The sequence below is a fragment of the Sphingobium sp. TA15 genome (genome assembly GCF_037101235.1).
In the GTDB taxonomy this organism is placed as follows: Bacteria; Pseudomonadota; Alphaproteobacteria; order Sphingomonadales; family Sphingomonadaceae; genus Sphingobium; species Sphingobium indicum.
Genome location: NZ_AP025355.1, coordinates 443931 through 558214 on the forward strand (window position 1 = coordinate 443931; position 114284 = coordinate 558214).

Consider the following 114284-nt stretch of genomic DNA (forward strand, 5'->3'; position numbering starts at 1 on the left):
CCGCCCCTGGCGGATCACTCGACGATGGAGCTGGCCCCTCCCAGGCCATCTGTCTCCTTATCGGCGGAAAGCCGTCAATGCGGAACGGCGTCGGATTGCCGCCGGATCAATTCGTAATCCAGCAGCAGATGCGACGGCTTTTCCTCCGACTTGCCCTTGCGCGCCTTGATCTGCCGCACCAGCAACTCGACGGCGGCGCGCGACATGGCGCTGATCGGCTGGCGGATGGTCGTCAATTCGGGCCAGATCGTGGTCGCCAGCGACGTGTCGTCGAAGCCGCATACGGTCAGGTCGCCCGGCACGTCCAGCCCGCTGCGATGGGCAATGGCGACGGCCGCCGCCGCCATGTCGTCATTGCTGGCGAAGATCGCGGTCGGCGGCTTGGGCAGCGCCAGGATTCGCTCCGCCGCGTCCAGCCCGGATCGATAGGTGAAATAGCCCTGTTCGACCAGCGTCTCGTCCGGCGCGATGCCCGCTTCCGCCAGCGCGTCGCCATAGCCCTCCAACCGGCGCTGGCTGGCGCTCTGGTTCGGATGACCCTTGATGAAGCCGATGCGGCGATGACCCAGCGCGATCAGATGGCGCGTCATCGCCAGCGCGGCGGCATGGTCGTCGATGCTGACCGCCGACATGTCGGCGGGCGCCTCCCCGGTGGCGACCGCGACGGCGACCAGGTCCGCCGCCTTCAGCGCGTCCTTCATCGCCTGGTGGTCGCACAGCGGCGGCGGCAGGATGACGCCGTTGATCCGGCCGCGCAACAGATGGTCGACCACCGTGCCGACGGCGGTTTCCTCATCCCATTTCTCCACCACCAGGTCGACGCCGCTGCGGCTGGCCTGGTCCAGGCTGCCGACCAGGAATTCGCTCAGATAGGAAGCCGAAGGGTTGCTGTAGAGCAGGCCGATGCGGGTTTCGTCCCCGCCCGCCAGGCTGCGCGCGGCGGCGCTGGGCGAATAGTTGAGCGCGGCGATGGCCGCTTCCACCTTTTCCTTTGTGGCGCTTCGGACGATCTGTTCGCCGTTGATCACGCGGGACACGGTCATGGGCGAAACGCCCGCATGTTTCGCGACATCGTTGATGGTCGGGGCGTTGCGCTGCCGCCTAGAGCTTCTCGGTTCCATGAGCGTAATGGTAACGGGAAGCTCGCCCGATACTAAGCAAAATCCTCCATCGTCTTTTCGGATCGCGTCAATTACGGCTCTTGGCGCGGGGATGGCCGCTCGCGTCCAGCACGGTTTCCATCGCGACATAGGTGGAGGTGCTGGCGACATGGGGCAGGCTGGAGATCTTCTCCCCCAGCACGGCGCGGTAACGGCGGATGTCGGCCGTCCTCACCTTCAGCAGATAATCGAAGCTGCTGGCGATCATATGGCATTCCTCGACCTCGGGAATGCGGCGGACGGCGGCGTTGAACTCGTCCAGCGCCTTTTCGCGCGTGTCGGACAGCTTCACCTCGGCGAAGGCGACATGGTCCATGCCCAGCTTCGCCGGATCGACGATCGCCCGAAATCCCCGGATCACCCCCGTTTCGATGAGGCGGCGCAGGCGGACCTGGCAGGGCGTCTTGGACAGGCCCACCGCCTGGGCCAGGTCGGTGACCGTCATGCGGCCGTCCTCTATGAGGGCGGCGACGATCTTCCGGTCGAATTCGTCCATCTCGATCGTCGGCGGATTTTTCATGGGTTTTGCCGTGGAAGCATGCTGTCGCGAAAACCATGGATTTTCCGACAAATATGATGGTCGGGGAGAGAGGATTCGAACCTCCGGCCCCTGCCTCCCGAAGACAGTGCTCTACCAGGCTGAGCTACTCCCCGACCGATAGCGGGTCCGTTTCGAGGCGGGCCCGCTGGGCAGGCCGCAGCCTATAGAGGTGGCTTTTCCGGCTGGCAAGCGGCCGTTGCGGTTTTTTTTGGGCGGTTCATAAAAGCCCCGCCTGGCGGAAGCTGAAACGCCCCTTTCGCCCGTGAATCACATGGTCCGCCAGCGCGATCTCGATCGGGCGCAGGCGTTTCGAGAGGGTCCGGGTCAGCCGGATGTCGGCCCAGCGCGGAAGGGGGCTGTCGGGCCGCTGCTGCTCGATCGCCAGCCAACGGCTCTCCCACCGCAGCAGCGCGTTCACGGTGTCGCGCCAGTCCTGATCGGCGCGCAGCCGGTGAAGCGGCCGCCATTCGTCGTCCAGGACGAGAAGGTTCAGGGAGGCGGGTTGCGGCATGCGTCGCAGAATGGCCCTGCGCCGCCCGGGCGGTAGGGGAAGGCTGGTCCCTTTCGGAGGAAGCGGCAGCCAATCTTGTCCGTTTCGCAGCATTTGGCGTCGGCGGGCCGCTTCGCTACAGGAGGGGGCAGCCCGCCAGAATCATGAAAGTGTCCGCATGGCATCCTCTCCGCCCCATTATGAGCAGCAATATCTGGACCTGATGCGGCACATCTGGCTGCATGGGGATGAGCGGATCGACCGGACGGGCGTGGGCACGCGGTCGATATTGGGCGCGACGATGCGCTTTTCGCTGGCCGACGACGCGGTGCCGCTGCTCACCACCAAGCGGGTCTATTGGAAGGTTGCCGCGCGGGAGATGCTGTGGTTCCTGACCGGCGACACCAACATCCGCGAACTGGTGCGGCAGGGCGTGCATATCTGGACCGACTGGCCGCTGGACAGTTACCGCAAGGCCACGGGCGAGGAAATCGACCGCGACGCGTTCGAGGCGCGGATCGTCGAGGATCAGGCCTTCGCGGCGCGCTGGGGCGATCTGGGGCCGGTCTATGGCGCGCAATGGGTGAACTGGCCGCGCTATGAGGAGGTCGGGGACGGCCTCTACCGCCGGGCGGCGCAGGGACATAACCAGATTGCCGATCTGGTCGAGGCAATTCGGACCAGCCCCGGCTCGCGGCGCTTGCTGTTCACTGGCTGGAACGTGGCGGAAGTATCGCGCATGGCGCTGCCGCCCTGTCACATGACCTATCAGTTCCAGGTGGCGAACGGGCGGCTGAACGGGCTGCTGTTCCAGCGGAGCTGCGACCTGGGGCTGGGCTTCGCCTTCAATATATTCGGCCTGTCGATGATCACCCGGATGCTGGCGCAGCAATGCGATCTGGAGGCCGGCGAGATCGTCTGGCAGGGCGGGGACGTGCATCTCTACCTCAACCACGCCGAACTGGTGGAGGAGCAGATCGGCCGAATTCCGTCGGGCAGCCCAAAATTGCGGATCAACCGCCGCCCTTCGAGCATTTTCGATTATCGGATCGAGGATTTCGAAGTGGCCGATTACGCGCCGCAAAGGCATATCGCCGCCCCCGTCGCCGTCTAGCGGAGGACGAGACGCGGCCAGATGGGTCAGCAAGGCTTGCCTTTGCGGGTGTTGTAATATAATAATTGCACTGAGCAATATTATTGCAATGCACAAAAGGAGGCAGGATGAGCGACCGGATCGATTCGGACGCTGGAAGGGAGGAGGCAGGGCGTAATCTGCCGCCGCTCCGGCTGCATGTGCCGGAGCCGAAATTCAGGCCTGGCGACAGCGCCGATTTCAGCGACTTCGACATTCCGCCCGCCGGTGCGCAGGCGCGGCCGGACGAGACGGCGCAGCCTGCCGGGATGCGCGACCTCGCCTATGGGCTGGTTCGGGTGCTGGATGAGGAGGGGGCTGCGGTCGGCCCCTGGGATCCCAAGCTGCCGCCGGAAATGCTGCTCAAGATGCTTCGCAACATGGCGCTGACGCGGGCGTTCGACGCGCGCATGTTCCGCGCCCAGCGGCAGGGCAAGACCAGCTTCTACATGAAGTCGACGGGCGAGGAGGCCGTGTCGATCGGCGCCGCCGCGGCGCTGGCGAGCGATGACATGTGCTTTCCCAGCTATCGCCAGCAGGGCATATTGATCGCCCGTGGCTGGCCCATCGTCGACATGATGAACCAGATCTATTCGAACAAGGGCGACAGGCTGAAGGGGCGCCAGCTTCCCATCATGTATTCGGCGCGGGACGCGGGGTTCTTCTCCATTTCCGGCAACCTCACCACCCAATATCCGCAGGCCGTGGGCTGGGCCATGGCCAGCGCGGCGCGGGGCGACACGCGGATCGCGGCGACCTGGTGCGGGGAAGGATCCACGGCGGAGGGCGACTTCCATTCGGCCTGCACCTTCGCCAGCGTCTATCGCGCGCCGGTCATCATGAATGTCGTGAACAACCAGTGGGCGATCAGCAGCTTTTCGGGCTTTGCGGGGGCGGAGGCGACGACCTTCGCGGCGAGGGCCATTGGCTATGGCATTGCAGGCCTCAGGGTCGACGGCAACGATGCGCTGGCGGTCTATGCCGCGACGCGCTGGGCCGCGGACCGGGCGCGGGCCAATGCAGGCCCGACCCTGATCGAACATTTCACCTATCGGGTCGAGGGGCACAGCACGTCGGACGATCCCGGCGCCTATCGCTCCGCCGACGAGGCGAGCCACTGGCCGCTGGGCGACCCCATTGCGCGGCTCAGGAAGCATTGCATCGCGCTCGGCATCTGGGACGAGGAGCGGCACGCGGCGATGGACAGGGAACTGGCCGAAATGGTCCGCGACGCGGCGCGGGAGGCGGAGAAGAACGGCATTCTGGGCCATGGCCTGCACCATCCGATGGAATCGATGTTCGAGGACGTGTTCGAGGAAATGCCCTGGCACCTGCGCGAGCAGCAGCAGAAAATGCTCGACGAATGGAAGGCAGCCGGCCTGTGAGCGACATGATGAGCGAAGCGGCGACGGAAACCCACGGCGACACGGTGCAGATGAACATGATCCAGGCGATCAACAGCGCGCTGGACGTGATGATGGGGCGCGACCCCGCCGTGGTCGTGATGGGCGAGGATGTCGGCTATTTCGGCGGCGTCTTCCGCGCCACGGCGGGCTTGCAGCAGAAATATGGCAAGAACCGCGTGTTCGACACGCCCATCACCGAATGCGGCATCATCGGCGTCGCGGTGGGCATGGGCGCCTATGGCCTGAGGCCGGTGCCGGAGATCCAGTTCGCCGACTATATCTATCCCGCGCTGGACCAGCTCGTGTCGGAAGCGGCGCGGCTTCGCTATCGCTCCGCGGGGGAGTTCATCTCGCCCATGACGGTGCGCTCGCCCTTTGGCGGCGGCATTTTCGGCGGACAGACGCACAGCCAGTCGCCCGAGGGCATCTTCACCCATGTGTCGGGCGTGAAGACGGTGATCCCCTCGACCCCCTATGACGCCAAGGGCCTGTTGATCGCGGCCATAGAAGATAATGATCCGGTCATCTTCTTCGAACCCAAGCGCATCTATAACGGGCCGTTCGACGGCCATTACGACACGCCGGCGCGAAGCTGGGCGGGGCATGCGCATGCGCAGGTGCCGACCGGCCATTACCGCATTCCGCTGGGCGAGGCGCGGGTGGCGCGGGCGGGCGAGGCGCTGACCGTGCTCTGCTATGGCACGATGGTGCATGTGGTAGAGAACAGCGTGGCCGAAATGGGCGTGGATGCGGAAATCCTGGACCTGCGCACGCTGGTGCCGCTGGACATCGAGGCCATAGAGCGGTCGGTGCGCAAGACCGGGCGCTGCATGATCGTGCATGAGGCGACGCGGACGAGCGGTTTCGGCGCGGAACTTTCCGCCCTGGTGCAGGAGCGGTGCTTCTACCATCTCGAAGCGCCGATCGAGCGCGTGACCGGCTTCGACACGCCCTATCCGCACAGCCTGGAATGGGCCTATTTCCCCGGCCCGGTGCGCATCCGCGAGGCGATCAACAAGATTTTGAAGGATTGAGGGGCTGTCATGGCGCTTTTTACGTTCAGGTTGCCGGACATCGGCGAAGGCATCGCGGAAGCGGAGATCGTCGGCTGGCACGTGAAGGTCGGCGACCGGGTCGAGGAGGACCAGCCGATCGCCGACATGATGACCGACAAGGCGACGGTGGAGATGGAATCGCCGGTCGCGGGCACCGTGGTCCGGCTGGCGGGCGAGCCGGGGCAGCAGATCGCCATCGGATCGATGCTGGTGGAGATCGAGACGGAGAGGGAAGGGGAGACGCCTGCTCCCACTTCTCCCCTCCCTTCCAGGGAGGGGCCGGGGGTGGGTGGCGAGCGAAGCGAGCTTGCCCCGACCTTTGAAGAACAGCCGGCCCCGCCGGAAGCTACCCCCGACCCGTCTTTGAGAGAGAAGGGAGAAGTGCTGGCTTCCCCCGCCGTTCGGGCGCGGGCGAAGCAATTGGGGATCGATCTTGCCCAGGTGAAGCCCAGCGGCGATCATATCCGCCATTCCGATCTGGATGCCTTTCTGCTTTATGGGGCGGGTCAGGGCTACCGGCCCGCAGGCCGATCGGCCAGGCGGGCGGACGAGGAGGTCAAGGTCATCGGCCTGCGCCGCCGCATCGCGGAGAATATGGCCGCCTCCAAACGCGCCATCCCGCATTTCTCCTATGTGGAGGAGATCGACGTCACCGCGCTGGAGGAAATGCGCGAGCAGTTGAACGCCCATCGCGGCGACAAGCCGAAGCTGACTCTGCTGCCGCTGCTGATCGTGGCGATCTGCCGCGCGCTGCCGGATTTCCCCATGCTGAACGCGCGCTATGACGATGAGGCGGGGGTGGTGACGCGCCATGGCGCGGTGCATATGGGCATCGCGACCCAGACCGACGCGGGGCTGATGGTGCCGGTGATCCGCGACGCGCAGGACCGCAATGTCTGGCAGCTCGCGGCGGAGATCAAGCGGCTGGCCGACGCCGTTCGCGCGGGCAAGGCCAGGTCGGACGAGCTGTCCGGCTCCACGCTGACGCTGACGTCGCTGGGGCCGCTGGGCGGGGTGGCGACGACGCCGGTGATCAACCGGCCGGAAGTCGCGATCATCGGCCCGAACCGCATCGTCGAGCGGCCTGTCTTCCGGGGGAAGGAGGTGGTGCCCGCCAAGCTCATGAACCTGTCGATCAGTTGCGACCATCGGGTGGTGGATGGATGGGATGCGGCGAGCTTCGTCCAGGCGGTGCGGAAGTTATTGGAGACGCCGGTTCTATTGTTTGCGGATTGAGAGGCGGTATCCCATTCCTCCCCATGCTGCGCGTAGGGAGGATTAATTTGCGCTCTCAACGTACCGTGGCGCGGTAACTGAGGCGGCCGCTTTCGCCGGGGGATATTTCGTCGGGGACGGTCCAGCGGATATGGGTGATGTCGGCGGGGACTGCGCGGCGGGTGCCGCCCAGCGCCGTCGGCAGCCATAGGTCGGAGAGGCGGCCCCATCGTGCGCCGCCGTCGACCGACACCTGCATGGCGGGATCGGTGAGGTCTGGCTGAGCGCCACGCGGGACGGCGTTGGTGACGGCCAGGTTGCGGATCGGGCGGTTGCCCGCATTGCGCCAGTTGACGACGAAGATGAGCTGGTCGCCCGATTCCGCCCGGCCGGCGCTTTCCAGCACGCGGCGGGCGCGGCCGTTGATGTCGGTGCTGACCCGCTCCACGAACATCTGCCGTTCCAGCCGGATTTCCTGCCGTGCCCAGGCAAGCTGCGGCGCCGCCATGCAGGCCAGGGCGACCAGCCAAGCCCCCGATTTCATCCCAGTCCCCCAAGCTGTTGCCCGGCCAATGTGGCGGCAGGTGCCGAAGATTTGGTTAAGACCTTGTTTCCCTTGCTATCCGCCTGATCCGCTGATGTAAATTATCGGGCCGAAATTGACGGGCGGGCGCCGCCCGTGCAGAAAAAGGGCGGCGGGCGAGGATATTTCAGGCGTGACACCCCAGGAACAGCAGGAGATCAACCGGCGGCGGGACCGCTTGCTGGCGTCGATCGCGCTGACGACCGGCGTCGGGCTGATCCTGGCGCTGCCCTTCGCCTTGAGGGAGGGCGCCGAGTTCTTCCTGCCGCTGACCGCAGCGCTGGTGATCGCCATTGCGCTGGTGCCCTTCCTGGAGTGGATGGAGCGGCGGAGCGTGCCTTCGCCTCTGGCCGCGCTGACGGCGGTGATCGCCTTCCTGCTGGTGGCGAACACGGCCCTGGTGCTGATCGTCGTCCCGGCCGCCGACTGGTTCCGGCTGCTGCCCGAACGCCTGCCCAAGATTCAGAACAACCTTGCGCCGCTGATCGATTTCTATTCGCAGCTTCAGCGTTTCGTCGACGAAACGGTGCAGATGCTGGCGACCGGGCCGGTGGCGGCGGCGCAGACGGCGGCGGTGGACGCGCCCCGGTCGCTGCTGCAGTTCGCGGCCACATCCGCCCCGGCGGCGATCATCCAGATGGTGTTCGCGCTGCTCATCATCTATTTCTTCCTGGCCGGCTGGACGCGGCTGCGGCGGCGGACGATCAACAGCCGGGGCAGCTTCGACGGCGCGATGGCGGTGGCGCGGGTGATCCAGAATGTGGTGGACGCGACATCCGCCTATGTCCTCACCATCGCGACGATCAACCTGTGCCTGGGGCTGGCGGTCGCCTTCGCCCTGTGGCTGATCGGCATGCCGTCCCCGCTGATGTGGGGCGGCATCGTCGCGCTGCTGAATTTCGTGCCCTATTTCGGGCCGATGCTGGCCGCGGCCCTGCTGGCGCTGGGCGGCCTGATGGTGTTCGACGACGTGTGGAGGGCGCTGCTCCCCGCCGCCTTGCAGGTCGGTTTCCACCTGGTGGAGGCCAATGTCGTGACGCCGACGATATTGGGACGGCGGCTGACCATGAATCCGCTGCTGATCCTGGTGTCGCTGACCTTCTGGGGATGGGTGTGGGGAACGCCGGGCGCCTTGCTGGGCGTGCCGTTGCTGATCATCATCCAGACGGTCGTGTCGGCCGCCGGAACGCCCGACATAGCGGGTTTCCTGTTCGAGCGCGGCACGTTGACGGTCGACCCGCGCAAAGAAAATGACGAAAGCCGCGAAACTGATGTCGCAGGCGGTTGACAGGGGGAACGGGGCCGCATAGATGCCCGCCCACACCGAACGCGGGTGTAGCTCAGTTGGTTAGAGCGCCGGCCTGTCACGCCGGAGGTCGCGGGTTCGAGCCCCGTCACTCGCGCCACTTTCCTTGAAAGGAAGGAGGTGGATGGTTTTCCAGATCAGCATCGTCTGGTGGCCTGCATGGGCCACGCCAAGATGCCGCCCTGCGCGGGTGTAGCTCAGTTGGTTAGAGCGCCGGCCTGTCACGCCGGAGGTCGCGGGTTCGAGCCCCGTCACTCGCGCCATTCTCCCCCGGATCGAGTGACGATGCTGTTGGACGCGGCGCTTGCCCTGCGTCCTTCGATAATGGCTGATTTGCGTCATTTTTCGCCGAAGTTCACAGTGTATGCGCGCGCGTGCCCGGGCGCGCGTAGGCGTTGCGTGTCGGACATTTCAAAGAGGCGGAAAGGATAGGCGGGTCGGCGGGCAGTAGGACAGGCCAAATTTCGGGGCTGTTGGAGAAATAGGATGGTTTTCGAGGATGTTGTGGCCGTTTGGCCACGGATGGTTCCCGATGGGTCGGCGGGGCCTTTGGGTGATGGAGGCGAGGATTGCCGGGCTGAATGATTTTGGGTGGAGAGCGGAGGTTTCCCTATTCGTCACCCCGGGCTTGACCCGGGGTCCCGCTTTCTTTCTGAGTCCGCGCCCGGCCCAAGGCAGCGGGACCCCGGATCAAGTCCGGGGTGACGGTGGGGCAATGACCGCAACTGGCCAATCCAAAAACATTCCCCCTCCCGCTCGCGGGAGGGGGAATGTCCGCTAACCACCCGAAATGCCTAAAAACCCCGCCAGCGCCCGGTCTCCATCCAGGACAGGAGGCGCTTCAACGGCAATATCCATATCCAGATCAGGCCGAGAAAGACGTAGACCGGCACCTGCGCAACCATCGGCAATCGTCCGATCAGCCCCGACAGGCTTCCCACCAGCACCGCCCACAGCGCGATCAGGCCCAGGATCATGAACATGCCCACGGGCTTGCGCCAGCTTGGCCTGTAGGTGGGACGGGGATCGATGCTCATGCCTCATATCCTTCGATCAGTTCGACTTCGGTCAGGATCAGATTGAGCGGCAAGTCCCACGGATCGGCGGGCAGGTCGTCATGTTCCTGCACCGACCAGGCCAGCCCCAAGCGCAGCGCGTCGGGATAGCGGGCGAAGACCCGGTCGTAATAGCCGCCCCCCTGGCCCAGCCGGTTCATCGCCCGGTCGAAGCCGATCAGCGGGGCGACGATGACGTCGGGCGTCACCGGATCGCCGGTCGGTTCAGGATGGCTGGTGCCGAACAGGCCGGGGAAAAGCCGGTCCTCCGGCCGCCAGCTCAGAAAATCCATGCTGCCGAGGCGATCGAGCACGCGGGGCAGGGCCAGCGTCTTGCCCATGGCCTGCAAGGGGGCGGCGAGCCGCTGGGCCGGGGCTTCGTCGTCCAGCCCCATGTAAAGCGCCACCACCTGGGCGTCCGCCAGCCGCCTGGCGAGGGGGGAGGGGATCACCTTGAACGCCAGCCGGTGCGCCAGCGGATCGAGCGAGGCCACGAAGGCGCGCCGCCTCTGCCGGGCGATGGCACGCAGGGTCGCCTTGTCTGTGTCGTCGCTCATCGGGGGCCTTATGTTGGCGAAGGGACATTGCGGGAGGGGGGTGACGGGACCGCCTCGGCCGTGTGCTGGAAAATCCTCTGACGCCTCAACGTCAGGTGGGAACCATGTAGATCGGGCCGGAACCCGCCCAGGGACAGTCCCCTTGGATGTGATTATCGCCTCAGGGATGTTCGCTAAAGCTCGATACCGCGCAGTGCCCGTCGCCTCTCTATCTAGGCTTCGGGCGAAGCTGCGACAAGTCTCTCGCGCAGCTTTTCTATGCGCGTGGCGAGGGATTCGAGCGCGCGGGCAGCCGGTTCGTCCCCGGACTCCAGCGCCAGCGTCTGTTGCCGCCCTATCGCCTCGCGCTTGAGGTCATTGAGTTCGTCGGCGAGGAACAGCGCGGCGAACAGCAGCGTGCGCACTTCGGTCAACCCCGGCGTGTTCTGCTGCGCCAGCCGCGCCTTGCGCTCGATCAGATTGGCGAGATGCGCCAGATGCGCCTCCTCCCCGTCGCGGCAGCGCAGGTCGTAGACGCGCCCGGCGATGTGCAATGTGGTTTCAGCCACCGGCCCGTTCCTTCACGTCCTGCCCCTTCAATTCGGTGATGAGACTGTCCAGCGACCGCAGCGCCGCGCGGGCGGCGGCGGCGTCGATGCCGGGCAGGGCGCCGGCTGGGAGGCCGGAAGAGGGGACAGGCGCGGCCGCAAGGCCTTCCACATCCTGTTCCAGCCGGTCGATCGCGCGCTCCAGCGTGCGGATGGCCTGCATCATTCGGTCACTTGCCATGTTCCACGCATAGACAAAGTTTTCGCCGCGCAAAAGCCGTCATTCGGCGGCTTGGCGCAGCCTGGGGGCCGCCCGTGGTTGACGCCTTGTCCCTGAGGCGACAAAGGGGGCGCAATTTCGATTCGCTGGCCTTAACAGGGGGCCATAGACAAGCCAGGAAAGACGCCGCTTCGATGACCGTTTCCGAAAAGTCCCTCGCCAACGCCATACGGGCGCTTTCCATGGACGCGGTGCAGGCCGCCAACAGCGGCCATCCGGGCATGCCGATGGGCATGGCGGACGTCGCCACGGTGCTGTTCAAGGACTATCTGAAATTCGATCCGAAGGCGCCGAAATGGGCCGACCGCGACCGTTTCGTGCTGTCGGCGGGCCATGGGTCGATGCTGATCTACTCGCTGCTGCACCTGACCGGCTATGCGCGCCCGACCATGGAGGACATCGCGAATTTCCGGCAACTGGGCAGCCCCTGCGCCGGGCATCCGGAGAATTTCGAACTGGCGGGCGTGGAGGCGACCACCGGGCCGCTGGGTTCGGGCCTGGCCACCGCCGTCGGCATGGCGATTGCCGAGCGGCATCTGAACGCGCAGTTCGGCGACGATCTGGTCGATCACCGCACCTGGGTGCTGGCGGGCGACGGCTGCCTGATGGAAGGCGTCAACCATGAGGCCATCGGCCTGGCGGGGCATCTTAACCTCGGCCGCCTGATCGTGCTGTGGGACGACAACAAGATCACCATCGACGGCGCGGTCGACCTGTCGAGCAGCGAGGATGTGCGGGCGCGCTATGCCGCGACCGGCTGGCATGTGGTGTCGTGCGACGGGCATGACGTGGCCGATGTGCGCCGCGCCATTGACGAGGCGCTGGCCGATCCGCGCCCGTCGCTGGTCGCCTGCGCCACCAAGATCGGCTATGGCGCGCCGAACAAGGCGGGGACTTCGGGCGTCCATGGGTCCGCGCTGGGCGATGCCGAGGTGGCTGCGGCGCGCGAATTCCTGGGCTGGTCGGCCGAGCCCTTCGTCATTCCCGAAGACATCGCCGCTGCCTGGAAGGCCATCGGCGCCAAGGGCGGCGACGCGCATGCCGCCTGGGCGGATCGTCTTGGCGCCAACGCGCAGAAGGCGGAATTCGAGCGGCGCATGGCCGGCGAACTGCCCGCCGGTTTCTCGCTCGACGCCTATATCGACACGCTGATCGCCAATCCGCAGAAGGTCGCGACCCGCAGGGCGAGCGAACTGGCGCTGGGCGCGATCAACGACCTGCTGCCAGAGACGCTGGGCGGTTCGGCGGACCTGACCGGATCCAACAACACCAAGACCAAGTCGACCGGGCCGCTGACGAAGGACGATTATTCGGGCCGCTACGTCTATTACGGCATTCGCGAATTCGGCATGGCCTGCGCGATGAACGGCATGGCGCTGCATGGCGGCGTCATTCCCTATGGCGGCACCTTCCTGGTGTTTTCGGACTATATGCGCGGCGGCATCCGCCTGGCCGCGCTCCAGCAGGCGCGGGTCATCCATGTGCTGACCCATGACTCCATCGGCCTGGGCGAGGACGGCCCGACCCACCAGCCGGTCGAGCATGTCATGTCGCTGCGCATGATCCCGAACCTGGACGTCTATCGCCCGGCGGACATCGTCGAGACGGCGGAATGCTGGGAACTGGCGCTGAAGGACGCGACTGGGCCGTCGGTGCTGGCGCTGACCCGGCAGAACCTGCCGCAGTTGCGCACCGAGAAGGCGGGCGAGAATCTGTCGGCCAGGGGCGCCTATCGGCTGAAGGCCGCGACCGCAGAGCGCAAGGTGGTGCTGGTCGCCACCGGCTCCGAGGTCGAGATCGCCGTCGCCACCGCCGCGCTGCTGGAGGAGCAGGGCATCGGCGCGGATGTCGTCTCCATGCCCAGCTGGGCGCATTTCGATGCGCAGCCGCAGGCCTATAAGGACGATCTCCTTCCGCACCATGTCCTGCGCGCTTCGATTGAGGCAGGCACCCCTTTCGGGTGGGAGCGTTATGTCGGCATCGCCGGGCTGCGCTTCGGCATCGACACGTTCGGCGCCTCGGCTCCGGCGGACGTTCTTTACGATCATTTCGGCCTGACGGCCGCCAAGATCGCGCCGCGCATCGTGGCCGCGCTCGACTGAAATTCAACCAACCGGGAGACAAGTGCAGTGGCAACGAAGGTAGCAATCAACGGTTTCGGCCGTATCGGCCGTCTGGTGGCGCGCGCGATCCTGTCGCGGACCGACCATGATCTGGAACTGGTGAGCATCAACGACCTGGGCGACGCCAAGTCCAATGCCCTGCTGTTCAAGCGCGACAGCGTCCACGGCAACTGGGGCGGTGAAGTCAGCGTCGACGGCGACGCGCTGATCATCAACGGCAAGCGCATCGCCGTCACGGCGGAGCGCGACCCCTCCAAGCTGCCGCATGCCGCGCAGGGCGTGGAAATCGCGCTGGAATGCACCGGCATCTTCGCCGACAAGGCGAAGGCCAGCGCGCACCTGACCGCCGGGGCCAAGCGCGTCATCATCTCCGCCCCCGCGACCGGCGTCGACAAGACCGTGGTGTTCGGCGTCAACCATGAGACGCTGAGCGCCGACGACGTGGTGATCTCCAACGCGAGCTGCACCACCAACTGCCTCGCGCCGCTCGCGAAAGTCCTGCACGACGCCCTGGGCATCGAAAAGGGCTTCATGACCACGATCCACAGCTACACCAACGACCAGAACACGCTGGACCAGTTGCACAAGGACATGCGCCGCGCCCGCGCCGCCGCCGTGTCGATGATCCCGACGACCACCGGCGCCGCCCGCGCCGTGGGCGAGGTGATGCCGGAACTGAAGGGCAAGCTGGACGGTTCCTCGGTGCGCGTGCCGACCCCGAACGTCTCGGTCGTCGACCTGAAGTTCATCGCCAAGCGTTCGACCAGCGTCCAGGAAGTCAACGAACTGCTGAAGGCCGCTTCGGAAGCCGGGCCGCTCAAGGGCATATTGGGCTATTCGGACGAGCCGCTGGTGTCCATCGACTATAATGGCGATGCGCGCAGCTCGACCGTCGACAGCCTGGAAACGGCCGTGATCGACGGCACGCTGGTCCGCGTGCTGAGCTGGTACGACAATGAATGGGGCTTTTCGAACCGCATGATCGACACCAGCGGCGTCGTGGCGAAGTTCCTCTAAACGACATAACCCCGCCGGACCGATCCGGCGGGGTTTTTCATCCAATTCCACGCATTACAGGGAGCGATCATGGCAAAGCCGTTCAAGACACTCGACGACATGGGGGACATCACGGGCAAGGTGGTGCTGGTGCGCGAGGATCTGAACGTGCCGATGCAGGATGGCTCCGTGACGGACGACACCCGCCTGCGCGCCGCCATGCCGACCGTGCTGGAACTGGCCGACCGGGGCGCGAAGGTGCTGATCCTTGCCCATTTCGGCCGTCCCAAGGGGCAGAAGAACCCGGAATATTCGCTGTCGAAGATCACCCGCCCGCTGACGGCGGTGCTGGGCCGCGACGTGCAGTTCATCCCCGATTGCCAGGGCGAAGCGGCGACGGACGGCATCAAGGTGATGCGCAACGGCGACATCGCGATTCTGGAGAATACGCGCTTCCATGCGGGCGAGGAAAAGAATGATCCCGCGCTGGCGGAAGCGATGGCGGCGATTGGCGACCTCTATGTGAACGATGCTTTCTCCGCCGCGCACCGCGCCCATGTTTCGACCGAGGGGCTGGCGCACAAGCTGCCCGCCTTTGCCGGGCGGTCGATGGAGAAGGAACTGGACGCGCTCCAGGCCGCGCTGGGCGAGCCGGTGAAGCCGGTCGCGGCGGTCGTGGGCGGAGCTAAGGTGTCGACCAAGCTCGACGTGCTGAACAATCTGGTCGCGAAGGTCGACCATCTGATCATCGGCGGCGGCATGGCTAACACCTTCCTGTTCGCGCGCGGCGTCGATGTCGGCAAGTCGCTGTGCGAGAAGGATCTGGCCGCGACGGCCGAGGCGATCTTCGACAAGGCGGAAGCGGCGGGCTGCACCATCCATCTGCCCTATGACGTCGTCGTGGCGAAGGAGTTTGCCGCCAACCCGCCCTCCTTGCGCACCTGCAACGTGCATGAGGTGGCCGAGGACGAGATGATCCTGGACGTCGGTCCCGCCGCCGTCGAGGCGTTGGGCGATGCGATCAAGAACTGCCGGACTTTGGTGTGGAACGGCCCGCTCGGCGCGTTCGAGATCGCGCCCTTCGACAAGGCGACCGTGGCGCTGGCGAAGACGGCGGCGGCGCTCACCAAGGAAGGCGGGCTGACCTCCGTCGCGGGCGGGGGCGACACCGTAGCGGCGCTCAACCATGCGGGCGTGGCGGGCGATTTCAGCTTCGTCTCGACCGCTGGCGGCGCTTTCCTGGAGTGGATGGAAGGCAAGGAACTGCCCGGCGTGAAAGCGCTGATGGCCTAGGTTTTGGAGGATACGGTCCATGGCGGGCTGCAAATGGCGGTTTTCTGCGCTTCCGGTGCTCACGACCTGCAGGTCGCTGCGCGCCGGTTCTCGAAAACCACCATTTTCGCCTCGCCCTGAACCGAATCCTCGCAAAACCTGAAAAGATTGCGGAGCGCGCCTTGGAGAGTGGCGCGCCCCGCTCGACCGTGGACGCCGCGCGCGGCGTTCCTCCCATAGACGCGCTGCCGGGTGGGCGGCGCTTCCAACCAAGAGGTATGTGCAGATGCAGTTCGAGGACATGAAGGCGAAGATCGAGGGCGGCAACGGCTTCATCGCGGCGCTCGACCAGAGCGGCGGTTCGACGCCCAAGGCGCTGAAGGGCTATGGCATCGAGGAAGACGCCTGGACCAATGAAGAGGAAATGTTCGGCCTGATCCACGCGATGCGCAGCCGCATCATCACCTCGCCGGTCTTTTCGGGCGAGAAGGTGCTGGGCGCGATCCTGTTCGAGCGCACCATGGACGGCGAAGCGGGCGGCAAGTCCGTTCCGCAGGCGCTGATCGAGCGCGGCGTCGTGCCCTTCATCAAGATCGACAAGGGCCTGGAAGACGAAGCGAACGGCGTGCAACTGATGAAGCCGAACCCCGGCCTCGACACGCTGCTGCACCGCGCCAAGGCGCTGGGCGTGTTCGGCACCAAGGAGCGTTCGGTCATCAACCTCGCCAATCGCGAGGGCATTGCCGCCGTCGTCAGGCAGCAGTTCGAGGTCGGGCAGCAGGTGCTGGCCGCGGGCCTGGTTCCGATCATCGAGCCGGAAGTCAACATCAAGAGCCCGGAACGCGCCGAGGCCGACCAGATATTGCTGGAGGAAATCCTCAAGAATCTGGACGCGATGACGGGCGACGACAAGGTGATGTTGAAGCTGTCGCTGCCGGTGAAGGCGGGCCTGTTCGACCCGCTGGTCGACCATCCCCGCGTGCTGCGCGTGGTGGCGTTGTCGGGCGGCTTCTCCCGCTCCGAAGCCTGCGTCGAACTGGCCAAGAATCGCGGCATCATCGCGAGCTTCAGCCGCGCTCTGCTGAACGACCTGCGGCATCAGATGAGCGACGATGAGTTCAACGCCTCGCTGGGCGAAGCCATCGATGAGATTCATGGGGCTTCGACCAAGAAGGCGGCTTGATCGGGATATTGCCGCTTAAGCGCCTTCTGGCTGGATGGAGACCGGCGGATGGCGTGATTTTCGCGTAAAATTGGGTAGGTTGCGGACCTATCCTATTCCTCCCCATCGGTAGATGGGGAGGGGGACCAGCCGCAGGCTGGTGGAGGGGAATGGGGCACGACCTCCGAATTTCCCCTCCACCACCGCCTTCGGCGGCGGTCCCCCTCCCCATGCTTCGCATAGGGAGGAATTTTGGCGTTCGCTATTGGCCGATGAGGGATGGTCAGTTCCCGCTTCCGATGGCTTCCCTCAGGATGCGCGCGTCGGTGATGGCCTGCGCGTTATAATCATTGTTGAAATAGGCCCAGACGGTCCGGCCTTCGCGGTTCTGCGCCTTCATCCATTCGGCCCAGTCCTCCAGCCTTTCGCGGGAATAGCTGCCGCGATATTTGCCGGTCGTGCCGTGGAAGCGGACATAGGCGGTCGTGCCGACGGCCAGCCGGGGACTGGCCGAGCCGGGCATGTCGTGGACGCAAAAGGCGGCGCCTTGGCGCTCCAGCAGGGCGTAGACCTCGTCCACATACCAGCTTGGGTGGCGGAATTCGAAGACCGGAACCGGATGGCGCGGGGCGATGCGCAGGAAATCCTCCAGCCGGGGCAGGTCCAGCGTGAAATGCGGCGGCAGTTGATAGAGGACAGGCCCAAGGCTGTCGCCGAAATGGGCGAAGGACGCCATCATCCTTTCCAGCGGCTCCTCGCAATCCCTGAGCTTCTTCATCTGCGTCAGATAGCGGTTCGCCTTGGCCGCATAGCAGAAGCCGCTGGGCGCCTGTTCGCGCCATTTGTCGACCGTTTCCGGGCTGGGCAGGCGGTAGAAGCTGTTGTTGATCTCCACCGTGTCGAACTGTTCGGCGTAGAAGGCGAACCAGTTTTTCGCCGCCATCTTCTCCGGGTAGAGGCGCCCGCGCCAATCCCGGTAATTCCATCCTGAGCAGCCGATCCTGATCATGGGGAGGAAACGTGGGCAGGGTGGAATAGGCTCCCCCCTCTTTTCCAATCCGTCCAAAAGCGGCTAAGGCGAGGGGCATGACCGATTTCACCGACGAAGAACTCGCCCTCGATCCGAATTTCGCCGACCGTTTCGAGCAGGGCTTTCGTCCGGCCTGCCAGCTTTACCTGATCTCGCCGCCGGCGATCGGGGCGGACTTTGCCGACAGCCTGGCCGCCGCCTTCGACGGAGGCGGCGTCGCGGCGTTCCAGTTGCGGTTGAAGGGGCTGGACGAAGACGCCGTCGCCCGCGCCGCCGAACCGCTCCAGAAGCTCTGCGCCGAACGGGACGTCGCCTTCATCGTCAACGACAGCATGGCGCTGGCGAAAAGACTGGGCGCGGATGGGGTGCATCTGGGGCAGGGGGACGGCGATCCGAAGGAAGCGCGCAGGTTGCTGGGGCCGTCGGTGCAGATCGGCGTCACATGCCATGACAGCCGTCATCTGGCGATGGAAGCGGGCGAGGCGGGCGCGGACTATGTCGCCTTCGGGGCCTTTTATCCGACGACGACCAAGGAAACCCATTATCGGCCCGATCCGTCGATCCTGGGCTGGTGGACGGCGCTGTTCGAACTGCCCTGCGTCGCCATTGGCGGCATCACGGCGGATAATGCCGCGCCGCTGGTGAAGGCGGGGGCGGATTTCCTGGCGGTGAGCGGGGCGGTGTGGAGCCATCCGGAAGGGCCGCGGGCGGGCGTCGCGGCTTTCGAGGCGGTGTTGGCGCGGAAATGAATTCGCCGTGCTCCTGCGAAGGCAGGAGCCTGGGCAGCGTGGACAAATTCAAGACTTGCCGAACTGAGTGATTTGGGTGGAGAGCGGACCTTCCCCTATTCGTCACCCCTCTCCCTATTCGTCACCCCGGACTTGATCCGGGGTCCCGCTGCCTTGGACGAGGCGCGGCACTCAGAAGGAAAGCGGAACCCCGGATCAAGTCCGGGGTGACGGAAAACTGATGACTGCTATTGGCCATTTCACGACATTTTCGAATTTGTCCACGCTGCCTAGTCCTGCCCTTAGTCGTGAATCATCGCACCGTCTGAACTGGGCTCCTGCCTTCGCAGGAGCACGGTGGGAAAAGCAGGAGCGATGGGAGAGGCAGGAGCACGGTGGCAGAAAGGGGGGTAGGCAGCTTTCCTGCACTTTGCGCGTTTTCTCTTCCATAATCGGGAGAGTATCGCCTTGAAAACCTATGCCTTGATCCTCGCATCGCTATGTTCGGCCTGCAACATGACCGTGACGGACGCAGACGAGAGCGCTCCGTCCAATGCCGCTTCCCCTGAGGGGAAGGGCGCCGCTTCTAAGCCCGCCGATCCCTATGGCTTCGTTATCGTGCCGGAACCGGCGGGATCGCCTGCGCGGGTGGAGGCGGTGTTGCAGGCGCAGGTGGCGTTGGACCGGGCGGGCTTTTCGCCCGGCGTGCTGGACGGGAAGGAAGGCATGTCCTTCACCACCGCGCTCAAGGGTTTTCAGGAAGCGAAGGGCCTGCCGACCACCGGGCGATATGACGAGGCGACGGCCAGGGCGCTGCTGGGCGACCGGCCGCAACCGGCGACATGGCTGGTGAAGATTCCGGCGGGGTTCGCCAAGGGGCCGTTCTTCGCGGTTCCCAAGGATTTGAACGATCAGGCGAAGCTGCCCGCGCTGGGCTATCGCAATCTGCTGGAGAAGCTGGCGGAGCGGTTCCACACCCGGCCGGAGGTGCTGCTCGCCCTTAATCCGCCGAACACGAAGGTCGGCGCGGGCGCCACTATCCGCGTGCCCGCCATCGCCAACCAGCCGGTGGCGCGGATCGAGGGGGATGAGCGGGGCTGGGGCGAAACGCTGGCGTCGCTGGGAGTCGCCAAGGACCAGCCGCAGGCCGACCATATCGTCGTCGACAAGTCGGACGGGGTGCTGAGGGCCTATGATGCGCAGAATCGGCTGATCGCGCAATTTCCCGCCACCATGGGGTCGCAGCATGATCCGCTGCCGATAGGAACATGGGAAATCAAGGGGTTGAGCCGAAATCCTGACTTTCATTATAATCCCGACCTGTTCTGGGATGCGTCCTCCACGGACGAGAAGGCGGTGTTGAAGCCCGGCCCCAACGGCCCGGTCGGCGTGGTGTGGATCGACCTGTCCAAGCCGCATTACGGCATTCACGGCACGCCGGAGCCGCAGACCATCGGGCGGACGGAAAGCCATGGCTGCATCCGCCTGACCAACTGGGACGCGGCGCGGCTGGCGCAGATGGTGCAGTCCGGCGTGAAGGCCGTGTTCCAGCCATGAGGGCGCGCGGTTGGGCCGGAATCGGTCTGGCCGTCCTGTTCTGCGCCGGCCTTCTGAAATTCTGCGTGCGGATCGTCCCCGCCGACGCGCCGGTTTCGATGCCTCCCTCGCGGCCCGCCGCTGCGGATGTGGGGCCTTTGCTGATCCCGGTGGAGGGGGTGCCGCCCACCGCGCTCAGCGACACCTTCGCCCAGGTGCGGGCGAGCGGGGCGAGGCCGCACGACGCCATCGACATCATGGCGGCGCGGGGCAGGGCGGTGCTGGCGGCGGCGGACGGGCGGATCGAAAAGCTGTTCTGGAGCGGGGAGGGCGGGCGGACCGTCTATCAGCGCTCCTCCGACGGGCGGCGCATCTATTATTATGCGCATCTGGACGGCTATGCGCCGGGTCTTGCGGAAGGGCAGGCGGTGCGGCGCGGGCAGCGGATCGCCAGCGTCGGCAGCAGCGGCAACGCCGATCCGGGCGCGCCGCATCTGCACTTCGCGGTGCATGAGATGGCGCCGGGCGAAGCATGGCATGGGGGGCGGCCGGTCAATCCCTATCCCCTGCTGGCCAGGCGGCGATAGGCGGCTGCCCCCTTGCCCTTTCGCCTTCGGCCATGTAAGGGCGCGGCCAGCCTCCAGAGGCCGGCTCTTTTCACCTTCAGACATATAGGCAGGCTCTTCCCATGAAGATCAGCGGCGTCGAGATTCGTCCCGGCAACAACATCGAATATGACGGCAGCCTGTGGCGCGCCGTGAAGATCCAGCATACCCAGCCCGGCAAGGGCGGCGCCTATATGCAGGTGGAGCTCAAGAACCTGATCGACGGGCGCAAGAACAATGTGCGTTTCCGGTCGGCTGAGACGGTCGAGCGCATCCGGCTCGACACCAAGGATTTCCAATATCTCTATGCGGAGGGCGACATGCTCGTCTTCATGGACACGGAAACCTATGAGCAGATCAACCTGGCCGCCGATCTGGTCGGCGATGCCGCCGCCTTCCTGCAGGACGGCATGATGGTCATGCTGGAAATGTATGAGGAACGCCCGATCAGCGTCCAGCTTCCCGAAACGGTCGAGGCGACCGTGGTCGAGGCCGACGCCGTGGTGAAGGGCCAGACCGCTTCGGCCAGCTACAAGCCCGCCATCCTCGACAATGGCGTGCGCGTCATGGTGCCGCCGCACATCGTCACCGGCACGCGCATCGTCGTCGACGTCTATGAGCGCGAATATGTGAAGCGCGCCGACTGATATCGATTCCCCCTCCCGCAGGCGGGAGGGGTTGGGGGTGGGCGGCGAGCGTGAGCGAGCCTTTCCGCCCCTTCCTTTTTTAGAGGGCCGCTGGTGCGGCCGCCCACCCCCGGCCCCTTCCGCTTGCGGGAGGGGGGAGACAAGAAAATGGTATCGCACTCTGGCCTTCTGACCGTCATGGAACGCGCCGCGCGCAAGGCCGGCTCCAAGCTGCGCCGCGACTTCGGCGAGGTCGAGCATCTCCAGGTGTCGCGCAAGGGACCGGCGGACTTCGTGTCCAAGGCCGACCAGCAGGCGGAAAAGACCCTGGTGGAGGAATTGCAGAAGGCGCGGCCCGACTGGGGTTTCCTGCTGGAGGAAGGCGGCGAGATCGCGGGCGATCCCAGCAAGCCGCGCTGGATCATCGATCCGCTGGACGGCACCACCAATTTCCTCCACGGCATCCCGCATTTCGCGATCTCCATCGCGGTGGAGGAGCCGCTCTACGGCGGCAGGCGGGAAGTGACGACCGGCCTTATCTACCAGCCCGTCACCGACGAAAGCTATTGGGCTGAAAAGAGCCGTGGGGCCTGGCGGCACGACCAAAGGCTGCGCGTGTCGGCGCGGCGCGACCTGGGCGACTGCGTGATCGCCACCGGCGTCCCCTTCCTGGGCCATGGCGATTTCGCGCAATGGACGCGCATCTTCGGCGCGGTCGGTCCTTCGGTGGCGGGCATCCGCCGGTTCGGCGCGGCCTCGCTGGACCTGGCCCATGTCGCATCGGGCCGTTATGACGGATTCTGGGAAAGCGGCTTGCAGCCCTGGGACGTGGCGGCAGGCCTGCTGATGGTGCGGGAGGCGGGCGGCTTCGTATCCGATTTCCGCGGCGGCGACCAGGCGATCGAGCGGCGGGAAGTCATCGCGGGCAACGACGCCATCCACAGCAAATTACATAAGTTGGTGGCTGGAGCGCTGCGCTGACGGCCTGCTTTTGGTAGCGTGATCAGGTTGCCGCAATTGTTGCGAATCATTCTCATGCTGCCGGGCCTTGCTTCGCATATGCAGCGGGCTTAAAGCGCGCCTCATTATTCATTGACCCAGGGGATACCGTTGGTCGATCTAGCTGAATATCTGCCGATCCTGATATTTCTCGGGATCGCCCTGCTGCTTTCCAGCGCATTCGTGTTCCTGCCGATGCTGGTAGGCCGCCTGACCGGGGCTCATCAGCCCGACCCAGCCAAGCTCAGCGAATATGAATGCGGCTTTCCCGCGTTCGAGGAGCCGCGCAGCCAGTTCGACGTGCGATTCTACCTCGTCGCGATCCTCTTCATCATCTTCGACCTGGAAGCGGCGTTCCTCTATCCCTGGGCGGTCAGCCTCGACCAGATCGGCTGGGCCGGCTGGGCGACGATGATGATCTTCATAGCGGAGCTGGTGCTTGGCCTCGTCTATGCGTGGAAGAAGGGAGCACTCGATTGGGAGTAGAACTTGAGCGGCCCGCGCCCGGCACCTTGCTGCCCGCGGGGACGCAGCCCGACCAGCATTTCTTCGACGCGCTGAACAGCGAGGTCAGCGACAAGGGCTTCCTGGTCACGTCGACCGAGGAACTGTTCCAGTGGGCGCGCACCGGATCGCTGTGGTGGATGACCTTCGGCCTCGCCTGCTGCGCGGTGGAGATGATCCACGTCAACATGCCCCGATACGACATGGAGCGTTTCGGCGCCGCGCCGCGCGCATCCCCGCGCCAGTCGGACGTGATGATCGTCGCGGGAACGCTGTGCAACAAGATGGCTCCCGCGTTGCGCAAGGTTTACGACCAGATGTCCAATCCGAAATATGTGATTTCGATGGGAAGCTGCGCGAATGGCGGGGGCTATTATCACTACAGCTATTCGGTAGTGCGCGGCTGCGACCGGATCGTGCCGGTCGACATCTATGTGCCGGGTTGCCCGCCGACCGCCGAAGCCCTGCTTTACGGCGTGATGCAGTTGCAGCGGAAGATCCGCCGGATCGGGACGGTTGAGCGTTAATATGGGTCATTCTGCTCCTAGGATCGCGACCATCGACGGGATCGCGCAGGAAATCGCCGGGCTGCTGGGATCGATGCTGGTCGAAACCGTCGACCATGCCGATGAACTGAGCTTCACCGTGGTTCGCGAAAAGCTGGCCGACGCGATGGTCCTGCTGCGCGACAAGGCGCAATATCAGCAGCTTATGGAGATCGCCGGCGTCGATTATCCGGAACGCCCGGAGCGGTTCGAGGTCTGCTACCACCTGCTGAGCGTCACGCGGAATCATCGCGTCCGCGTGAAGGTGTCGACCGACGAGGACAGGCCCGTTCCCACCGTCACGCACATCTGGCCGGTCGCCGGCTGGCTGGAGCGCGAGGTGTTCGACATGTACGGCGTCATCTTCGAGGGCAATGCCGACCTGCGCCGCATCCTGACGGACTATGGCTTCAAGGGCCATCCGCAGCGCAAGGACTTCCCGCTGACCGGCTATGTCGAGATGTGGTATTCCGAAGAGGACAAGCGCGTCGTCTACAAGCCGGTGAAGCTGGCGCAGGATTTCCGCAATTTCGACTTCATGTCGCCCTGGGAAGGCGCGCAATATGTGCTGCCGGGCGACGAGAAGGCCCCGCAGGCGCCCGGCGCGCCGACGCCTGTCGCGGCTCCGCTGCCCGCCGCCGGCGCCGCGCCCAAGGGAGAGCCCAAGGGCGATACGCCCAAGGTGACGGAAAAGACCGCCGAAACGGGCGCCGGCGAACCGGCCAACAAGGAAGCCGCCAAGCCGACCGAGGCGAAGCCGGTTCCCGAAGGCGCCAGGACAAGCGAAGGCGAGGCTGTGGTCGAGCCTGCGCACAACCCCGGTTCGGTAAAGGCCGACCAGGGCCAGGGTGCCGCCAAGCCTGAGGATAAGGCCTGATGTCCGATTATCTGGAAAAGCTGGACCATGTGGTCGACGCGGCGGACCCGTCGCTGGGCGACACGGAAATCCAGAACTACACGATCAACTTCGGCCCGCAGCATCCCGCGGCGCACGGCGTTCTGCGCCTTGTCATGGAGCTGGACGGCGAGATCGTGGAGCGTTGCGACCCGCATGTCGGCCTGCTGCATCGCGGCACCGAAAAGCTGATCGAGCACAAGACCTATTTGCAGGCGCTGCCCTATTTCGACCGGCTCGACTATTGCTCGCCCATGGGCATGGAGCACAGCTATGTGCTGGCGGTCGAAAAGCTGCTCAATCTGGAAGTGCCGATCCGTGCCCAATATCTGCGCGTGTTCTTCGCGGAACTGACCCGCATCAAGAACCACATGCTGAACCTGGGTTCGCATGTCATGGATGTCGGCGCGATGACGCCGAACCTGTGGCTGTTCGAACTGCGCGAAGACTGCATGAACTTCTATGAGCGGGCGTCCGGCGCGCGCATGCATGCGGCCTATTTCCGGCCCGGCGGCGTTCATCAGGACGTGCCGCTGAAGCTGCTCACCGACATTGCCGACTGGCTCGACACCCGCCTGCCGCGCCTGTTCGAGGACGCGATCAGCCTGGTGGCCGACAATCGCATCTTCAAGCAACGCAATGTCGACATAGCTGTGGTCAGCAAGGAAGACGCGCTGAAATGGGGCTTTTCCGGACCGATGCTGCGCGGTTCGGGCATCGCCTGGGACCTTCGCAAGGCGCAGCCCTATGACGTCTACGATCGGATGGAATTCGACATTCCGGTCGGCACCAATTTCGACTGCTACGACCGCTTCATGGTCCGCGTCGAGGAAGTACGCCAGTCCGCCCGCATCATGAAGCAGTGCCTGGCGCAGATGCCGGAAGGTCCGGTGCTCTCGCTCGACACCAAGGTCGCGCCGCCCAAGCGCGGCGAGATGAAGCGCTCGATGGAAGCGTTGATCCACCACTTCAAGCTCTATACCGAGGGCTTCCACGTCCCGGCGGGCGAAGTCTATGTCGCGACCGAAAGCCCCAAGGGCGAATTCGGCGTCTATCTGGTCGCGGACGGCAGCAACAAGCCATACCGCTGCAAGATCCGGCCGACCGCCTTTAGCCATCTTCAGGCGATGGATTTCATGATGAAGGGCCACATGCTGGCCGACACAACCGCTGTCCTGGGCGCCATGGACATCGTGTTTGGAGAATGTGACCGGTGAGCATGTTCATTGCTCTCGCTCTGCTTCAGTCGGCTTCGCCATTATCGGCTGAAGTCGTACCCGCGTCGGCTAAAGCCGTCGTGGATCACATTGATGCTTTATATAAGGGCGATATGGATAGAGCTCTTAGTTTTGTATCTAAAAACGTTGAAAATTCGGTTTCCGATTTAAAATCAAATCTCCATTTTCCATCCGGGCCTATGGTGACGAAGGCAATGTACCTTTCGATGACAAGAAAAGGGACGCTTTCGTTGTCTTCGTTTGATTGTAAGCCGGAAGATGTAGCCGTTCGGTGTGATATGATTTTCGGTGCAGGCAAAAAAAGTCGGAATTATACGATGCGTTATTGGGCTGACGGCGGGCCGATCACACGAGTTTATTCGTGGGAAAATCATGATCGGGAGGCAAAGTGAATGGCTGACGCAGTTCATATCCCGGACGAGGCCGAAACGCGCGCGCGCTGGGGCGCGTTCGCCTGGACAGCCGAAAATGCCGAGCAGGCGAAGAAGGTCATTGCCCGCTATCCCGCCGGGCGGCAGCAGTCGGCGGTGATGCCGTTGCTGGACCTCGCCCAGCGGCAGGTGGGGGCGGAAACGCAGACCCAGGGCTGGCTGCCGGTGCCGGTGATGGAATATATCGCCGACCAGCTCGAAATGCCGTACATGCGCGTTTACGAGGTCGCGACCTTCTACACCATGTACAACCTCGCGCCCGTGGGCCGCTATCATGTGCAGGTCTGCGGCACGACGCCCTGCATGTTGCGCGGATCGGACGATGTCTTCTCGGCCTGCAAGAACAAGGGGTTGGTGAAGGGCGGGACGACGCCCGACGGCCTGTTCACGCTGACCGAGGTCGAGTGCCTGGGCGCCTGCGCCAATGCGCCGATGGTGCAGATCAACGACGATAATTTCGAAGACCTGACCTATGACAGCATGAGCGCGATCCTGGACGATCTGGCCGTGGGCAAGCAGCCCAGGATCGGGCCGCAGATCGATCGGCAGACGAGTTGCCCCGAAGGCGGGCCGACCACGTTGAAAGAGATGGTCGGTGAGAACCATGATTATCGGGGGGAGTGGGCGTGATGGCCGCCGACATTCTCCGTTCGTCCAGAGTAGCCGCTGAGCTTGTCGAAGTGGCGTATCGAAGGACAGATGTTTCGCGTGACCCTTCGATACGGGTCTTCGACTTCGCTCAGCCCCTACTCAGGGCGAACGGGTTTGAGTTTGGAGTGGCCGCATGAGCGATGTCATCGCACCCCTTGCCGACAAGGATCGCATCTTCACCAACGTCTATGGCTTCCAGGACTGGGCCATCGACGCGGCGATGAAGCGCGGCGATTGGGACAATACCAAAAAGCTGCTGGAAATCGGCCAGGACGAGATCATCGAACGCATCAAGGCTTCGGGTCTGCGCGGTCGCGGCGGCGCGGGCTTCCCGACCGGCATGAAGTGGAGCTTCATGCCCAAGGAAAGCAAGGACGGCCGTCCGAGCTTCCTGGTGATCAACGCCGACGAATCCGAGCCGGGTTCGTGCAAGGACCGCGAGATCATCCGCCACGATCCGCACAAGCTGATCGAGGGCGCGCTGGTCGCCGGTTTCGCGATGCGGGCGCGGGCCGCCTATATCTATATTCGCGGCGAGTTCATCTATGAGGCGAAAGTCCTCTTCGCTGCCGTCGAGCAGGCCTATGAAAAGGGCTTCCTGGGCAAGAACGCCTGCGGTTCCGGTTATGATTTCGACGTCTTCGTCCATCGCGGCGCGGGCGCCTATATCTGCGGCGAGGAAACCGCGCAGATCGAAAGCCTGGAAGGCAAGAAGGGCCAGCCGCGCCTGAAACCGCCTTTCCCGGCGGGGGCGGGCCTTTATGGCTGCCCGACCACGGTGAACAACGTCGAATCCATCGCGGTCGCGCCGACGATCCTGCGCCGTGGATCGGCGTGGTTCTCCAGCTTCGGGCGGGAGAACAACAAGGGCACCAAGCTGTTCCAGATCAGCGGCCATGTGAACAAGCCCTGCGTCGTCGAAGAGTCGATGGGCATCAGCTTCAAGGAACTGATCGACCGGCATTGCGGCGGCATTCGCGGCGGCTGGGACAATCTGCTGGCGGTGATCCCCGGCGGGTCGTCGGTGCCGCTGGTTCCAGCGGCGCAGATCATGGACGCGCCGATGGACTTCGATGGGTTGAAGGCGCTGGGTTCCGGCCTCGGCACCGCCGCCGTCATCGTCATGGACAAGTCGACCGACATCGTTCGCGCCATTTCGCGGCTCAGCTATTTCTACAAGCATGAAAGCTGCGGCCAGTGCACGCCCTGCCGCGAAGGCACCGGCTGGATGTGGCGCGTGATGGAGCGGCTGCGCACCGGCGACGCCGACCAGAGCGAGATCGACATGCTGTTCCAGGTGACCAAGCAGGTCGAAGGCCACACCATCTGCGCGCTCGGCGATGCGGCGGCCTGGCCGATCCAAGGGCTGATCCGGCACTTCCGGCCTGAGATCGAGCGGCGGATCAATGAGAATAAGGGTAGCGCCCCCGTCATGGAGGCGGCGGAGTGAAGTTCGCACAGCCCATTATCGGCGCAGTTGTGGTTGGGTTGGCTCTGTGCGGGTCCAAGCCTGCATTTGCGAAAGCGCTGTCATTAAAAGAAATCAATAAGATACGGTCTATCACGGTTCAGTTCGGCGATTGCGTGATGAAGCATAATGCCGCTCTTGGGCGGGCGGTCGTTTTGAGCAATTTGTCGAATGATGTCATCCTGCATAGCGCGTCGCGCCTGATCGATGGAAATTGTTTAAATCGCACGGACGCCGGTATGGGCTCTCAAATGACGTTCACCGGCGATCAATTCCGCTATGCGATGGCGGGCGCATTGGTTCGCATGGATTATCCTGTGCGCCGCCATTTTGATTTTACGAACGTGCTGCCGCTTGTCCATGCTATCCCGAAGCCGGTTGATCCTTCCCTGAAAAAGGGAAGTCGCAAGGCCGCAAAGGCGGAGGAAGAATATGCGAAGGATCGAGCCTTTCTCTTTCTTTCCCGCTTTGGCGAATGTGTAGCCCGTCGCAATCCCGACCGGACACAGGATTTATTGCTCGCGGACATCGGAACGGTGGAAGAAAAGGCCGCTTTCAACGAATTGTCGGCATCGTTGGGAGAATGTCTTGGCGATGGCCAGATGAGCTTCGGTCGGGAGATGTTGCGAGGATCGCTTGCTCTTAACTTCTACAGGCTTGCAGGCGCGCCGTTGGACGCGCGGGTAGTGACCCTGAAGGTGGATAACTAATGCCTAAAGTCAAAGTAGACGGCGTAGAAATCGAAGTCCCGGCCGGGGCGACGGTCCTCCAGGCCTGCGAACTGGCGGGGAAGGAAATTCCGCGCTTCTGCTATCATGAGCGGCTGAGCATCGCGGGCAATTGCCGCATGTGCCTGGTCGAGGTGAAGCCGGGGCCGCCCAAGCCGCAGGCTTCGTGCGCGCTGCCGGCCGCCGAAAATCAGGAGATCTTCACGCAGACCGAAATGGTCAAGAAGGCGCGGGAAGGGGTGATGGAGTTCCTGCTCATCAACCATCCGCTCGATTGCCCGATCTGCGACCAGGGTGGCGAGTGCGACCTGCAGGACCAGTCGGTCGCTTACGGCAAGGGCAGCAGCCGTTTCGACGAGAATAAGCGGGCCGTCACCGAGAAATATATGGGTCCGATCGTCAAGACGGTCATGACCCGCTGCATCCAGTGCACCCGCTGCGTGCGCTTTGCCGAGGAAGTCGCGGGCGTGCCGGAAATCGGCGCCATCTATCGCGGCGAGAATATGCAGATCACCACCTATCTCGAACATGCCGCCAAGAGCGAGCTTTCCGGCAATGTGGTCGATCTCTGCCCGGTCGGCGCGCTGACGTCCAAGCCCTATGCGTTCGAGGCGCGTCCCTGGGAATTGAAGAAAACCCACGCCATCGACGTGATGGACGCGGTCGGCACCAACATCCGCCTCGACAGCCGGGGCCGTCAGGTGCTGCGCGCCGTGCCGCGCATCAATGACGACGTGAACGAGGAGTGGGCGAGCGACAAGACCCGGCACAATGTCGACGGTCTGGTGCGCAAGCGGCTCGACAAGCCCTATGTCCGCAGGGACGGCAAGCTGGTTCCGGCGACCTGGAATGAAGCCTTTGCGGCGATTGCTGCCGTCAAGCATGGCGGGTCGGTCGCGGCGCTGGCGGGCGACCTGCTCGATTGCGAGACGATGTTCGCGGGCAAGGCGTTGGTCGAGAAGCTGGGCGGATCGCTGCTCGAAGGGCGTCAGACCGGCCTTGCCTATGACGTGTCGAGCCTTTCCGCCGTCAATTTCAACAGCACCCTGGCCGGGATTGAAACCGCCGATGTGATCCTGCTGGTCGGCACCAACCTGCGCTGGGAAGCGCCGCTGGTGAACACCCGCATCCGCAAGGCGATCAAGAAGGGCGCGAAGGTCTTTGGCATCGGTCCGCAGGTCGACCTGACCTACAAGGTCGAATGGCTGGGCAATGACGCGTCGTTGTTGGCGAAGCTGCCCAATGCGGTGGTCGAGGCATTCGGCAAGGCGGCGCGTCCGGCGATGATCGTGGGTGGCGGCGTGCTGGCCAAGGACGGCGCGCATGGCGATACGCTGGCGCTGGTCGAGACGCTGGGTCTTGTGAAGGAAGCCACTTCGACAGGCTCAGGACAGGGCTGGAACGGCTATAATGTCCTGCACTTCGCGGCGGCGCGCATGGGCGGGCTGATGCTCGGCTATGCGACCGACGGCGGCGTGAAGGCGGTGGCTGCGGCCAAGCCCAAGCTGCTCTTTTCGCTGGGCGCGGACGAGGTCGACTATTCGGCCTTCCCGGACAGCTTCAAGGTCTATGTCGGCCACCATGGCGACAAGGGCGCCCATGCGGCGGACGTGATCCTGCCGGGCGCCAGCTATGCCGAGAAGGCGGGCACCTACGTCAATCTGGAAGGCCGGGTGCAGCGCGGCGAAAAGGCCGTGTTCGCGCCGGGCGACGCCCGCGAGGACTGGTCGATCCTGCGCGCCTTGTCTGAAGTGCTGGGCGCGACCCTGCCTTTCGACAGCTTCGAGCAGCTTCGCGCCGAAATGGCGAAGGCGGTTCCGGCGCTGGGCGTCGAGGGTCTGGCCGATTATGGCTGGTCCGTCCCGTCGCTGCCGACCGGCGCGAGCGGCGAATTCGGTTCGCCGATCAAGGATTTCTACCTGACCAACGCCATCTGCCGCGCCAGCCTGACGATGCAGCAATGCTCGGCGGAACTGATCCATGGGCAGACCTATGCGGAGGCGGCGGAATGATGATAGCGCATAAACCTCCGTTCGTCCTGAGCTTGTCGAAGCCTGTCCTGAGCGCCTGCCTTGCCTTGCGGGCAGCCGAAGGGGGCTGCACTTCTCTTCAAGAAGGACTGGGCTTCGACAAGCTCAGCCCGAACGGTTCTGGGGTCGGGGAAGCATGACCGCCTTTTTCCAAAATCTCGGCCTGCCTTTCGAGGGCGCCTGGCTGCTGTCGACCGTCGTCGGCATTTTGGTGATCGCCCTGCCGCTGATGCTGGCGGTGGCGATGATCATCTATGCCGACCGCAAGATCTGGGCGGCGATGGCGCTGCGGCGCGGTCCGAACGTCGTCGGCCCCTTCGGCCTGCTCCAGTCCTTCGCGGACGGCGCAAAGGTGTTCCTGCAGGAAACCATCATCCCGTCGGCCGCCAACCGCGCCCTCTTCCTGATCGCGCCGATCATCACCTTCACGGTGGCGCTGATCGCCTGGGCGGTGATCCCGTTCCAGGTCGGCGTGGTGGTCGCCAACATCAATGTCGGCCTGCTCTACATCCTCGCGATCAGTTCGCTGGGCGTCTATGGCATCGTGCTGTCGGGCTGGGCGTCCAACTCCAAATATCCCTTCTATTCCGCGATCCGCGCCAGCGCGCAGATGATCAGCTATGAAGTCTCCATCGGCTTCATCCTGGTCTGCGTCGTGCTGTGGGCCGGCAGCTTCAACCTGACCGCCATCGTGGAAAGCCAGCGGGGCTATTACGGCTTCCTGAACGGCAACGGTTTCAACCCGCTGCTTTTCCCCATGTCGATCATGTTCCTGGTGTCCGCCATGGCGGAGACGGGCCGCGCCCCCTTCGACCTGACGGAAGCGGAATCGGAACTGGTCGCCGGTTATCAGACCGAATATTCGTCCATGGCCTTCGCCCTGTTCTGGCTCGGCGAATATGCGAACGTGATCCTGATGTGCGGCCTGAACGCCATTCTGTTCTGGGGCGGATATCTGCCGCCGTTCGACTGGGCGCCGCTTTATCTGGTGCCGGGCATCATCTGGTTCCTTGCCAAGATCCTCTTCTTCTTCTTCGTCTTCTCCTGGGTGAAGGCGACGGTGCCCCGTTACCGCTATGACCAGTTGATGCGGCTGGGCTGGAAAATCTTTCTGCCGACCTCGCTGCTGTTCGTCTTCCTGGTTTCGGGCTTCCTCATGCTGACGCGCTATGGAGGCGCACAATGAGCCTCGGTTACTACGTCAAGAGCTTCACCCTCTGGGAGTTCGTGAAGGCGCATGCCTTGACCTTGAAATATTTTTTCAAGCCCAAGGCGACGATCAACTATCCCTATGAGAAGAACCCGATTTCGCCGCGCTTCCGGGGGGAGCATGCGCTGCGCCGCTATCCCAACGGCGAGGAGCGCTGCATCGCGTGCAAGCTGTGCGAGGCGATCTGCCCGGCCCAGGCCATCACCATCGAGGCGCAGCCGCGCGACGACGGCAGCCGCCGCACGACGCGCTACGACATCGACATGACCAAGTGCATCTATTGCGGCTTCTGCCAGGAAGCCTGCCCGGTGGATGCCATCGTCGAGGGGCCGAATTTCGAATTCTCCACCGAAACCCGCGAGGAGCTGATCTACGACAAGGCCAAGCTCCTTGAAAATGGCGACAAGTGGGAGCGGGCAATTGCCGCGAACCTTGCCGCCGATGCGCCCTATCGGTAATGGGCGTGCGGAATCTCCAAGAGCCGTTCGGCCTGAGTAGGGACCGAGCTTGTCGAGGGCCCGTATCGAAGGCACTTAGCGCGTCCTTCGATACGCTGCTTCGACAAGCTCAGCAGCCACTCAGGATGAACGGGGTAGGGGCCGAGGGGGCCGAGCAAATCCAATGATCCATGTAATCGCCTTCTACCTGTTCGCCATATTGGTGGTCAGCAGCGGCGCGCTCACGATATTGTCGCGCAATCCGGTCCATTCAGTCCTCTGGCTGATCATGGCCTTCTTCAACGCGGCGGGGCTGATGGTCCTGCTGGGCGCTGAATTCATCGCGATGCTGCTGGTCATCGTCTATGTCGGCGCGGTCGCCGTGCTGTTCCTGTTCGTGGTCATGATGCTCGACATCGACTTTGCCGAACTGCGCGCCGGTTTTGTCGATTATCTGCCCTTCGGACTGCTGATCGCGCTGGTGCTGCTGGCGGAGATCGTGCTGGGCATCGGCCTGTGGAGCGCCGGTCCCATCGAACTGGCGCAGCGCGCTGCGCCGGTGAACCCGGAGCTTTCGAATATCCAGGCGATCGGGGCACTGCTCTACACCCGCTACATCTTCCTGTTCGAGGCGGCGGGCATCGTCCTGCTGGTGGCGATGATCGGCGCCATCGTGCTGACCCATCGCGCCCGCGGCGGCGTGCGCGGGCAGAATGTCGCGAAGCAGAACCGCCGCCGTCCCGAAGACGCCGTGCGCAACGTCAATCAGCCAGTCGGGCAGGGGGTGGAGCTGTGATCGGCCTTAGCGTTTACCACTCGCCGTTCGTTTCGAGCGCAGTCGAGAAACGTATCGCGCAGCCCTACCGTGTCTCGACTTCGCTCGACACGAACGGAACGAAGGGGAGCAAGGCATGATCGGCCTTCAACATTATATGGTCGTCAGCGCGATCCTCTTCGTGATGGGGGTGCTGGGCATCTTCATCAACCGCAAGAATGTCATCATCATCCTGATGGCGATCGAGCTGATCCTCTTGAGCGTGAACATCAACCTCGTCGCCTTCAGCGCCTTCCTGGGCGATCTGGTGGGGCAGGTATTCAGCATGTTCGTGCTGACCGTCGCGGCGGGTGAGGCGGCCATCGGCCTTGCCATCCTCGTCATCTACTTCCGCGGTCGCGGCACCATCGCCGTCGACGACGTCAACCGGATGAAGGGCTGAAGCTCGATGATCCAGCTTATCGTCCTTCTCCCGTTGCTGGCTGCCGCCATCGCCGGTCTTGGCAACAAGGCCCTTGGCAAGCTGCCCGCCAAGATCGTCACCACCGGCGCGCTCTTTGCCTCCTGTGCGATGAGCTGGCCGATCTTCATCAGCTTCCTGACCGGCCATGCGGAGCCTTATGTGGCCCCGGCCTTCACCTGGATCCAGTCGGGCAGCTTCGACGCCCAATGGGCGCTGCGGGTCGACACCATGACCGCGGTCATGCTGGTGGTCGTCACCAGCGTGTCCAGCCTGGTCCACCTCTATAGCTGGGGCTATATGGAGGAGGAGCCGGACCAGCCGCGCTTCTTCGCCTATCTGTCGCTCTTCACCTTCGCGATGCTGATGCTGGTGACGGCCAACAACCTGCTGCAGATGTTCTTCGGCTGGGAAGGGGTCGGTCTGGCCTCCTATCTGCTGATCGGCTTCTGGTTCCGCAAACCCTCCGCCAACGCCGCCGCGATCAAGGCGTTCGTCGTCAACCGCGTCGGCGACCTTGGCTTCATGATGGGCATTTTCGGCACCTATCTGGTGTTCAACACCATCTCCATCCCGGAAATCCTGGCGGCCGCGCCCTCCATGGCCGGTTCGACCATCGGCTTCCTGGGCCATCGTTTCGACACCATGACCGTGCTTTGCCTGCTGCTGTTCATCGGCGCGATGGGCAAGTCGGCGCAGCTTGGCCTCCACACCTGGCTGCCGGATGCGATGGAAGGTCCGACCCCCGTGTCGGCGCTGATCCACGCGGCGACCATGGTGACGGCGGGCGTGTTCATGGTCTGCCGCCTGTCGCCGATGTTCGAGGTTTCCCCGACGGCGCTGGGCTTCGTGACCTTCATCGGCGCTGCCACCTGCCTGTTCGCGGCGACGGTGGGCACGGTGCAGAACGACATCAAGCGCGTCATCGCCTATTCGACCTGTTCGCAGCTTGGCTACATGTTCTTCGCGGCGGGCGTGGGCGCTTACGGCGCGGCGATGTTCCACCTCTTCACCCACGCCTTCTTCAAGGCGCTGCTGTTCCTGGGCGCGGGTTCGGTCATCCATGCGATGCACCATGAGCAGGACATGCGTTACTATGGCGCGCTCAGGAAGGAGATTCCGATCACCTTCTGGACGATGACGCTGGGCACTCTGGCGATCACGGGCGTCGGCATTCCGCTCGCCGGCTATGGTTTCGCGGGCTTCTATTCGAAGGACGGCATTCTGGAAGCGGCCTATGCTTCGGGCGGGGCGGGCGTCGGCGCCTATCTGGTCGGCGTGTTCGCGGCGTTGCTCACCAGCTTCTATAGCTGGCGTCTGGTGTTCCTGACCTTCTTCGGCAAGCCCCGCTGGGTCGCTTCGGAACATATTCAGCATGCGGTTCACGGCCATCATGAATCTCCGGAGGAAGAAACCGGGGATGACGGCCATGGCCATGACGATCATGGTCACGGCCATGAGCAGACCGGCACGGCGGGCTATCATCCGCATGAAAGCCCGTGGGCCATGCTGATCCCGCTGGTGGTGCTGAGCCTGGGCGCGGTGTTCGCTGGCTTCCTCTTCCACGATCAGTTCATAGGGCCGGAGGGCGGCATCGAGTTCTGGAAGGGCGCCCTGGCGTTCGACAGCCATCTGATGCACGCCGCGCATGAAGTGCCGACCTGGGTCAAGTTCGGTCCGTTCACGGTGATGCTGACCGGGCTGGCCATCGCCTGGCTGGCTTATCTGAAGTTCACCGACTGGCCGCGGCGTTTCGTCGCGACCTTCGGCGCGTTGTACCAGTTCCTGCTCAACAAATGGTATTTCGACGAGCTGTACCATTTCCTGTTCGTCAAGCCCGCCTTCGCCATCGGCCGCTTCTTCTGGAAGTTCGGCGACGTCGGCTTCATCGACCGCTTCGGACCCAATGGGCTCGCCGCGCTGGTCGTGCAGGGCAATAAAGTCACCCGTCGGCTTCAGTCCGGCTACCTCTATACCTACGCGCTGGTGATGCTGATCGGCCTCGCCGCGGCCGCAACCTGGGCGATGACACGATAATGGACGGCTTCCCCATCCTTTCCCTGATGATGGCAGTGCCGATGGCGGGGGCCATCGCCTGTCTGTTCGCAGGCGCCAACCAGGCCCGCTGGATCGCGTTGCTGGCTACGCTGGCCGATCTGGCGCTGGGCGTCATCCTCTGGATGAATTTCGACCAGTCGGGGGCGGCCGCACAATGGCAGTTCCAGGAATATGCGCCGATCTTCGGCCGGTTCGCCTGGGCGCTGGGCATTGACGGCATCGCGCTGTTGCTGATCGCGCTGACCGTCTTCCTGATGCCGATCTGCATCGGCGCGAGCTGGATCGCCATCGAGAAGCGCGTGCCGGAATATATGGCGGCCTTCCTGTTCATGGAGGTGCTGATGATCGGCGTCTTCACGGCGCAGGATCTCTACCTCTTCTACATCATGTTCGAAGCCGGCCTGATCCCGATGTACCTGATCATCGGCATCTGGGGCGGCGCGGACCGCATCTACGCTTCGTATAAATTCTTCCTCTACACGCTGCTCGGATCGGTGCTGATGCTGATCGCGATGATGTGGATGGTGCATGAAGCGGGGACGACCGACATCCCGACGCTGATGGCCTATAATTTCGATCCGCATATCCAGACATGGCTGTGGCTGGCCTTCTTCGCCAGCTTTGCCGTCAAGATGCCGATGTGGCCGGTCCACACATGGCTTCCCGACGCGCACGTCCAGGCGCCGACGGCAGGGTCGGTCATCCTGGCGGGCGTGCTGCTGAAGATGGGCGGCTACGGCTTCATCCGCTTCTCCCTGCCGATGTTTCCGGAAGCCTCAGCGCAACTGGCGCCGCTGGTCTGGGGCCTGTCGATGGTCGCGGTGGTCTATACCAGCCTCGTCGCGCTGGTTCAGTCGGACATGAAGAAGCTGATCGCCTATTCGTCGGTCGCGCACATGGCCATCGTCACCATCGGCCTGTTCGCCTTCAACCAGGCTGGGCTGGAAGGCGCGATGATGGTGATGCTGGGCCATGGCCTGGTGTCGGGCGCGCTGTTCCTGTGCGTCGGCGTCATCTACGACCGGCTCCACACGCGGGAGATCAGCCGTTATGGCGGCCTCAGCATCAATATGCCCAAATATGCGGTGCTGTTCATGCTGTTCACCATGGCGTCGGTCGGCCTGCCGGGCACCAGCAACTTCGTCGGTGAATTCCTGTCGCTGATGGGCATTTACCAGGCGTCTAGCTGGGTCGCGCTGGTCGCCACCACGGGCATCATCCTGGGCGCGGCCTATATGCTCTATCTCTACCGCCGCATCTGCTACGGCGAACAGAAGAATGCGGACGCGGCCGCCATGCCCGACCTGTCGGCGCGTGAAATCTGGCTGCTGGCGCCTATCGCCGCGGCGGTGCTGTGGATGGGCGTCTATCCCGAAAGCTTCCTGGCGCCCATGCGTCCGGACATTCGCGCCCTGGAAGCCCGCCTCGCTCCTGCCGCTCCGGCGGGAGACTCCAAGATCAAGATGGGCGCGTCCAAGCCTGTCGAGGACGCCCATCATGAAGAAGCCCCTGCATTGTCTCACGAAGAAGCGTCGGGGGAGGCGCACTGATGATTGATTCCGCTTCCCTTCTGGCGGTCCTGCCGGAACTGGTCCTGACCGCCGGCGGCCTGGTCCTGATGCTGGTCGCTGCCTATGGCGGCGACGCGACGGCGCGGGTCGTGAACTGGCTGTCGGTGTTGACGCTGGCCATTGCAGGCCTGTCGCTGTCCACGTCGCTGGCGCATGGGCCGGATGCCTTTGACGGGCTGGTGCGCGCCGATGCCTTCTCCGTTTTCGCCAAGGCGCTGATCTATGGCGCGGCGGCCGCGGCCATCCTGCTCGCCCCGCGCTATTTCTCGGTCGGCGGCGCGCCGCGCCCCGAATATCCGGTGCTGATCCTCTTTTCTTCGATCGGCATGGGCATGATGGTGTCGGCGGGCGACCTGCTGACGCTCTATGTGGGCCTCGAAATGCAGAGCCTTGCCGCCTATGTGCTGGCGAGCTTCATGCGGCAGGACGAGCGTTCGTCCGAAGCGGGCCTTAAATATTTCGTCCTGGGTTCGCTGGCGAGCGGCATCCTGCTCTACGGTTCGGCGCTTCTCTATGGCTTTACCGGCAGCACCGGCTTCGACGGCATCGCGGTCGCTCTGGCCGACGGCGTGTCGAAGGGCGAACTGTTCGGCCTGGTGTTCGTGCTGGCGGGCCTTGCCTTCAAGATCAGCGCCGTGCCCTTCCACATGTGGACGCCGGACGTCTATGAAGGCGCGCCGACGCCGGTCACGACCTTCTTCGCCAGCGCGCCCAAGGTGGCGGCCATCGGCCTGACCGTCCGCGTCGCGATAGAGGCGCTGGGTCCGGCGGGCCTCGACTGGCAGCAGGTGGTGATCTTCGTCGCGCTCGCCTCGATCCTGTTCGGCGCGGTCGCGGCCATCGGCCAGACCAACATCAAGCGGCTGATGGCCTATTCCTCCATCAACAATGTCGGCTTCGCGCTGATCGGCCTGGCCTGCGGCACGCCCGCGGGCGCGGCGGCGACGATGAGCTATATGGCGATCTATGTCGTCATGACCATTGGCGGCTTCGCCTGCATCCTGCAGATGCGCGACGTGGAGGGCCGTCCGGTCGAGACCATCGCCAGCCTTGCGGGCCTGTCGCGTTCGCGCAAGGGGCTGGCGGCGGCGCTGGCGATCTTCATGTTCTCCATGGCGGGCATCCCTCCGCTCTTCGGCTTCTGGGCGAAGTTCCTGGTGTTCGACGCGGCGGTCGCGGCGGGCCTGACGGCGCTGGCGGCCTTCGGCATCGCCATGTCGGTGATTGGCGCCTTCTATTATCTCAAGATCATCAAGACGATGTATTTCGACGAGCCGGCCGCGCCCTATGAAGCGCGGGGCGGAGCGGTGGAGAATGTGATCCTGACGGCCTGCGCGGTGGTGATCATCTTCGGTTACTTCCTCAATCCCGTCCTCGACAAGGCGAGCGCGGCGGCAGCGGCGTCGCTGTTCTGACCGAGCTTCGCTTCGTCGAGGAGACCGGCTCCACCAATGCCGACATGCTGGCCTTGGTCGGGCAGGGCGCATCCGAAGGCTGCTGGCTGCGCGCCGCCCGCCAGACCGGCGGACGCGGGCGCATGGGGCGCCATTGGGAAAGCCCGGAAGGCAATCTCTATTGCTCGACCGTGATCCGCCTGCGCGATGGCGACCCGTTGCCCTTTACGCTGGCCCTGGTCGCGGCCAATGCCGTCCATGCGCTCGTCGCGCCGCTTTGCGCGGGGCAGGCGCGGATCAAATGGCCCAATGACGTGCTGGTCGATGGTGCCAAGATCGCCGGCATCCTGCTGGAACGGGCCGGCGATGCCGTTGTCGCCGGGATCGGCATCAATGTGACCGGACATCCGGTCGGGCTGGACCGGCCGGCGACCAGCCTGTTCGCGCAAGGCGCCCCGGATGCCGACGCGGCCGCCCTGCAGGTCCGCCTTGCGGAGCTGTTCGCCCATTGGCTGGCGATCTGGCGGGCGCAGGGGCTGGATCCGGTACGCGCCCACTGGCTGGCCAACGCCCATCCCGCCGGCACGCCGATGCGCGTCGCGCAACCCGATGGCGAAACGATAGAGGGCAGTTTCGACACGCTCGACCGCGATGGCATGCTGATCCTGCGCTTGGCGAATGGCGAGAGCCGTGCCATTCATGCCGGCGACATCCTTCTCATCTGACATCGGGGACCGGCCATGCTTCTCGCGATCGACGCGGGTAACACCAATGTGGTTTTTGCGCTGCTGGAAGGGCGGGAAATCCGCGCCCGCTGGCGGATCGCGACCGACCCCCGGCGCACGGCCGACGAATATGCGGTGTGGCTGAACCAGCTCCTGATGCTGGAGGGGTACAGGATCGCCGATGTCGAGGCTGTGATCATCGCGACCGTGGTGCCGCGCGCCCTGCACAATCTCCAGGTGCTGGCGGATAAATATTTCAGGACGACCGCCCTCGTCGCGGGCCAGGCGCCGGTGGAGTGGGGCATCGCGCTGGATGTGGCAGAGCCTGCCTCGGTCGGGGCGGACCGGGTTGTAAACGCCATCGCCGCGCACCATCTTTATCAGGAGGATTTGATCGTCATCGATTTCGGCACGGCGACGACCTTCGACGTGATCGATTATCATGGCGCTTACAAGGGCGGCATCATCGCGCCGGGCATCAACCTGTCGCTGGACGCGCTGGTCGCGGCGGCGGCGAAGCTGCCCAAGATAGCGATCGCCCCGCCGGAGAATCGATCGGTCATCGGCCGCACCACCGAAGCGCAGATGCATATCGGCGTCTTCTGGGGCTATGTGGCGATGATGGAGGGGCTGGTCGCCCGCATGCGCGCGGAAATCGGCCGTCCGGCCAAGGTGATTGCAACGGGGGGGCTGGCGGTCCTCTTCGACGACAATAGCGATATTTTCGATGCGATCGCGCCCGATCTCACGATCCAGGGCCTCGCACTGCTGTATGAACGGAGTTTGAAAACAGAATGATACCCGGAAATGAGCTGATCTTCCTGGCCCTTGGCGGTTCGGGAGAGATCGGCATGAACGTCAATCTATACGGTTGCCAGGGCAAATGGGTGATGGTCGATCTGGGCCTGACCTTTGCCGATCCGGCCTATCCCGGCGTGGAACTGGTGCTGCCGGACCTGAGCTTCATCGAGGATCGGAAGGACGACCTGCTGGGCATCGTGCTGACCCACGGGCATGAGGACCATATCGGCGCCATCCCCTATCTCGCGGCGGATCTGGGCGTGCCGCTCTATGCGACGCCCTTCACCGCGGGGCTGATCCGGCTGAAGCTGGAGGAGGAAGGGCTGACGGAGGAGGTGGAACTCAACGTCATCGACAATGAAGGCAGCTTCGCGCTGGGCCCATTCGGCTTCCGCTACGTGCCGCTCGCCCATTCGATCCCCGAAGGCAATGCGGTGCTGATCGACACGCCCCATGGAAAAATCTTCCATACCGGCGACTGGAAGCTGGACGAGACGCCCCTGCTGGGCCAGCCCTCCACGCCGGAGGAACTGGCGGCCATCGGCGACGAGGGCGTGCTGGCGCTGGTGTGCGACAGCACCAATGTCTTCAATCCCGAGGCGAGCGGTTCCGAGGGCGACGTCCACGAAGGGCTGATGAGCACGATCAAGGGCGCGAAGGGAAGGGTGCTGGTCACGACCTTCGCCTCCAATGCGGCGCGCCTGCAGACTTTGGGGGAGGTCGCCAATGCCGTCGGGCGCAAGCTCTGCGTGGCGGGGCGCTCGCTGGACCGCATCATCTCCACGGCGCGGACGGCCGGCTATCTCAGGGATTTCCCGCCGACCGTCGATTGGGACGACGTCATGGCCCTGCCGCGCAATGAGGTGATGATCATCGCCACCGGCGGCCAGGGGGAGGCGCGGGCCGCCCTGTCCCGCATCGCCTTCGACAGCCATCCGATCAAGCTGGACGAGGGCGACCTGGTCGTCTTCTCCTCCAAGCAGATTCCGGGCAATGAGATCGCCATCGGCCGAATCCAGAACGCGCTGGCGGCCAAGGGCGTGCTGATGGTGACGGATCGCCAGGCGGAGGTGCATGTGTCCGGCCATCCGGGGCGTCCCGAGCTGGAGGCCATGTATCGATGGGTGCGGCCGCAAATCCTGCTGCCGGTCCATGGCGAGCGGCGGCATATGGCCGAACAGGCGCGCCTGGGGCTGGCGAGCGGCGTGCCCCACGCGGTTGTGCAGTCCAATGGCGACGTGCTGCGGCTGGCGCCCGATGGGCCGGAGATCATCGGCAACCAGGCGACGGGCCGGCTGGTGCTGGACGGCGACGTCATCCTGCCGGCTGACGGCGCGACGATGAACGAGCGGCGGAAGGTCGCGCTGCATGGCCAGATCAGCGTCGCGGTGGCGCTGGACGGCAAGGGCAGGGTCATCGGTTCCCCCGCCTTGCGCACCCAGGGCGTGCCCGTGGAAGAGGACAAGGCCGCATTCCTGGAGGAGGCCGCGGACGAAGCCGCCGGCGCCGTCGCCAAGGGATCGCAGGAAGAAGAGGCCCTGCGCGAACGGGTAAGGCTGGCGGTGCGGCGCACGGCGACGCGCTGGACCGGCAAGAAGCCGGTGGTGGACGTGCTGCTCATTCGCGCCTAAGCCTGCGCTCATGAACTGGTATGCGATCTTTGCCATCTACGCGCTGTTCTGGGTGATCAGCGCCTTCATCGTGCTGCCCTTCGGCGTTCGCACGCCCGACGAAACGGGCGAGGCATTGCGGCCGGGCCAGGCGGAGAGCGCGCCCAGCAATTTTCGCCCCGGCAGGGTCGCCATCCGCGCGACGATCCTGTCGGCGGCTCTCTTCGGCCTCTATTACGCCAATTATGTCGAAGGCTGGGTGACGCTGGAGCGGTTCACGCATATCGGCTGAGCGAAAGGACGGCCGCGAAGGGCATCGGCTCAGCCGGCGGCGATCACCATCATGTGCATCCGCGCCCTGATGCGGAAGCCGAGCGTTTCGTACAGCGCCACCGTCGCCTCATGCGCGGCATAGGCGTGGAGGAAGGGCGTTTCGCCCCGTTCCAGCATGGCCTTTGCAACGATCCGCATCAGCCTTTTGGCATGGCCCCGCCCGCGATGATCGGGATGGGTGCAGACCCCGCTGACCTCGGCAAAGCCCGGCATGCGCATCCGTTCGCCCGCCATGGCGATCAGCCTGCCCTGTTCCCTGATGCCGATGAACCGGCCGAGCCGATGGGTGAGCGGCAGGAAGGGACCAGGCCTGGTCATCAAGGCAAGGGCGCGCATTTCCTCAGCGTCCTCATCGGTCAGGGTGACGATGTCCGCGGCGGCGGCGTCGCCCGGAATATCGTCCGCCGCCATCTGCGCAAGCATCGCTTCGCGGACCAGCCTCATGCCTGGCGGGGGCGTCTGCGCGTCGGGTTCGACGATCCAAAGCTCTCCCTGTTCGGGCGCGAGCGCGGCGAGCGCCGATTGCGCGGCGGGACTGGCGTCGGCCGCCGCGGCGAAGGGCCCGTAGCGCGGATCGATCCGCAGGGCGAGCGCATTCCCCTGAGCCAAAGGCTTCCAGCCGCTGTTGAGGGCGGGCGGTTTCGATTTGAAGTGCGACACCCGTTGTGATGCGTAGCATTTCATCCGGGGTGGGGCGAGCCCCACCCCGGATGGCCAAATTTATCCGGCTTTGAGGAGGGCGATTTGCTCCCCCAGAACCTCATGCGGGGTGCGATAGCCCAGGCACTTGCGCGGTGTGCTGTTGAGGCGATCGGCAACGGCCTGGATTTCCCTGTCTGAGAGCAGTGCCAGGTCGGTGTCGGAGGGTAGGAAGCGCCGTATCCGCCCGTTGCAATTTTCCACGCCGCCTTTTTGCCAGGGCGCTGAGGGAAGACAGAAATAGCTGGTGATGCCGAGCCTGTTCCGCAGGGTCGCAAAGGCAGCAAATTCCGTGCCTCGATCGAAGGTGATGCTGCGCCGGAGGGGAGGCGGCATGTCGCGTAAATGCCGATCGATGCCGGCCATGACACCGGCAGAATGCCGGCTCGGATTACGCGTCAGGAAGGTGAAGCGGCTACAGCGCTCAACCAGCGAGGTGAGGTTCGCTTTGCCATATTCTCTCCTGAAGATCAGGAGATCGCCTTCCCAGTGGCCGAAACTGCTGCGATCCGCGATTTCCTGCGGCCGCGCGCCGATCGTATTTGCCACGGGTATATGGAGACCGCGCGGCTTTCGGCCATAACGTTGCCGGCGCGAACGGCGGGCAACTGGCAGATGGCGCCAAAGCTTATGGTGCCGTCCCTCAGCGCCGTAGACATACTGGTAAATGGTTTCGTGGCACACCGCCTCCCGCTGACCGCGATGACGCCGAAGATAACCTGCAATCTGTTCTGGCGACCAGGCCGCCAACAAGCGATCAGCAATGTAGGCGGCGAGTTCCGGCTGGCGAGCAATCTTGCCTCCGCGCACGCGACGATTGCTGGCCATGGTCTGCGCTGCAGTCGGGAAATATCCTCGGAACAGCGGTTCTTCATCAAAATGCCGGTTGCGCTTGATCTCTCGATAAATCGTCGAAGGATGTCGTCGCAGCGCATCTGCAACTTGCTTCACTGTGCGTCCGGTTCCGATCAGTCGATAAATATCGCGTCGCTCATCCAGACCCAGATGCTGATAGCCTTCCATATCGTGCCTTCCTGGAAAGGGGATCAAACCCCTATAAAACCAAGGATTTCGCACTTCGAGATAGAATCCACCGCGTTCCAGACCGGGCGATGCAGGGAATGAGGCATGATGGCGCTATTTTCCGGCTAAGGCCATGGAAAGCAAGTCCTCCTGTCTTGCTCCGTCGGCAAGAAGCCGCGACCATCGCCTGATTCCGTAACGACGGCCAATTTCCAGCGCTTTTGGGCGCCGCGATTTACCAAATGGAAATCATGTTTCGGCAATGGTGGCAGTGACGTGTCACGCCCTCAACGAAACTTGATCGCATCCTTGCGCGGGCGCATGACGCCCGACACTCAGCAAAGCGCTGAAGTGCAGGCGAATCTCGTCAAATCTCTCTATGCTTCTCCCGCATCGCTGATGATCGGCGCGGTGGCGGGTGGCGCGCTGGGGTTGGTGATCGCATTTTATGCGAAACTCACGGCCATTACCGTGATCGCAATTCTGATCTGCCTGGTGGGCCTCAGCCGATCCATCTCGGCCGTTTATTTCCAGCGGCAGCTCGCCCATCAGAACGGCGGGACGCAGCCGATCTGGGGACTGGCCTATGAACTGGGCGCCTGGGGCTATGCCGCGCTGCTGGGGATATTGACCTTCGCGACCCTTTTGCTGTCCCAGGATGCGACGCTTCATGTTTTGGCCGTGTGTCTCGTGGCGTCCTATTCCGGCGGTATTTCCGGTCGTAATGCGGGCCGCATCCATGTCGCGGTGGGGCAGACATGTCTTTCCCTACTGCCCACATCGCTCGGGCTCGTCCTTGCCGGCGGGTTGGGCTATACGGTTCTCGGAATTCTCTGCTTCCTGATGATCTTCGCCATGGCGGACATCACCAAGGCGACGCACCGCATCGTCCTGGAAGCGTTGCAGGGCAAATATGAAAAGACACAGCTTGCCGTCAAGTTCGAGCGTCTGGCCCGGTTCGACAGCCTGACGGGCGTCGAAAACCGCATGGCGATGCAGATGCGGTTGCGCGAAATGTTCGACGGCCGACGATCCGACAAGGATCCGATGGCGGTGTTCTGGATGGATCTGGACCGCTTCAAGGAAATCAACGACTCTCTGGGGCATATGATCGGCGACCAGCTCTTGTGCAGGGTTGCCGAAAGATTGTCTCACGCGCTGGACGGGCGCGGCCATGTCGCGCGATTCGGAGGGGACGAGTTCGTACTGATCTGTCCGGGCGCCGACCGATCCGAAGCGGAGCGGATCGCCGGCGACATCATGGCCGAATTCACGCATGATTTCGACGTGGGCGGCTATCTTCTGGGCGTGACCGCCTCCATGGGCATAGCCGTCGCCCCGGAGGACGGCCAGGACAGCGACGAACTGCTCCAGCATGCGGACATGGCGCTCTACCAGGCGAAGCATGCCGGGCGGAACCGCCACGCGCAGTTCACCTGGTCGATGAAGGAACGGCAGAACCGCACCTATGACTTGGAAATGGGTCTGCGCAGCGCCATGGCGAACAAGGAGCTGATGCTGCATTATCAGCCGATCTTCGATACGCGATCGGGCAAGATCGCGATCTGCGAAGCGCTGATGCGATGGGACCATCCGACGCTCGGCCGCATTTCCCCGGCGGAGTTCATCCCCATCGCGGAAAGCTGCTCGATGATCGAGCCGATCACGGCCTGGGCGCTGGAGCAGGCCTGCCAGGATGCGATGGAATGGGATGAGAATGTCCGCGTCGCGGTCAATATCTCCCCCGTCTTGATCAAGAGCGACGGGCTGCCCCGCGCGGTGATCGCGGCGCTGATGCGATCGGGATTGAAGGCGCGCCGGCTGGAACTGGAAGTCACCGAGTCGATCTTCCTGGAGGATAGCGGCCGCACTAACCTGATCCTGTCCGACCTTCAACGGATCGGCCTGCGGCTGGCGCTCGACGATTTCGGCACCGGCTATTCCTCGCTCGGCTATCTGCGCGACTATGCCTTCGACACGATCAAGGTCGACCAGAGCTTCATGCGCGGGGTCGAGGGCAATGCCCGTCACAGGGCCATCGCCCAGTCGGTCGCCTATCTGGCGCACGCCCTGGATGTGGAAACGGTGGCGGAAGGGATCGAGACCGACGATCAACTGCGCTGCGCCCGTGAAATGGGCTTCACCAACGTCCAGGGATTCGTGCTGAGCCGGCCGGTGCCCGCGCCTCAGGTGCTGGAGATGATGCGACTTATGGATGACGACAGCGGCAGCGTCGCCAGACTTCAGGATCGGCGGCGCGCCTGACCCTATCTGTGCAGGCGGGCCTGGGCCGATGCCAGGCGGCGCATCATCCGTACGCTCTTAAGGTCCAGCTTGAGCGCAGTGGCCGCCCAATTCTCCACAATGTCCTTGAGTTCGTCATATTCCAGCGGATCGACGCGCCGGCCCGCCTGGAATACCCCGACATGGCCGGCATGATGGGGCAGGCTGGACGCAATATAGTCGCGCACCGCTTGCTCGCCCTCGCCATCCTCCACCAGCGTGTGGATGATGCCCATGTCGTGCATCTCCTGCGCGGTATAGATCTTGCCCGACAGGATCATCCGTTCGGCCGCCAGCCGCCCCAGCTTGCGCGAGAGAATGGAATAGGCCCCCATGCCGGGGAAGAGGCCGAACAGCATTTCCGGCACGCCGAAGCGCGCGCTGCGTTCCGCAATGGCAACATCGAAGCAGAGCAAGGCTTCGAAGCCGCCGCCCAATGCGTCGCCCTGCGCCAGCGCGATCGAGACCACGGGCAGGTCGCCATTGCGCCAGGTGCGGTGCACGACGTCGATGCAGGCATGGCCATAATCGACAAGGCCGGGCAGATCGCCTCGCTCTATGCAGCCGGCGAACAGTTCCAGGTCTCCGCCCAGATTGAAAACGCCGGGAAAGCGCGATCCGGCAACCATATATTTCACCGGCAACTTGCCCGCGTCGAACAACCGCTTGGTCTCCACATACCAATAGCGGACGTCGCGCAACATGGCGGGGCTGAAATTCGGCCGATTCGTGGGTGTCATGAAGGCCCACAACGTGGCCGCATCCGCGTCCCAGCTCACGTCGATCTGGCCCAGGTCGAACATCGTCGAGGTGCCGATGTCAGGCGCGGAAACCACGCTTTCCGTAACGGCGGCGAGGGCTGCGTCCTCCTCCGCCGGAAGATGGGCGGGCGTCAGGTCGTCCATATGTTCTCGCGCGGAATTAAATCGCCCGGAATCAATCATCTGAGCCCCCGAGTTGCTATTGACGATGAGCAGAACAGGGTTACGGCCCTTATGCAATCGCGCCGATGGGCCTTGCTGCGGAATTAACCATTTTTAGTTGCAACTGTTGCAGGGATGTCGCCAATTATTCCGTTACGCAAAGGTAAACGTTGCATTAATGCAACAAACTGACTTTTGACGATATGCCGCAAATCGGGTGCAGGCCTTTGTTAACCTTTATTAATTACGATCCCGATCATGAACAGGCCCCGAACCGAAAAGCAGCTTGTGACCCTGCTGCTGCACGATGCGCAAGGAGAGTCATGGCGGCTCAGCCTGGCGGCGGATTGTCTTTGCTTCATCGGCAATTATCGCCGCGTCGATGGCTTCGACGTCGATGCCGTCGTGGCGCTGGACGGACTGCGCAAGAAGGGCTGAAGCGCGCCTTTGCGGCCTTGTCTGGCGCGCCTTTCGATCCTACAGCGCGCAGCGTGACAAATCCCCGCTTTTCCTTTTCGATTGCCGCGACCGACGGCAAGGCCCGCACCGGCGCCATCCAGATGCGGCGGGGCGAAATCCGCACGCCCGCCTTCATGCCGGTCGGCACCGCCGCCACGGTCAAGGCGATGCGCCCCGCCGAAGTGCGGGCGGCCGGCGCCGACATCATCCTGGGCAACACCTATCACCTGATGCTGCGTCCGGGCGCGGAGCGCGTGGCGCGACTGGGCGGGCTGCACGGCTTCATGGGCTGGGACCGACCGATCCTGACCGACAGCGGCGGATACCAGGTGATGAGCCTCAGCGCGCTGATGAAGATGAGCGAGGAGGGCGTCGCCTTTTCCAGCCATATCGACGGGTCCAGGCATATGCTGACCCCGGAACGCTCGATGGAAATCCAGCGGTTGCTGGACAGCGACATCGTCATGGCCTTTGACGAGTGCACCAGGAACGGCTGCACCCATCACGAGGCGGCGAAGTCCATGGAGCGGTCCATGCGCTGGGCGAAGCGATCGCGCGATGGGTTCGACGCAGGGGGGGAGCATGCCGAACGGGCAGCCCTGTTCGGCATCCAGCAGGGATCGCTGGACGAGGGGCTGCGGCGGATTTCGGCGGAAAGGCTGATCGACATCGGCTTCGACGGCTATGCCGTGGGCGGGCTGGCGGTGGGCGAGGGGCAGGAGGCGATGTTCGCCACGCTCGATTTCGCGCCCGCCATGCTGCCGGCGGACAAGCCGCGTTACCTGATGGGCGTAGGCAAGCCCGACGACATCGTCGGCGCGGTGGAGCGGGGGATCGACATGTTTGATTGCGTGCTGCCGACGCGCAGCGGGCGCAACGGACAGGCCTTTACCTGGGCTGGGCCGCTCAATATCCGCAATGCGCGCTTCGCGGAGGATATGGGACCGCTCGATCCGCGCTGCGCTTGTCCCGTGTGCGCGACCTGGAGCCGCGCCTATCTGCATCATCTGGTCAAGGCCGGCGAGATGCTTGGCGCGATGCTGATGACGCAGCACAATATCCATTTCTACCAGGCGCTGATGCAGGAAATCCGGGACAGCATAGCCGCCGGACGCTTTGCGAGCTTCGCGGCGGATTTCAGGCGGGATTACCAGCGGGCCTGAGGCGCGGGTTCCCCAGGATGCGTATCGTTCCAGCATCGATACGGCCTAGGGTGTGTGGGGATTCAGTTCAGGGCGCGGCGAAAATAGTGGATTTCGAGAACTGGCGCGCAGCGTACTTCAGTACGTGAGCACCGGAAGCGGAGAAAGCCGCTATTTGCAGCCCGCCATGGACTGAATCCCCACACACCCTAGCGGAACACCACCGTCTTGCCGCCATTTTGGAGCACCCGGCGGTCGGCCAGCCAGCTTACCGCCCTGGCCAGCACCTGGGCTTCGATGTCGCGGCCGATGCGGATCATGTCCTCCGCCGTCGCGCGATGGTCGACGCGCTCCACCGCCTGTTCGATGATCGGCCCTTCGTCCAGATCGGCGGTCACGAAATGGGCGGTCGCGCCGATCAGCTTCACGCCCCGCTCATGCGCACGGTGATAGGGGCGCGCGCCCTTGAAACCGGGAAGGAAGCTGTGGTGGATGTTGACGCAGCGCCCGGCCAGCCTTTCCACCAGCCCTTCGGAAAGCACCTGCATATAGCGGGCGAGGATCAGATATTCGGAGCGCGTCCGTTCGAACAGGCTGAACAGCGCCTCCTCCTGCGCGGCCTTGTCGCCATTGGGCGGCAGCTCATGATAGGGGATGCCGTGCCATTCGGTGATCCGGCGCATGTCGGGATGGTTGGACGCCACGCCCATGATGTCGACCGCCAGCGTGCCCGTCTGCCAGCGGTGCAGCAGGTCCGCCAGGCAGTGCGATCCCTTGGAGACCGCGATCAGCATGCGCGGCTTTTCATCGGCGGCGGTCAGCCGCCAGTCCATGGCGAAGCGGGCGCCGACATCGCCGAACTCGCCGCGCAGCCGGTCGGTGTCGCCCATGCCATCGTCCGTCGCCTCGAACGCGACGCGCATGAAGAAGCGGCCCGCTTTCCGGTCGGCATATTGCTGGCTGTCGGTGATGAAGCCGCCGCGCTCCGCCAGGAACTGGCTGACGGCCGCGACGATGCCGACCCGGTCGGCGCAGGCCAGCGTCAGCACCCAGGATGGGACAACCGGATCAGTCAACGCGCATCTCCCCCGCAAGATCGGGAACCCGTTGCCTCAAGCCTGCGCGCCGATCAACCCGTTATCCGCGTCCTTCGCCCTGCACGCCGGTCATGGCGAAGATGCCCGTCGCATTGCCGGTGTCGAAGGCAAGGTCCAGCCTGCCGGTTTCAGGATCGATGTCGCGGCTGATGAATTCGTAGAACGATCCTGGAACCCGGCGCAGTTCGTTGCCGGCAAAGAGCCGTTCCACCGTGTCGGCGCGCAGGGCCGTCTGCCTGACCCGTCCGGTGCGGGAGATTTCCAGCCGGTCCTTGATCGGCCAGTCCTCCGCCTTCAGCCGTTCCGCCAGTGCGGCGACGTCCGCCACCCGGTCCGTCGCGTGGTTGAAGGCATTGCCCTCCGTCGCGATCCAGGCCGCCTCATGGGAACGGGAAAGCAGCAGTTCATAATCCTCGACGCTCGGCGGCCGGTGCTGTCGGTCGAAGGCCGCGACGATCGCGGGCAGGGCCGCGGCGGCTTCATCCAGCGTGACGGGGCGGTCGTCCGCGAATTTTTCCAGCACGGCCTGCGCTTCGGATGTCAGCGGATCGCGGGAAGTGCCGAATATGCGCGCCGCCGCTTCGGCGAATTCCGGGTCGAAACGGTCGACATGCAGTTCCGACAGGAAGAATTGCGGGATCGCTTCGGGCAGGTCGACATGGCGATAGGCCCGGCCGGTCATCCGCAGCCGGTCCAGCGGATAGACGGCGGCCATCTCATAGCCCAGCGGCACCAATATGCGGGTGAACGCCTCCTCGCCGGGCGGCAATTGTCCGGTCGCGCCCTTGGCCAGCCGCACGGTGCGCAGCGCGCCATGGTCGAACACCACCTTGCCGCCCCGCGCCAGCCGGTCCGCGACATAGGCGGCCCCGCTGGGCACCCTTTCCAGAAGGTCGTGGAACAGCGCGACGTTCATCGCCATGGCGAAGGCGGCGCGCGTGACATGGGGGCCGCCCTGTCCCGTCAGGCGGGGAGCCAAATCGAGCGCTGCGAGCGCCGCCCGTGCCGGTTCGGGGCCGAGAAACCCCTCCACCAGCGCATTGATCACCGACTGATTTTCCACCGACATGGGACGCTCCGTGCTGATGCGCCATTATCGCACGGTTGAAATAAAATTCCAAGCTGTGGCAAGATTTACATCTTCTTCGGCATGCACTCCGCCCCGGCCGCCTTGATCGCGCCGCACAGCCGGCTGGCGTCCGCGCTGCTTGCCAGGGGACCGGCCTGCAACCGGGTCACGCCGCCGCTGGTCAGGATATAGGGCTGGTAGCCGGACAGGCCGCCGACCTTCGCGCTGAGCTGCGTCCAGAGCGCGCGGGCGCGCGCCTCCGCGCTGAAGGCGCCGATCTGAACGCGCCAGCCGCCGCTCGCCGGCTTGGGCAGTGCGGGCCTGGATGCAGGGAGTCTGGATGCAGGGAGTCTGGATTCTGGGGGCCTGGATTCTGGGGGCTTGGCGGCTGTTGTCTTGGCGGGCGCTGGTTTCGCCGCCGGTTCCGGAGCCTTGGGCTTGGATGGAGTGGAGGGCGGCAATTGCGCCGTCCGCACGGGGGCAGGGGCCTCCCGCACCACGGGCGCGGGCAGGCGGGGTTCATCCGCCGCCGCGCTCTGCCGGCCGATGGACCCGGCCATGGCGATCGCGTCGTTGCGCTGGTCCTGCGGAATATATTTGTCCATCTGGCGGAGGCTGGCCGTCGCCTGGGCCAGCCCGGATTGCGACGCCCGCGTCATCAGCGCATAGGCGCGCACCCAGTTCTTCGCGGTCAGGTCTCCGTTGAACAGGGCCGTGCCGACGATATATTGCGCGCGCGGCTCGCCCCGTTCGGCGGCGCGTTGCAGATAGGGAAAGGCGCCTGCGCGGTCGCCCTGCTGGAACATCAGAAGGCCCAGATTGTCCTCGGCGCGGGAATGGCCCTGTTTCGCGGCCTTGCGATACCAGTCGATGGCGAGCGCGGGATCGGCCTTCACGCCGCGGCCCAGCTTGTAGGCCTGGCCCATGTTGAACTGCGCATCGGGATCGCCGGACTGCGCCAGCGGCTGCCACACGGCCACCGCCCTGGCATAATCGCCCTGCTGCCAGGCATCGACGCCGGCCTTCACATCGGCCGACGCAGCCTGCGCCAGGCTCAACATCGTTCCGGCGGCCAGCACGCCCCAGATCTGCTTCATGCTCATGCTCCCCAAGGGTTCTTGCACGATCCTATGCCGACGCAAGGTTAATAGCGACTTAGCATTAAGAACATCGCCTTTTTACCGGCTGTCAGGCTTCCGCGCGGATTAACCAATTCTTAGGCGGGCCTGTGGCACTCCTCCCCCCATTGGATTTTTGGGGGAAGTTGCGTGCGCATATTGGCATTGGCATCGCAAAAGGGGGGATCGGGCAAGACCACCCTGTCGGGACACCTGGCCGTCCAGGCGCAAATGGCGGGCGCCGGTCCGGTCGTGCTGATCGACATCGACCCGCAGGGTTCGCTGGCCGACTGGTGGAACGAGCGCGAGGCCGAATATCCCGCCTTCGCCCAGACCACGGTGGCCCGCCTGGCCGCCGACCTGGAAATCCTGCGCCAGCAGGGTTTCAAGCTCGCCGTCATCGACACGCCGCCCGCCATCACCATGGCGATCCAGAGCGTCATTTCCGTCGCTGAGCTGATCGTCGTCCCGACCCGCCCCAGCCCGCACGATCTGCGCGCCGTGGGCGCCACGGTCGACCTGTGCGAACGGGCGGGCAAGCCGCTGATCTTCGTCGTCAACGCCGCCACGCCCAAGGCGCGCATCACGTCCGAAGCCGCCGTCGCCCTGTCGCAGCATGGCACGGTCGCGCCGGTCACGCTGCACCACCGCACCGATTTCGCCGCATCGATGATCGACGGACGCACGGTGATGGAGGTCGACCCCAATGGCCGCTCCGCGGGGGAGGTCACGCAGCTATGGACCTATGTGTCCGACCGGCTGGAAAAGAATTTCCGCCGCACCGTCTTTTCCGTGCCGCACAATGCCGTCGGCACGGCGGGCACGGTCCGTCCGGCAAGCGGCGGCTTCGGCCGCCGGATCTCGCAATAAGAGAAGGGGAGCATCATGGTCGAACCGAAACCTCTCGCTTCGCTGACGTCCGGCCTGCTGGCGCGCAAGGGCGCCGCATCGCCCGCCATGCGCCGTCCCGTCTTCGGCCTGACCGCCGGAGCCACGGCGTTGCAGGAGGATCTGGGCTGGAACGACATGGGCTTTGACGTGACGCAGCCGGAACCGGCGCCGTCCGAAGCCCGCTCCGTCGCCGGTCTGACGCCGATGACGGCGGTTCCCGCCGTCGCGCCGGTGCCCGCCGTCGTGACCGAGCGCGAGGAACTGGCCGAACGCATCGCCGAAACGGCTGCCCCCGCCAAGGTCGAAAAAACCAGGAAGAAGGCCCGTGCCTCCGCCGCGGCGAAGGGTCGCAAGGCCGCCTTCACCCTGCGGCTGGATGCCGACCGCCATCTGAAGCTGCGCCTTGCCAGCGCCATTGTGGGCCGCTCCGCGCAGCAGATGCTGACAGAGGCGCTGGACGCCTATCTTGCCAGCCTGCCGGAGGTGGACCGGCTGGCCCGCGAACTGCCGCGCGCGGCGACGACCAGGGATCGGTAAAGCCATGAAGCGCAAGGCCTTCGCCAAAGCAGCGGTCGCGTCGATGCTGATCGGCACGACCATGGTGGGATGCACCGGGGCGGCTTTCCGCACCGCCGCCGTCGCTCCGCAAAAGCCCGATCGGCTGGTGGGCGGCATCGAAAAGGCGCTGGCGGATCGCGACGGCGCCCGCGCGGTCGACCTGGCGGAGGCCGCCGTGCAGGCGGCGCCGCAGGATGCCGGCTACAGGCAGTTGCTTGGCCGCGCCTATGTCGCCGACGGCCGCTTCGCATCGGCGGAAACCGCGCTGGCCGACGCGATGACGCTGGGCAATCGCGATGCGCGCACCATCGTCACCCTCGCGCTGGTAAAGGTGGGCCTGGGCAAGGACCGCGCCGCCCGCGACCTGCTCGCCAGCCATGCCGACATCGTTCCGGCGGCCGACTATGGCCTGGCCATGGCGATGGCGGGCGACGCGCCGGAGGGCGTGCGCATCCTGTCCGAAATGATCCATGATCCGGCGGCCACCGCCCGCACCCGCCAGAACCTGGCCTATGCCTATGCCTTGGCCGGGCGGTGGAAGGATGCACGCATGATGGCGGGCTTCGACCTCGATCCGCTTGCCGCCAACCAGCGCATCACCCAATGGGCGCAGAATGCCGCGCCCGGCCTTTCGCAGCAGCGGGTCGCTGCGCTGATGGGCGTGACGATCGACGGCGCCGACGCCGGCCAGCCGGCGGCCCTCGCCCTGGCGGCGCCATCGTCGCCGGTCCGGACGGCGGAAGCCGCTCCGGCCGAGCAGGCCGTCGAGGCCGCGCCGGTGGAGGTCGCCGCCGCCGATCCCGCACCCGCGCCCGCGCCGTCGCCCGCCATTGCCGATGCGCCGGCGCCGATGATCCAGGCCATTGCAGCGCCCGTCCGCATCGCCGCCCCGCGCCAGGCCGCGCCGCTGCGCGCCGTGACGCCCCCGCGCCTTCGGGAGGCTCCGCGCCTTCAGCCGGCGGCCTTCCAGGCCAGCGGCAGGGCCAGCGGCCATTGGGTGGTTCAGCTTGGCGCCTATGACAATGCCGCCATCGCCAAGGAAAAATGGTTCGCCATGGCCCGCCGCAACAGCGTGCTGGCGAATTTGCCGGTCGTCACCAGCCAGATCACGGTGAACGGCGCGACCTTCGCCCGTCTGGCCGTCGGCGGCTTCGACGAGCGGGGCGAGGCCGTCGCGCTTTGCCGTGCGATCCAGGCACGGCGCGGCCAGTGCTTCGTCCGGGAAAATGCAGTCGATGCCCTGCCGCAACACTGGGCACTGGCGACCAAGGGCCGTCAATACGCATCGCGCTGAACAAAAAAGCTGACCAGGATCGCATTTGCGGGCGGCATCCACGATGTCCGCCCGCATATTCCTTGCCGGCGCGACCTGCTTCGAAGCCCGATCCGCCACACGGGGCAGGGCGGCTGTACATATCGTCAGAACCTCAGTCCGCGAGTTAGCAGGTGCGATCAAGGCCCGCTGGATTTGCGAGCACGCCCATCAGCAACTCAAGGAAGAACTTGGCCTCGATCACTTCGAGGGCAGGTCATGGCCCAGAACAATCTGCCCAAGTAGAGGTAGGGGTTTTTGGAATCTTCACTCTGACCAGCTATGGACATTCGGAAAGCACCTTGCCGTTTGCATTCGCACGGACGAGACAAAAGTGGTTGAGATCACGGCTTGGTATGACTTCACCCGAAAAGCTAGCCTTGATCGTCGCGAGACCAGCTGCGACTTCAATTTCATCATGATCCGTTCCCGGCACGATATGATAGAGAAGGACCGCTTTCACGCGCGCCTGTGAAGCAAGCTGTGCAACCGCTGATGGCACCAGATGTTGGCGCTGCATATGGGCGATGACCATTGCCTTACGCTCAGGCGACCAATTGCCGATTGCAGCCAACCGCTCCATACGTTCGACCATCGGCTTGTCATTGATCACCTCTGACACGAGCAGGTCGGCGCCGTCCGCCAACTTCGAGACCGCCTCGCTCGGCCCCGTGTCGCCCGTGAATAGGATGACACCTTGCGGTGTTTCTATCCGGTACGCATAGGACTTTTCGGCTCGTCGTGCTGCATCAGGCATCATTTGGAAATGGGAATTCTCTGCCGCGATCACCTTTATGTTCTGGTCCTCGTAAACCAATCCAGGCCGATCGATGTCACGGGCCATGAAACGGTGCTGGATGCTCTCGTCCTTGACCAGCTTTCCTCGCGCGAAGACCGTGTATGGCACCATGATGTAGTTGACGGCTGCATCTACGAGTTGCGCGGTGCGGGGCGGGCCATATATATTTAAGGGAAGTCCGGGCAGGGCCGATGAAGAGCTGAAAATGCTGTCTGCCATGATATCGGCCAGTCCCACCACATGATCGGCATGATGATGGGTTATGAAGATGGTCTTGACATGGGTGCTGTCGATACCCGCCTCAACCATTCTGCGTAATGTACCGCTTCCGCAATCGATCAGATAACTGGTGCCGTTGACGATCAGCAGAACCGAAGGTTCGGAACGATCCTTCCTGATCTGCGGGCCGCCACCGCTCCCGAGCACGATGAGTTCCGTTCTTCCCGTGGCTCCCGCCGGAATACCAGACCCCATGGCGGAACCAGCGAGCAAAACAGCGGCCAGACCCGCCGCACGCATTATGCGTCTGAAGGTGAATGCGAAGGACATCCGTTATTCCTTGTGAGTTTGTGCGGTGCGGCAGGAGCCGAGACCGCCCGCACAGACAGTGTTTTAGAAAATCTGATATCTAGAATTTGAAAGACCCTTGTATGCCCCAGGTCCGCGGCGGCGTCGTGCTGCCCACCAGCAAATTTGATAGACCCACATTCGAGATAAAGATCAGATTCCTGTTATTCTCTATGTTGCGAACGAATCCGCTTATCGACCAATTGTTGCCGGCATCTGCAAATGTGATACGCGCGTTGCTGCTCCAAAATGACGGAGCGAGTACTTGATCGATATATTCGAAAGCCAGATATCTCTTGGATTTATATTGAGTATCAGCACTCAGGACCAGATCATAATCACCTAGGCTGATCGTCTGCTGCGCTCCGAGATTGATCGTCCATTTTGGCGAATTATATCCTGGAAAACCGGAACAATCCACGCTCAGCCGACTGGCCCCAGCGGGCGATACTTTGCATCCCGTCAACGGCGGAGCACCTGCCGCCGATGCTGTGTAAATGAAACTGTCGACCTGGGAATCGAGATATTGTGCATCCGCGCGCAACAGGGTGGTCGGCGTGATCAGAAACTGCGTTTCCACCTCCACGCCCTTGATCGTCGATCTACCGATATTCTGGGTTTGGTTGGCCGGCTGCCCGTTTATGTCGAGACCGACGAAATTGACCTGTTGATCCTTATATTTCCACAGGAAACCTTCAACATTCAATTGCAAGCGATTGTCGAAGAAGCGGCTTTTTGAACCGATCGTGTAAGCCGTCAGATATTCCGGATCATATGTCTCGAAGCCGGCCGCGCCCGAAAAGCCGCCAGAACGAAAGCCAGTTTCGATGCTGGCGTAAAGTAATGATCGAGATCCTATATCATATTCGGCCGCAGCTCTCCAAGTCACGCGTTGATTGGTCAGCTTGTTATTTTGAGCACGATTGATCCGCGCCACGACTGCCCCACCGCCCAGCGGCTGAACATATGGCCCGCCCGTCGGGTTTGATGGGAAGCCGAAGGGCAAATCGTTGAAGCTGTTCACGAGCGGGATGAGCGGGGCGGAAGGACAGCTTGGCGGAACATTGGTGCAGCGGATCTGAGCGTTGGCCCCGTTTTCCACGAATGTTTTGCGGTCATGCGTATAGCGAGCGCCACCGACAAGGCGCAGTTCATCCGTGACGTGCGCTGTTAGGCGAGCGAACGCGGCGTAAGAGGTGGTCTCCAACTCGTCGCGGACGATCGCCTGCAGACTGGAGAAGTTGATCCTCTGCCGGCTGTCTATTTGTTCGTTGTAGAAAAGGCCGCCGATCGTGTAATCGAATATTCCGATACGCGCGCCGTTGAACCGCGCCTCAATGCTATATTGATCATCGTTCTCGTTCGTGCGGAACAGGAAGCCGGAGGTTCCCAGGTAACTCAATTTGGAGTTTCGGAACGCCGGCACCACGGTCAGCGTTCCCGCGCCCGTGTCATATTCGATTTCTGCATTGATTCCGAAAAATTGATTGTCGCGAAACGGCTGGTTGGTGATTGGGGCCAGCGTCCGAAAAGCGGGCGCGACCACAGCAGTCTGGCGGAAGGCCTGAGACGCGGGAGTCAAAACGCCTTCGGACAGGGGCACATTCGACGGAACGAACACATAGCCAGTGCCGGGCACGAATCGAGACAGGCCGAGATAGGATACGCCGCTCCCCATACCGCCATGGTCGGCATAGTCGGCGGCAAGGCGCACCGTGAGAGAAGGTGTCAAATTCGCCATCATCTGCAATCGGAGGGAGGCGGTGTGGTCGTCGTTGGTGCCGTCTTCGAGATATCCGTCGCGGTCATTGAAGGCGCCGGAAAAACGGAGCGCGCCGTCTGGACCCATGGGAATGTTGATCGCGCCTTCGAGCGCTACGGCATCAAAGCTGCCGTAGCTGCCGGTTGCATAGCCCGAAAACTTGCCCAGGACGGGCTTTTGCGGAATGACATTGATTGCGCCGCCCGTGGCATTACGCCCATAAAGCGTGCCTTGAGGGCCCTTGAGCACCTCCACGCGCTGGAGGTCGAAGAAGCTGCCGCTCGTGGAAGACGGGCGGCCGATGTAAACGCCATCATAGTTGAAGGCCACGGCGGGGTCGCTAACCGGCGCGACGGTGAAATTTCCAACGCCGCGCACGAACGCGAAGTTGCCGGTGCTGGTCCGCTGTATCGTGACGGCCGGCGAGAGTTCACTCAGGCGCGATGCATCCTTGATATCTGCCTTAAGGAGATCATCTGCGCTCACGACATCGATGGCGACGGCGGCGCGCTGCGCGTTCTCCGTCACGCGCTGCGCGGTGACAACGATGTCGCCCAGCCCTTGCGCGGAGGCTTCGGAGGTTGTTTCGCCCGCACTCTGCTGGGCCCACAGGCTATTGGGCATAAAGGCGGTCAGTGATATCGTCGTCAATAAGGCCAGGCGCATGGATTTTCCCCTCCCAATAGGTGCTGACTCGCTCTTCGGGGCGAGGCGAACCGTACCTATCGATCTGCTGCCGCTTTGGACGATGGCGGAATGCGCCCTCCGATAGTCGGCAGCTATCACCCGGCCTCGCCGACATCGGTCTGATTTCGCCGAAACCCTTGTCCAACTCGTTTGTAGACCCCTGCTGTCGGGAATGAGCGGTTTCCTGCAATCTCGCACGATCTATCGGCTGCTCCGATGCATGGCGGCTATCACCTTGTCTATTCCTGTATCTAGCCGCTCCGCTCAGCAAGGCCGATGCCGGCCTCGCATAAGGGCGTGAAGCGGTGCCGTATTCGATTTGGAATGGCAAGCAGCACGTGCGGCGCGGCGCCTTTACGGAGGACCAGGGCAGGCCCCTCTACTGCCCGCAGATTAAGAGAGATTTGATATGAGATTATTACGGTACAAATCCGCATCCGGCATCAATCTGGGCGTGCTCAAGGGCGATGGAATCGTCTCCCTGTCGGGTCTGGGTGATTACCCCACGATGCTTTCAATCATCGCCGGCGGCGAGACGGCGCTCGGCCATATCGCCGCCTTTGTCGCAGCGGAGGAACCCTCGGTCCTCCTGACCGACGTCCAGCTTGTCTGTCCCATCGAAAGGCCCGGCAAATTTCTGGCGATCGGCATGAACTATCGCAAGCATGCGGACGAGGGGGAGCGCCACGGCATTCCGACCCCCAAACAGCAATTGTGGTTCAACAAGCAGACAAGCTGCCTTTCCGGGCCGTTCGATCCGATCGATCCGGGTGTTACGGAAAAGCTCGATTATGAAGTCGAACTGGGCGTAATCATCGGGACAGCTGCCAAGGGCGTCGCTGCGAGTGCAGCCTCCGCCCATGTGTTCGGCTATGTCGTCGTTAACGATGTCTCTGCACGAGACTGGCAGTTTCACTCGCCCACTTTCACGGTCGGCAAGTCATTCGACACACACGGCCCGATAGGTCCATGGATCGTCACGGCCGACGAAATACCCGACCCGCATGATTTGCGCATCCGCTGTCTCGTCAATGGGGAAGTCAGGCAGGATAGCAATACCAATGAACTGATCTACAATATCTGGGACCAGATCGCCTATCTTTCGACCGCCTTCACACTGGAGCCCGGCGACATCCTTGCAACGGGCACGCCAGAAGGAGTGGGCATCGCGATGAGCCCGCCCAGTTTCCTTCAGGCAGGCGATATCGTGCGATGCGAGGTCGAAAAAATCGGTATGATCGAGAATGCCGTGTCCGCTCCATCGGGCGGCACCGGACATTGACCTTGGCAAATGCACGCGTGGCAAAGTCGATAAGCCGCATTTTTCGCTCGTGAAACATGAGGCAGGGCTACAACTTGCCTTGCATATCAACGGCCCAGGCAAATCTCAGCAATGATTTGCCTGGGCAGTCGATGAATCATCGATCGTGAGAATGTAAGCATTGTCGCCCCTGAAGCGCGCAATGCGGCATGAACGCGTGGCGAGTTGATAGTCCCCAGGCATCACTCCTTATCTTCTGCCATATCTCGGCACCTCTTCGGACTCGGTAGCGTCGGATTATGAAAACGACAAACACGTCCTCGGCCCTCGCCGGCCTGCGCCCCAGCGTCATCATTGTCGGTGGCGGCCCAACGGGTCTCGCCACCGCGCTCGAACTTGGCCTGCGCTCCATTAGCTGTCTGCTGATCGAGCGGGAGGCGAGAGGGGGGCATGCTCCCCGGGCCAAGACCACGCATGTCCGCACGCGCGAATTGTTGCGTCGCTGGAACCTCGCCGATGCCCTTGCCCAAGCCTCGCCTTTTGGCATCGACTATCCCACGAACGTGCATTTCGTGACCCGGTTGAACGGTTATCCCCTGGCCCGCTTCGACAATGCCATGAATGGCGCCCCGCAGCGTGACGAGCGTTATTCCGAACACGGGCAATGGATTCCGCAATACAAGCTCGAGTCCGTCCTGCGGGAGCGCCTTCTCGCGGTCGATTGCGTAACCGTGGCGAACGGATGCGAGTTCGTCTCTTTCGAACAGGATGACATGGCTGTCCAGGTGACCGTCAAGGCCGTTGATACGGGCGAAGAACATGTGATCGAAGCCGATTATCTGGTCGGAGCCGACGGGGCGCGCAGCACCGTGCGTGATGCGATCGGGGCGCAGATGGAAGGGCGGTACGGCCTTTCGCGCAACTATAATATCATCTTCAGCGCTCCGGGTCTGGCCGACGCACATCGGCACGGACCGGGAATCATGTATTGGCAGGTCAACCCGGATGTGCCGAGCGTGATCGGTCCGATGGATCAAGGCGATCTTTGGTTCTTCATGCCACTGGGTCTGCCGCCGGAAAAGATGTTCACCGATCAGGAGGCGCTCGACCTCATCAAGCGCTCGACCGGGATCGATCTGCCTTACCAAATTCTGAGTTCCGACCTGTGGGTTGCCAGCCGCCTTCTCGCCGACAAATATCGCGAAGGGCGCGTCTTCCTGGCCGGCGATGCCTGCCACCTTCATCCGCCCTATGGCGGCTTCGGGATGAATATGGGGGTAGCCGACGGTGTCGACCTTGGGTGGAAGATTGCGGCCGCCCTGCAAGGATGGGGCGGTCCGGCCTTGCTCGACAGCTATGAAGCCGAGCGCCGGCTTATCCATGAAATCGTATTGGATGAGGCTGAAGGCAATCACAGCACTCAGCCGGGCACGCTATTCCGCAACGGGATAGAGACAGAAGGCGCGGAGGGAGAGGCCATTCGGCGCGAGGTATCGGACCTGATCGCACAGACAAAGCCAAGGGAATTCTACACGCTTGGTATCGTGCTTGGTCTTCGCTATCGACGATCGCCGGTTATCCCGGACGATGGCACGGAAGCGGATTGGCGGCTGTCGCTGGATTACACGCCGAGTGCCGCACCCGGCAGCTTGGCGCCCCATGCATGGCTGGCCGACGGCTCGTCGCTTTATGATCATTTTGGTGCCGGCTTCACCCTTCTCGCCTTCGGCGGCGTCGATACGCGCGAGGCGGAGGTTGATGCCGGGAAATCCGGCATTCCGCTCAAGGTCGTGACGATCGACGAATCCAAGGTGGCGGCGCTCTATGAACAGCGGTTGGTTCTGATACGACCCGATCAGCATGTCGCCTGGCGGGGTGACATATGGCCGGCGAACGATGTGCTCGCCTATGTTGCCGGCCTGTCCTCGCTGTCTGAAGACACCGCAGCCACGAAGGTAAGCGCGGAGTGAACGACGGGGCGGATTCTCAAGACGTATTACCTGCGTTTTGGCGGACATTTCTCGATGCTCCGATGCACCGGGTGCAAAAGCTCTCCATCCTCGCGCTGACCGCGATGTGCGCGCTCGACGGGATAGATTTGTTCGCGATTACTTTCGCAGCGCCGGTCATCGGCCGGGAGATGGGGATCGGGAAGGCCGCGATCGGACTTGTTCTGGCGGCGGCTCTAGCCGGCATGGCGGTGGGATCGCTCTTCCTGTCGCCGCTCGCCGACATCTACGGACGGCGGCGGCCCCTGCTGTTCAGCTTGCTGTTGATGATTGGTGGCACGCTTTGGACAGCCTTCGCGGGCAGTCTCCTGGATCTCATCGCGTCGCGTCTGATCACCGGCCTGGGCGTCGGTACGATGGCCGCAGTCATAAACCCGCTCGCGGCCGAATATGCCAATGCGAAGCGGCGAGACATTTCGGTGGCGATCGTCAACCTCGGCTTACCTGCCGGGTCGATCGTAAGCGGCATTCTAGCGGCCTGGATGATCCCTGTAATGGGTTGGCGAGCGCTTTTCTTGGTTGCGAGCGGTCTTGGCATGTTAATGCTGGCGATCGTCCTGCTCTGGCTGCCGGAATCGATCGTCGGCATCATGTCGAGGGGCGGGCCGGCGACGCAGACGCGGCTGAACCATTTGCTCAAGCGGTGCGGACAGCCGGCAATCGCGGCCGTCGAGGCAGTCCGGCCTCTGACGCAGCGTCGGTCGGTGCGCCTGCTGCTGACCCCGGCCGAACTCCCTACGACGGTCGCTGCCGTGGCCGTCTTTTTCTTCTTCACGCTTTCACTTTATTATATCCAAAGCTGGGTGCCGTCACTGATCACCAGCGCCGGGCATACAGTATCTCAGGCTGCTCTCGCGGGCACTTCGATGAGCGTCAGCGGTGTGGTAGGCGGCTCCGTATTTGCGTTTCTCGTTCCGAGGCTTGGACTTAAGCGGGTTGTGATCGGCGCGGTCACTTTGACAGGTGTGGTGATCATGCTCTTCGGCATGGTGCCTACGGACCTGCCGGTTCTCGTGACCATGTCGGTCCTTGTCGGCGCAAGCACGATCGGAGGCATGGTCAACCTTTATGCCATCCTATCGCGAAACTTTCCTCCTTTGGCGCGCGCCTCGGGCATCGGCTTCGTCATCGGCGTCGGGCGGTTCGGGAGCGCGATCGGACCCGCGCTGGGCGGACTGCTGTTTTCGCTCGGACTTGAACGCGGAACGGTCTCCCTCGTCATGGCAATTCCGGCCCTCCTCGCGGCCGCCCTGCTTTTTCGCATCAGGGAACATGACTATGCTTGACGCGAGCGCTTGAACGTGATGCCCTCGGCGCATACGATCTAGTGCAGCCTGATTTCATAACTGAATCAGGCGCCGATTGGGGATTTGAATGAAGCTTAGTCATCTCCGCGACGTCGTGGCCGTCGCCGAGGCTGGAAGCCTGCGTGGAGCCAGCCGCCGGCTGGGCATTACGCAGCCCACCATTACGCGAAGCATACGCGACACCGAGAATGAGCTTGGCGTCTCGCTTTTTACACGCCATGCCAATGGTGTGTCGCCGACCCCGCTTGGCAAGCTCTTCGTGCGCCGCGCACTGGCGATCCAGTCCGAGCTTCGGCGTGCGCATGAAGAGTTGGAGCAGGCGAAAGGCAATTTCGTCGGAGAAGTTTCGGTCGCTTTGTCCTCTGCATCCGGCTTGGCGCTAATGCCCTCTATTCTCGGAGCGTTTCGAGCGAGCTATCCCCGTGCTCTGCTGAAGCTCACCGAGAGTCTGTTCCAGCCGGTCGAACATGGCATCCTTACCGGCGAAATTGACTTTTATGTGGGCCCGCTGGATGAGCATCTGCCCACCGCCACCTTGCTGGTGGAGAAAATCTTCGACAACAAGCGTATGGTCGTCGCGCGAAAGGGGCATCCCCTGGCTGGCGCGACAAGGCTAGCGGAATTGCGCGACGCCCAGTGGGTCCGGCCATCATTCTCGACCCAATATGGCGAGGTCGAATTCGAGACGATGTTCGAGAATGCGGGGCTAACCGAGCCGGAGGTTGTTGTCCACTGCCAGTCCGCGCTGATGACACTGCTTGCGGTTGCCCATTCGGATCTTTTGACTGTGCTTCCGGTGCAGTGGCTGGACTTCGCTCCGAGCAGGGAGGGCTTGCAGACAATCGACCTTGCCGACAGCCTCTACGCGGCGCCGATCTGCATCGTCCGGCGAGCCGATGTGCCGCTCACTCCGCTTGCGGAAAGGCTCTGCGACCTGACGCGCAAGGCAGGCCATAATTACCATCGACGCAATCTGGGAATCAAGTGAGCAAAGCGGCCCCATACAGGCTCAACTTTTAGGCAGCACCGGGTTCTTGATCCGGAACAGAGTCTGCGCATTGCGGAAGCAAATGCGCTCGGCATCGATTTGCGACAGCGTGGCCGAGCGGATAAACCTCACGGCTTCCTCGCTGCGCTCATAAGGATAGTCGATCGCGAAGAGAATTCGCTCGGCGCCTAAAATCTCTAGACAGTAAGCCAGCACTTGGTGTGAGAAGGTTCCGCTGGTCGTTATGTAGATGTTCGATTTGAAATATTGACTGGGAAGTTGCTTCAACGGCTTGAGGCCCAGCTTCTCGCCTCCTCGCGCCATGAGATTGCGATAGCGATTATCGACCCGCATGAAATAATAGGGAATGCCCTCGCCCATATGTCCCAGTACCACCTTCAACCGTGGGAACTCGTCGAACACGCCCCCAAAAATCATCCGTAACAGGTGCATGCTCCCATCGGCGCCGTATCCCCACAGAGCGCCGCTCAAGCCGTAATTCTCGTAAGGTCCGATCATCGCCTGCGATGGAGAGCGGGGATGCAAATAGAGCGGCATGTCCTGCGCTTCTAGCGCGGCGAGGATGGGTCGGAATTTTGGCTCGTCCAGATATTCGCCGAAGCTGTGCGAATTGATGATCACCCCATTGAGGGCCAGATCCTTTCGCGCGCGCTCGATCTCCGCGACCGATGCCTCAGGGTCTTGCGGGGCGATCGCTGCCAGCCCGGCAAAGCGCGTGGGATGCGCACGGATAATTGCGGCGAGACCGTCGTTCAGCGAGCGGGCGACACGCGCGCCCTCCTTGGGAGGGAAGGCTTGTGGACCCGGTATCGTGACGCTCAGCAGATGCATGTCGACGCCATTCGCATCCATCTCCGCAAGACGCGCGTCTATGTTGCAAAGCTTGCGATTCAACTCGGACGCTCCGGCGCCGGCTCCGCCGCGCAAGAGAGCGGTATAGGTCTTTTCCGCTTGCGTCATGCCCGGAGGCCCGGCGTCCAACGCGGCCATGAACTCGGGCGTTGCATAAGCTTCTTCCGTAGCAATCAGCGGCACCCGCGGTGATTGCGCCCGCGCGTCCTCGGCGCCGATGATCGACCCCGCCAAGGCTCCCGCGATCACGGTGCGTCGATCAAATTGCGTCATTATTTCTCTCCTTTGGAAGACCTCTTGCCATCAGCGACGACCGGGGAAAGATGTCGGTCCACAGCGACCGATGCCTGCTGCCTATCTAAACCCGTAAAAAGCGATCGTCCCCTTGCCAGCAACCCTGCCTATGCCACCGTCAAACCCAGCATTTGAGTGCGAGGCCGGGATTGAGGGGATAATTGATATGCGCAGCAGTTTATATTTTACCGGCGCCGCGTTGGTCTGGCTTGCGCCAGACGCCGTTCTGGCTCAGCAGGCGGATTCCGTCAGGGCGAACACGGCGGCCGCCACCGACGCAGGTGAGATTATCGTCACGGCCCAACGCCGGTCCGAGCGGCTACAGGATGTGCCGATCGCCATCACGAATCTCGATAGCGGACGCTTGGCGAAGGCCAATATTCAGACACTACAGGATCTTCCACGCATCGCGCCGACCTTGAAGGGCGGCAATGGACCAGGGACATCGGGCGTGCGCCTGTCGATACGCGGGCTAGGCTCGCTCGGGAACAGCGCCATCGAACCCAGCGTGGCTACCTTTGTCGACGGCGTCTATATCGCACGCCCTGGGGCGATGTACGGGGCGCTTCTGGATCTCGACGCTATTGAGGTATTGTCAGGCCCCCAGGGGACGCTCTTTGGCCGCAATGCGTCCGTGGGCGCGCTCAACATCCGCACGAAGACGCCGACCGATCAGTTAGAGGGCAATATCGGGGTGGAAACAGGCACGGGCGATCGATACCGGCTGGATGGCGCGATCAACCTGCCGCTTGGCGAGGACGTTGCGCTTCGCATTGCCGGTCTCGCGCAGCTCTTCGACGGCTATTGGAAGACCACGGGGACGGGCGGCAGAAGCGGCGTCGACAACTTCGCTGCGCGCGCGACGCTGCGCGCGCGATTGTCGGATACACTGACCTGGACTGGCCGTGGCGACTATACGCTGACGCGCGGCGGCGGATGGCAGTATACGCCCTTGATTGCCGATACTCTCACACCGGCGACGCTGGCGACGTTGACGGCACGGATCGGCGCGCCTTCCGATCTCGACCGAGATGACCGCACGACCAACCAATATACGGCCGGCAATCATGTCGACTCCAAACATTGGGGCTTTTCAAGCGAATTCGCTTTGGAGCTGGGCGACTTTGCTGTGAAGTTGACCGACAGCTATCGAGACTGGAACAATCTCGAGCAGGATGGCGACGGTTCCTTTCTTCCGATCCTTTTGCTTGCCCGCGACAACTTCTGGCGAAGCAAGAGCAACGCGCACGAGCTGCAGCTGAGTTCCCCGACAGATTTGCTCGACGGCCGTTTGAGCTTCGTTAGCGGGCTTTATTATTACCATGAGAATTTGCGTATCAATTACAATTTCAACCTGTCGCCGAGCTTCTGCAGCATCATCGCGCCTCCTGCGGCGACGGCGACCTGCCTTGCAAATCCCCGAGATCCCGCAGCATTATTCGTTTTCAATCAGAGGACGTCGAGCATCGCGGGCTATCTTCAGGGAAGTTTCAAGATCATGCCCTCGCTCGATCTGACGCTGGGCGCGCGCTACACCCATGATGACAAGGACGGGAGCTTCATCGGCAGGAATTTCAATGCAGCCGCCAATTCGATACAGACCAACGAAACGACAAATCTGTCCTACGCCGAGGGCCGTTGGACGTATCGCGCGAACCTGGCTTGGCGGCCAAGCAGGGAATTGATGCTCTTCGCGACCTATTCGACCGGCTTCAAATCAGGTGGATTCAACTCTGGCAACTCAGGTGCAAGCTTGGGCCAGCTTAGGGTCTTCGATCCCGAGACCGTCAAGGATTACGAACTGGGTTTCAAGTTCCAGACCCGTGACCGTGTTCTGACGTTCAATGCTACCGCATTCAGGATGGACGTGGACAATTTCCAGGAGCGCGCGCTGTTCGGGATCACCTCGGTCGTGCAGAATGTCGGCTCTTTGCGCCAGCAAGGCATCGAGGCCGAGGTAACCGTCAGGCCGGTGGACGGTCTTCAGCTTAATACCGGGATCGCGTATCTGGATTCCAAGTTCAAATCCTATCCCAATGCCCCGAACATCCCAGGCTTCACGCCCGCTACACATGATCTGAGTGGCTTTCCACTGACCTTTTCGCCCAAGCTTTCTGGCACAAGCGGCATCGAATATTCCGCGCCGGTGGGCGGAAACATGCGGATCAGTCTGCGCGGCGACATTTCCTACACGACCAGATTTTATGCCGGGACGACAATCGACGGAAACCCGTACACGATCCAGCCGGGCTATTCATTGCTCAGCGCGCGTGCAACGGTATTTGGCCGCGACGATAGGTGGTCGATCGCCCTGTTTGGCGACAATCTCGCGGACAAGCGGTATTGCACCAACATTGCCGCGCAGGTGTTCGATGCACCGCTTGGCTTGCGCAATCCGACCACAGGAACGGGCCTGCGATGCTTCGTAGGCAATCCCCGCACATTTGGAGTCAAGCTGACGAGCAATTTCTAAGCGCCGTCCAGGCATGCATGGGTCAACTACCCAGGCCCGGCTTTCTAGGCTGTATCGACATTAGGCTGCGCGCCGGGTCACGGAAAATCATCATTTTCGGCTCGCCATCTTCTGAATGTCGATACAGCCTAGTATGCCAATTAATCGTGGATTTTCTGAGCCGGGCTTTGCAATATCGCCCAAGCGACGAAGGCGGAACGCATGGCCAAACGTTTGCACTGGGGAAAGCGCTATGCGCGGCGCTTATCGTATCGTCGCAGATGTCATCGCGTTCCGCTTGCACCGATCGCCTAGCAGACGTTACGGGCTGACGGGAGGGGGCACGCAGGTGAGGGAATGGCAAGCGCCCGGCGGGTGGCGACAGTCTCGGCGACTAGCCGGTCACGGGACGATGTCATCATGACCCGTAAAATAGGCAAGGCCGCCTCCGTCCTCGACTATCGCGAACTTGCCCGTCGCCGCCTGCCGCCCTTCCTGTTTGAATATATCGACGGAGGTTCCTATGCCGAGGTGACGCTTGAGCGCAACCTGGCCGATCTCGCGGGAACAGCGCTACGGCAACGCGTGCTCACCGATGTGTCGCAACTCGATCTCACTACCACGCTGTTCGGACAGAAACTCGGGCTGCCGGTGGCGCTCGCGCCGATCGGACTGGCTGGCATGAATGCCCGCCGGGGAGAGGTGCAGGCCGCGCGCGCGGCGGAGGCGGCGGGTATCCCTTTCTGCCTCTCCACAGTTTCGGCGTGCCCGCTGGACGAAGTCGCTGCGGGGGTGAATGCGCCTTTCTGGTTTCAGCTCTACATGATCCGCGATCGTGGTTTCATGCGCGCCTTGCTTCAGAAAGCGAAGGCACTTGGCTGTTCCGCGCTCATATTCACCGTCGACATGCCGGTGCCCGGCTCCCGCTATCGGGACTATCATTCCGGTCTGGCCGGGGCGGCGGGGACGGTTGGCGCGATCCGGCGACTTGGTCAGGCGATGCGGCATCCGCGCTGGGCGTGGGACGTCGGCCTGCTTGGGCGTCCGCATCAGCTCGGCAATATCGCGCCGGTGCTGGGGAAGAATACGGGGCTTGAGGATTTCTTCGCCTGGATGCGGACTAACTTTGATCCCGGCGTCACCTGGCGCGACCTTGATTTCATTCGGGACATTTGGGACGGCCCCCTCATCATTAAGGGCGTTCTGGATAGCGAAGATGCGCAAATGGCGGTGCGCGTCGGCGCGGACGGCATTGTCGTATCCAATCATGGCGGTCGTCAACTGGACGGTGTGCCCTCGACGGCGCGGGCGCTCCCTCCCATTGCCGACGCTGTAGATGACCGCTTGACTGTTCTGGTCGACGGCGGGGTAAGATCGGGACTGGACGTCGTCCGCATGCTGGCGCTCGGCGCGAAGGGGGTGCTGCTCGGCCGTGCCTGGGTCTATGCGCTAGCGGCAGGCGGGCAGGCGGGGGTCGCGCATGTGCTGCGGCTGATCGAGGCGGAAATGAGGGTCGCCATGGCTCTGACGGGCAGCCGCGATATTGGCGCGATCGGCCGCCACATCCTCGTCGATGATGGTTGATCGATCGCGGCGTCGCTGATGGATAACTCCTCGATAGGTAGGCGCTATGCCCAGCCCGCTTTGCGTGAGGTCTTCCCGATGCCGGGGTTGAAGCTGTTGCACGGGTCCAGTGTCCTGTAGAAGCTGGCGAGTTCGGGCCTGGCCACGTAATGATGGCCGACATTATGTTCGGCGGGATATTCTGCTCCCTGTTCTGCGAGCCGATCCAGCAGCCGTTGCTTCAAGATTTCGACGTCGCATCCGGGTCGCACCAGATAGTCTCGGTGGAAAACGTGGCAGAAAAAATGCGCGTAGGTGGCCCGCGCCACCAGTTGCGAGCTGATGTCGTCGGGCAGTTGCTCGACCCAATCCGCGCAGTTGCGCGGCAGCGCCACGTCCAGCGCCACGAGCCTGCCTACGCCGCCATCCTCCAGCGAAGCGTGCCGGATCGCGGCGCCCGCCGCCACGAACCGCAGGAGAAAGGCGCGTTCCGCCTCCGCGTCGGTGCATTCGCGCCAACCGGTTGTGTCGCCGTCCCGCTCTACTCCCTCCAGATAGGCGCGCATTTCCCCGATGCCATCGTCGGCGACGCGGATGACGAGATGATGTTCGTATCGGTCGCGATAGCGCCGCAAGGGTGGCGAAAGCGGGCTGGGCAGGAGATTGCCCAGGCGCTGCAGCAGCCGGTCGCTGGGTGCATCCGAACCGATCCCGATCCATCGCGCTGCACGGTCCAGCGCTCTTTTGAGGGCGAACAAGCGAGGCAGCCTTCGGGTGCCGAGATATTTGATCGCGAAGAAGCTGTCGCGGCCATAGCGTTCCGACATCAGAATCGTCTCACGGCTCAGATATTCGGCAGAGACGGGAAGATGCGAAAAAGTCCCCAGCGCGGCGCGTCTCAAACTGGTGAAAACGGCCGCGTCGTTGGTGGCGATATAGAAGGTCCGGTTTCGATCGTCTTTCCGGAAAGTGTCGAGCCGTACGGCGAATATGGCGATGCGGCCGGCGGAGCCGGACGCGCCATGGAGCCTCCCCGGATCGGCATTGTAGCGGGCGGGAGAGGGATCATCGATCTTTCTTACCCGCCGATCATAGTCGGTGTCCGAGGCGGCCCGGATATTGCCGGCCGGCGGCCCATCGTCGAAGCGACCGCTCTCCAGCCGGCCCAGCATCTCTTCGGCATCGTCGCCAAGTTCCAACCCCAGATCGTTCACGAGGCATAGCTGCCCGTCTTCCCGCAAACGGGCATAAAGCGCATATTCCGTGTAGGCCGGTCCGCGTCGCAAGAGCGCGCCGCCCGAACTGTTGCAGATGCCGCCGATCACGGAAGCACCGATGCAGGACGATCCGATGACCGAGTGCGGCTCGCGCCCCAGCGGTTTCAGCAGCTCCTCCAGGTCGTAGAGCGTGGCGCCCGGCAGGGCGACGATCTGCCGTCCTCCTTCCAGCAGGTGAATGCCGGACAGCCTGCGCGTTCCGATGATCACGACCGGGCGCCCGTCATAGCCGGCGACATGCGGCGTGGACCCGCCTGTCAGTCCCGTGTTTGCAGCCTGCATGATCACGATGCCCTTGGCCTCGACCACGGCCTGCAAACAACGCCACAGCTCGACAAGGGTGCCCGGCAGCGCCACGGCCGACGCCCCGCCACCGGGATATCGATAGCCCTGGGTGTAGGGGCGCATATGCGCTTCGTCGGTCAGGAGGTTTCGCCTGCCGACGATCCGGACGAGCTTTCCGGGCAGGTCCGCCCGATCCGAATTCAAATGCATGCCGAACTTGCCTGAAGGAAGAAACGAAGCGGATCGAGGCGGCTGCGGATCGGCCTCGTAACAGCATCGGGGCGCTGATCCACGACTGATCGCGTCAGCAGCTTTGAACGTCGCCGGCGCCGCCATAGGCTGTCCAGCCGCCATCCACCGGCACCACGGCGCCCGTCATGTAACTCGCCATGTCGGATAACAGGAACGCGGCGACATTGGCGATTTCTTCAGGCTCGCCAAGCCGCGCCATGGGCGTCCGGCGCGCGATCCGGTCCGTATCGAACGCGCCGTCCTTCACAAGGCGATCGACCATCGGCGTCAGGATGTAGCCGGGCGCGATCGCGTTGACCCGAATGCCATGATGGCCCCATTCGGACGCCAGGTTGCGGGTCATGTGGGCGACGGCGGCCTTGGCCGGGCTGTAGGCCGGGCGCCGCGGAATTCCGCCCAGGCCGACCACCGACGAGATATTGACGATTGCGCCATGCCCTTGAGGGATCATGACCCTGCCCGCCGCGCGGCATATGAGGAAGGTGCCCCGCACGTTGATGTCGAAAATGCGTTGCCATCCGTCGATATCGGTCTCCACCACCGACCGCACATTGTCGCTGACGCCGGCGCTGTGGAATAGCGCGTCAAGACCGCCGCAAACGCGCTGCACCGTCGCGATCATGGCATCGCAATCCGCTTCCGAGGTCACGTCGCCGGCCACGCTGGCCGCCGCGCCGATCCCGTCGGCCACCGCATCGAGCATTCCGGCGTCCCGGTCGGCCAGCACCACCTCCGCGCCAAGCGCACGGAAGATTTTCGCGCCCGCAAGGCCGATCCCGCTGGCGCCTCCGGTTACCAGAATGCGCCTGTTCTCAAGGGTCAAAGCCGACACCACAAGATCATCTCCCTGGAGGACCGGGCTGGGCGCGGCTCCGCAAAGCCTTTCCCGGCCCGTCCTGTCTCCTCTGTCAAGCGGCGATCCTCATCGCATCGCGGCCCTTGAGCTGCAGCATCGCCCGGGCTTCGTCCGGCGTCGCCACCTCAAGCGACATGGCTTCCAATATGGTGCGGATGCGCTGGACCTGGACGGCGTTGCTGGTGGCGAATTTGCCGGGACCATCCCAAAGCGAGTCTTCGAGACCGACCCGGACGTTGCCGCCAATGGAGGCGGCGTGCGTGGCGATCGGAATCTGGTTCCGGCCCACGCCGAGAACGGACCATGTATAGGCATTGCCGAACAGGCGATCCGCTGTCCGGCGCATGGTGATGACATCTTCGTAATGCGTGCCGATGCCGCCCCGCGCGCCGAATACGGTCTGGATGAAGATCGGCGGCTTCAGCAGGCCCTGCTCAAGGAAGAAGAGCGCATTATAGAGATGCGAGACATCATAGCATTCGATCTCGAAGCGCGTGCCGGTCTCGCTGCAGGCGCGCACGATGCCGGCGATATCGCGGAAGCTGTTCTTAAAGACATAATTGTCGGAATTGCGGAGATACGGTTCCTCCCAATCATGCTTGAAGTCCTTGAACCGCTTCAGCATGTCGAACAGGCCGAAGTTCATCGATCCCATGTTGAGGGATGCGATCTCCGGCTGGAACTCCAGGCAGGGCCGCAGCCGATCCTCAAGCGACAGGATGGGAGAGCCGCCCGTCGTGATGTTGATCACCACATCGCATGCATCGACGATCCGGGGCAGGAACTGGCGATAGATGTCGACGTCCTGGGTTGGTTCGCCGGTCTGCGGATTGCGCGCGTGGAGATGGACGACGGACGCACCGGCCGCCGCGGCCTCGATGGCCTGGGCGGCGATTTCATCGGGGGTAACCGGCAGATGCGGCGACATCGACGGCGTGTGGATCGAACCGGTAATTGCGCACGTAATGATGACCTTCTGCGGCATCCAACATCTCCAATAAAACGATAAGTTGTACGTTGTGTTTCTCTGAGGGCGATCCGTTCTGCCGGACGCGATGGCCGGGTTTGGTCGCGCGCCTGACCTGATCAGCCTCATTTATGTTTTACATCATGATTCCCGATGCCCGCTTCACCGCGCGACGGCCTAAGTCATACGGCGCGGTGCAAGGACACGGTCAGGAGGTGTTTAGCGAGCGGCGGCTCCCTTGAGATGATCGCAAGTTCGAGGAAGCTATGCATTTCAGGCATCGATCGGGGGCGCTGCTTCCCGGATATCCAGTGGGCGCCGGGCCGATCCGGACATCAAAATCAGAACGCAAGGGGCATCAAGACCCCGGCAGAAACGAGAGGGAAGAAAATGAAGTTGCACCATATCAGAGATGTCTCGGCCGTCGCGGAAACCGGGAGCCTGAGAGCAGCAGGCCGACTGCTCGGCATTACGCAGCCCGCCATATCGAGAAGCATCAGAGACATCGAAAATGATCTGGGCGCGCCGCTTTTCGAGCGTCATGTGAACGGCGTATGTCTCACGCCGATCGGCCAGGCTTTTCTGAGGCGCGCCGAAGTCATCCAGTCGGAGATGCGGCGTGCGCGCGATGAGGTGGATCAACTCAAAGGCAATTTCGTCGGACAGGCGTCGATGGCCATGTCTTCCGGAGCCGCCATCGCGCTTACGTCCCGCATAGTGAGGAGCTTCCGCCGGAAATATCCCAAAGCGCTGCTGCGCATGCGCCAGGATTTCTTTCAGCCGGTGGAGCGCAGTATCAAGTCAGGGGAGATCGATTTCTATCTCGGCGCCTATGACCAGGCGCTGTCGTCCACCTCGCTGTCGGTGGAGCATATCGCCGACAATCAACGGGTGATTATCGCGCGCGCCGGTCATCCGCTCGGCAATGCAAGGAGCATCGGCGAACTGCGTTCCGCTCAATGGATTCGCCCCTCGCTCGCCAATCGGCCAGATGAAACGGCGTTCGAGGAGATTTTCGTGCGAGCGGGCCTGCCGCGGCCGGACATTGTCTTGCATACGACGTCTACGATCATGACGATCTTGGCGATCGCCGACAGCGATCTGCTGAGCTTTCTGCCCGTGCAATGGCTGGAATCGCCGCTAATCAAATCCTTTGTCCAGGCGATTCCGATTGCCGACGTCACCTTCGCCTGCCCGCCACTCTGCATCGTGCGGCGCAGCGACCTGCCATTAACGCCCGTCGCGCAGCATCTCTACGATCTCGCGCGCAATGCCGCGATGAACTACGCGATGGACAGGAAGGTGCCGGCGGAGCCGACGGCGTTGCAGGGATGCGCTGCCGTTCTCGCGGAATGAGGGGAGGGGGCAGCCGCGCCGTACGGGTCGCCCCCCCCTTGCTATTTTCGCGGAAAAAGCCCTCGGTCAGCGGATGCCGATGATTTCGACGCCCGCCGGGCCGCTTTGCGGGCGCAGCTTGAGTTGGCGTTCGTCTTCCCCGGCAAGCAGGCGCTCGTAGAGCGCATCGGGATCGAAGGGCACGCCGATCGGATTGATTGCAAAGGCTTCACTGTAGAAGAACGCCGTGGCCTCTTCCAAAGTGTCATAATTGTCTACCTGGAATTCGACCTGATTGTCGTCGGGATCGGCATAGTAAAGCGATGTGGTCGGGCCATGATTGACCGCCCATTTCGGCACGATCCCTTTTTCGCGAAGGCGGACATAATTGCCCAGCAAATCGTGGAGCGACTTGTGGGAATAAGCGATATGCTGCAACCCGGCCACGCCGTCCGGCTGTTCGGCCAATCCCTCCACATTGAGGATCGCCACGCGATGATGCTCTTCATCGTAGGTGAGAAAGACCAGGATTTCCGTTTCGAAAGCAGCATGCGCGTGGAGGACGGTCTTGTACCAGTGGGACATCGCGTCGATCCGTGATGTGCGGAAAACAACGTGTGCGAAATGCGCGGGTGACACCACCGGCTGATGTTTAGCATGTTCGATCGCGGCAGCGACGGCGGGCATTGGCATAATTCACCTCCAGAAATCGGGACGAGGCTCTCACGCGTCCTGCGAGCGGGCAAGATTTCAAATTTGGCGCGATGATAACCGTCATGCAGCGCCCGGCCATCCAGCCGGAGGCCGGGCCCTGCGACCGGCGGCGGGCTTGCATCTGTCCGGCAAATTGGCGGGGCGCAGCCCGATAAGCGGTGTGCATCGCAATGATGCACATCTCATCTCGGAAACAGGCAGCGGGGCGATAATGTCCGGCCATCAAGAACGCGGCCAGCCGGCTATATCCAGGAGAGAAGTTACATGAATGTCAGCGAATCCCGCGACGGCGAGCGGTATCAGGTGATCGTCGCCGGCGGCGGTTCAGTCGGAATGACCATGGCGCTTGAGCTGGCCCATCGCGGCATTCGGGTGCTGATGTGTGAAGCGAGCCCCGAGGGCCATTATCACACCGCGAAGACCAATCTGTCGAACGCGCGGACCATGGAGCATTTTCGACGGCTCGGCGTCGCCGACCGATTGCGCGCCAACGATCCCGTGCCTGCGAGATACCATCGCGATGTGACGTTCATGACCCGGGCGAACGGCCGGGTTCTGCTGAACATCGAAGGGGCTTGCGAATGGAAGGAGCGCCTGCCCATTTCCGCGGAAGTGCCGGAATGGGCGCCAAACCAGGCGATCGAAAAGACGCTGCATGAATGCCTGCTCGAAAAGCCGACCGTCACGGCGCTGTTCGACGCCGAAGTCATCGACTTCCAGCAGGACGAAAATGGGGTTTCCGTCCGCTATGGCGGCCCCGATGGGCCGAACATCGCCACGGCCGAATATCTGATATTGTGCGATGGTGCTCGCTCGAAGCTGCGGACCAAACTCAATGCGGCGTTATGCGGAGAGACGCTGGCGCAAAGCATGTCCTGGCACTTCCGCGCGCCGGAACTGACCCATCTGTTCGAAAAGACGCGGCTGTCCTCCTTTACCTTTTTCCTCAACGAGGACGGGTATGCCGATGTCGTGCTGCCGCAAAGCGAGAACGACCATTGGGTCTATCTCTCCTCGCCGATCCCAGTAGGCATCGATCCGCTGAGCTTCGAGGATTTTTCGAAGATGCTCTTCGCCAGCATCGGCGCGGAGTTCGAAATTACCGAGGCGACGGGCCGCGCATGGTCCAGCCACTCGCGCATGCTGCCGACCTATAATTTCGGCCGTGTTCTCGTGGCCGGCGATGCCGCCCATCTGACCTCGCCTTTCGGCGGGTTTGGCATGAACATGGGTATCGGGGACGCCGCCGACCTGGGCTGGAAGCTGGCGGCCATGCTTCAGGGATGGGGCGGCCCGATGCTGCTGGGCACCTATTCCCTTGAGCGTCGGGAGGTGGAGCGCTTTATCATCGACGGATCGGCCTATAATCAGAAGCTGCTCGGGACCGAATTGATCCGGCCTCATATGGAGGAGGATTCCGAGCGCGGCGAGGCGGCGCGCAAGGAAGTATGCGAGCTGCTCGTTGCCGAGAAGATGCAGGAATTCCGAAGCCTCGGCGCACAACTCGGCTACCATTATTATGCATCGCCCATCATCGTGCGGGACACCCGCGAGGCACCGCGCATGGACTATGCGGAATATACGCCCATGGCCGTGCCGGGATGCCGGGCGCCGCACATCTGGCTCGACGATGGCAGCTCGCTCTTTGACCATTTCGGCGACGGCTTCTGCCTTCTGAAGCTCGATCCGGCCGCATCGACCGGAGCGCTGGAAGAGGCGGCCGTCCGACGGGGCGTCCCCTTCAAAACCTTCGAACTGGATCGCCAAGATGCGCGCGACCTCTACGAGCGCAAGCTGATCCTCATTCGTCCGGACCAGCATGTCGCGTGGAGGGGCGACGCGCTGCCCGACGATTGCAACTGGCTGATCGACACCGTCCGTGGCGCCCTCAGCTTCGCCTAGCCAGATTCCGCATCCGCCAGGAAAGTCGTCACGATGAAGAATTACAGTCTCACCATCAAGGGGGTTTCGCTCGCCTGCATCGAGGCTGGCGAAGGGCCGCTGGTCATACTGATGCATGGCACGTTCGCCGGCAAGCAGCTCATGGTCCCCCAATTGCTGCACCTTAGCCGCCATTTCCGATGCGTCGCGTTCGACTGGCCGGGCCATGGAGAGTCCGGAGCGATTGCCGGCGGATGGACGGTCGACGACCTCGTGCCCCTGCTGCCCGCGATGATCGAGGCACTGGGCGAGGACCGCGCGTTTCTGTGCGGGGTTTCGCAGGGCGGTGCTGTGTCGATGCGGACGGCGCTGGTCTATCCGGATAAGGTTCGCGCCCTGGTGAACATGTGCGCTGGCCCTGGCGGTCCACCGCCGCCTGCCGCGAAGGTGGTGGCCGATTTCGCGGCGTTGCTCGCCGAGGAGCAGGACGAAGAGACCCGCCGGTCGGCGGTCGAGGATTTCGTGAGGCGGATGTTTCACGATCCCGAATTTCCGAGCCGGGCACCGGACCGGTTCAGAGAGGAGGTCGACCTTATCCTGTCGCATAAGCGCGACTATGTTAAATATCTTCCGAATGTCCCGCTTACCTACCGGTTGCTGAGTGACGAGGAACTGGGCGCCATCCGGTGTCCGACCTTGGTTATCTGGGCCGAGTTCGAAAATCGGCCAACCCTTGGCGCCCAGCTCGCTTCGATGATTCCCGGCAGCGAATTGGTGATCATCAGGAATGCCGGGCATCATGTGAATGTCGACCAGCCGGAGGCGACATCCCTCGCGCTCGAAGGTTTTCTGCGCCAGCAGGCTAAGGTCTGAGGCGCGCGCCTCTCGATGAAGCGACCGGCGAGGCTCTTCAGCCCGCCGGATATGATGACCGGAATGCATCGCAACGAAGCTTTTCTCGTCTCTTCGATATTCGGGAAACCGCTAGCCTGCGGGCATGGGGGCAGTGGTCCGAACTTTGGTGACCCGGCCCTTATCAATAGCAACGAAGAAAAAATGGGGAGGATAGTATGAAGCACCGATATTTGACCGCGGGCGTCGGTCTCGCTGCACTTGCTGTCGCGCAACCGCTTTGGGCGCAGCAGGTGTCCGGCCCCGCATCCGCTGAACCCCAATCCAGAGGACTGGAGGACATCATCGTGACGGCGCAGAAGCGGTCGGAAAGTATGCAAAAAGTCCCGATCGCCATCGCCGCCGTGACCCCTCAACAGCTCATCAATTCCGGTATACAGAGCACCCAGGGTCTTGCCGCCGCGTTGCCCGGATTGCAGTTGCTCAATATCGGCGGAAACGTCACGCCCTATGTCCGCGGCGTTGGCAGCGGTTTCGCCGCTGCCGGTCTGGAAAGCCCGGTCGCCACCTATGTCGATGGGGTTTATTACGCCAATCCGGCCGACGTGAATATGGATCTGTTCGACATCGAGCAGGTGTCCGTGATCAAGGGACCGCAAGGCACGCTCTTCGGTCGCAATGCGACGGGCGGCGTCCTTCAGATCACGACGCAAGAGCCAAGCGAGACGTTCGGCGGCCGAGCGCGGATCGGTTTCGACCAGTATGAAACGCTGAGAGCCGACGGGTTCGTGGCTGGCCCCCTGTCGGACACAGTGCGGGCGAGCCTTGCCGGAACGTTCAGCCATCAAGGGCAGGGCTGGGGCCGCAACGTCTTTACCGGGAACGATGCCTACAAGGCCGACCATATCCTCGGCGTGCGCGGAAAGGTGGAGGCTGATCTCAGCGACACAACCGTCATCCGCCTGTCGGCCGACTATTCGGATCGCCACGGGCCCATGGCCATGAACTTCCGCGCGCTGCCAGGAACGGGCATCGCGTTTCCTACCCCTCAACCGGCGCGGCCGTGGGATACCAAAAGCTACGTCGATGCCCAGAATGACTATGGCGGCGGTGGAGTCTCGGTCACGCTCGATCAAGAACTGGGTGATTTGAATCTGACGATGATCAGTGCATATCGCAAGTCGAGAAACTTCTTCCGTCTGTCGCCATCGGTGACGACCACCCCCGTTTTGGACATTAATTCCACCGATCATTCCGAGCAGGTGACGCAGGAAATCCAGCTTGCTTCGTCTGACTCCGGGCGTTTGACCTGGCAGACGGGCTTCTATTATTTCTACAACAAGGCCAACCGGCAACAGGAACTTTTCTTTCGGCCAGGATTTGCCGCCAATCTTGGGCTTCAGATCGCGGGCGATCCGGCGGTCGGACCGGCGATCTTTCCCTTCGAACGAGAGAATGTCGATGGAACGCAGCGCGTGGATTCGGCTGCAGCTTATGGGCAGGCGACCTACCGCATCACGGAATCGACACGGTTCACGGCCGGCTTCCGCTACACTTGGCAGTGGACGAAATTCCACGGATCCGCTGTCTTTACGCTGCCGGGCGGGGGCAAGGTGACCGTGGCGGATGTCGCCGGCGAGAAGAGCAGTTTCAGGAAGCCGACCTGGCGCCTTGCGCTCGATCATGACTTCACGCCGAGCGTTACCGGCTTCATATCATATAACCGCGGGGTGAAGAGCGGCGGGTACAATATCAGTACGCCGAGCAACCCCGCATACCTGCCCGAGCAACTCGACTCCTACGAAGGGGGCGTGAAAAGCGAATTGTTTGAGCGCCGGGTGCGGCTGAACCTATCCGGCTTCTATTATAATTATAAGAATATCCAGGTTCCGGCCTTCTCCACCGTCCTCATCATCGTCAATGGCGCATCAGCGGAGCTTTATGGTCTGGATGCCGAACTTACCGCAAAGGCTGGCGATAATCTGACACTGAACGCCAGCACCAACCTGCTGCATGCCAAGTTCAAGTCCTTTCCAGGCGCGACGTTCACGACACCCCTGCCAAACGGCCAACCCAATTCCGGCTTCCCCGGTGACGCGAGCGGTAACAGAATTCCTTATTCGCCAAAATTTACGTATAGTCTGGGTGCAACCTATACGATCCCAAGTTCGATCGGCGATTTCGCGGTCAATGTAACAGATAGCTACAATAGTGGCTTCGTAGCGGAAGCGGACAACCGGCTGCGGCAGAACAGCTATCATTTCCTGAACGCCTCTGTTGCCTGGACTACGCCCAGCAAGGCGATCACGGCCCGCCTTTACATCAATAATATTCTGAACAAGGCTGTAGTCAGCCAGTTTTCGACCGTCGCCGGGATTTCCTATATCGGCGACTATACCAATCCGCCGCGGATAGTCGGCGGATCGCTCGAATGGAACTTCTGAACTCGGCCCCGCACGTTCCACTTTCGCGTGGTTGGCCTGTGCAGCCCGCACAGGCCAATGACGAGCCGACGTCGCGAAGGTCATCCAGACTTATGGGCGGTATCAGCCCAAGCGATTTCGCGACGTGTGGCCGCGCCGCTATGTTCGTTTGACAGCTGTAAAGGATTAAGCATGAGCGCATATATCATCGGATGGTCGCACTCGAAGTTCGGAAATCTCGCCGATGAGACGATCGAGAGTCTGATTGTCGAAGCCGGGGCCAGCGCGATCGCCGATGCAGGCCTGGAGCCGGGCGACATCGACGCGATCTTCGTTGGAACCATGAATGCCGGCATGACGCGGCAGGAGTTCGTATCCTCGCTGCCCCTCGCCATCAGCGACGATCTCCGCTTCAAGCCTGCGACGCGGGTCGAAAATGCATGTGCGACAGGCAGTGCCGCCGTCTATCAGGCCCGCAACGCGATCGCCGCAGGCGCGGCGCGGCGCGTTCTGGTGATCGGGGCGGAGAAGATGACCGAGCTGGGCAGCGCCGCCATCGGCGACTGCCTGATCAAGGCATCCTATCTGCCGGAGGAAGGCGAGACACAGGGCGGCTTCGCCGGTGTGTTCGCGGGCATCACGGATACCTATTTTCAGCGCTATGGCGACAAGTCGGATGTGCTCGCCCATATTGCGGCCAAGAACCACCGCAACGGTGTCGCCAACCCCTATGCCCATGTTCGGAAGGATCTTGGCTATGAATTCTGTCGCGGCAACGACAAGAATCCTCTCGTGGCGGGCCGTCTGAGGCGGACAGACTGTTCGATGATCTCCGACGGAGCCGCAGCGCTGGTGCTTGCCGATGCCGATACGGCGGACGCCGCGCAGAAGGCGATCGCGTTTCGCAGCGCAGTGCACGTCAGCGATTTCCTGCCCGTGTCCAAGCGCGACATCGTCGCCATGCCTGGCCCGAGCCGCGCTTGGCGGCAGGCGCTGGCCGATGCGGGCGTCGGGCTGGAAGATCTCAGTCTTGTCGAAACCCATGATTGTTTTACGACGGCGGAACTTCTTGCCTACGAGGCCATGGGATTGACGCCTCAGGGACAGGGCGAGCGTGCGATCCTGGAAGGATGGACCGAGAAAGGCGGCAAGCTGCCCGTCAATCCTTCAGGCGGCTTGAAGGCCAAAGGCCACCCGATCGGCGCGACGGGCGTGTCCATGCATGTTTTGGCGGCCATGCAGTTGCAGGGTGCTGCAGGCGATTTCCAGGTTCCTGACGCCAAGCTCGTTGGTCTGTTCAACATGGGCGGCTCGGCGGTGGTCAACTATGTCAGCATCTTGGAAGCGAGGAAATAGAGCTGTCCGGCAGACAAAACAGGCTCGCATTCGGCATCCCTCTAAACTGTAGCACGACCTGCGTCCCGGCCGTCGGCCGATGGCTAAAATGACGCTTGCACCCATTTGGGCCTCGCGCCATGACTGGATTCCTATCCTGCGGGCTGCCGTTCGGGTCGGGCAGAGCGTGGTAGGCAGCGACTGCGGGCCGGACGCAAGCCAGTCAGGCTGTAGGGACGTCGGCGTGCGCGGGACGATATATGTCGCGACCCGTCCCTGCCGGCGACAGGATTCCGGCTGGAGAGCATAGGATGGAACTGACCCAGTTCGATATCAACCTGCTACGCGCCCTGGACGTGCTGTTGCAGGAGAAAAGCGTGACGCGGGCGGCTCGCAGGCTGTTCGTGACTCAGCCCGCGGTGAGCGGGTCTCTCCAGCGTCTGCGGGAAATTTTTCAGGATCCGCTGCTGATCCGCGTTGGCCGTGGGATGGAGCTTACGCCGCAGGGGCAGGCGCTGGTCGAACCGGTGCATGAGGCAATCCTGGTCATCGAGCGGCTGCTTCAGGTCGGACCCAGCTTCCATCCCCGAACGTCGCAGCGCACGTTCCGCTTCGCCATGTCGGATTATTGCACGCATACGATTCTGCCGGGCCTGATGCAGCGGATCAGCATCGAGGCGCCCAACATCAGGATCGCGGTGGCGGAGCGGTTCACGAAGGATTTCGATCCGCTTCAACTTGGCGACCTCGACATGCAGATTACCCTCGACGACCAAAGGGTCTTCGCCGATGACGATCAGTTTCAGGCGATGAACCGGATGCCGTTGATCGAGGATCGGTTCGTCTGCGTCATGTCCGCCGATCATCCGGCGTCATCGCCGTTGACGCTGGCCGAATATACGCGCTTTTCCCATGCAGGCGCCAATCATGACATTCCCACCGTGCCCGATGTCGCTCATCGGCTCGCGGGCGTTGTCCCGCACGATCGCGTGATGATCGGCAGCTTTACAAGCCAACTTTTTCAGCTTCCCGGAACGGATATGATTGCCATCGTGCCTTATGAACTGGCGGCGATGCTCGCCCCGATGCTAAACCTGCGAATCATGGAGCCGCCGTTCGCCGTCGATCCGATCACGGAGGCGGCATTTTGGCATGCGCGCAACAACAGCGATCCGGGCCATGTCTGGCTGCGCGGGCTGCTCCAGGACATCAGCGCGGACATCCGCAGCAGGCGAGAAGCAAGGCAGCGCCGTCCCGACGGGCGGGAGCAGCGGGGAAGGCCAGGCGCCGTCCCCTCAGGCAGCAATCGCGGTCGCTTGAAACGCCTCTAACCGCCACTCTTCGTCTTGCTTGAGCCAGACCTGCAGGACTTGGGCGCGGAGTGAGACGGTCTGTTCGTTCGCTCGTATCTGGATCACACTGTCCATCAAACCGGTCATGACCGCGACCGTGCCAAACAGCCGAACGGTCAGCTTGTCCCGCCTTATGTCGAGGAAGAAAACATCTTCCCTGACGAAGCGAAGATATTCTTCGAGCGTCTCCGTATGCCCCGGCGTATGCGTGTGGGACAAAGTGGGCGACAGAAGCTGTGCTAGGGCGTCATGGTTACCCGCGACCAATGCTTTACCCCGGCGGCGCTCGGCCTCGTGGACTGCCTTTACCTCGGCATTATTCGTGTCGGATGTCATTATTTTCGCACGCCGTTTGTTTTGATGGGCTCGCATTTTACGAGGTCAGGAAACGGCGGACCAATCGGCGTGGCCTATACTTGCTATCAGTCACCCTGATACAAGGATGTCGTATGGGCGGTCAATCCGCGCTGCCGCACGGGCGACAGATCCATCATCGATGCTTATGCGTCGCATCATGCACGGCGATTTTATTGTCTGGCCAACGCAATTTAAGCGGATGCTGGAACGACCGGGCTTCGCGCCGTTGGTGGCGGCGACGCTCGGTCCCCTGTCAGGCTGTCGCGGCGCAATCCGCCGTGGGCGATGAAGCGCGCAGGGACGAAAACGCATTGGGGAGGAATTAAGACAATGGATCTCAAGGGGCTGCCCGCTATCGTGACCGGGGGCGCATCGGGGCTCGGTCTGGCGACGGCGCGGATGCTTCGGCAGCGGGGAGCCAAAGTAGCGATCTTCGACCTCAAGGAAGAGGAGGGGGTCGCATGCGCCGGAGAGATCGGTGCGTCCTTTCATCAGGTGGATGTGTCCGATGATCTCAGCGTCGCACGGGCGGTGGACGCGGCGGCGGCGCAGAACGGTATCGCGCGCCTGCTCGTCAATTGCGCGGGTGTGGCGCTCCCCGGACGCACGGTAGGCAGGGACGGGCAGGCGCATGACCTGGACCGGTTCCGCAGGACAATCGATGTCAACCTTGTTGGCACATTCAACGCCATTGCGAAATTCGCTGCGCGTCTGGTCGCGGCCGATATCGCTGAGGAGGATAAAGGGTTGATCATCAACACTGCGTCCGTAGCCGCGTTCGACGGGCAGATCGGGACGGCGGCCTATACGGCGTCAAAGGCGGGCGTCGCGGGAATGACGCTATCGCTGGCGCGCGATCTGGCGGAACATCGAATCCGCGTCATGTCCATCGCTCCCGGCGTGTTCCTGACCCCGATGGTCGAAAGCTTCAGTCCACAGGTTCAGAACAGTCTTGCGGCGCAGGTGCCCCATCCGCGCCGTCTGGGTCAGCCGAGCGAATATGCCCAACTCGTGCTAGCTATCGCGAGCAACCCTATGCTGAACGGCGAGACGGTCCGCCTCGACGGAGCGGTGCGCCTTGGACCACGCTGACTAAGGCGCGGCAAACGCGGCGGCCCGGCCGGGTCGCGCTGCCGTCTGTTCCACTATCATCATGTCGGGAGAATATTCATGCCGGAACGCAGCCGAGAAAGAGCTATTACGGTTTGCGTTGAAAATGGCGAAGCCCGGCTCTCGATGAGGGATGTCGCGCTGCCGCCGCTTGGTCCGCGCGAGGTGCGGGTGCGAACGGCGGCCGTCGCGCTGAACTATCGCGACATTGCCATGATGTCGGGAAAGTCGATCGACCGGCCGGGGCGGGCCTATATTCCGTTCTCTGATGCCTGCGGTATCGTGGAGGCGGTCGGCGACGGCGTTACGCAATGGCAGCCGGGGGATCGCGTCTGCTCGCTTTTCTTCCCGGAATGGATCGCTGGCTCTCTCTCTCCCGAAAGCCGCCGCCCGCTGGGCGCTGGTCGTGACGGTGTTGGGCAGACGGCCTTCGCGGCGGCGGAGCAGGCGCTGGTTGCTGCCCCGCCGCATCTTTCGGCGATAGAAGCGGCAACCTTGCCTTGTGCTGGCCTGACGGCCTGGAACGCGGTCATGTACTCGGGCGTGGCGCAGCCCGGATCGGTGGTGTTGGTTCAGGGCACGGGAGGCGTCTCTCTCTTCGCCTTGCAATTCGCCAAGATGGCTGGCGCGGCGGTTCTCGTGACCAGTTCGTCTGACGCCAAGTTGCAGCAGGCACGCATGCTGGGCGCCGATGGCGGCATCAACTATCGCGATAATTCCGAATGGAGCCTGCGCGCGCTTTCGATGACGGATGGTCGCGGTCTGGACCTCGTCATTGAGGTGGGAGGAGCCGGTACCTTTGCCGAAAGCCTGAAGGCCATTCGGCTAGGCGGCGCGATATCCGTGGTCGGCATGCTGAGCGGCGCGGTCGAGCCGATCGACATACGGCACATCTATGGCAAGAACGCCCGGATTAGGGGGATAACAGTGGGTTCGCGAGAAATGTTCGAGGCGATGAACCGCGCGCTTGTGCAACACCAGATGCATCCTGTGGTGGGCCATGTGCTGCCCTGGGAGGAGGCCGACGCAGCTATGGAAGCCATGCAACGGGGAGATATTGTCGGAAAGATCGTGCTGGATTTCGGCGTGGCGTGAATTGCAGGAGATGCTGCCGGCAGGATGCGAACCCGACATCAATTTCCTAATCGGGTGGTCGACCCGATGTGTCGGGCTACCGGAGTCATGGCTCAGGTCGAAATCGCGCCGGTATGGCAGGTGTTTTGCTTCCAATCGTCTTTGTCGCGAATCCATGTCTGTGTGACTATCGCGTCTACGTCGATCAGCCTGTCGTTCCCCTGGAGCGAAACGGTTTGCGACAGACGGCCGGTCACGATCGCCAAGTCTCCAAAGACGCGTATGTTGAGATCGCCCCGCTGGATAGCATGGAATTTATACTTGCCAGCCACGCCCCGCAGATATTCCTCTTTGTCGTCGATCTTCCCGGTGCCGTGCACATGCACCAGATCATCGGCAAGGAGACTGTCGAGGACAGCGAGGTCAGCCGAAACAAGAGCGGCGATCCGCCGATTTTCCAACGCGCGGATGATGTCCTCGATCGAGTGATCCATATGTTAGTCCTATATCTCCGCCAGGTTCGCACCAGCGCTGGGAATCAAAAGAAAGGCGGCCAATGTTCGAGCGGTCTCAAATCTGATTTGAGGCCGGAGACGCGGTTGTCAAAACGCCCTTACCGTAGGGTCGACCGTTGCTTGAGTGCATCAAGTTCTGCACGCATATAGAGGCGACCGGCGCGCACCACGGCGGCAATGCCGTGAAGGTTCTTGGCCGCTGCGAGCGGATTGGCGTTCAGGACGACCAAATCGGCGACCATTCCGGGTTCCACGGCGCCCATGGTCTTTTCCCGCCCCAGAAAGCGCGCCGGATCGATCGTCGTCATCTGCAAGATGCGCAGGGGAGTAATGCCGGCTCGCGCCAGCAGATCGAATTCATGATGCAACGATGCTGGGGGGAGCCACCCTCCGCCGAAGTCTGTGCCAGCCATCATCTTGACACCCGCTTCGTCGAACAGCTTCGTCACCTTCAACTGAAGTTCGAACAGGTTCCGGAGCGTTTCCCGATCACCCGCAGACATACGGCTGCTGAATGCATCTCCTACCGAGTTCCAGAGCGCACGCGACTCTGCGGGCACATATTTATTGTCGGGATTGTCGCGAAAGGCCGGGCCGTCGCCTATCTCCATTGCTTCCAGTCGCGCCAGTGTGGGCACCTGCCACATAGGGCCGGCCGCCAGATCGCGCGCGAGCGTACGGCATTTCGCTTCGTCGAACGTCGCCACCGTTCGCGCCATCAGCCTTATAGCGGGCGGAGGAAGCTGAGCCATCGGGTTTGCCAAAATCCGCTTCCACACGTCCGGCGTCGCATTCGCGGGAGCTTCCGCCGGCTCCGGCACCGACGATATGATCCGCCGCAGCGCATCCTCGTCTCGCGAACAACTCAGCAAGACACTGATGCCAGGACCAAGATGCTCGATCGACGTCATCCCCTGCTTCGCGGCCTCCCTGACCGTGACCGTCGGGAGAAGATGGCCGGCGATCGGAAGTCCGTTGAGACGCGCCTCGTCGATCGCCGCCATATAGGCTTCGCGGCCGGCATCTGCTATCTTGATGAAATCGGCGCCCTGCTGCTTCTGATTGCGGACTTCGGCCCGCATCCATTCGGCAGTGGCGCTTGATCCGGGGATAAGTATCGCACCGGGCATGGCCAACAGGGCGGGAGACTCCGGCGGCAGGATCGGTTTGGCCGATGCACGCGCCGTCAGCAGTTCCGGCGAGCCGGCCATCTGGCGAAACCCTGTAATGCCGCTCGCCAGCATGAGCGGCAGGCTGGTCGCGGGGCTTGCACTATTCAGGTTGTGCGTGTGCATGTCGTTGTAGCCTGGCACGACAAACTTGCCTTGCAGTGTAACCCGCCGTGCCCTGCCGGCGACCTTGAAGCTGTGCGCCGGCGCAACTTTCATGATCCTTTCGCCCTGTATCCAAACGGCAGTGTTGGGCCTCGTCGCGCCAGAACGCGTGTCAATGACGGTCACGCCGTCAAGAACCAAGCCCTGGCGGACGATCTCAATGTGTGGCGCCGCGGTCAGCGGCGATGCCGCGACCATTGATAGCAGCACCGATGTGAAGGTTTTGATCCGGCATTTCTTACGCATGCACATTTCCCAGCTAGAATTTGAATGCCGCACGGGCGCCATAAGTGCGCGGCGCGGCGCGGGTCGACACGAGGATGTTGGCGATAGGCTGGGTCGCGGAATAGACCGGGGTGCGGTTATTCTCGATGTTGCGAACGAACGCCGCCATAGACCATTTCCCGTCCGCCGGGCCGAAGCTCACCTGCGCATTGCTGCGCCAGACGCCCGGCGCGCGTTGTTCGGGAAGATAGAGGAAACCGAGATAGCGGGAGCCGCGATACTGCGTGTCGGCGCTGGCGACGAGGTCGAAATCGCCGATGTGAACTGTCTGTTGGGCCGCGATGTTGAATGTCCATTTCGGCGAGTTGAAGCCGGGCTTGCCCGCGCAATCAACATCGTAGCGGTTCGCGGCGGTGTCCAGTTTGGAAACGCAGCCGGTCAATGGCGGCACGCCGTTATTCTGGTTCACGTAAGTGAACGACTTGTTGCGGCTGTCGAGATACTGGACGTCTCCACTGATCAAAGTCGTCGGAGTGGCCAACACCCGAGCTTCGACCTCGATACCGCGAATGCGCGACTGCCCGATATTCTGGGTTATATTTGTGATGCGCCCGGAAAGGTCAGGACGGACCGATGATACTTGCTGGTCCTTATATTCCCACCAGAAGCCCTCAATGTTGAGCTGCACCCGGTTGTCGAAAAACCGGTTCTTCGATCCGACCGTATAGGCCGTGATAAATTCGGGGTCATATGTTTCGAAACCGGTAGCGGCGGAAAAGCCGCCCGACCGATAGCCTGTTTCGACGCTCGCATAGAGCATCGATTGGGTAGCCAGATCGAATTCGATCGCGCCGCGATATGTCGCCCGGCGGTTGGTCAAGCGCTGATTGTCGTTTCGATCGGCGCGGATGAGGAGTGCCCCCGTCGGCACCCCGCCAACGCGGAGCGGCGCCGGCGGCGAGCCGGCCGCGGGGAAGGGGAAGGGCAACTGCGCTGGCGATTCGGCGACGGGAAAGAGCGGAGCGTTTGGACAAGTGGGCACGCCTCCGACACGTAGCTGACAGACGATCGCGCCGGAGATCGTGGTGCCGGCGAACCGCTTGCGATCCTCGGTATATCGAATGCCACCGACAAGTCTGACGCGGTCGTCGAGATGGAGCGTCAGTCGGCCGAAGGGTGCGATCGATGCCGTGACGTATCGCGCGTTGGAGAATACCGCCGAAGCCGAGGTGCTGAGCGCGATGTCGGCAAGGATTTCCTCATGATAGTAGAGCGCGCCTATCGTATAGTCGATTCTGCCGACGCGGTTGCCGGAGAAACGCGCCTCCAGGCTGTATTGTTCGTCGGTCTCGTGCTGGAGCGCACCAAAGGCGCCGCTCGTCGCCAGATAGTCGAGCTTGCTGTAGCGCCATGCAGGAATGACCGAGAGCGTGCCGATCGGCGTCGTCCATTCGATCAGGCCGTTGGCACCGTAGAAATGATTATTCTGATACGGCGTGATTGCCAAAGGGTCCAACTTGCGGCCCGCGGGGCCGGCCGAGTTGGTGATGCGATAGGCCTGCGCCAAAGGCGTGAGCACGCCATCGGAGGCAGGCACGCTCGCCGGCCTAAAGACGTATTTGCCGGACGGAGGATTATAAGCATAGCTTCCGTCATAACCGACGCTCGTACCCACGCCGCCAAGATTCGCGTGATCGGCGGCAAGACGCACCGTCAAGTTGGGCGCCAGCCGTGCCTTCAACTGTACGCGCAAGGCAGCGATATCCTCGTCCGATGTTCCGTCGCGATTATAGCCGTCTCGCTTCGAGCGCATTCCGGATATGCGGAGGGCTCCGTCGTCGCCCATGGGTATGTTGACAGCCGCTTCCGCGATCAGGGAGTCGTAATTCCCATAGCTCAAGGAGCCATGGCCCGAGAATTCGCCAGGCTTGGGCTGCGTAGGAATGACGTTGATCGCACCGCCCGTTGCGTTGCGACCGTAAAGCGTTCCTTGCGGGCCTTTCAATACCTCGACACGTTCGAGGTCGTAGAAAACGCCCACCGTACCGGTCGGGCGGCCAACATAAACACCATCATAATTAAATGCCGTGGCTGGATCGCTGTTCTGGGTAAGCGTAAAATTGCCGACGCCGCGAATGAAAATGAGGTTGCCGGTGCTCGTCGGCTGGATGGAGAGCGCAGGCACCTGTTCGTTGAGCCGATCCGCCTGCGTCACACCCGCCTTTAGCAGTGCGGCGCCATCCACCACATTTATTGCCACTGCCGCGCGCTGCGAGCTTTCGACCCGGCGCTGAGCGGTCACGATGATTTCTTCCAGACCTGCTCCGTTGTTAGCGCTTTCCTCAGCCGACGCCGGGTCGCGAATGATTGCCTCGCCCGGCGCAGCCTGGGCGAGAGCGATTCCCGGCATCAAACAAGCAGACGCAACGGTCGTCACCAGCCACTCACGCATCATTTCCTCCCAAATCTTGTTATGGTTTGTCGACTTGCATCGGCACTTTTCCTATTAAAGATGGACTGTGCGAGGAAACGATGGGCGTTTGTACCCCTCGATAGGCAAGGGGCATCAGTCATTCAGATTTTGACGGCGTCGAGGCCCACCGGTCCGCTAGCAGGGCGGCGTTTGAGTTCGGTTTCGTCCTCGCCCGCGAGCATGCGCTTTCGCAAAATATCCGGGTCGAATTCGACGCCGATGGGATTGAGGTTGAAATCCTCGGTGAAAAAGAATTTCGTCGATTCTTCGACCGTCTCGAAATTTTCGACCTGGAATTCGAGGTGATTGCCATCCGGGTCGCGATAGTAGAGCGAGGTTGTGGGGCCATGATTGATCGCCCAGGCAGGTACGATCCCAAGGTCTTTCAGGCGCTGATAGTTTTCCAGAAGGTCGTGAAGCGAGTCATAGGTGAAGGCGACATGATGTAGTCCGACATCCGAATTGTCCTGGTCATGCAGTTCAGGAATGGCCACGATGGCGATGCGATGATGTTCCTCGTCATAGGACAGAAATGACAGGCCCGGATTTTCATAGGCGGCCGTCGCGTGCATCACCAGCTTGTACCAATCCACCATCTCGGCGAAGCGGGACGTGCGGAGAACAAAATGCGCCAGTTTCGTAGGCGGAACAATTTTCGCCGCGATCTCGGATTGGCGATCCTCAAGCATATTCATCGACTTCTCCTTTGTCTCTTTTCATGTCGGAGCGGCCACGTCGTCCCTTATTAGCGCCTGCCTTCCACATTGTAGGAAACTAGCCGTTCGAGGCTGTGAAGCGCATATGGCAGAAAGCTGCCTATGATGCCTACCAACTATCAGCAGACTTGGACCCATTTGCCTGGCGCGAATGCCACGAAATGACGGAAGCGATGCCTGCCACGCATCTCAGGGCTGGATGCGCTATCTGCACCTGCAAGGGGCGCATGCTTATTGAAGCATCATGCCGTTCGCCGAGCGCGGCAAATATTTCCAAGCGATCCGAAAGGTTGCGCGGTAACCCAAATGGAGAGCTTCATGGCTAAAGTTATCATTTCCTGCGCAATCACTGGGGGCATCCACACGCCGACCATGTCCGATGCGCTGCCGATTACCCCAGAGCAGATCGCCGAGGAGTCGATCGCCGCCGCCAAAGCAGGCGCCGCGATCATCCACCTCCATGCGCGCCGCCCCGAGGATGGCCACCCGACCGGAGACCCTGATGTTTTCGCGCGTTTCCTGCCAGTGATCAAGCAGCGTACCGACGCGGTTATCAATCTCACCACCGGCGGCAGCCTGACCATGCCTGTCCAGGAGCGCATTGCAGCCGCCCATCGGTTTCAGCCTGAAATATGCTCGCTCAACATGGGAAGCATGAATTTCGCGCTGTTCCCGGTGGCCGGAAAAATCACCGAATGGAAATATCCTTGGGAAAAGGACTATATCGCCAATTCTGACGATTATGTCTTCCGAAACAGCTTCCGCGACATCGCCTATATGTTCGAGACGCTGGGTGGGATGGGCACCAAATATGAACATGAATGCTACGACCTGTCGCACCTCTACACGCTGGCGCATTTCATCGATCGTGGCCTGATCAAGCCGCCCTTCTTCGTCCAGATGGTCTTCGGCATACTGGGGGGAGTGGGCGCGCACCTCGAAAACCTTGTGTTCATGAAGGAAACCGCGGACCGACTTTTCGGCAAGGAAAGCTACAAATGGTCGGTGCTGGCGGCCGGCCGCCACCAGATGCCCTTTATAACCCAGGCGGCGTTGCTTGGCGGGCATGTTCGCGTTGGACTTGAGGATAGTCTTTATATCGGACGTGGCGAACTCGCCACGTCGAACGCCCAGCAGGTGGAGAAGATCAAGCGCATCCTCGCCGAGTTGGGGCACGAACCCGCGACACCCGCCGAGGCGCGCGAGATGCTCGGCCTGAAGGGCGCTGACCGGACGCTGATCTGATTGTCCAGGAAAGCCCGGCGGGCATGACGCCCGCCGGGCTTTCCTCAAATTACGACCGCCGGATGGAATTCGAAGGATGAAGTGCAGTGATCAAGGGGGCCGAGGCGCTGTCGCTGTCGGCCATGGCGACGCAGGCGAAGGCGCTTGCCGCAAAGGCGCGCGATGGCAAGCTGCTGCCAGAGTTATGAAGGCGGCACCTGCACGATCTCCAATCTTGGCATGTTCGGGATCGACGAGATGTTTCCGGTGATCAATCCGCCCCAGGCACTCATTCTGGGCGCGGCCGCGGGGATCGAACAGCCTTGGAAGATCGATGCTTCTGTGGGGCTCGCGACGATAATGGCGACAACCGCAAGCTTCGATCACTGCGCGATCGATGGCGCCTTGGCGGCCCGATCCATGCGGTCATTCCGTGGCCTTGTCGAAACGCCCATTCTGCTGTGCAGTTGATCAGGCCGATTGCCGCCGCGGACATCGGGCCGCGTGTCATCCACGGAAGGGCCGGGTTCAATCCGGTGAAGTCAAAGTGGGCATCTCTTCCCGAGATCGAAGGAAATTTATGCAAGCCGACCCTATTGTGATTGCCAGTTATGCCCGCACTCCCATGGGCAGCTTTCAAGGTGCGTTGTCATCGGTCCGCGCAACGGAGCTGGGTGCCATCGCCGTCCGCGCCGCAGTCGAACGCGCCAAGGTGCCGGGCGAAGCAATCGACCGCATCTATATGGGTTGCGTGCTCCCAGCAGCGCTCGGCCAAGCGCCGGCACGACAGGCCGCTCTTGGGGCGGGGCTTCCGGAGAGCGTTCAAGCAACGACTGTAAACAAAATGTGCGGTTCGGGCATGCAGGCAATCATCATGGCGGCCGAAGCGTTGCGAGCGGGTGCCGCGGACATCATCGTCGCCGGCGGCATGGAAAGCATGACCAACGCACCCTATGCGCTACCCAAGCATCGCTCTGGCGCGCGGATCGGGCATGACCGTGTCATCGACACGATGATGATGGACGGTCTTGAGGACGCCTATAGCGTCGGCAAGCCGATGGGGGCGTTCGCGCAGGATACGGCCGACGCCTATCAGTTCACCCGCGAGATGCAGGATGCCTATGCGCTTCGATCCTTGGAGCGCGCGCGAACCGCGATCGAAACGGGTGCCTTTGCCGAGGAGATAGTGCCCGTGCCCGTAAAGACGCGGTCAGGATCGGCATCGATCGCGACGGACGAGCAGCCGGGCAAGGCACGGCCTGAAAAAATACCGACGCTCAAACCCGCCTTCGCGTCGAACGGCACGATCACAGCAGCGAGTTCGGCATCGATCTCGGACGGCGCGGCGGCCATCGTATTGACCCGACACAGCATCGCCAAGCAGCTGAAAATGCCCGTAATAGCGCATTTAAGCGGGGCTGCCGCCCATGCCCATGCTCCCGCGCTCTTTACCACCGCACCGGTTCACGCCATCCGGGCGCTGCTTGGCAAAACAGGCTGGTCGGTCGAGGATGTCGACCTGTTCGAGGTGAATGAAGCCTTTGCCGCGGTGGCGATGATCGCGGCGCGCGACCTGTCGATTCCCGAAGATCGCCTCAACATCCATGGCGGGGCGACGGCCCTGGGCCATCCGATCGGCGCGTCAGGCGCGCGCATTCTGGCAACCTTGCTCGCTGCGCTCCGGCGGCGCGGCGGTCGGCGCGGGATCGCGGCGCTTTGCATCGGCGGTGGTGAAGCGACCGCAGTCGCAATCGAACTGATTTGAGGAGAGAAATCCATGAACATTGACGGCGTTGCGGCAATTGTCACGGGAGGGGCATCGGGCCTTGGGGCCGGCACGGCGCTCCGCCTGGCCCGACTGGGAGCCAAGGTCACGATCTTCGACCTCAATTCGTCGCTCGGCCAGGCACAGGCCGCCGAGTTGGGCGGACATTTCCTGCCTGTGGATGTGACGGACGAAGTCGCCGTTCACGCGGCAATCGCGGAAGCTGAAGCACGGCATGGCGTCGCTCGCATCCTGGTCAATTGCGCCGGCATTGCCACGCCTGGCAAGGTGATAAATCGCGACGGCAGCCCGATGCCGCTTGCAGACTTCTCCAGGATCGTGACTATCAATCTCATTGGCTCCTTCAACGTGCTTTCTGCCTTTGCCGCGCGACTTCACACAGCCGAACTCGTGGGCGAAGAGCGCGGCGTCATTGTCAACACCGCGTCGGTTGCCGCCTATGATGGGCAGATTGGTCAGGCCGGCTATGCCGCGTCCAAGAGTGGAATCGTTGGAATGACGCTGCCGATAGCACGAGAGCTTGCGCGTTATGGCATACGCGTCATGGCGATCGCACCCGGCATCTTCTGGACGCCGATGCTTGCCGGCCTGCCTCGGGAGGCTCAAGATTCGCTCGGCCAGCAAGTGCCATTCCCTAGCCGGTTGGGGCAACCCGACGAATATGCGCAATTGGTTGAAAGCATCATAACCAATCCGATGTTGAACGGAGAGGTCATTCGTCTGGACGGGGCGATCAGGATGGCGCCCAAATAAGTGGCCCTTGGTGGTGTTTTGGAACTGGCGCTCGATCCCTACGGCGGTCACGCCGGATCGAGGAGCGGCGGGAGGATATTCTAGCCCTTTGGGAAGCGCGAAAGGACATCTCGCTTGAAGAGTTGCGCCAGGCGCTGATCGAGGTCGGCCTGAAGGTCTCTGTGGCCGGGCTTCACCGCTTCTTTGTCCGTCATGGCATGACGGACAAAGAAGACTGGCCATGCCATCGAGCAGGACCGCCCCGACATCCTGAAGCAGCGCAGGAACTGGTTCGATGACCAACTCGATCTGGAACCCGAGCACCTCGTGTTCATCGACGAGACGTGGACAACCGCATCAGAACTGTCTTGCGTGAGCAGGGAACGATCCCAGTGATCCCAGGCCGACGGAACCGCAAGCGCCCAATCCAATATGACGAACGCCGCTGCAAGGACCGTGGGCGGGTCGAAGCCATGTTCTGCCGTCTCAAAGACTTCCGCCGCATAGCCACCCGTTACGGCAAGCTGGCCAGGAACTTCCTCTCAGCCGTAAGCTTCGCGGCTGCCGTCGCCTTCTGGCTCTGAACTACTCTCAACCCTAGAGTTCTCCATTCTGCGGCGCGATGTCAGGCACCGGCTGGTGCCACTAACTACCCCTTTGGTGCCACTCGACCGGGGCAGCCCGGACATCGTTCAAGAAACTGGAGTGGCGGGCGAACTGCCTGACTCGTCAATCTACCTGTGAACGGCCAAAGGCCGCTTGCCAGCCGACACCGTTCGCAGCGAAACGCGCAATCTTACTGAAGGATTACTATTCTGACTACATAGTTGATCTAATGACCCTTAGGTTATAACCTCGCTGCAATGGCGCCGTGAGCAGCGAGAGGAGAGTGTGACAATGCGCGTGGCAACCGATGTGGGCGGCACGTTCACAGACTTGATTTACTATGCCGTTGACCATGCAAATGGCAGGTCAGGTCCAGTCAGGTTTACCAAAGTCAGCACAACTCCACCAATCTTTGAAGCAGGCGTTTTCGACGCCTTGAAGAAAGCATCCATTTCGACTAGCGAAATGGATTTCTTTGTTCACGGTTCGACAGTGGTGATAAATACTATCACCGAGCGAAAAGGTGCGAAAACCGCGCTGCTGACAACAAATGGATTCAGGGACGTTCTTGAAATAGGGCGCGCCAACAGACCGGATCTTTTCAATTTACAGTTTAGAAAGCCTGAGCCGCTGATCGAACGGCGCCTACGCTGTGAAATTGTTGAACGAACCAATTTTGACGGATCGATCGCACAGGAGCCCGATCTTTCGGTGATTCCTGGGATAGTGCAAAAGCTCAAAGACGAAGGCGTCGATGCAATCGCCATCAGCTTCCTCCATGCTTATCGCAATCCCACGAATGAACGAAGAGTCGCAGAGTCGATTCGCAAATGCTGGCCCGAATGCGCCGTGGTCGCGTCCCATGAGATCAGTCGGGAATGGCGCGAGTATGAAAGAACCAGCACGGTAGTAGCGTCTGCCTACGTAGAGGCAGTCAGCCGAAATTACATGCAAGCGCTGACCAACCGCCTTAGCTTGAGCGGCTTTGCGGGTACCCCAATGATGATGCAATCAAATGGGGGCATGGTGCCTGTAGAAGAAGCGATCGGCAATCCGATCACAATGATCGAATCTGGTCCAGCGAGTGGAATTTTCGCAGCTTCAGTGGTGGGAAATATTACTGGCTTTCGAAATCTTATAGCGCTCGATATTGGTGGGACAACAGCCAAATGCGCCTTGATAGAAAACGGTCATTATAATGTGGTGACTGAATATTATGTCGAGCGTGATCGTCGCAATCCTGGCTTGCCAATCCAAACGCCGGTCACAGAAATAGTGGAAATCGGCAATGGAGGAGGCTCGATTGCTTCCGTCGATACCGGTGGCAAGCTGCATGTCGGCCCAAAGTCGGCTGGCGCGAAACCGGGGCCCGCAGCTTATGGTCTGGGCGGAACAAGCCTCACCACAACCGATGCCAACCTCATCCTGGGCCGCATAGATCCGACACAATTCGTTGGAGGAGAAGTCGAACCGGACTGGCAGGCCGTTAGTGCGGCGGCACAACCATTGTGTTCGGTGCTTGGTTGTTCTGAGCAGGAATTGGCGCGTGGCGTTCTTCGCGTAGCAACCGCGAATATGGCCAATGCACTCCGACTGGTATCTATCAATAAGGGCCATGATCCGCGCGATTTCTCCTTGATTGCGTTTGGAGGTGGAGGCGCGCTTCATGCCGTCGAACTCGCTGAAGAGCTGCAAATTCCTCGAGTAATTATTCCTGTAAATTCAGCGGTGTTTTCCGCATGGGGAATGCTATTGTCCGACATTCGACGCGACGATGTTCGCACGCTTCCTATGTGTTTCGACCTCCAAGCTCCCGGAAGAATACTCCAGGCCTTTGCAGAGATGGAGCGTGGTTCGCGTAGCGACGAACATGAGGCAGTTTCCTTCGAGTATCTTCTTGACCTCCGATATACTGGCCAGGAGCACACGGTGAAGATGGCCGTGACGAAGGAGGCACTCTCCCCCGACAATATTTCTGAAATTGTCGAACGTTTCTCCCAACTGCACGAAAAGAGCTACACATTTAGGCTCGACGCAGATGTTGAAGTGGTGAATTGCCACCTCGTGACTAGAGTGACGGTACCCAAGCCGTCAATTCCTCGCCGGCAGTCTTTCGGTTACGATATTTCACATGCCTTGCTGGGCAGCCGGTTGATTGATTTCGACAAAAAGGGCGTCCACGATTCCCGTATCTTCGATGCACAAAAGATCGATCCGAGCGGTATCGTTGTTGGCCCAGCAGCTATCCAAGATCCCGCTACGACCATTTTGATACCGCCCGCATATCAGGCGGAAATGGACGATTTCGGCAACTTTCATATCACGCGCGAGACGGCATAAAGATAGGAGCGTTCGATGGTCGACTTCACGATTGACGTTATCAAAGACTGCCTTGGAGCTGTCGGCGACGAGATGTTTCAAACGATGATACGCACGTCAATGAGCCCGATTATTTATGAATCAGCCGATTTTGCGGTTGGGGCTACCAATGCTCATGGCGATCTAATTGTTCAAGGAAATGGATTGGTCGCATTCGTAGCGAGTATCGACGGCGCAGTTCAGAGCATGCTCCGTCACCACCCTCTCGAGACCATAAGGGATGGTGACGTCTTCATCACGAATTCGCCATACGAAGGAGGGGGGACACATCTGTCTGACGTGTGCATAGTCTACCCCGTCTTTCTAGACGGCGACCTTATTGCTTGGACCGCCGTGAAAGCGCATTGGACCGAAGTAGGCGGAATGCAGCCGGGCAGCCTTACGACCTCCTCGGATGACGTGTTTCAGGAAGGTCTCAGATTCAACTATCTGAAGCTGTTTGACGCCGGTGTCATCAATCAGGCTCTTGCGAGCGTCATTCGCTACAACGTCCGCCTGCCAGAAAGCACATTGGGCGATATGCAGGCGAGCATCGCCGCGTGCAAGGTGGGCGCGGAACGGATCTGTGAACTTGGCCGCAAATATGGAGCGGAAAAGTTGCTCGAATCGATGACAGCCCTGCTTGATTATGGTGAGGAGATGGCGAGAGACGGACTTCGTAGACTTAGGCCAGGGCTTTATACGGCCCAGACGGTTCTCGAAGAAGATGGTAAGGGCGGCGGCCCCTTCCATGTCAAGGTTGCCATCACGGTGTCCGAAACCGATATGGTGATGGACTTCGATGGGACGAGTCCGCAGGCGCAAGGTCCGATAAATCTGGGTTATCCCGGCTTGCTCACAGCGGCGCGCTGCATGTTTAAGGTTGTCACCAACGGCGACGTTCCGATTAACGGTGGTGCATTCCGGCCGCTCCAAGTCCTTTGCCCTCCGAGCACTATCCTTTCGGCAGTCGAGCCGGCTCCTGTCTCTTTTTACTTTGATGCCATGCAAGCAGCGATGGACGTAATAGCCATGGCACTTTCGCCAATCGCAGAAAAAAAACTGTCAGTCGGCCACCAGCGTAGTGTCAACGGAACAATCATTTCGGGACGGCGTCAAGGAAGCGGAGACCTTTTCATCATGGCTCAGCCGCTTGCGGGCGGCTGGGGAGCCACAAGGGATCAAGACGGACAGAACGGACTCTTTAGCTCAGGCAGCGGAGAGACCTACAATATTCCGGTCGAAATTGTGGAGAGCCGATATGATCTCCGCGTGCGGCAATATGGCTATCACGATGAGGATGGCGGTGCAGGTAAGCACCGAGGCGGCAAAGGGATTGTCACTGATTTCGAAATAATGGCTCCCACCGCGACAATGACTTACATGGCCACCCAGACGTCTTTGCGGCCGTGGAGCCGCGATGGGGGCTGTGAGGGCTCCTTAAACCGGGCCGAATTGCGGCGGAGCGATGGATCGGTCGAGGTCTACACGGTCGCAGCCGGAGTGGTAGGACAAAAAGGTGACGTCTTTCGCATCGTTACGGGAACCGGAGGTGGGTATGGTGACCCCAAAGAGCGCTCACTCGCAGCAGTCTCGGACGATCTTCGAAACGGGTATGTGACCTTAGATCAAGCGCGCCGTCACTACCCGCAAGCATTTCAGGACTGATTGCATTATCGCTGCAGGAGTGGTCCGCAAAGCTGCCCCCGCCCGATGCCGGGCCGGGGGCGAATACAGATGGTCCTAGCGGTTGGTCATGCGCGCGCCGGCATCGAGGTCGATCGAAGTAGCGTTGAGATAGCTATTCTCGATGATGTGCTGGACAAGTGCACCGAATTCGGCTCCCGTCCCCATCCGATTTGGGAATAGGATCATCTTCTGGACCAAAGCGTCGCGGACCTTGTCTGGAAGGCCAGCCACCATCGCAGTGTCAAACAATCCCGGAGAGATGGCCACAACGCGGATCGAGTCCCCCGCTAGATCCCTCGCGACGGGAAGCGTCAGGCCGAGCACGCCTGCCTTGCTCGCGGCATATGCAGCCTGACCCATTTGCCCGTGCTTGGCAGCACCAGACGACGTGTTCACGATGACCCCTCGCTCGCCCGTCTCGACGTCGGGCTCATTCCGCATCATCGCCAGCGCACCATATTTTACCATGTTGAACGTACCGGTGAGATTGATCGAAATGACCTTGTGCCACACTTCGGACGGAAAGACCTCTCCTCTCGACACCGTCTTCGCCGCGTCGCCTACGCCCGCGCAATTGATGACGGCGTGCACGGCGCCAAACTCTTCACATGCGCGGTCCACAGCTAGGCGCACAGCCTCCTCGTCGGTAACATCGAGCGCATGCGTAAAGAGAGGCGTGCCAATCCTTTCGGCCAAGCCAGCTAGGGCGTCTGCATCGCGGTCGAAGCCCGCAACTCGTGCCCCAGCAGCGGCGAGAATCTTGCACGTTTCAAAGCCAAGTCCTGAGCCGGCACCCGTAATGAGGACGGATTTATCCTGAAGCTTCATCTCATCTCTTTCTTCGTCGATTAGAGTTGGCTCCCCGGCGGCGCCTCACCGCCAAACGTTGAGGTGAGGTGCCGCCGGGGTATGGGTCACAGCTTCCAAAATTAGAATTTGATCGAAAGCGTCACGCCGTAGGTGCGGGGATCAGCTTGTCGCTGTGCATCCCCCACCGGATTGCCGATGGAGAGCTTGGTCTGGTAGTAGCGTGCATCCGTGAGGTTTTTGGCCCAGACCCGCACGCGCAGGGGCGAGTTTTCCGGCGACCAGGCGAGTCCCGCGTTCAAAAGGAAATAGGAGGGCTGCTCCAGCCGATTGTCGACGGTGAAATAATACCCCCCGTTGTACTGGCCAGAGAGGTCCGCGTCGATGTGACCGAATGAGGTATCGAAGCTGTAGCTTGCAGAGCCAGAGATCACGAAGTCGGGAGTGTTAACCGTATGGTTGCCTCGTGCATTGAACGGAGGACTGGCGTTACCGTCCTGGTCAGTGCGAACTGCACCCGGATAATTGGAATATCGACCGTGCATGACGGTGAACGCCGTGCTCAATGACAGGCCGGAAAGTGGAATCACTTCGAGCTTGCCTTCGATGCCCCAAATCTTTGAGGCTGCCGCGTTTACGACGATATTCCCCCCAAGCACTGGAAGCAAATACTGCTGGTTCGAATAGTCATAGTAGAAGCCGCCAAGATTGATCCTGACACTTCGGTCAAACAGTTCTGACTTTATACCGCCTTCATAGGAATCGAGATTTTCAGGTTTGAAGGCATTTCCGGGCGAAATCAGGTTATAGCCACCACTTTTAAATCCGCGGTTGAACGAAGCATAGGCCAGGACATCTGGAGTAAGATGCTTGTCGATCGCGATCCTAAAGGTGAGGCGATTGACGCTCTGATCGTCTTGTAGCGAGCCTGCAGGGAAAGTGAATGTCTGCTTCTCATATGTATAGCGCAGACCTCCCGTGAGGTTCACAGTTGGTGTCACCGCGAAAGTCGCTTGACCGAAAGCCGCAACGGAGGTGGTCTGCTGAGCGTCCTTGGGGATCGCAGCCGCTCCATTGACCAAGAACGGCTCGTAGCCGCCCTTGGAATCATAGTAGAAAGCTCCAACCACCCACTTAAGCCGCGATTTTCCGGAGTTTTTCAGACGAACTTCTTGCGAAAAACTGCGATAATTCTCAAACAATTCGAGGTTGAGGGCCGCGATAGGTGAAACGTCGTCATCAAGCTTGAGATTGGCCTTCACCTTTCGGTAGGCAGTAATGCTTGTGAGATCAAGATCACCTACTTGTTGATCAATCGTTGCCGAGACACCACCTGTTTCGAGCTTACTGCGATCGATCTGATCACCATTGGCGTTGTAGCGCCCCGGATACCCGTCACCGGATATGGGCGAGATCGTTCCCTGCGGCTTCTGATAGGCGTTAGTGTTTATCAGGTTTGCATAGTCGGCTGCGATGCGAATAGTTGTCTTGTCGCCCAGGCTGATCAACCATTTGCTTCGCAAGCTGATGTTGTTGTCCGCTTGCTTGAACGTCTCAAAGCCGTTCACCAAATTGCGACCGTATCCCCGACCCTGATTTTCGTAAAGAACGGACAGATCCGCAGCAACATTATCAGTCAAGCTCGTGCTCACATAGAGCGGGATGCTAAGCATGTCGTAGTTGCCATAGGTAACCGACGCATTGAACGTGAGGTCATGCGAAGGATCCAGCGTACGGATCTGCACCACGCCGCCCGTCGAATTGCGCCCAAAAAGCGTTCCCTGAGGACCCGATAGTACGTCAATCTGCTGGATGCTCGTCAATTTGAAAAGACTGGTTTGCGGCGCCGCGACGTAGACGTCATCTACGTAAAGCGCGACCGGGCTCTCCGACGTTGGATCAATCAATTCTGATCCCACGCCGCGAATATAAGGACTGCCGACGTTGACCGGGTAGTTGAAGGTGAGCGACGGGACGACCTGCTGAAGGTCTGTGGTGGATGCCACACCCCTTTGCTCCAGCGCCGCATTTGACATCGTCGAGATAGCCATCGGTACGTCTTGCGCGCGCTCCGAACGCCGATTGGCGGTGACGACGATATCCTCGAGCCCGGCGGGCGATGTCGCTCCGTCCTGAACACCGGTGACAGTCTGCGCGGTGGCGAGGTTAGGCGTTAGCGCGAGCATTGCGGCGCTCGTCACAAGGCACAGCTTAAGGCCGCCTGCAGCTGATTTACCCGCCAAAGAGCCCGCAAGCCGCCGATGAATCTGGACCGCTTCCCACGATTTCAGTTCGTAATGACTTTGAGTTTTCATTTTTTCTCCTCCCCTCGAACTGCTCGCCGCGACATCAATTGCGTTGTCGGAGTCGAGCAGGCGCGCATTTTCTGAAAGATAAGCCATTGTGTCAACTCTAGAGTCAATTTATATGAAACCCAAGTGCAAAACGACTCTCTGTTCAGCCTGGTAGGAGAAGATGATGGCACACTCGCTGCGTTCGCAGCGGCGAACGGGTTTGGACGGAAGGGCTGTCGCTTCTGGAACCGAGGAGCTGGTAAGCTTCGTCGGAAGCGTCGCCGTTGAGCGGCATGTGGGCACAAACCGCAGCCGCGAATGGCGGGAGCGAATGGCGCCGTTCCGAACGCCACCAACATAATTGCCCCACGATATCCGCTACATCACCTCGGCAGAACCCGAGCAAATTCAGTAAGGAGAGACAAAATGAATTCTGTTGCGCAACAAGGCGCGTATTCTGCTCAGCTCACTCACAGTCTTGCCAACATCGGTGGGCACTTAATCGACGGTAATTGGATTGCGCCGGCGCCCGGAAGTGAGATCCCTGTATATGATCCTTCAACGGGAACACAGATCACGAGTATCTACGAAGCATCTGATAAGGATGTCGATCTTGCAGTCGCGGCTGCTCGCCGAGCATTTGACGATGGCCGGTGGTCACGGCTGGCGCCAGCGCAGCGGGAGGCAATTATCCGTAAGTTTGCAGACCTGATCGAGCAGCACGCTGACGAGCTGTCGGAGATGGAGGCTGTTGATGTCGGCAAACCACTCGACTTTGCGCAGAGCGTCGACATTCCGGTGGCTGTCGAGGTCATCCGCTACTATGCCGGGTGGGTCACACGCCTCGGTGGAGACCAAATTAACCCAATCCTTCAGCCGCTTGGCCAGCATCATGCTTATACGCTGCGCGAGCCTGTCGGCGTTGCAGCCCTGATCGTCCCGTGGAATTTTCCGCTAGCAATGATGACATTGAAGGTGGCACCTGCCTTGGCGGCAGGCTGCACAATGGTGCTCAAGCCAGCCGAAGTAACCAGTCTTTCCAGCCTTCGCGTGGGGCAGCTCGCCCTTGAAGCGGGCATTCCCGCCGGTGTCCTTAATATCGTGACCGGCCGTGGACCGACAGTTGGTGAAGCGCTCGTTCGTCACCCCGATGTGGACAAGGTCTCGTTCACTGGCTCGACTGCTGTCGGTAAAATCGTCATGCGTACGGCTGCTGATACCATGAAGCGTGTCACGATGGAGCTGGGTGGAAAGTCCCCCGTAATTGTGATGGACGATGTCGATGTTGGCGCCGCGGCACAGGGCGTTGCGAACGGCATCTTGTTCAACAGCGGGCAAATCTGCGTTGCTGGCTCTAGGTTATACGCCCACCGGAAAATCTACGACCAAATTCTGGAGGGCGTGTCGGACGCCATGGGGGCCCTTAAAGTCGGCCCCTCCCTTGGTTCGGGCTCGCAACTTGGGCCGCTTGTATCCGAGGCACAGCAGAAGCGCGTGCTCGGCTATATCGATTCCGCAGTTAAAGAGGGCGCGTCAATCGTGCGCGGTGGCGATGCACCTACAGACAACGGTTATTATGTAGCACCTACGCTCATCGCTGACGTTACTGCCGATATGAAAGTAATGCGGGAGGAGATTTTCGGGCCGGTACTGTGCGTCAACCGGTTCGATGAGATTGACGAGGTAATTAAGGAAGCCAACAGCGGTATTTATGGCCTCGCCGCGTACGTGTGGACCCGCGACGTCAGCCTGATGCACAAAATGGCGTCGCGATTGCGTGCCGGAACGGTGTGGGGCAACAGCCAGATCGTTATCGATCCAGCGACCCCATCCGGCGGTTTCAAACAATCTGGCTTCGGGCGCGAGCTCGGCTTGGAAGGTCTGATGGCATACACCGAATCCAAGACGATCAATATCGCGCTCTAACAAAAATGGCGCACCCACGGCCAATGTGGGTGCGCCAACCTGATGCAGCTGGAGCGTTTGAGGTACGCCGCTGGGCGTCAATCAAACAGCAGGACCGGCTTCACAACGCTGCCGTTTTCCATTCCCTCAACGGCATCATTTATTGCCTCAAACGGGAAGAATTGCAGGATGCGCTCGAATGGAAACAGGCCCTGCATATGTAAGCTTATGAGCGAGGGGACGGCGACCTGGGGCACCTGATCTCCCTGAATCGCACCCTGGATTTTGCGATTAAAGATGAGGTCCATCAGATCAAGTTCGACAGTTTGACCCACGCCTGCCGCGCCTAGCAGCACGCCATGGCCGCCGGGCCGCAACGCGCGAACCATATTTGCAGCGGTTGCTGGCAACCCGACGGCGTCGATGGCGAAGTCTGCGCCGCCTCTGGTTATATCAGATATGATTTTGACCAGATCTGAATCCGCGCCATCGACCACATGTGTCGCTCCCAGTTCCATGGCAAGGTCGCGTCGGCTGGAGAGCAGATCAACCGAGATAATCGTGCCGCATCCGGCAATTTTGGCCGCCATGATGGCACCCATGCCAACCGCGCCGGCACCGATGACCAGGATGCTCGATCCGGCCAATGGTGCCATGACGCGAAAGACGCTGTTCGCGCCCGTCATTAATCCACAACCGAGCGGCGCAGCATGGGCCAACGGAAAATCGGGTGGCAAGACAACTCCGTTCGTCTCGTAGGCCAGCATATATGTGGCGAATGAAGATTGACCGCTAAAGGCGCCGCTGACTGCTTCTTGATAAGGTTTCGTCCCATTTGCCCGGTCTCCGGTGATATTGTAGCGGACAAAATCCTCACAATTCATGGGGTGCGCGCTGCGGCAGCTTCGACAGCCGCCGCACGAGGCCTGTGTTAGGAGAACGTGATCACCCGGCCTGATGCTATTGACCGCTGGTCCAACGGCTTCGACTATGCCAGCACCTTCGTGACCCGCTACAGCCGGCAAGGGCGGGCCGAAGACTCCGTCTCTGACGAGAAGATCGGTATGACAGATACCGCTTGCCTTCGTCCTCACGAGAATTTCTGATCCGGTCGGTTCCTGAATGTTGAGGCTTTGCAGCTCGAAAAGCCCATGAGGCTCACGCGCGATTGCTGCGACGATTGGACGCATGTCTTTCCTCTCCGTTGTTGTGTATCGCCCAGCGCTTCTGGAGACGGAGACCGATTTCTGACGAGGAAATGTCGCGCCTAACCAGTCTCAGGGCATACAGCTTTTTCAGACCTCCAGGACGATCTTCCCGAAATGTGCGCCTTTCTGTTGAAATTCGAAGGCATCGGCTAAGTCCTCGAGAGCAAAACTCGATCCGATGATCGGCTTAATCTTGTGCTTCTCGAGAAATGTGTTGAAATTAAGCTGATCGGCACGACTGCCTACCAGGCAACCTTGCATCCTCGCCTGTTTAGAGAGGATTGGGATGATCGGAAGGTCAACTGCCAATCCTCCAAGAAGGCCCACGATCGCAATATGGCCGCCGATACGAACCGCCGAAAGCGACTGTGCGAGCGTGTCGCCGCCGCCCACATCGATCACGTGATCGACGCCGGTGCCGCCTGTCCATTCAAACGCCCGTTTTCCCCACTGGGGTTCTTTTCGATAATTGATGACATGAGCGGCGCCCAATTCGCGAAGCCGCTCAAGTTTTTCATCTGACGACGAGGTTGCGATAACGCGCGCGCCAACTGCCTTGGCAATCTGCAAAGCAAAGATGGACACGCCGCCCGACCCCTGCACCAGAATGGTGTCATCAGGATGCAGCGGTCCATTGACCATTAGAGCGCGCCACGCTGTCAGACCGGCGGTCATGACTGTGGCCGCTTCGGCTGAGCTATATCCTGCCGGGACGTGGGTGAATGCCGTTTCTGCAGCTGTCACGCTCTCGCAAGCGAAGCCATCTACGCCATCGCCTGGTGACAGACTGAAGTCACCGACCTGCGGGGGGCCGTCGAGCCACTGTGGAAAAATGCGCGACATCACCCGATCGCCAACTGCAAAATCGGTGACGTCAGATCCGATAGCCTCGACGGTGCCGGCACCGTCGGACAGCAGGATGCGACCATCCTTTGTCGGACTGCGCCCGTTTGCAACGCCGAGATCATGAAAGTTGAGGGAGCAAGCCTCTACCCGGATTGTGATCTCGCCGGCAGCAGGCGCAGGAGGCGCGGCGCGCTCGACCAACTTGATTTGATCAAGACCTCCGGGCGCGGCTAATGTCATTGCCTTCATCGTCATCGTCTCCAACCAGTTCTTACTTGCCGGCCCACTGAGGAAGGCGCTTCTCGACAAAGGACCGGCGTCCCTCTTCAGCATCGAGCGACGTCATCGCGACGCGCACTTTTTCCCGCGTCCACACCTCACGCACACTGTCCCGCAACGGCATGTCCAGAGCCGCAATGGCAGCGTCCTTGGTAGCCTGCACAGAAAGCGGGCTACACGTTAGAATATGTTCAGCAATACGGATCGCCGCTTCCAAAGGATCACCCTCAGTCACCTCGTTAACGATGCCGAGCGTATGGGCGGTGGCAGCATCGAGAGTCGCGGCAGTGAGAAGGAGATGCATCGCACGCTTCAAGCCCAATTCCTTGGTGATACGCTGGATGCCTCCCGCCAATGCGACCACTCCAACCTTGGGTTCGGGCAACGCGAAGCGCGCTGTGGTGCTGGCAACAATGATGTCGCAGGCCAGCGCGAGTTCAAATCCGCCGCCAAAGGCAAAGCCTTCCACCGCTGCGATCACAGGCTTCGCGAGACCAAACCGCGATGTCATTCCGCCAAAGCCCGAGACAGGCAGGTCGTCGAGTGTTTCGGGGAGTGGGTGCGTCAGATCCTGGCCAGCGCAGAAGGCCTTGCCGCCTTCGCCGCGAATTATTGCGACCCACGCATCATCGTCGGCGGCGAACGCGTCTAGCGCGCGCGCCATTTCGAAATGCGCCGGATTGTGCAACGCGTTTCGCGATGCTGGCCGATTGATGGAAATAATCGTCAGCCGGCCGCGACGCGTAACCTCGATGAACTCAAAAGTTGCCGGGCCAGCTGCGCTTGTGAGATTGCGTGCCTCTTCCATAGTTTCCAATTCTCTTTTTATTTGCTGCGATTGATTTTCATGGCAGCGATCCTGTCGATCGATGCATCGAATTCCCGCTCGAACTGGCCAATGAGTTCCGCCGCCGGCACAATGTCTTGGATGGGTCCGACGCCTTGTCCGGCGCTCAGAATATCCTTCCAGCGCTTGGGCTCTCCCAGCACCTGGTCGATGTCGAACTTGGACGGCGTAATTTCGCCGAAATGGCCCTTTGCAGGAATGGTCTGCTTGAGCCAGCTGCCACCTATTCCATCGACTTCTGCGCTGTAGACAATGTCGGTGATATCGGAGTCCATCACCATCTGTTTCAGCTTGTCCGAGGCTGTGCTCTCAATCGTGTTTATGAACCGGGTACCAATATAACCGAGGTCTGCACCGGCAGCGATTGCGCCCGCGAGTGCGGAGCCGTCTCCGATGCAGCCAGCTAAGACCAGCGTCTTGTCGCCCATGATCGGCTTAAGTTCACCGAGAAAAGCGAGCGGATTATAAGTGCCCGAATGGCCGCCGGCCCCTCCGGCCACCGCAATGATACCGTCAACATTCGCATCCAAAGCCTTTTTCGCATGACGGATGTTGATTGCATCGTGAAAGCACAGGCCGCCGTATGCATGGATCGCGTCAGTCACCTCGCGAGTGATGCCGGCCGACGATATCAGTATCGGCACTTCATATTTCACAGTGAGCGCAACGTCTTCATCCAATCTCGTATTTGAAGGATGGACAGAGAATTGGGTCGCCCAGGGGGCGTCGTCCGGCTGAAGACGGCCCCTGATTTCCTTCAACCACTCCTCATATCCGGCGGGCGTGCGCTGGTTGAACGCGGGGAAGGAACCCACGACGCCTGCGCGGCACGACTCCACGACCAGATCGGGGCCGGAAATAAGGAACATTGGAGATATTATCGCAGGCAGGCGCAACCGCCCTTCCAGCCCGGCTGGGAGCATTGGTGAGATCCTTTCTTTCATCCCATGCGGCTTTGGAACCGCTCGTTTCGAACCAAACTATAGACACTGACTTTAAAGTCAATCATATAACCGCGAATTAAGAATCGGGCCGCGACATGGTGCGCGTTTCTGGATCGAAGCGTGGGATTGCAAGCGGAGCTGGCTTGAGCAGCTGCCGCCGGAGCAGACGGCGGCGTGACAAAAGGCGAGGAAGAATGGACGACATTTACATAATCGGTGTTGCGATGACGCGCTTCGGGAAGCACCTTGACCGATCGCTGAAGTCGCTGGTGGCCGAGGCCGTTTCCGGCGCATTGTCTGACGCGGGCGCGCAAATCAGCGATGTTGATGCTGCAATATTTGCAAACAGCACGCAAGGCATCATGGAAAATCAGCACGCTGTGCGTGGTCAGATGGTCCTGCGCCCTATGGGGTTTGCTGAAATTCCGATCCTGAACGTTGAAAATGCGTGTGCTGGGGGAAGCACCGCACTCCATCAAGCGGTGGCAATGGTGCGCGGCGGCATGGCGGAAGTTGCTCTCGCCGTTGGCGCAGAGAAAATGCACGGGCCTGACAAGCTCAAATCTTCGGCCATTTTCGAAGGCGCTTGGGATGTGCATGAGGCAAGCGCCATCGTCGATCGTCTCTCATCGATTGGCGAGGGTGTGGAGCCGCCAGAAGGGACGGCTCCGGGGGTCAAAAGCCCATTCATGGAACTCTACGCGTCTTTCACGCGTGGGCACATGCGCACATTCGGTACGACACAAGAGCAAATTGCTGCAGTGGCGTCGAAAAATCATCACCATTCGACGATGAACCCGCTGGCGCAGTTCCAGACCGATTTCAGCATTGCTGAAGTGCTGGCCGCCCCGGTGATCTCCTGGCCGCTCACTCTTCCGATGTGTTCGCCTATCAGTGATGGTGCCGCGGCCGCGCTGATCTGTTCAAAATCAGTGCTGTCTCGCTTCGCTGATGCGCATCCCATCCGTTTGCTCGCCACCGCGCTGACCTCAGGAAGCGATCGCGAATGGAAGGATTTTGGCGGACATCTTTGCCGCAAGGCGGCTGAAAAAGCCTACGCACAGGCGGGTATAGGTCCGAGTGACGTCTCCGTAGCAGAAGTCCATGACGCATCTGCCTTTGCTGAGATCGTCCAGCTCGAAAATCTTGGCTTGTGTGAAGCTGGTCAGGGCGGGTGGATGAGCGCCCGTGGAGAGACCCGGATCGGAGGGCGGGTTCCGGTCAACCCATCCGGTGGCCTGGAGTCGAAGGGGCACCCCATTTCTGCTTCCGGCCTCGGTCAGATCTATGAATTGGTCACCCAACTCCGTGGGAGAGCAGGCGCCCGGCAGGTCGACGGCGCAAGGATAGCGGTCGCAGAAAATGGCGGCGGGTTCCACGGGGTCGAAGAGGCTGCGGCCGTTGTGACCATATTGGGCGCGTGAACGGCTGACCGGACCGATTGCAGGTCTTTTCTTATTAGGTGAAGCACATGGGTATAGGATTGGTACGGGCTGGTGATATCGCCGCCGACGTGGAAAGGTTCGTTCGAAAAGAGATCATTCCCTATGAGCGAGATCCGCGAAAGGATGATCACAATGCACCCGACGAAGAACTGATTTCGGAGATGCGGGAGAAGGCACGCCAGGCGGGTGTGCTCACGCCCCATATCCTGCCTGACGGAACCCATCTATCCCAACGGGAAACCGCTCTCGTTCTTCGTGCGTCGGGTATTTCGCCTTTGGGCCCAGTCGCGTGCAACACGATGGCGCCCGACGAAGGGAACATGTTCCTGCTCTCGAAAGTGGGCAGCGACAGCTTGAATGAGCGGTTTCTAAAGCCCCTTGTGGCTGGCACTGCTCGCTCCGCATTTTTCATGACAGAGCCGGCGAGCGATGGCGGCGCTGGCTCCGACCCATCGATGATGCAGACCCGGTGTTACCTGGATGGCGACCATTGGGTGATCAACGGGCGCAAGGCTTTCATCAGCGGCGCTCTTGGAGCGCGAATTGGCATCGTCATGGCCAAATCGGACGATGGAGCATGTATGTTCATGGTCGATCTGCCTGATCCGGCGATCGAGATCGAGCACGTCCCACACATGATCGACAACGCTACCCCCGGAGGACATGCGACCATCAGGATCAATAATCTTCGGGTGCCAGTCGACCAGATGCTGGGACAAAGCGGTGAAGGCTTCAAGTACGCGCAAGTCAGGCTTGCACCTGCGCGACTGTCACATTGCATGCGCTGGCTCGGTGCATGCGATCGCGCCAACGAGATCGCCGTCGATTATGCGTGCCGACGCCAGGCTTTTGGCAAGACGCTCATCGACCATGAAGGCGTCGGCTTCATGCTTGCGGAAAATCTCGTCGATCTGCGGCAAGCAGAGTCAGTTATTAACTGGTGCGCCGATGCGCTCGACTTGGGCGATTCTGGAGTAGCTGAGAGCTCTATCGCGAAGGTGGCGGTGTCCGAGGCACTAATGCGGATCGCAGATCGCTGCGTCCAAGTAATGGGTGGAACTGGTGTGTCAGGCGATACGGTGGTCGAGCAGGTCTTCCGCGAGGTTCGAGCCTTCCGGATATATGATGGGCCGACCGAGGTTCATAAGTGGTCACTCGCAAAAAGGATCAAGCGAGAGTGGCGCGCCATTCACGAAGTCGGGAAAGCGCTCTAATGTTCGATCTCGATGCCCAGACTGGTACCACCCCGGTCAGAGACGCCCATCGATTTGACGAGGCGGCCTTAGCGCACTGGATGGCCGACCATATCGCGGACTTTGAAGGTCCCATCCAACTCGAGCAATTCAAAGGCGGGCAGTCGAACCCGACCTATGTGGTGCGCACGCCCAGTCGATCGTACGTACTACGAAGGAAGCCGCCAGGTGTGCTACTCAAAGGTGCTCACGCAATCCAGAGGGAGGCCAGAGTAATAGGCGCGGTGGGAGCGGCGGGCCTTCCTGTCCCAACAATCTTCGGACTTTGCACCGATGACAATGTCATCGGCACGTGGTTCTATGTGATGGAGCTGGTAGAAGGACGTATCTTTTGGGATGCAACCTTTCCCGATGTTCCGGCGGCAGACAGACCAGCCTATTTCGATGCCATGAATGCGACGATCGCTGGTCTTCACACGATTGATCATAGGGCGGCAGGGCTTGGTGACTACGGCCGCGAGGGCGGTTTCTTCGCTCGTCAAATCGCGCTCTGGACCCGGCAATATCTTGCCGACGAAGACGCAGGCCGCGATCCTGCCATGGATCGCCTAGTCGAATGGCTACCCACCGCGATTCCCGCAGATGATCGCAGCTGTCTGGCGCACGGCGATTTCCGAGTAGACAATCTCATCTTCCATCCAGATGAACCAAAAGTGATTGCAGTGCTCGACTGGGAGCTATCGACGATCGGCAACCCATTAGCGGACTTTGGCTATCATTTGATGATGTATCATATGCCCCCAGTCATAGTGCCCGGGTTAGTCGGCCACGACCTGCCGTCTCTTAATATTCCGTCCGAAAGCGATTATGTGGCGTCCTATTGTCGGCGTATGGGGCTCAAGAACTTGTCCGGATTGGATTTTTCATTGGCTTTCAATCTCTTTCGGTTTGCTGCGATCGTTCATGGTGTGAAAGGTCGCTATTTGCGAGGTAACGCCGCGAATGCAGATGCGAAGCAGCGCGCTGATGCTTTTCCCGAGATGGCGGCACTTGCGTGGAACCAGGCGCGACGCGCAGGAGCGACCTAGGCAGCGTGGACAAATTCGAAAATGTCGTGAAATGGCCATGAGCGGTCATTACCCCCACCGTCACCCCGGACTTGATCCGGGGTCCCGCTTTTGCCTCTACACCGCGCCCAGCCCAAGGCAGCGGGACCCCGGATCAAGTCCGGGGTGACGAATAGGGGGAGAGGTGACGAATAGGGGAATGGCCCCTCCCCACCCAAATCACTCAGTCCGGCAAGTCTTGAATTTGTCCACGCTGCCTAGGCCGGATCGACATTCACCGCAGCCAGATCATAGCTTGGGCGAGGTGAACGAAGCCTTTGAAGTGGGCGGTGCGGCGATCGTAGCGTGTAGCGAAGCGACGGAAATGCTTGAGGCGGCCAAAGCATCGCTCGATCCGGTTACGGTGCTTGTAGATGGCGGTGTCGTGCGGAATGAAAGCCTTGCGATTGCGCTTTGACGGGATGACCGCGTCGGCCTTCATGGCGGCGATCCGTCTCCGTAAATCATTGCTGTCATAGGCTTTGTCAGCGAGTACGGCCCCGGCCTTCTGGCCTTCCAGAAGATCGGGAGCGGCGGTGATGTCGCTGGCCTGCCCCGGTGTGATGCGAAAGCATAATGGTCGGCCAAACGCGTCCGCCAGCATGTGGATCTTGGTCGTCAGTCCACCTCGGGAACGCCCCGGTCGCCGCCTGTTGATGGGCGCGGACGAGGGTGCTGTCGATCATCAGATACTGGTTGTCGCGGTCGGTGGTCAGCGTGTCGAACACCCGCTCCCATACACCGGCATGGCACCACCGGCTGAAACGCCGATGGACTGTCTTCCACCGGCCGTAGCGTTCCGGCAGGTCGCACCAGTGTGCACCTGAGCGCAAAATCCACAAACATCCGTTCACGAACAATCGGTTATCCGATCCCGTTCGGCCCGGATCGCCTGCCTTGCCGGGCAGCAACAGCGCTATCCTCGCCCACTGCGCCTCGCTTAACTCGTACCGCTTGATCCCCATCCATCCGCTCCGCGCCTCAACACGGAACCCCATCAATCAGACATCACCTCGTTTGTGAATCCTGAATGTCGATTCGGCTTAACGCTCTGAATCCAATCCCACTCCTCTGGCTTCAGATCCAACTCTGGTCGGATAGGGCGGAAGCCATGCTACCAGCCCTGCACTTACCAGGACCAATATCGCAGAGAGCAGCGTGGCGGAATGGTAGTTGCCAAACAAGTCGCGAGCTAAATTGAAGAATTGAGATCCAATTGCGCTTCCAATCGAATAACTGGCGGCGAGAAATCCCAAGGCTCGCCCAAATCTTCTATAATCAAAATAGCGGGCAACGTAATAAGCTGCCAACTCCACTTCAGCGCCGAGTGAAAGTCCGAGACTTATTGATGCGATAATTTCGAGGAAAATATTTGGAGAAAATAGTGAGAGACTGACACCTGCGCACCCAAATAGGAACCAAAGTATACCGATCGCCGGGTGCTGAACCCGATCGAGCAGCCAGCCTGATGCTATGCGACCGACCGCGCCAGCCAAGGCGACCATGCTCAGACTTTTTGCCGCCTGGTCAGCCCCAACACCTCGGTCCGCCAGAATCGGCACCAGATTGGCCAGGTAACCGTTGAGCGCAACTCCGCTCAAAAACAGTGCCGCTAAGAGTAAGACGGCCGGTTTTCGTTGGATAGGCGAGGAAGGTGCGTTCAAGTTTCGAATCGTCTTAGCTTGAATGACCGTTCGACTTTCGTTCATAAAAAACAACGCGACCGGCAACGCGCAAATCAACACCATGCCGCCAAGGCCGATCCGGCCTCCACGCCAGCCAAATTCAGCAATCAGCCAGACGACGATTGGCGGTAGCAACGCATTGCCGATCGATACGCCCGAGGCGCCGATGGCGATAAGTGTCCCGCGCGATTGCAGCGGGGCCCGGGCGGCGATGACCTTAGAATAAAGGAGGGGCGACTGAACGACGCCAGCCATTCCGACGAGGATCGTGGCCGCCGAATAAAGGACGAAGTTGTCGCCGATGAGCGACAGTCCCATCGTACCCAAGCCGAAGAGTATGATGAGCGGCACGAGCACGCGGCGGACGCCGAAGCGATCTCCAAGATAGCCCGCAACAGGATAGAGAATTGCAAGACCGATCATTGCCATCGTCACCGGCCACATGAACGCGGAGCGGCTCCAGCCAAAAGCCGCTGTCATCGGACCTATGAAGAAGCCTTGAGTGTAGAAGAGAATTGCGACTGACGATGGAATGAGAGCAAAGGACGTCGCGAGGGCCGGTGCCAATGCCCCCCTTGTCGTTTGCGGGGGCAATGCATCGTCCAAACTTTGC

General features: G+C 61.7%; 99 protein-coding genes, 3 tRNA genes and 3 pseudogenes. 69 read left to right on the forward strand and 36 right to left on the reverse strand.

The genetic code is table 11. The annotated features are described in order from the left end of the window. Window positions 1-74: 74 nt before the first annotated feature. The 4 genes from Sj15T_RS02295 to Sj15T_RS02310 all read right to left on the reverse strand — a co-directional run bounded on the left by Sj15T_RS02295 (window position 75) and on the right by Sj15T_RS02310 (window position 2212). Window positions 75-1121: a LacI family DNA-binding transcriptional regulator gene (locus tag Sj15T_RS02295; protein WP_013039702.1), complete on the reverse strand. Its 1047-nt coding sequence runs from the start codon at window positions 1119-1121 to the stop codon at window positions 75-77. 67 nt (window positions 1122-1188) lie between these two features. Further along, entirely contained in the window at window positions 1189-1680 is a 492-nt protein-coding gene (locus tag Sj15T_RS02300; protein ID WP_007683509.1) for an Lrp/AsnC family transcriptional regulator, read from the reverse strand. A gap of 57 nt (window positions 1681-1737) precedes the next feature. Beyond that, a tRNA-Pro gene (locus Sj15T_RS02305) sits at window positions 1738-1814 on the reverse strand. A 104-nt stretch (window positions 1815-1918) separates the two neighbouring features. Continuing rightward, window positions 1919-2212 (reverse strand): JAB domain-containing protein, encoded by a 294-nt coding sequence (locus Sj15T_RS02310; RefSeq protein ID WP_013039703.1) that lies wholly within the window; start codon window positions 2210-2212, stop codon window positions 1919-1921. A gap of 157 nt (window positions 2213-2369) precedes the next feature. Between Sj15T_RS02310 and thyA the strand changes: the two genes are divergently transcribed. From thyA to Sj15T_RS02330, 4 genes are all read left to right on the forward strand, one after another. Continuing rightward, window positions 2370-3305: a thymidylate synthase gene (thyA, locus tag Sj15T_RS02315; protein ID WP_007683513.1), complete on the forward strand. Its 936-nt coding sequence runs from the start codon at window positions 2370-2372 to the stop codon at window positions 3303-3305. Window positions 3306-3412: 107 nt separating this feature from the next. After that, entirely contained in the window at window positions 3413-4708 is a 1296-nt protein-coding gene (locus tag Sj15T_RS02320; RefSeq protein ID WP_007683515.1) for a 3-methyl-2-oxobutanoate dehydrogenase (2-methylpropanoyl-transferring) subunit alpha, read from the forward strand. Between the two features lie 50 nt (window positions 4709-4758). Next, window positions 4759-5763, forward strand: coding sequence for an alpha-ketoacid dehydrogenase subunit beta (locus tag Sj15T_RS02325; RefSeq protein ID WP_148225585.1), 1005 nt, complete (start codon window positions 4759-4761; stop codon window positions 5761-5763). Window positions 5764-5772: 9 nt separating this feature from the next. Beyond that, window positions 5773-7020 carry a dihydrolipoamide acetyltransferase family protein gene (locus tag Sj15T_RS02330; protein ID WP_013039705.1) on the forward strand — a complete coding sequence of 416 codons (1248 nt, stop codon included), beginning with the start codon at window positions 5773-5775 and terminating at the stop codon, window positions 7018-7020. A 55-nt stretch (window positions 7021-7075) separates the two neighbouring features. Here the strand turns inward: Sj15T_RS02330 and Sj15T_RS02335 are convergent, their stop codons facing one another. Next, entirely contained in the window at window positions 7076-7543 is a 468-nt protein-coding gene (locus Sj15T_RS02335) for a hypothetical protein (protein WP_013039706.1), read from the reverse strand. Between the two features lie 172 nt (window positions 7544-7715). On the opposite strand from Sj15T_RS02335, the gene Sj15T_RS02340 reads away from it, so the two are divergent. The 3 genes from Sj15T_RS02340 to Sj15T_RS02350 all read left to right on the forward strand — a co-directional run bounded on the left by Sj15T_RS02340 (window position 7716) and on the right by Sj15T_RS02350 (window position 9151). After that, window positions 7716-8870, forward strand: a complete 1155-nt coding sequence (locus tag Sj15T_RS02340) for an AI-2E family transporter (protein WP_007683523.1) — start codon at window positions 7716-7718, stop codon at window positions 8868-8870. A 41-nt stretch (window positions 8871-8911) separates the two neighbouring features. Next, a tRNA-Asp gene (locus Sj15T_RS02345) sits at window positions 8912-8988 on the forward strand. Window positions 8989-9074: 86 nt separating this feature from the next. After that, window positions 9075-9151: transfer RNA gene (locus Sj15T_RS02350), tRNA-Asp, on the forward strand. Between the two features lie 531 nt (window positions 9152-9682). On the opposite strand, the gene Sj15T_RS02355 is transcribed toward Sj15T_RS02350, so the two are convergent. From Sj15T_RS02355 to Sj15T_RS02370, 4 genes are all read right to left on the reverse strand, one after another. Then, window positions 9683-9925 carry a DUF2842 domain-containing protein gene (locus Sj15T_RS02355; RefSeq protein WP_007683526.1) on the reverse strand — a complete coding sequence of 81 codons (243 nt, stop codon included), beginning with the start codon at window positions 9923-9925 and terminating at the stop codon, window positions 9683-9685. Then, the gene (locus Sj15T_RS02360; protein ID WP_013039708.1) at window positions 9922-10500 is read right to left on the reverse strand and encodes a 5-formyltetrahydrofolate cyclo-ligase; all 579 of its coding nucleotides are present in this window, start codon (window positions 10498-10500) and stop codon (window positions 9922-9924) included. Before Sj15T_RS02360 ends, Sj15T_RS02355 begins: the two co-directional genes overlap by 4 nt. A 212-nt stretch (window positions 10501-10712) precedes the next feature. Next, complete coding sequence (locus Sj15T_RS02365; protein ID WP_007683530.1) at window positions 10713-11048, reverse strand: cell division protein ZapA; 336 nt, start codon at window positions 11046-11048, stop codon at window positions 10713-10715. Beyond that, complete coding sequence (locus Sj15T_RS02370; protein WP_013039709.1) at window positions 11041-11253, reverse strand: hypothetical protein; 213 nt, start codon at window positions 11251-11253, stop codon at window positions 11041-11043. The genes Sj15T_RS02365 and Sj15T_RS02370 overlap by 8 nt, the downstream gene beginning before the upstream one ends. A gap of 188 nt (window positions 11254-11441) precedes the next feature. Here Sj15T_RS02370 and tkt point away from each other — a divergent pair, with 188 nt between their 5' ends. From tkt to Sj15T_RS02390, 4 genes are all read left to right on the forward strand, one after another. After that, window positions 11442-13409 (forward strand): transketolase, encoded by a 1968-nt coding sequence (gene tkt / locus Sj15T_RS02375; RefSeq protein WP_013039710.1) that lies wholly within the window; start codon window positions 11442-11444, stop codon window positions 13407-13409. Window positions 13410-13436: 27 nt separating this feature from the next. After that, window positions 13437-14447 (forward strand): type I glyceraldehyde-3-phosphate dehydrogenase, encoded by a 1011-nt coding sequence (gene gap, locus Sj15T_RS02380; RefSeq protein WP_007683536.1) that lies wholly within the window; start codon window positions 13437-13439, stop codon window positions 14445-14447. Between the two features lie 69 nt (window positions 14448-14516). Further along, on the forward strand, window positions 14517-15719 hold the full coding sequence (locus tag Sj15T_RS02385; RefSeq protein ID WP_013039711.1) for a phosphoglycerate kinase: 1203 nt from the start codon (window positions 14517-14519) through the stop codon (window positions 15717-15719). A 265-nt stretch (window positions 15720-15984) separates the two neighbouring features. Next, entirely contained in the window at window positions 15985-16881 is an 897-nt protein-coding gene (locus tag Sj15T_RS02390) for a fructose bisphosphate aldolase (protein ID WP_041385797.1), read from the forward strand. A gap of 262 nt (window positions 16882-17143) precedes the next feature. On the opposite strand, the gene Sj15T_RS02395 is transcribed toward Sj15T_RS02390, so the two are convergent. Continuing rightward, window positions 17144-17803, reverse strand: a complete 660-nt coding sequence (locus Sj15T_RS02395; RefSeq protein WP_253720697.1) for a DUF72 domain-containing protein — start codon at window positions 17801-17803, stop codon at window positions 17144-17146. A gap of 143 nt (window positions 17804-17946) precedes the next feature. Between Sj15T_RS02395 and thiE the strand changes: the two genes are divergently transcribed. From thiE to Sj15T_RS02520, 25 genes are all read left to right on the forward strand, one after another. Further along, a complete protein-coding gene (thiE, locus tag Sj15T_RS02400) occupies window positions 17947-18639 on the forward strand; it encodes a thiamine phosphate synthase (RefSeq protein ID WP_013039715.1) in 693 nt (230 codons plus the stop codon). Window positions 18640-19086: 447 nt separating this feature from the next. After that, entirely contained in the window at window positions 19087-20175 is a 1089-nt protein-coding gene (locus Sj15T_RS02405; RefSeq protein ID WP_013039717.1) for a L,D-transpeptidase family protein, read from the forward strand. Further along, window positions 20172-20741, forward strand: a complete 570-nt coding sequence (locus Sj15T_RS02410) for a M23 family metallopeptidase (RefSeq protein WP_013039718.1) — start codon at window positions 20172-20174, stop codon at window positions 20739-20741. Before Sj15T_RS02405 ends, Sj15T_RS02410 begins: the two co-directional genes overlap by 4 nt. Window positions 20742-20842: 101 nt before the next feature. Continuing rightward, window positions 20843-21406, forward strand: a complete 564-nt coding sequence (efp, locus tag Sj15T_RS02415; RefSeq protein ID WP_007684847.1) for an elongation factor P — start codon at window positions 20843-20845, stop codon at window positions 21404-21406. A gap of 147 nt (window positions 21407-21553) precedes the next feature. Next, entirely contained in the window at window positions 21554-22366 is an 813-nt protein-coding gene (locus Sj15T_RS02420) for an inositol monophosphatase family protein (protein ID WP_007684848.1), read from the forward strand. A 129-nt stretch (window positions 22367-22495) separates the two neighbouring features. After that, complete coding sequence (locus Sj15T_RS02425) at window positions 22496-22870, forward strand: NADH-quinone oxidoreductase subunit A (RefSeq protein ID WP_007684850.1); 375 nt, start codon at window positions 22496-22498, stop codon at window positions 22868-22870. Then, entirely contained in the window at window positions 22861-23415 is a 555-nt protein-coding gene (locus tag Sj15T_RS02430) for an NADH-quinone oxidoreductase subunit B (protein ID WP_007684852.1), read from the forward strand. Before Sj15T_RS02425 ends, Sj15T_RS02430 begins: the two co-directional genes overlap by 10 nt. Window position 23416: 1 nt before the next feature. Further along, complete coding sequence (locus tag Sj15T_RS02435; protein WP_013039719.1) at window positions 23417-24310, forward strand: NADH-quinone oxidoreductase subunit C; 894 nt, start codon at window positions 23417-23419, stop codon at window positions 24308-24310. Next, a complete protein-coding gene (locus tag Sj15T_RS02440; RefSeq protein WP_013039720.1) occupies window positions 24310-25545 on the forward strand; it encodes an NADH-quinone oxidoreductase subunit D in 1236 nt (411 codons plus the stop codon). Before Sj15T_RS02435 ends, Sj15T_RS02440 begins: the two co-directional genes overlap by 1 nt. Beyond that, window positions 25542-25958 (forward strand): hypothetical protein, encoded by a 417-nt coding sequence (locus Sj15T_RS02445; protein ID WP_013039721.1) that lies wholly within the window; start codon window positions 25542-25544, stop codon window positions 25956-25958. The genes Sj15T_RS02440 and Sj15T_RS02445 overlap by 4 nt, the downstream gene beginning before the upstream one ends. Then, complete coding sequence (nuoE, locus tag Sj15T_RS02450) at window positions 25959-26627, forward strand: NADH-quinone oxidoreductase subunit NuoE (protein ID WP_007684858.1); 669 nt, start codon at window positions 25959-25961, stop codon at window positions 26625-26627. It begins immediately after the preceding gene. Window positions 26628-26781: 154 nt separating this feature from the next. Continuing rightward, window positions 26782-28098 (forward strand): NADH-quinone oxidoreductase subunit NuoF, encoded by a 1317-nt coding sequence (gene nuoF, locus Sj15T_RS02455; RefSeq protein WP_013039722.1) that lies wholly within the window; start codon window positions 26782-26784, stop codon window positions 28096-28098. Continuing rightward, window positions 28095-28826: a hypothetical protein gene (locus Sj15T_RS02460; protein ID WP_013039723.1), complete on the forward strand. Its 732-nt coding sequence runs from the start codon at window positions 28095-28097 to the stop codon at window positions 28824-28826. The genes nuoF and Sj15T_RS02460 overlap by 4 nt, the downstream gene beginning before the upstream one ends. Continuing rightward, window positions 28826-30856, forward strand: coding sequence for an NADH-quinone oxidoreductase subunit NuoG (gene nuoG, locus Sj15T_RS02465; protein ID WP_013039724.1), 2031 nt, complete (start codon window positions 28826-28828; stop codon window positions 30854-30856). The genes Sj15T_RS02460 and nuoG overlap by 1 nt, the downstream gene beginning before the upstream one ends. Before the next feature lie 154 nt (window positions 30857-31010). After that, window positions 31011-32060: an NADH-quinone oxidoreductase subunit NuoH gene (gene nuoH / locus Sj15T_RS02470; protein ID WP_013039725.1), complete on the forward strand. Its 1050-nt coding sequence runs from the start codon at window positions 31011-31013 to the stop codon at window positions 32058-32060. Beyond that, complete coding sequence (nuoI, locus tag Sj15T_RS02475) at window positions 32057-32542, forward strand: NADH-quinone oxidoreductase subunit NuoI (RefSeq protein WP_007684868.1); 486 nt, start codon at window positions 32057-32059, stop codon at window positions 32540-32542. Before nuoH ends, nuoI begins: the two co-directional genes overlap by 4 nt. 163 nt (window positions 32543-32705) lie before the next feature. Next, window positions 32706-33317, forward strand: coding sequence for an NADH-quinone oxidoreductase subunit J (locus tag Sj15T_RS02480; protein WP_007684870.1), 612 nt, complete (start codon window positions 32706-32708; stop codon window positions 33315-33317). Between the two features lie 115 nt (window positions 33318-33432). Beyond that, the gene (nuoK, locus tag Sj15T_RS02485) at window positions 33433-33738 is read left to right on the forward strand and encodes an NADH-quinone oxidoreductase subunit NuoK (protein WP_004211745.1); all 306 of its coding nucleotides are present in this window, start codon (window positions 33433-33435) and stop codon (window positions 33736-33738) included. Between the two features lie 6 nt (window positions 33739-33744). Further along, window positions 33745-35793 carry an NADH-quinone oxidoreductase subunit L gene (gene nuoL / locus Sj15T_RS02490; RefSeq protein WP_013039726.1) on the forward strand — a complete coding sequence of 683 codons (2049 nt, stop codon included), beginning with the start codon at window positions 33745-33747 and terminating at the stop codon, window positions 35791-35793. Continuing rightward, window positions 35793-37364, forward strand: a complete 1572-nt coding sequence (locus Sj15T_RS02495; protein ID WP_013039727.1) for an NADH-quinone oxidoreductase subunit M — start codon at window positions 35793-35795, stop codon at window positions 37362-37364. The genes nuoL and Sj15T_RS02495 overlap by 1 nt, the downstream gene beginning before the upstream one ends. Then, the gene (nuoN, locus tag Sj15T_RS02500; protein ID WP_013039728.1) at window positions 37364-38800 is read left to right on the forward strand and encodes an NADH-quinone oxidoreductase subunit NuoN; all 1437 of its coding nucleotides are present in this window, start codon (window positions 37364-37366) and stop codon (window positions 38798-38800) included. The genes Sj15T_RS02495 and nuoN overlap by 1 nt, the downstream gene beginning before the upstream one ends. Continuing rightward, window positions 38797-39504, forward strand: coding sequence for a biotin--[acetyl-CoA-carboxylase] ligase (locus Sj15T_RS02505; RefSeq protein ID WP_081440628.1), 708 nt, complete (start codon window positions 38797-38799; stop codon window positions 39502-39504). Before nuoN ends, Sj15T_RS02505 begins: the two co-directional genes overlap by 4 nt. A gap of 15 nt (window positions 39505-39519) precedes the next feature. Beyond that, window positions 39520-40302 (forward strand): type III pantothenate kinase, encoded by a 783-nt coding sequence (locus Sj15T_RS02510; RefSeq protein ID WP_007684882.1) that lies wholly within the window; start codon window positions 39520-39522, stop codon window positions 40300-40302. Then, a complete protein-coding gene (locus Sj15T_RS02515; protein WP_013039730.1) occupies window positions 40299-41936 on the forward strand; it encodes a ribonuclease J in 1638 nt (545 codons plus the stop codon). The genes Sj15T_RS02510 and Sj15T_RS02515 overlap by 4 nt, the downstream gene beginning before the upstream one ends. A 10-nt stretch (window positions 41937-41946) precedes the next feature. After that, the gene (locus tag Sj15T_RS02520; protein WP_007684885.1) at window positions 41947-42207 is read left to right on the forward strand and encodes a DUF1467 family protein; all 261 of its coding nucleotides are present in this window, start codon (window positions 41947-41949) and stop codon (window positions 42205-42207) included. A gap of 29 nt (window positions 42208-42236) precedes the next feature. Here the strand turns inward: Sj15T_RS02520 and Sj15T_RS02525 are convergent, their stop codons facing one another. Both Sj15T_RS02525 and Sj15T_RS02530 read right to left on the reverse strand, forming a co-directional pair. After that, window positions 42237-42932 (reverse strand): GNAT family N-acetyltransferase, encoded by a 696-nt coding sequence (locus tag Sj15T_RS02525; RefSeq protein ID WP_338756194.1) that lies wholly within the window; start codon window positions 42930-42932, stop codon window positions 42237-42239. Between the two features lie 36 nt (window positions 42933-42968). After that, entirely contained in the window at window positions 42969-43970 is a 1002-nt protein-coding gene (locus Sj15T_RS02530; RefSeq protein WP_013039050.1) for an IS30 family transposase, read from the reverse strand. 321 nt (window positions 43971-44291) lie between these two features. Here Sj15T_RS02530 and Sj15T_RS02535 point away from each other — a divergent pair, with 321 nt between their 5' ends. Beyond that, the gene (locus tag Sj15T_RS02535; protein WP_021223960.1) at window positions 44292-46235 is read left to right on the forward strand and encodes an EAL domain-containing protein; all 1944 of its coding nucleotides are present in this window, start codon (window positions 44292-44294) and stop codon (window positions 46233-46235) included. A gap of 2 nt (window positions 46236-46237) precedes the next feature. Here the strand turns inward: Sj15T_RS02535 and Sj15T_RS02540 are convergent, their stop codons facing one another. Then, entirely contained in the window at window positions 46238-47158 is a 921-nt protein-coding gene (locus Sj15T_RS02540) for a crotonase/enoyl-CoA hydratase family protein (protein ID WP_013039732.1), read from the reverse strand. 276 nt (window positions 47159-47434) lie between these two features. Between Sj15T_RS02540 and Sj15T_RS02545 the strand changes: the two genes are divergently transcribed. Together Sj15T_RS02545 and tgt are read left to right on the forward strand one after the other, a co-directional pair. After that, a complete protein-coding gene (locus tag Sj15T_RS02545; RefSeq protein ID WP_013039733.1) occupies window positions 47435-47614 on the forward strand; it encodes a hypothetical protein in 180 nt (59 codons plus the stop codon). A 53-nt stretch (window positions 47615-47667) separates the two neighbouring features. Next, a complete protein-coding gene (gene tgt, locus Sj15T_RS02550; protein ID WP_013039734.1) occupies window positions 47668-48798 on the forward strand; it encodes a tRNA guanosine(34) transglycosylase Tgt in 1131 nt (376 codons plus the stop codon). A gap of 188 nt (window positions 48799-48986) precedes the next feature. Here tgt and purU read toward each other — a convergent pair whose 3' ends face one another. The 3 genes from purU to Sj15T_RS02565 all read right to left on the reverse strand — a co-directional run bounded on the left by purU (window position 48987) and on the right by Sj15T_RS02565 (window position 52046). After that, window positions 48987-49853, reverse strand: coding sequence for a formyltetrahydrofolate deformylase (gene purU, locus Sj15T_RS02555; protein WP_041385802.1), 867 nt, complete (start codon window positions 49851-49853; stop codon window positions 48987-48989). Between the two features lie 61 nt (window positions 49854-49914). Continuing rightward, window positions 49915-50943 (reverse strand): DUF1338 family protein, encoded by a 1029-nt coding sequence (locus tag Sj15T_RS02560; RefSeq protein ID WP_013039736.1) that lies wholly within the window; start codon window positions 50941-50943, stop codon window positions 49915-49917. A 65-nt stretch (window positions 50944-51008) separates the two neighbouring features. Next, window positions 51009-52046, reverse strand: a complete 1038-nt coding sequence (locus Sj15T_RS02565; RefSeq protein ID WP_013039737.1) for an SPOR domain-containing protein — start codon at window positions 52044-52046, stop codon at window positions 51009-51011. Window positions 52047-52211: 165 nt separating this feature from the next. Between Sj15T_RS02565 and Sj15T_RS02570 the strand changes: the two genes are divergently transcribed. Genes Sj15T_RS02570 through Sj15T_RS02580 form a run of 3 tightly spaced genes read left to right on the forward strand, consistent with a single transcriptional unit; the run spans window position 52212 to window position 54804 of the window. Next, window positions 52212-52931 (forward strand): ParA family protein, encoded by a 720-nt coding sequence (locus Sj15T_RS02570; RefSeq protein ID WP_007684902.1) that lies wholly within the window; start codon window positions 52212-52214, stop codon window positions 52929-52931. Window positions 52932-52946: 15 nt separating this feature from the next. Beyond that, window positions 52947-53489, forward strand: coding sequence for a hypothetical protein (locus tag Sj15T_RS02575; protein WP_013039738.1), 543 nt, complete (start codon window positions 52947-52949; stop codon window positions 53487-53489). A 4-nt stretch (window positions 53490-53493) separates the two neighbouring features. Beyond that, window positions 53494-54804 carry an SPOR domain-containing protein gene (locus Sj15T_RS02580; protein ID WP_013039739.1) on the forward strand — a complete coding sequence of 437 codons (1311 nt, stop codon included), beginning with the start codon at window positions 53494-53496 and terminating at the stop codon, window positions 54802-54804. 298 nt (window positions 54805-55102) lie between these two features. Here the strand turns inward: Sj15T_RS02580 and Sj15T_RS02585 are convergent, their stop codons facing one another. Continuing rightward, entirely contained in the window at window positions 55103-56170 is a 1068-nt protein-coding gene (locus Sj15T_RS02585) for an MBL fold metallo-hydrolase (protein ID WP_013039740.1), read from the reverse strand. 79 nt (window positions 56171-56249) lie between these two features. Further along, a complete protein-coding gene (locus Sj15T_RS02590; RefSeq protein WP_013039741.1) occupies window positions 56250-58616 on the reverse strand; it encodes a TonB-dependent receptor in 2367 nt (788 codons plus the stop codon). Window positions 58617-59091: 475 nt separating this feature from the next. Here Sj15T_RS02590 and Sj15T_RS02595 point away from each other — a divergent pair, with 475 nt between their 5' ends. The 4 genes from Sj15T_RS02595 to Sj15T_RS02610 all read left to right on the forward strand — a co-directional run bounded on the left by Sj15T_RS02595 (window position 59092) and on the right by Sj15T_RS02610 (window position 64202). Further along, window positions 59092-59919 carry a fumarylacetoacetate hydrolase family protein gene (locus tag Sj15T_RS02595; protein WP_253720698.1) on the forward strand — a complete coding sequence of 276 codons (828 nt, stop codon included), beginning with the start codon at window positions 59092-59094 and terminating at the stop codon, window positions 59917-59919. Window positions 59920-60197: 278 nt separating this feature from the next. Further along, complete coding sequence (locus Sj15T_RS02600) at window positions 60198-61868, forward strand: FAD-dependent monooxygenase (protein ID WP_013039743.1); 1671 nt, start codon at window positions 60198-60200, stop codon at window positions 61866-61868. Next, entirely contained in the window at window positions 61865-63193 is a 1329-nt protein-coding gene (locus Sj15T_RS02605; RefSeq protein WP_013039744.1) for an MFS transporter, read from the forward strand. The genes Sj15T_RS02600 and Sj15T_RS02605 overlap by 4 nt, the downstream gene beginning before the upstream one ends. An 88-nt stretch (window positions 63194-63281) precedes the next feature. Continuing rightward, complete coding sequence (locus Sj15T_RS02610) at window positions 63282-64202, forward strand: LysR substrate-binding domain-containing protein (RefSeq protein ID WP_013039745.1); 921 nt, start codon at window positions 63282-63284, stop codon at window positions 64200-64202. Between the two features lie 21 nt (window positions 64203-64223). Here Sj15T_RS02610 and Sj15T_RS02615 read toward each other — a convergent pair whose 3' ends face one another. Beyond that, window positions 64224-65348 (reverse strand): amidohydrolase family protein, encoded by a 1125-nt coding sequence (locus tag Sj15T_RS02615; RefSeq protein WP_013039746.1) that lies wholly within the window; start codon window positions 65346-65348, stop codon window positions 64224-64226. A 187-nt stretch (window positions 65349-65535) separates the two neighbouring features. On the opposite strand from Sj15T_RS02615, the gene Sj15T_RS02620 reads away from it, so the two are divergent. After that, window positions 65536-67842 (forward strand): TonB-dependent receptor, encoded by a 2307-nt coding sequence (locus Sj15T_RS02620; protein ID WP_013039747.1) that lies wholly within the window; start codon window positions 65536-65538, stop codon window positions 67840-67842. Window positions 67843-68241: 399 nt separating this feature from the next. Continuing rightward, window positions 68242-69405 (forward strand): FMN-dependent L-lactate dehydrogenase LldD, encoded by a 1164-nt coding sequence (gene lldD, locus Sj15T_RS02625; RefSeq protein WP_013039749.1) that lies wholly within the window; start codon window positions 68242-68244, stop codon window positions 69403-69405. Between the two features lie 44 nt (window positions 69406-69449). Here the strand turns inward: lldD and dld are convergent, their stop codons facing one another. The 3 genes from dld to Sj15T_RS02640 form a co-directional block, all read right to left on the reverse strand. Beyond that, on the reverse strand, window positions 69450-71156 hold the full coding sequence (dld, locus tag Sj15T_RS02630) for a D-lactate dehydrogenase (RefSeq protein ID WP_013039750.1): 1707 nt from the start codon (window positions 71154-71156) through the stop codon (window positions 69450-69452). A gap of 94 nt (window positions 71157-71250) precedes the next feature. Next, window positions 71251-72030 carry an SDR family oxidoreductase gene (locus Sj15T_RS02635; protein ID WP_041386312.1) on the reverse strand — a complete coding sequence of 260 codons (780 nt, stop codon included), beginning with the start codon at window positions 72028-72030 and terminating at the stop codon, window positions 71251-71253. A 76-nt stretch (window positions 72031-72106) separates the two neighbouring features. Further along, on the reverse strand, window positions 72107-73039 hold the full coding sequence (locus tag Sj15T_RS02640; RefSeq protein WP_013039752.1) for a 3-keto-5-aminohexanoate cleavage protein: 933 nt from the start codon (window positions 73037-73039) through the stop codon (window positions 72107-72109). A gap of 372 nt (window positions 73040-73411) precedes the next feature. Here Sj15T_RS02640 and Sj15T_RS02645 point away from each other — a divergent pair, with 372 nt between their 5' ends. After that, window positions 73412-74377 carry a LysR substrate-binding domain-containing protein gene (locus Sj15T_RS02645; protein ID WP_013039753.1) on the forward strand — a complete coding sequence of 322 codons (966 nt, stop codon included), beginning with the start codon at window positions 73412-73414 and terminating at the stop codon, window positions 74375-74377. A 66-nt stretch (window positions 74378-74443) separates the two neighbouring features. On the opposite strand, the gene Sj15T_RS02650 is transcribed toward Sj15T_RS02645, so the two are convergent. After that, window positions 74444-75049 carry a VOC family protein gene (locus tag Sj15T_RS02650; RefSeq protein ID WP_013039754.1) on the reverse strand — a complete coding sequence of 202 codons (606 nt, stop codon included), beginning with the start codon at window positions 75047-75049 and terminating at the stop codon, window positions 74444-74446. A 285-nt stretch (window positions 75050-75334) separates the two neighbouring features. Between Sj15T_RS02650 and Sj15T_RS02655 the strand changes: the two genes are divergently transcribed. The 5 genes from Sj15T_RS02655 (at window position 75335) to Sj15T_RS02675 (ending at window position 82892) form a co-directional block, all read left to right on the forward strand. Beyond that, window positions 75335-76972 (forward strand): FAD-dependent monooxygenase, encoded by a 1638-nt coding sequence (locus tag Sj15T_RS02655; protein WP_013039755.1) that lies wholly within the window; start codon window positions 75335-75337, stop codon window positions 76970-76972. Window positions 76973-77005: 33 nt separating this feature from the next. Then, the gene (locus Sj15T_RS02660; RefSeq protein ID WP_013039756.1) at window positions 77006-77824 is read left to right on the forward strand and encodes an alpha/beta hydrolase; all 819 of its coding nucleotides are present in this window, start codon (window positions 77006-77008) and stop codon (window positions 77822-77824) included. Between the two features lie 197 nt (window positions 77825-78021). Continuing rightward, the gene (locus Sj15T_RS02665) at window positions 78022-80247 is read left to right on the forward strand and encodes a TonB-dependent receptor (protein WP_013039757.1); all 2226 of its coding nucleotides are present in this window, start codon (window positions 78022-78024) and stop codon (window positions 80245-80247) included. A gap of 126 nt (window positions 80248-80373) precedes the next feature. After that, window positions 80374-81582 (forward strand): acetyl-CoA acetyltransferase, encoded by a 1209-nt coding sequence (locus Sj15T_RS02670; RefSeq protein WP_253720699.1) that lies wholly within the window; start codon window positions 80374-80376, stop codon window positions 81580-81582. Window positions 81583-81872: 290 nt separating this feature from the next. After that, on the forward strand, window positions 81873-82892 hold the full coding sequence (locus Sj15T_RS02675; RefSeq protein WP_013039759.1) for a LysR family transcriptional regulator: 1020 nt from the start codon (window positions 81873-81875) through the stop codon (window positions 82890-82892). Here Sj15T_RS02675 and Sj15T_RS02680 read toward each other — a convergent pair. After that, window positions 82857-83249, reverse strand: a complete 393-nt coding sequence (locus Sj15T_RS02680; protein ID WP_013039760.1) for a nuclear transport factor 2 family protein — start codon at window positions 83247-83249, stop codon at window positions 82857-82859. The genes Sj15T_RS02675 and Sj15T_RS02680 overlap by 36 nt on opposite strands. A 351-nt stretch (window positions 83250-83600) precedes the next feature. Here Sj15T_RS02680 and Sj15T_RS02685 point away from each other — a divergent pair, with 351 nt between their 5' ends. Both Sj15T_RS02685 and Sj15T_RS02690 read left to right on the forward strand, forming a co-directional pair. Beyond that, window positions 83601-84362, forward strand: coding sequence for an SDR family NAD(P)-dependent oxidoreductase (locus Sj15T_RS02685; protein ID WP_013039761.1), 762 nt, complete (start codon window positions 83601-83603; stop codon window positions 84360-84362). A gap of 78 nt (window positions 84363-84440) precedes the next feature. Next, on the forward strand, window positions 84441-85475 hold the full coding sequence (locus Sj15T_RS02690) for an NAD(P)-dependent alcohol dehydrogenase (RefSeq protein ID WP_013039762.1): 1035 nt from the start codon (window positions 84441-84443) through the stop codon (window positions 85473-85475). Between the two features lie 92 nt (window positions 85476-85567). Here Sj15T_RS02690 and Sj15T_RS02695 read toward each other — a convergent pair whose 3' ends face one another. The 4 genes from Sj15T_RS02695 to Sj15T_RS02710 all read right to left on the reverse strand — a co-directional run bounded on the left by Sj15T_RS02695 (window position 85568) and on the right by Sj15T_RS02710 (window position 90696). After that, window positions 85568-85948: a nuclear transport factor 2 family protein gene (locus tag Sj15T_RS02695; protein WP_013039763.1), complete on the reverse strand. Its 381-nt coding sequence runs from the start codon at window positions 85946-85948 to the stop codon at window positions 85568-85570. Between the two features lie 119 nt (window positions 85949-86067). Continuing rightward, on the reverse strand, window positions 86068-87549 hold the full coding sequence (locus Sj15T_RS02700; protein ID WP_013039764.1) for an amidohydrolase family protein: 1482 nt from the start codon (window positions 87547-87549) through the stop codon (window positions 86068-86070). Between the two features lie 13 nt (window positions 87550-87562). Further along, window positions 87563-89980, reverse strand: coding sequence for a TonB-dependent receptor (locus tag Sj15T_RS02705; RefSeq protein ID WP_013039765.1), 2418 nt, complete (start codon window positions 89978-89980; stop codon window positions 87563-87565). Window positions 89981-90102: 122 nt separating this feature from the next. Further along, window positions 90103-90696 carry a VOC family protein gene (locus Sj15T_RS02710; RefSeq protein WP_013039766.1) on the reverse strand — a complete coding sequence of 198 codons (594 nt, stop codon included), beginning with the start codon at window positions 90694-90696 and terminating at the stop codon, window positions 90103-90105. Window positions 90697-91035: 339 nt separating this feature from the next. Between Sj15T_RS02710 and Sj15T_RS02715 the strand changes: the two genes are divergently transcribed. The 9 genes and pseudogenes from Sj15T_RS02715 (at window position 91036) to Sj15T_RS02755 (ending at window position 99091) form a co-directional block, all read left to right on the forward strand. Beyond that, window positions 91036-91962 carry a 3-keto-5-aminohexanoate cleavage protein gene (locus Sj15T_RS02715; RefSeq protein WP_013039767.1) on the forward strand — a complete coding sequence of 309 codons (927 nt, stop codon included), beginning with the start codon at window positions 91036-91038 and terminating at the stop codon, window positions 91960-91962. Between the two features lie 86 nt (window positions 91963-92048). After that, complete coding sequence (locus Sj15T_RS02720; protein ID WP_253720700.1) at window positions 92049-92150, forward strand: 2-oxo acid dehydrogenase subunit E2; 102 nt, start codon at window positions 92049-92051, stop codon at window positions 92148-92150. After that, complete coding sequence (locus Sj15T_RS02725; RefSeq protein WP_013039768.1) at window positions 92125-92412, forward strand: 2-oxo acid dehydrogenase subunit E2; 288 nt, start codon at window positions 92125-92127, stop codon at window positions 92410-92412. Before Sj15T_RS02720 ends, Sj15T_RS02725 begins: the two co-directional genes overlap by 26 nt. A 109-nt stretch (window positions 92413-92521) precedes the next feature. Then, entirely contained in the window at window positions 92522-93706 is a 1185-nt protein-coding gene (locus Sj15T_RS02730; RefSeq protein ID WP_013039769.1) for an acetyl-CoA C-acyltransferase, read from the forward strand. A gap of 12 nt (window positions 93707-93718) precedes the next feature. Then, the gene (locus tag Sj15T_RS02735; protein ID WP_013039770.1) at window positions 93719-94480 is read left to right on the forward strand and encodes an SDR family NAD(P)-dependent oxidoreductase; all 762 of its coding nucleotides are present in this window, start codon (window positions 93719-93721) and stop codon (window positions 94478-94480) included. A gap of 44 nt (window positions 94481-94524) precedes the next feature. Then, a pseudogene (locus tag Sj15T_RS02740) lies at window positions 94525-94810 on the forward strand (IS630 family transposase); the annotation flags it as partial. Beyond that, a pseudogene (locus Sj15T_RS02745) lies at window positions 94810-95043 on the forward strand (transposase); the annotation flags it as partial. The pseudogenes Sj15T_RS02740 and Sj15T_RS02745, both read left to right, overlap by 1 nt. Window positions 95044-95356: 313 nt before the next feature. Then, the gene (locus tag Sj15T_RS02750; protein ID WP_013039773.1) at window positions 95357-97405 is read left to right on the forward strand and encodes a hydantoinase/oxoprolinase family protein; all 2049 of its coding nucleotides are present in this window, start codon (window positions 95357-95359) and stop codon (window positions 97403-97405) included. A gap of 15 nt (window positions 97406-97420) precedes the next feature. Then, window positions 97421-99091, forward strand: coding sequence for a hydantoinase B/oxoprolinase family protein (locus Sj15T_RS02755; RefSeq protein WP_338756195.1), 1671 nt, complete (start codon window positions 97421-97423; stop codon window positions 99089-99091). Window positions 99092-99166: 75 nt separating this feature from the next. Here the strand turns inward: Sj15T_RS02755 and Sj15T_RS02760 are convergent, their stop codons facing one another. Further along, window positions 99167-99940: an SDR family NAD(P)-dependent oxidoreductase gene (locus Sj15T_RS02760; protein ID WP_013039777.1), complete on the reverse strand. Its 774-nt coding sequence runs from the start codon at window positions 99938-99940 to the stop codon at window positions 99167-99169. A 101-nt stretch (window positions 99941-100041) separates the two neighbouring features. After that, window positions 100042-102321: a TonB-dependent receptor gene (locus Sj15T_RS02765; protein WP_013039778.1), complete on the reverse strand. Its 2280-nt coding sequence runs from the start codon at window positions 102319-102321 to the stop codon at window positions 100042-100044. A gap of 318 nt (window positions 102322-102639) precedes the next feature. On the opposite strand from Sj15T_RS02765, the gene Sj15T_RS02770 reads away from it, so the two are divergent. Beyond that, the gene (locus Sj15T_RS02770) at window positions 102640-104139 is read left to right on the forward strand and encodes an aldehyde dehydrogenase family protein (RefSeq protein WP_013039779.1); all 1500 of its coding nucleotides are present in this window, start codon (window positions 102640-102642) and stop codon (window positions 104137-104139) included. 77 nt (window positions 104140-104216) lie between these two features. Here the strand turns inward: Sj15T_RS02770 and Sj15T_RS02775 are convergent, their stop codons facing one another. From Sj15T_RS02775 to Sj15T_RS02790, 4 genes are all read right to left on the reverse strand, one after another. Continuing rightward, a complete protein-coding gene (locus Sj15T_RS02775) occupies window positions 104217-105308 on the reverse strand; it encodes an NAD(P)-dependent alcohol dehydrogenase (protein WP_013039780.1) in 1092 nt (363 codons plus the stop codon). A 105-nt stretch (window positions 105309-105413) separates the two neighbouring features. Continuing rightward, window positions 105414-106427: an NAD(P)-dependent alcohol dehydrogenase gene (locus tag Sj15T_RS02780; protein WP_338057851.1), complete on the reverse strand. Its 1014-nt coding sequence runs from the start codon at window positions 106425-106427 to the stop codon at window positions 105414-105416. A gap of 16 nt (window positions 106428-106443) precedes the next feature. Continuing rightward, complete coding sequence (locus Sj15T_RS02785) at window positions 106444-107259, reverse strand: enoyl-CoA hydratase-related protein (protein ID WP_013039782.1); 816 nt, start codon at window positions 107257-107259, stop codon at window positions 106444-106446. 17 nt (window positions 107260-107276) lie between these two features. Next, entirely contained in the window at window positions 107277-108221 is a 945-nt protein-coding gene (locus Sj15T_RS02790) for a nitronate monooxygenase (protein ID WP_013039783.1), read from the reverse strand. Between the two features lie 215 nt (window positions 108222-108436). Here Sj15T_RS02790 and Sj15T_RS02795 point away from each other — a divergent pair, with 215 nt between their 5' ends. The 3 genes from Sj15T_RS02795 to Sj15T_RS02805 are packed head-to-tail and all read left to right on the forward strand — an operon-like array spanning window position 108437 to window position 111968. Further along, window positions 108437-109666, forward strand: a complete 1230-nt coding sequence (locus Sj15T_RS02795) for a thiolase family protein (RefSeq protein WP_013039784.1) — start codon at window positions 108437-108439, stop codon at window positions 109664-109666. A 47-nt stretch (window positions 109667-109713) separates the two neighbouring features. Further along, window positions 109714-110901 (forward strand): acyl-CoA dehydrogenase family protein, encoded by a 1188-nt coding sequence (locus tag Sj15T_RS02800; protein ID WP_013039785.1) that lies wholly within the window; start codon window positions 109714-109716, stop codon window positions 110899-110901. Next, window positions 110901-111968: a phosphotransferase gene (locus Sj15T_RS02805; RefSeq protein WP_013039786.1), complete on the forward strand. Its 1068-nt coding sequence runs from the start codon at window positions 110901-110903 to the stop codon at window positions 111966-111968. The genes Sj15T_RS02800 and Sj15T_RS02805 overlap by 1 nt, the downstream gene beginning before the upstream one ends. 253 nt (window positions 111969-112221) lie before the next feature. Here the strand turns inward: Sj15T_RS02805 and Sj15T_RS02810 are convergent. Then, window positions 112222-112945 (reverse strand): annotated as a pseudogene (locus Sj15T_RS02810) (IS5 family transposase). 84 nt (window positions 112946-113029) lie between these two features. Next, complete coding sequence (locus tag Sj15T_RS02815) at window positions 113030-114238, reverse strand: MFS transporter (protein ID WP_041385809.1); 1209 nt, start codon at window positions 114236-114238, stop codon at window positions 113030-113032. Window positions 114239-114284 lie beyond the last annotated feature (46 nt).

What these genes read in the sequence shown, in the direction of transcription:
- Sj15T_RS02715 (WP_013039767.1), top strand. Translation starts at nt 91,036, where the DNA reads ATGGCTAAAGTTATCATTTCCTGCGCAATCACTGGGGGCATCCACACG.
- Sj15T_RS02360 (WP_013039708.1), bottom strand. Translation starts at nt 10,500, where the DNA reads ATGAGCGACGACACAGACAAGGCGACCCTGCGTGCCATCGCCCGGCAG.
- Sj15T_RS02695 (WP_013039763.1), bottom strand. Translation starts at nt 85,948, where the DNA reads ATGGATCACTCGATCGAGGACATCATCCGCGCGTTGGAAAATCGGCGG.
- Sj15T_RS02310 (WP_013039703.1), bottom strand. Translation starts at nt 2,212, where the DNA reads ATGCCGCAACCCGCCTCCCTGAACCTTCTCGTCCTGGACGACGAATGG.
- Sj15T_RS02385 (WP_013039711.1), top strand. Translation starts at nt 14,517, where the DNA reads ATGGCAAAGCCGTTCAAGACACTCGACGACATGGGGGACATCACGGGC.
- Sj15T_RS02545 (WP_013039733.1), top strand. Translation starts at nt 47,435, where the DNA reads ATGAACAGGCCCCGAACCGAAAAGCAGCTTGTGACCCTGCTGCTGCAC.
- Sj15T_RS02795 (WP_013039784.1), top strand. Translation starts at nt 108,437, where the DNA reads ATGGACGACATTTACATAATCGGTGTTGCGATGACGCGCTTCGGGAAG.
- Sj15T_RS02435 (WP_013039719.1), top strand. Translation starts at nt 23,417, where the DNA reads ATGGGTCATTCTGCTCCTAGGATCGCGACCATCGACGGGATCGCGCAG.
- Sj15T_RS02685 (WP_013039761.1), top strand. Translation starts at nt 83,601, where the DNA reads ATGGATCTCAAGGGGCTGCCCGCTATCGTGACCGGGGGCGCATCGGGG.
- nuoH (WP_013039725.1), top strand. Translation starts at nt 31,011, where the DNA reads ATGACCGCCTTTTTCCAAAATCTCGGCCTGCCTTTCGAGGGCGCCTGG.
- Sj15T_RS02640 (WP_013039752.1), bottom strand. Translation starts at nt 73,039, where the DNA reads ATGCCGCAGAAGGTCATCATTACGTGCGCAATTACCGGTTCGATCCAC.
- Sj15T_RS02335 (WP_013039706.1), bottom strand. Translation starts at nt 7,543, where the DNA reads ATGAAATCGGGGGCTTGGCTGGTCGCCCTGGCCTGCATGGCGGCGCCG.
- nuoG (WP_013039724.1), top strand. Translation starts at nt 28,826, where the DNA reads ATGCCTAAAGTCAAAGTAGACGGCGTAGAAATCGAAGTCCCGGCCGGG.
- nuoK (WP_004211745.1), top strand. Translation starts at nt 33,433, where the DNA reads ATGATCGGCCTTCAACATTATATGGTCGTCAGCGCGATCCTCTTCGTG.
- Sj15T_RS02515 (WP_013039730.1), top strand. Translation starts at nt 40,299, where the DNA reads ATGATACCCGGAAATGAGCTGATCTTCCTGGCCCTTGGCGGTTCGGGA.
- thyA (WP_007683513.1), top strand. Translation starts at nt 2,370, where the DNA reads ATGGCATCCTCTCCGCCCCATTATGAGCAGCAATATCTGGACCTGATG.
- Sj15T_RS02770 (WP_013039779.1), top strand. Translation starts at nt 102,640, where the DNA reads ATGAATTCTGTTGCGCAACAAGGCGCGTATTCTGCTCAGCTCACTCAC.
- Sj15T_RS02760 (WP_013039777.1), bottom strand. Translation starts at nt 99,940, where the DNA reads ATGAAGCTTCAGGATAAATCCGTCCTCATTACGGGTGCCGGCTCAGGA.
- Sj15T_RS02780 (WP_338057851.1), bottom strand. Translation starts at nt 106,427, where the DNA reads ATGACGATGAAGGCAATGACATTAGCCGCGCCCGGAGGTCTTGATCAA.
- Sj15T_RS02585 (WP_013039740.1), bottom strand. Translation starts at nt 56,170, where the DNA reads ATGTCCTTCGCATTCACCTTCAGACGCATAATGCGTGCGGCGGGTCTG.
- Sj15T_RS02300 (WP_007683509.1), bottom strand. Translation starts at nt 1,680, where the DNA reads ATGAAAAATCCGCCGACGATCGAGATGGACGAATTCGACCGGAAGATC.
- Sj15T_RS02540 (WP_013039732.1), bottom strand. Translation starts at nt 47,158, where the DNA reads ATGGACGACCTGACGCCCGCCCATCTTCCGGCGGAGGAGGACGCAGCC.
- Sj15T_RS02295 (WP_013039702.1), bottom strand. Translation starts at nt 1,121, where the DNA reads ATGGAACCGAGAAGCTCTAGGCGGCAGCGCAACGCCCCGACCATCAAC.
- Sj15T_RS02705 (WP_013039765.1), bottom strand. Translation starts at nt 89,980, where the DNA reads ATGCGTGAGTGGCTGGTGACGACCGTTGCGTCTGCTTGTTTGATGCCG.
- Sj15T_RS02805 (WP_013039786.1), top strand. Translation starts at nt 110,901, where the DNA reads ATGTTCGATCTCGATGCCCAGACTGGTACCACCCCGGTCAGAGACGCC.
- Sj15T_RS02665 (WP_013039757.1), top strand. Translation starts at nt 78,022, where the DNA reads ATGAAGCACCGATATTTGACCGCGGGCGTCGGTCTCGCTGCACTTGCT.
- Sj15T_RS02330 (WP_013039705.1), top strand. Translation starts at nt 5,773, where the DNA reads ATGGCGCTTTTTACGTTCAGGTTGCCGGACATCGGCGAAGGCATCGCG.
- Sj15T_RS02600 (WP_013039743.1), top strand. Translation starts at nt 60,198, where the DNA reads ATGAAAACGACAAACACGTCCTCGGCCCTCGCCGGCCTGCGCCCCAGC.
- nuoL (WP_013039726.1), top strand. Translation starts at nt 33,745, where the DNA reads ATGATCCAGCTTATCGTCCTTCTCCCGTTGCTGGCTGCCGCCATCGCC.
- Sj15T_RS02785 (WP_013039782.1), bottom strand. Translation starts at nt 107,259, where the DNA reads ATGGAAGAGGCACGCAATCTCACAAGCGCAGCTGGCCCGGCAACTTTT.
- efp (WP_007684847.1), top strand. Translation starts at nt 20,843, where the DNA reads ATGAAGATCAGCGGCGTCGAGATTCGTCCCGGCAACAACATCGAATAT.
- Sj15T_RS02530 (WP_013039050.1), bottom strand. Translation starts at nt 43,970, where the DNA reads ATGGAAGGCTATCAGCATCTGGGTCTGGATGAGCGACGCGATATTTAT.
- Sj15T_RS02495 (WP_013039727.1), top strand. Translation starts at nt 35,793, where the DNA reads ATGGACGGCTTCCCCATCCTTTCCCTGATGATGGCAGTGCCGATGGCG.
- Sj15T_RS02325 (WP_148225585.1), top strand. Translation starts at nt 4,759, where the DNA reads ATGAACATGATCCAGGCGATCAACAGCGCGCTGGACGTGATGATGGGG.
- Sj15T_RS02655 (WP_013039755.1), top strand. Translation starts at nt 75,335, where the DNA reads ATGAATGTCAGCGAATCCCGCGACGGCGAGCGGTATCAGGTGATCGTC.
- nuoI (WP_007684868.1), top strand. Translation starts at nt 32,057, where the DNA reads ATGAGCCTCGGTTACTACGTCAAGAGCTTCACCCTCTGGGAGTTCGTG.
- Sj15T_RS02560 (WP_013039736.1), bottom strand. Translation starts at nt 50,943, where the DNA reads ATGTCGGTGGAAAATCAGTCGGTGATCAATGCGCTGGTGGAGGGGTTT.
- Sj15T_RS02355 (WP_007683526.1), bottom strand. Translation starts at nt 9,925, where the DNA reads ATGAGCATCGATCCCCGTCCCACCTACAGGCCAAGCTGGCGCAAGCCC.
- Sj15T_RS02755 (WP_338756195.1), top strand. Translation starts at nt 97,421, where the DNA reads ATGGTCGACTTCACGATTGACGTTATCAAAGACTGCCTTGGAGCTGTC.
- Sj15T_RS02735 (WP_013039770.1), top strand. Translation starts at nt 93,719, where the DNA reads ATGAACATTGACGGCGTTGCGGCAATTGTCACGGGAGGGGCATCGGGC.
- Sj15T_RS02725 (WP_013039768.1), top strand. Translation starts at nt 92,125, where the DNA reads ATGGCAAGCTGCTGCCAGAGTTATGAAGGCGGCACCTGCACGATCTCC.
- nuoF (WP_013039722.1), top strand. Translation starts at nt 26,782, where the DNA reads ATGAGCGATGTCATCGCACCCCTTGCCGACAAGGATCGCATCTTCACC.
- Sj15T_RS02750 (WP_013039773.1), top strand. Translation starts at nt 95,357, where the DNA reads ATGCGCGTGGCAACCGATGTGGGCGGCACGTTCACAGACTTGATTTAC.
- Sj15T_RS02410 (WP_013039718.1), top strand. Translation starts at nt 20,172, where the DNA reads ATGAGGGCGCGCGGTTGGGCCGGAATCGGTCTGGCCGTCCTGTTCTGC.
- Sj15T_RS02420 (WP_007684848.1), top strand. Translation starts at nt 21,554, where the DNA reads ATGGTATCGCACTCTGGCCTTCTGACCGTCATGGAACGCGCCGCGCGC.
- Sj15T_RS02565 (WP_013039737.1), bottom strand. Translation starts at nt 52,046, where the DNA reads ATGAGCATGAAGCAGATCTGGGGCGTGCTGGCCGCCGGAACGATGTTG.
- nuoN (WP_013039728.1), top strand. Translation starts at nt 37,364, where the DNA reads ATGATTGATTCCGCTTCCCTTCTGGCGGTCCTGCCGGAACTGGTCCTG.
- tkt (WP_013039710.1), top strand. Translation starts at nt 11,442, where the DNA reads ATGACCGTTTCCGAAAAGTCCCTCGCCAACGCCATACGGGCGCTTTCC.
- Sj15T_RS02680 (WP_013039760.1), bottom strand. Translation starts at nt 83,249, where the DNA reads ATGACATCCGACACGAATAATGCCGAGGTAAAGGCAGTCCACGAGGCC.
- nuoE (WP_007684858.1), top strand. Translation starts at nt 25,959, where the DNA reads ATGGCTGACGCAGTTCATATCCCGGACGAGGCCGAAACGCGCGCGCGC.
- Sj15T_RS02525 (WP_338756194.1), bottom strand. Translation starts at nt 42,932, where the DNA reads ATGAAATGCTACGCATCACAACGGGTGTCGCACTTCAAATCGAAACCG.
- Sj15T_RS02800 (WP_013039785.1), top strand. Translation starts at nt 109,714, where the DNA reads ATGGGTATAGGATTGGTACGGGCTGGTGATATCGCCGCCGACGTGGAA.
- dld (WP_013039750.1), bottom strand. Translation starts at nt 71,156, where the DNA reads ATGCATTTGAATTCGGATCGGGCGGACCTGCCCGGAAAGCTCGTCCGG.
- Sj15T_RS02520 (WP_007684885.1), top strand. Translation starts at nt 41,947, where the DNA reads ATGAACTGGTATGCGATCTTTGCCATCTACGCGCTGTTCTGGGTGATC.
- Sj15T_RS02440 (WP_013039720.1), top strand. Translation starts at nt 24,310, where the DNA reads ATGTCCGATTATCTGGAAAAGCTGGACCATGTGGTCGACGCGGCGGAC.
- Sj15T_RS02610 (WP_013039745.1), top strand. Translation starts at nt 63,282, where the DNA reads ATGAAGCTTAGTCATCTCCGCGACGTCGTGGCCGTCGCCGAGGCTGGA.
- Sj15T_RS02370 (WP_013039709.1), bottom strand. Translation starts at nt 11,253, where the DNA reads ATGATGCAGGCCATCCGCACGCTGGAGCGCGCGATCGACCGGCTGGAA.
- Sj15T_RS02395 (WP_253720697.1), bottom strand. Translation starts at nt 17,803, where the DNA reads ATGGCGGCGAAAAACTGGTTCGCCTTCTACGCCGAACAGTTCGACACG.
- Sj15T_RS02580 (WP_013039739.1), top strand. Translation starts at nt 53,494, where the DNA reads ATGAAGCGCAAGGCCTTCGCCAAAGCAGCGGTCGCGTCGATGCTGATC.
- Sj15T_RS02775 (WP_013039780.1), bottom strand. Translation starts at nt 105,308, where the DNA reads ATGCGTCCAATCGTCGCAGCAATCGCGCGTGAGCCTCATGGGCTTTTC.
- Sj15T_RS02620 (WP_013039747.1), top strand. Translation starts at nt 65,536, where the DNA reads ATGCGCAGCAGTTTATATTTTACCGGCGCCGCGTTGGTCTGGCTTGCG.
- Sj15T_RS02645 (WP_013039753.1), top strand. Translation starts at nt 73,412, where the DNA reads ATGAAGTTGCACCATATCAGAGATGTCTCGGCCGTCGCGGAAACCGGG.
- Sj15T_RS02535 (WP_021223960.1), top strand. Translation starts at nt 44,292, where the DNA reads ATGACGCCCGACACTCAGCAAAGCGCTGAAGTGCAGGCGAATCTCGTC.
- Sj15T_RS02575 (WP_013039738.1), top strand. Translation starts at nt 52,947, where the DNA reads ATGGTCGAACCGAAACCTCTCGCTTCGCTGACGTCCGGCCTGCTGGCG.
- thiE (WP_013039715.1), top strand. Translation starts at nt 17,947, where the DNA reads ATGACCGATTTCACCGACGAAGAACTCGCCCTCGATCCGAATTTCGCC.
- Sj15T_RS02320 (WP_007683515.1), top strand. Translation starts at nt 3,413, where the DNA reads ATGAGCGACCGGATCGATTCGGACGCTGGAAGGGAGGAGGCAGGGCGT.
- Sj15T_RS02510 (WP_007684882.1), top strand. Translation starts at nt 39,520, where the DNA reads ATGCTTCTCGCGATCGACGCGGGTAACACCAATGTGGTTTTTGCGCTG.
- Sj15T_RS02710 (WP_013039766.1), bottom strand. Translation starts at nt 90,696, where the DNA reads ATGAATATGCTTGAGGATCGCCAATCCGAGATCGCGGCGAAAATTGTT.
- Sj15T_RS02615 (WP_013039746.1), bottom strand. Translation starts at nt 65,348, where the DNA reads ATGACGCAATTTGATCGACGCACCGTGATCGCGGGAGCCTTGGCGGGG.
- Sj15T_RS02675 (WP_013039759.1), top strand. Translation starts at nt 81,873, where the DNA reads ATGGAACTGACCCAGTTCGATATCAACCTGCTACGCGCCCTGGACGTG.
- Sj15T_RS02480 (WP_007684870.1), top strand. Translation starts at nt 32,706, where the DNA reads ATGATCCATGTAATCGCCTTCTACCTGTTCGCCATATTGGTGGTCAGC.
- Sj15T_RS02390 (WP_041385797.1), top strand. Translation starts at nt 15,985, where the DNA reads ATGCAGTTCGAGGACATGAAGGCGAAGATCGAGGGCGGCAACGGCTTC.
- lldD (WP_013039749.1), top strand. Translation starts at nt 68,242, where the DNA reads ATGACCCGTAAAATAGGCAAGGCCGCCTCCGTCCTCGACTATCGCGAA.
- Sj15T_RS02660 (WP_013039756.1), top strand. Translation starts at nt 77,006, where the DNA reads ATGAAGAATTACAGTCTCACCATCAAGGGGGTTTCGCTCGCCTGCATC.
- Sj15T_RS02730 (WP_013039769.1), top strand. Translation starts at nt 92,522, where the DNA reads ATGCAAGCCGACCCTATTGTGATTGCCAGTTATGCCCGCACTCCCATG.
- Sj15T_RS02690 (WP_013039762.1), top strand. Translation starts at nt 84,441, where the DNA reads ATGCCGGAACGCAGCCGAGAAAGAGCTATTACGGTTTGCGTTGAAAAT.
- Sj15T_RS02700 (WP_013039764.1), bottom strand. Translation starts at nt 87,549, where the DNA reads ATGCGTAAGAAATGCCGGATCAAAACCTTCACATCGGTGCTGCTATCA.
- Sj15T_RS02650 (WP_013039754.1), bottom strand. Translation starts at nt 75,049, where the DNA reads ATGCCAATGCCCGCCGTCGCTGCCGCGATCGAACATGCTAAACATCAG.
- Sj15T_RS02790 (WP_013039783.1), bottom strand. Translation starts at nt 108,221, where the DNA reads ATGCTCCCAGCCGGGCTGGAAGGGCGGTTGCGCCTGCCTGCGATAATA.
- Sj15T_RS02590 (WP_013039741.1), bottom strand. Translation starts at nt 58,616, where the DNA reads ATGCGCCTGGCCTTATTGACGACGATATCACTGACCGCCTTTATGCCC.
- Sj15T_RS02765 (WP_013039778.1), bottom strand. Translation starts at nt 102,321, where the DNA reads ATGGCTTATCTTTCAGAAAATGCGCGCCTGCTCGACTCCGACAACGCA.